The organism is Vibrio sp. Y2-5 (assembly GCF_014596725.1).
Taxonomy (GTDB): Bacteria; Pseudomonadota; Gammaproteobacteria; order Enterobacterales; family Vibrionaceae; genus Vibrio.
Genome location: NZ_JACVEG010000004.1, coordinates 57,672 through 173,014, shown reverse-complemented (window position 1 = coordinate 173,014; position 115,343 = coordinate 57,672). Strand labels below are relative to the sequence as shown.

General features: G+C 42.1%; 106 protein-coding genes and 1 pseudogene (2 of these 107 cut by a window edge). 56 read left to right on the top strand and 51 right to left on the bottom strand.

Annotation, left to right across the window (positions count from 1 at the left end; genetic code table 11):
• Positions 1–1,028, bottom strand: the 5' portion of a protein-coding gene (gene xylA, locus HUO09_RS13185; protein WP_167413060.1) for a xylose isomerase. The gene continues 292 nt to the left of window position 1, outside the view; only the first 1,028 of its 1,320 coding nucleotides appear in the window; it begins with the start codon at positions 1,026–1,028; the stop codon falls past the left edge of the window.
• 397 nt (positions 1,029–1,425) lie between these two features.
• Between xylA and xylF the strand changes: the two genes are divergently transcribed.
• Genes xylF through HUO09_RS13170 form a run of 3 tightly spaced genes read left to right on the top strand, consistent with a single transcriptional unit; the run spans position 1,426 to position 5,171 of the window.
• The gene (xylF, locus tag HUO09_RS13180; protein ID WP_167413061.1) at positions 1,426–2,418 is read left to right on the top strand and encodes a D-xylose ABC transporter substrate-binding protein; all 993 of its coding nucleotides are present in this window, start codon (positions 1,426–1,428) and stop codon (positions 2,416–2,418) included.
• Positions 2,419–2,475: 57 nt separating this feature from the next.
• Positions 2,476–3,999: a xylose ABC transporter ATP-binding protein gene (locus HUO09_RS13175; protein WP_188234262.1), complete on the top strand. Its 1,524-nt coding sequence runs from the start codon at positions 2,476–2,478 to the stop codon at positions 3,997–3,999.
• A complete protein-coding gene (locus HUO09_RS13170) occupies positions 3,999–5,171 on the top strand; it encodes a sugar ABC transporter permease (RefSeq protein WP_188234326.1) in 1,173 nt (390 codons plus the stop codon). Before HUO09_RS13175 ends, HUO09_RS13170 begins: the two co-directional genes overlap by 1 nt.
• A 170-nt stretch (positions 5,172–5,341) precedes the next feature.
• On the opposite strand, the gene HUO09_RS13165 is transcribed toward HUO09_RS13170, so the two are convergent.
• Positions 5,342–5,713 (bottom strand): helix-turn-helix domain-containing protein, encoded by a 372-nt coding sequence (locus tag HUO09_RS13165; protein WP_188234261.1) that lies wholly within the window; start codon positions 5,711–5,713, stop codon positions 5,342–5,344.
• Between the two features lie 155 nt (positions 5,714–5,868).
• Here HUO09_RS13165 and HUO09_RS13160 point away from each other — a divergent pair, with 155 nt between their 5' ends.
• On the top strand, positions 5,869–6,702 hold the full coding sequence (locus tag HUO09_RS13160; RefSeq protein ID WP_188234260.1) for an SDR family oxidoreductase: 834 nt from the start codon (positions 5,869–5,871) through the stop codon (positions 6,700–6,702).
• 68 nt (positions 6,703–6,770) lie between these two features.
• On the opposite strand, the gene HUO09_RS13155 is transcribed toward HUO09_RS13160, so the two are convergent.
• From HUO09_RS13155 to HUO09_RS13105, 11 genes are all read right to left on the bottom strand, one after another.
• The gene (locus tag HUO09_RS13155; RefSeq protein ID WP_167412886.1) at positions 6,771–7,940 is read right to left on the bottom strand and encodes an iron-containing alcohol dehydrogenase; all 1,170 of its coding nucleotides are present in this window, start codon (positions 7,938–7,940) and stop codon (positions 6,771–6,773) included.
• 199 nt (positions 7,941–8,139) lie between these two features.
• Positions 8,140–9,057, bottom strand: coding sequence for an AraC family transcriptional regulator (locus tag HUO09_RS13150; protein WP_188234259.1), 918 nt, complete (start codon positions 9,055–9,057; stop codon positions 8,140–8,142).
• Positions 9,058–9,473: 416 nt separating this feature from the next.
• Positions 9,474–11,252, bottom strand: a complete 1,779-nt coding sequence (locus HUO09_RS13145; RefSeq protein ID WP_188234258.1) for an ABC transporter ATP-binding protein — start codon at positions 11,250–11,252, stop codon at positions 9,474–9,476.
• Entirely contained in the window at positions 11,249–12,988 is a 1,740-nt protein-coding gene (locus HUO09_RS13140) for an ABC transporter ATP-binding protein (protein ID WP_188234257.1), read from the bottom strand. Before HUO09_RS13140 ends, HUO09_RS13145 begins: the two co-directional genes overlap by 4 nt.
• A gap of 359 nt (positions 12,989–13,347) precedes the next feature.
• A complete protein-coding gene (locus HUO09_RS13135; protein WP_223159439.1) occupies positions 13,348–13,791 on the bottom strand; it encodes a DUF411 domain-containing protein in 444 nt (147 codons plus the stop codon).
• A gap of 20 nt (positions 13,792–13,811) precedes the next feature.
• Entirely contained in the window at positions 13,812–14,372 is a 561-nt protein-coding gene (locus tag HUO09_RS13130) for a hypothetical protein (RefSeq protein WP_188234256.1), read from the bottom strand.
• Positions 14,373–14,429: 57 nt separating this feature from the next.
• On the bottom strand, positions 14,430–14,993 hold the full coding sequence (locus tag HUO09_RS13125) for a copper-binding protein (RefSeq protein ID WP_167412881.1): 564 nt from the start codon (positions 14,991–14,993) through the stop codon (positions 14,430–14,432).
• 29 nt (positions 14,994–15,022) lie between these two features.
• On the bottom strand, positions 15,023–18,142 hold the full coding sequence (locus HUO09_RS13120) for an efflux RND transporter permease subunit (protein WP_188234255.1): 3,120 nt from the start codon (positions 18,140–18,142) through the stop codon (positions 15,023–15,025).
• Positions 18,139–19,863 (bottom strand): efflux RND transporter periplasmic adaptor subunit, encoded by a 1,725-nt coding sequence (locus tag HUO09_RS13115; RefSeq protein WP_188234254.1) that lies wholly within the window; start codon positions 19,861–19,863, stop codon positions 18,139–18,141. The genes HUO09_RS13120 and HUO09_RS13115 overlap by 4 nt, the downstream gene beginning before the upstream one ends.
• 15 nt (positions 19,864–19,878) lie before the next feature.
• Positions 19,879–21,261, bottom strand: coding sequence for a TolC family protein (locus HUO09_RS13110; RefSeq protein ID WP_373563699.1), 1,383 nt, complete (start codon positions 21,259–21,261; stop codon positions 19,879–19,881).
• 84 nt (positions 21,262–21,345) lie between these two features.
• Positions 21,346–21,729: a hypothetical protein gene (locus HUO09_RS13105; protein WP_188234253.1), complete on the bottom strand. Its 384-nt coding sequence runs from the start codon at positions 21,727–21,729 to the stop codon at positions 21,346–21,348.
• Between the two features lie 197 nt (positions 21,730–21,926).
• On the opposite strand from HUO09_RS13105, the gene HUO09_RS13100 reads away from it, so the two are divergent.
• Positions 21,927–22,844 carry a LysR family transcriptional regulator gene (locus HUO09_RS13100; protein ID WP_188234252.1) on the top strand — a complete coding sequence of 306 codons (918 nt, stop codon included), beginning with the start codon at positions 21,927–21,929 and terminating at the stop codon, positions 22,842–22,844.
• Positions 22,845–23,099: 255 nt separating this feature from the next.
• Positions 23,100–23,756: a nitroreductase family protein gene (locus HUO09_RS13095; RefSeq protein ID WP_188234251.1), complete on the top strand. Its 657-nt coding sequence runs from the start codon at positions 23,100–23,102 to the stop codon at positions 23,754–23,756.
• 91 nt (positions 23,757–23,847) lie between these two features.
• On the opposite strand, the gene HUO09_RS13090 is transcribed toward HUO09_RS13095, so the two are convergent.
• On the bottom strand, positions 23,848–24,741 hold the full coding sequence (locus HUO09_RS13090; RefSeq protein ID WP_167412875.1) for a LysR substrate-binding domain-containing protein: 894 nt from the start codon (positions 24,739–24,741) through the stop codon (positions 23,848–23,850).
• Between the two features lie 96 nt (positions 24,742–24,837).
• On the opposite strand from HUO09_RS13090, the gene HUO09_RS13085 reads away from it, so the two are divergent.
• The gene (locus tag HUO09_RS13085; protein WP_188234250.1) at positions 24,838–25,017 is read left to right on the top strand and encodes a hypothetical protein; all 180 of its coding nucleotides are present in this window, start codon (positions 24,838–24,840) and stop codon (positions 25,015–25,017) included.
• A gap of 20 nt (positions 25,018–25,037) precedes the next feature.
• Here the strand turns inward: HUO09_RS13085 and HUO09_RS13080 are convergent, their stop codons facing one another.
• Positions 25,038–25,949, bottom strand: coding sequence for a LysR substrate-binding domain-containing protein (locus HUO09_RS13080; RefSeq protein ID WP_167412873.1), 912 nt, complete (start codon positions 25,947–25,949; stop codon positions 25,038–25,040).
• A gap of 91 nt (positions 25,950–26,040) precedes the next feature.
• Between HUO09_RS13080 and HUO09_RS13075 the strand changes: the two genes are divergently transcribed.
• The 10 genes from HUO09_RS13075 to HUO09_RS13030 all read left to right on the top strand — a co-directional run bounded on the left by HUO09_RS13075 (position 26,041) and on the right by HUO09_RS13030 (position 37,428).
• Positions 26,041–26,964 (top strand): DMT family transporter, encoded by a 924-nt coding sequence (locus tag HUO09_RS13075; RefSeq protein WP_223159438.1) that lies wholly within the window; start codon positions 26,041–26,043, stop codon positions 26,962–26,964.
• 363 nt (positions 26,965–27,327) lie between these two features.
• Positions 27,328–27,993 (top strand): response regulator transcription factor, encoded by a 666-nt coding sequence (locus HUO09_RS13070; protein ID WP_167412872.1) that lies wholly within the window; start codon positions 27,328–27,330, stop codon positions 27,991–27,993.
• On the top strand, positions 27,993–29,420 hold the full coding sequence (locus HUO09_RS13065; protein WP_188234249.1) for a sensor histidine kinase: 1,428 nt from the start codon (positions 27,993–27,995) through the stop codon (positions 29,418–29,420). The genes HUO09_RS13070 and HUO09_RS13065 overlap by 1 nt, the downstream gene beginning before the upstream one ends.
• Positions 29,417–30,478, top strand: a complete 1,062-nt coding sequence (locus tag HUO09_RS13060; protein ID WP_188234248.1) for an ABC transporter substrate-binding protein — start codon at positions 29,417–29,419, stop codon at positions 30,476–30,478. Before HUO09_RS13065 ends, HUO09_RS13060 begins: the two co-directional genes overlap by 4 nt.
• A 116-nt stretch (positions 30,479–30,594) precedes the next feature.
• Positions 30,595–31,659 carry a 4-oxalomesaconate tautomerase gene (locus HUO09_RS13055; protein ID WP_188234247.1) on the top strand — a complete coding sequence of 355 codons (1,065 nt, stop codon included), beginning with the start codon at positions 30,595–30,597 and terminating at the stop codon, positions 31,657–31,659.
• A 168-nt stretch (positions 31,660–31,827) separates the two neighbouring features.
• Positions 31,828–32,943: a tripartite tricarboxylate transporter substrate binding protein gene (locus tag HUO09_RS13050; RefSeq protein WP_188234246.1), complete on the top strand. Its 1,116-nt coding sequence runs from the start codon at positions 31,828–31,830 to the stop codon at positions 32,941–32,943.
• Between the two features lie 113 nt (positions 32,944–33,056).
• Positions 33,057–35,054, top strand: coding sequence for a tripartite tricarboxylate transporter permease (locus HUO09_RS13045; protein ID WP_188234245.1), 1,998 nt, complete (start codon positions 33,057–33,059; stop codon positions 35,052–35,054).
• Positions 35,055–35,064: 10 nt separating this feature from the next.
• A complete protein-coding gene (locus HUO09_RS13040) occupies positions 35,065–35,916 on the top strand; it encodes a universal stress protein (protein ID WP_188234244.1) in 852 nt (283 codons plus the stop codon).
• A gap of 425 nt (positions 35,917–36,341) precedes the next feature.
• Positions 36,342–36,587, top strand: coding sequence for a Rho-binding antiterminator (locus HUO09_RS13035; protein WP_167412316.1), 246 nt, complete (start codon positions 36,342–36,344; stop codon positions 36,585–36,587).
• 61 nt (positions 36,588–36,648) lie between these two features.
• The gene (locus HUO09_RS13030) at positions 36,649–37,428 is read left to right on the top strand and encodes an aminoglycoside phosphotransferase family protein (protein WP_188234243.1); all 780 of its coding nucleotides are present in this window, start codon (positions 36,649–36,651) and stop codon (positions 37,426–37,428) included.
• Positions 37,429–37,574: 146 nt separating this feature from the next.
• On the opposite strand, the gene HUO09_RS13025 is transcribed toward HUO09_RS13030, so the two are convergent.
• Positions 37,575–37,811, bottom strand: a complete 237-nt coding sequence (locus tag HUO09_RS13025) for an RNA-binding protein (protein ID WP_167412314.1) — start codon at positions 37,809–37,811, stop codon at positions 37,575–37,577.
• Between the two features lie 241 nt (positions 37,812–38,052).
• On the opposite strand from HUO09_RS13025, the gene HUO09_RS13020 reads away from it, so the two are divergent.
• The 3 genes from HUO09_RS13020 (at position 38,053) to HUO09_RS13010 (ending at position 40,017) form a co-directional block, all read left to right on the top strand.
• Positions 38,053–38,739, top strand: coding sequence for a DUF4336 domain-containing protein (locus tag HUO09_RS13020; protein WP_188234242.1), 687 nt, complete (start codon positions 38,053–38,055; stop codon positions 38,737–38,739).
• Between the two features lie 124 nt (positions 38,740–38,863).
• Complete coding sequence (locus HUO09_RS13015; protein ID WP_188234241.1) at positions 38,864–39,289, top strand: hypothetical protein; 426 nt, start codon at positions 38,864–38,866, stop codon at positions 39,287–39,289.
• A 284-nt stretch (positions 39,290–39,573) separates the two neighbouring features.
• Positions 39,574–40,017 (top strand): GNAT family N-acetyltransferase, encoded by a 444-nt coding sequence (locus HUO09_RS13010; protein WP_188234240.1) that lies wholly within the window; start codon positions 39,574–39,576, stop codon positions 40,015–40,017.
• A gap of 58 nt (positions 40,018–40,075) precedes the next feature.
• Here HUO09_RS13010 and HUO09_RS13005 read toward each other — a convergent pair whose 3' ends face one another.
• Together HUO09_RS13005 and HUO09_RS13000 are read right to left on the bottom strand one after the other, a co-directional pair.
• Complete coding sequence (locus HUO09_RS13005) at positions 40,076–40,579, bottom strand: 2,4'-dihydroxyacetophenone dioxygenase family protein (protein WP_188234239.1); 504 nt, start codon at positions 40,577–40,579, stop codon at positions 40,076–40,078.
• A 28-nt stretch (positions 40,580–40,607) separates the two neighbouring features.
• Positions 40,608–41,369 carry an SDR family NAD(P)-dependent oxidoreductase gene (locus tag HUO09_RS13000; RefSeq protein WP_188234238.1) on the bottom strand — a complete coding sequence of 254 codons (762 nt, stop codon included), beginning with the start codon at positions 41,367–41,369 and terminating at the stop codon, positions 40,608–40,610.
• 131 nt (positions 41,370–41,500) lie between these two features.
• Here HUO09_RS13000 and HUO09_RS12995 point away from each other — a divergent pair, with 131 nt between their 5' ends.
• Positions 41,501–42,502 carry an AraC family transcriptional regulator gene (locus HUO09_RS12995; protein WP_188234237.1) on the top strand — a complete coding sequence of 334 codons (1,002 nt, stop codon included), beginning with the start codon at positions 41,501–41,503 and terminating at the stop codon, positions 42,500–42,502.
• A gap of 139 nt (positions 42,503–42,641) precedes the next feature.
• Here HUO09_RS12995 and mqo read toward each other — a convergent pair whose 3' ends face one another.
• Entirely contained in the window at positions 42,642–44,246 is a 1,605-nt protein-coding gene (mqo, locus tag HUO09_RS12990) for a malate dehydrogenase (quinone) (RefSeq protein WP_188234236.1), read from the bottom strand.
• A gap of 679 nt (positions 44,247–44,925) precedes the next feature.
• Here mqo and HUO09_RS12985 point away from each other — a divergent pair.
• The gene (locus HUO09_RS12985) at positions 44,926–46,371 is read left to right on the top strand and encodes a diguanylate cyclase (RefSeq protein ID WP_373563700.1); all 1,446 of its coding nucleotides are present in this window, start codon (positions 44,926–44,928) and stop codon (positions 46,369–46,371) included.
• 85 nt (positions 46,372–46,456) lie between these two features.
• Here HUO09_RS12985 and HUO09_RS12980 read toward each other — a convergent pair whose 3' ends face one another.
• The 6 genes from HUO09_RS12980 to HUO09_RS12955 all read right to left on the bottom strand — a co-directional run bounded on the left by HUO09_RS12980 (position 46,457) and on the right by HUO09_RS12955 (position 50,974).
• Positions 46,457–46,936 carry a peptide-methionine (S)-S-oxide reductase gene (locus HUO09_RS12980; protein ID WP_188234234.1) on the bottom strand — a complete coding sequence of 160 codons (480 nt, stop codon included), beginning with the start codon at positions 46,934–46,936 and terminating at the stop codon, positions 46,457–46,459.
• A gap of 10 nt (positions 46,937–46,946) precedes the next feature.
• Positions 46,947–47,567 (bottom strand): molecular chaperone TorD family protein, encoded by a 621-nt coding sequence (locus HUO09_RS12975; RefSeq protein ID WP_167412304.1) that lies wholly within the window; start codon positions 47,565–47,567, stop codon positions 46,947–46,949.
• Positions 47,568–47,853: 286 nt separating this feature from the next.
• The gene (locus HUO09_RS12970; RefSeq protein WP_188234233.1) at positions 47,854–48,192 is read right to left on the bottom strand and encodes a DUF3316 domain-containing protein; all 339 of its coding nucleotides are present in this window, start codon (positions 48,190–48,192) and stop codon (positions 47,854–47,856) included.
• A 50-nt stretch (positions 48,193–48,242) separates the two neighbouring features.
• On the bottom strand, positions 48,243–48,581 hold the full coding sequence (locus HUO09_RS12965) for a DUF3316 domain-containing protein (protein ID WP_188234232.1): 339 nt from the start codon (positions 48,579–48,581) through the stop codon (positions 48,243–48,245).
• 318 nt (positions 48,582–48,899) lie between these two features.
• On the bottom strand, positions 48,900–49,823 hold the full coding sequence (locus HUO09_RS12960; protein WP_167412301.1) for a LysR family transcriptional regulator: 924 nt from the start codon (positions 49,821–49,823) through the stop codon (positions 48,900–48,902).
• A 107-nt stretch (positions 49,824–49,930) separates the two neighbouring features.
• Positions 49,931–50,974, bottom strand: a complete 1,044-nt coding sequence (locus HUO09_RS12955; protein WP_167412300.1) for an alkene reductase — start codon at positions 50,972–50,974, stop codon at positions 49,931–49,933.
• A 160-nt stretch (positions 50,975–51,134) separates the two neighbouring features.
• Here HUO09_RS12955 and HUO09_RS12950 point away from each other — a divergent pair, with 160 nt between their 5' ends.
• The 4 genes from HUO09_RS12950 to HUO09_RS12935 all read left to right on the top strand — a co-directional run bounded on the left by HUO09_RS12950 (position 51,135) and on the right by HUO09_RS12935 (position 57,061).
• Positions 51,135–51,716: a TetR/AcrR family transcriptional regulator gene (locus HUO09_RS12950; RefSeq protein WP_167412299.1), complete on the top strand. Its 582-nt coding sequence runs from the start codon at positions 51,135–51,137 to the stop codon at positions 51,714–51,716.
• A gap of 254 nt (positions 51,717–51,970) precedes the next feature.
• Positions 51,971–55,327: an MHYT domain-containing protein gene (locus HUO09_RS12945; protein ID WP_188234231.1), complete on the top strand. Its 3,357-nt coding sequence runs from the start codon at positions 51,971–51,973 to the stop codon at positions 55,325–55,327.
• A gap of 3 nt (positions 55,328–55,330) precedes the next feature.
• Positions 55,331–56,350, top strand: coding sequence for an HD domain-containing phosphohydrolase (locus tag HUO09_RS12940; protein WP_188234230.1), 1,020 nt, complete (start codon positions 55,331–55,333; stop codon positions 56,348–56,350).
• Positions 56,351–56,464: 114 nt separating this feature from the next.
• Entirely contained in the window at positions 56,465–57,061 is a 597-nt protein-coding gene (locus HUO09_RS12935) for a sugar O-acetyltransferase (protein WP_167412295.1), read from the top strand.
• A gap of 92 nt (positions 57,062–57,153) precedes the next feature.
• On the opposite strand, the gene HUO09_RS12930 is transcribed toward HUO09_RS12935, so the two are convergent.
• Positions 57,154–57,801 (bottom strand): hypothetical protein, encoded by a 648-nt coding sequence (locus HUO09_RS12930; RefSeq protein ID WP_167412294.1) that lies wholly within the window; start codon positions 57,799–57,801, stop codon positions 57,154–57,156.
• A 97-nt stretch (positions 57,802–57,898) separates the two neighbouring features.
• Between HUO09_RS12930 and HUO09_RS12925 the strand changes: the two genes are divergently transcribed.
• Entirely contained in the window at positions 57,899–59,053 is a 1,155-nt protein-coding gene (locus HUO09_RS12925) for a hypothetical protein (RefSeq protein WP_167412293.1), read from the top strand.
• A gap of 121 nt (positions 59,054–59,174) precedes the next feature.
• Here the strand turns inward: HUO09_RS12925 and HUO09_RS12920 are convergent, their stop codons facing one another.
• Both HUO09_RS12920 and HUO09_RS12915 read right to left on the bottom strand, forming a co-directional pair.
• The gene (locus HUO09_RS12920) at positions 59,175–60,089 is read right to left on the bottom strand and encodes a pseudouridine-5'-phosphate glycosidase (protein WP_188234229.1); all 915 of its coding nucleotides are present in this window, start codon (positions 60,087–60,089) and stop codon (positions 59,175–59,177) included.
• A complete protein-coding gene (locus tag HUO09_RS12915) occupies positions 60,079–61,206 on the bottom strand; it encodes a PfkB family carbohydrate kinase (RefSeq protein WP_223159437.1) in 1,128 nt (375 codons plus the stop codon). Before HUO09_RS12915 ends, HUO09_RS12920 begins: the two co-directional genes overlap by 11 nt.
• Before the next feature lie 242 nt (positions 61,207–61,448).
• Here HUO09_RS12915 and HUO09_RS12910 point away from each other — a divergent pair, with 242 nt between their 5' ends.
• Positions 61,449–61,865 carry a ribosome recycling factor family protein gene (locus HUO09_RS12910; RefSeq protein WP_188234228.1) on the top strand — a complete coding sequence of 139 codons (417 nt, stop codon included), beginning with the start codon at positions 61,449–61,451 and terminating at the stop codon, positions 61,863–61,865.
• 40 nt (positions 61,866–61,905) lie between these two features.
• On the opposite strand, the gene HUO09_RS12905 is transcribed toward HUO09_RS12910, so the two are convergent.
• Positions 61,906–62,712, bottom strand: coding sequence for a Cof-type HAD-IIB family hydrolase (locus tag HUO09_RS12905; protein WP_188234227.1), 807 nt, complete (start codon positions 62,710–62,712; stop codon positions 61,906–61,908).
• Positions 62,713–62,927: 215 nt separating this feature from the next.
• Entirely contained in the window at positions 62,928–63,773 is an 846-nt protein-coding gene (locus tag HUO09_RS12900; protein WP_188234226.1) for a CPBP family intramembrane glutamic endopeptidase, read from the bottom strand.
• A 279-nt stretch (positions 63,774–64,052) separates the two neighbouring features.
• On the opposite strand from HUO09_RS12900, the gene mtgA reads away from it, so the two are divergent.
• The 3 genes from mtgA to HUO09_RS12885 all read left to right on the top strand — a co-directional run bounded on the left by mtgA (position 64,053) and on the right by HUO09_RS12885 (position 68,061).
• Positions 64,053–64,730, top strand: a complete 678-nt coding sequence (gene mtgA / locus HUO09_RS12895; RefSeq protein WP_223159447.1) for a monofunctional biosynthetic peptidoglycan transglycosylase — start codon at positions 64,053–64,055, stop codon at positions 64,728–64,730.
• Positions 64,731–64,888: 158 nt separating this feature from the next.
• The gene (locus HUO09_RS22565) at positions 64,889–66,190 is read left to right on the top strand and encodes a PAS domain-containing methyl-accepting chemotaxis protein (protein ID WP_188234225.1); all 1,302 of its coding nucleotides are present in this window, start codon (positions 64,889–64,891) and stop codon (positions 66,188–66,190) included.
• A gap of 362 nt (positions 66,191–66,552) precedes the next feature.
• Complete coding sequence (locus tag HUO09_RS12885; RefSeq protein ID WP_188234224.1) at positions 66,553–68,061, top strand: PTS transporter subunit EIIC; 1,509 nt, start codon at positions 66,553–66,555, stop codon at positions 68,059–68,061.
• A gap of 48 nt (positions 68,062–68,109) precedes the next feature.
• Here HUO09_RS12885 and malI read toward each other — a convergent pair whose 3' ends face one another.
• Both malI and HUO09_RS12875 read right to left on the bottom strand, forming a co-directional pair.
• Complete coding sequence (malI, locus tag HUO09_RS12880) at positions 68,110–69,141, bottom strand: Mal regulon transcriptional regulator MalI (protein WP_188234223.1); 1,032 nt, start codon at positions 69,139–69,141, stop codon at positions 68,110–68,112.
• Between the two features lie 55 nt (positions 69,142–69,196).
• Positions 69,197–70,633: a PLP-dependent aminotransferase family protein gene (locus tag HUO09_RS12875; protein ID WP_188234222.1), complete on the bottom strand. Its 1,437-nt coding sequence runs from the start codon at positions 70,631–70,633 to the stop codon at positions 69,197–69,199.
• A 94-nt stretch (positions 70,634–70,727) separates the two neighbouring features.
• Here HUO09_RS12875 and HUO09_RS12870 point away from each other — a divergent pair, with 94 nt between their 5' ends.
• Positions 70,728–71,387, top strand: a complete 660-nt coding sequence (locus tag HUO09_RS12870) for a pyridoxamine 5'-phosphate oxidase family protein (RefSeq protein WP_188234221.1) — start codon at positions 70,728–70,730, stop codon at positions 71,385–71,387.
• 43 nt (positions 71,388–71,430) lie between these two features.
• On the opposite strand, the gene HUO09_RS12865 is transcribed toward HUO09_RS12870, so the two are convergent.
• A complete protein-coding gene (locus tag HUO09_RS12865; RefSeq protein ID WP_188234220.1) occupies positions 71,431–72,630 on the bottom strand; it encodes a type III PLP-dependent enzyme in 1,200 nt (399 codons plus the stop codon).
• Positions 72,631–73,089: 459 nt separating this feature from the next.
• Between HUO09_RS12865 and HUO09_RS12860 the strand changes: the two genes are divergently transcribed.
• The 4 genes from HUO09_RS12860 (at position 73,090) to HUO09_RS12845 (ending at position 75,727) form a co-directional block, all read left to right on the top strand.
• Positions 73,090–73,512 (top strand): DoxX family protein, encoded by a 423-nt coding sequence (locus HUO09_RS12860; protein ID WP_167413331.1) that lies wholly within the window; start codon positions 73,090–73,092, stop codon positions 73,510–73,512.
• Between the two features lie 278 nt (positions 73,513–73,790).
• On the top strand, positions 73,791–74,354 hold the full coding sequence (locus HUO09_RS12855; protein ID WP_167413330.1) for a sigma-70 family RNA polymerase sigma factor: 564 nt from the start codon (positions 73,791–73,793) through the stop codon (positions 74,352–74,354).
• A gap of 133 nt (positions 74,355–74,487) precedes the next feature.
• The gene (locus HUO09_RS12850) at positions 74,488–75,483 is read left to right on the top strand and encodes a permease (protein WP_167413329.1); all 996 of its coding nucleotides are present in this window, start codon (positions 74,488–74,490) and stop codon (positions 75,481–75,483) included.
• Between the two features lie 10 nt (positions 75,484–75,493).
• Complete coding sequence (locus HUO09_RS12845; protein WP_167413328.1) at positions 75,494–75,727, top strand: thioredoxin family protein; 234 nt, start codon at positions 75,494–75,496, stop codon at positions 75,725–75,727.
• Between the two features lie 53 nt (positions 75,728–75,780).
• On the opposite strand, the gene HUO09_RS12840 is transcribed toward HUO09_RS12845, so the two are convergent.
• Positions 75,781–77,238: a diguanylate cyclase gene (locus HUO09_RS12840; protein WP_188234219.1), complete on the bottom strand. Its 1,458-nt coding sequence runs from the start codon at positions 77,236–77,238 to the stop codon at positions 75,781–75,783.
• Between the two features lie 239 nt (positions 77,239–77,477).
• Between HUO09_RS12840 and HUO09_RS12835 the strand changes: the two genes are divergently transcribed.
• Complete coding sequence (locus HUO09_RS12835; protein WP_373563698.1) at positions 77,478–78,458, top strand: Solitary outer membrane autotransporter beta-barrel domain; 981 nt, start codon at positions 77,478–77,480, stop codon at positions 78,456–78,458.
• Here the strand turns inward: HUO09_RS12835 and HUO09_RS12830 are convergent.
• The gene (locus tag HUO09_RS12830) at positions 78,455–79,690 is read right to left on the bottom strand and encodes a GGDEF domain-containing protein (RefSeq protein ID WP_188234218.1); all 1,236 of its coding nucleotides are present in this window, start codon (positions 79,688–79,690) and stop codon (positions 78,455–78,457) included. The genes HUO09_RS12835 and HUO09_RS12830 overlap by 4 nt on opposite strands.
• Positions 79,691–79,917: 227 nt before the next feature.
• Here HUO09_RS12830 and HUO09_RS12825 point away from each other — a divergent pair, with 227 nt between their 5' ends.
• From HUO09_RS12825 to HUO09_RS12785, 9 genes are all read left to right on the top strand, one after another.
• Positions 79,918–80,295, top strand: a complete 378-nt coding sequence (locus tag HUO09_RS12825; protein WP_167413326.1) for a late competence development ComFB family protein — start codon at positions 79,918–79,920, stop codon at positions 80,293–80,295.
• A gap of 9 nt (positions 80,296–80,304) precedes the next feature.
• Entirely contained in the window at positions 80,305–80,580 is a 276-nt protein-coding gene (locus HUO09_RS12820) for an HlyU family transcriptional regulator (protein WP_188234217.1), read from the top strand.
• Between the two features lie 280 nt (positions 80,581–80,860).
• Positions 80,861–82,408 carry a Re/Si-specific NAD(P)(+) transhydrogenase subunit alpha gene (locus tag HUO09_RS12815; RefSeq protein ID WP_188234216.1) on the top strand — a complete coding sequence of 516 codons (1,548 nt, stop codon included), beginning with the start codon at positions 80,861–80,863 and terminating at the stop codon, positions 82,406–82,408.
• Positions 82,409–82,419: 11 nt separating this feature from the next.
• On the top strand, positions 82,420–83,796 hold the full coding sequence (gene pntB / locus HUO09_RS12810) for a Re/Si-specific NAD(P)(+) transhydrogenase subunit beta (RefSeq protein WP_188234215.1): 1,377 nt from the start codon (positions 82,420–82,422) through the stop codon (positions 83,794–83,796).
• Between the two features lie 242 nt (positions 83,797–84,038).
• Positions 84,039–85,493 (top strand): sensor histidine kinase VxrA, encoded by a 1,455-nt coding sequence (vxrA, locus tag HUO09_RS12805; protein ID WP_167411319.1) that lies wholly within the window; start codon positions 84,039–84,041, stop codon positions 85,491–85,493.
• Entirely contained in the window at positions 85,468–86,127 is a 660-nt protein-coding gene (vxrB, locus tag HUO09_RS12800; RefSeq protein WP_167411318.1) for a response regulator transcription factor VxrB, read from the top strand. The genes vxrA and vxrB overlap by 26 nt, the downstream gene beginning before the upstream one ends.
• A 3-nt stretch (positions 86,128–86,130) precedes the next feature.
• The gene (locus tag HUO09_RS12795) at positions 86,131–87,009 is read left to right on the top strand and encodes a DUF2861 family protein (protein ID WP_167411317.1); all 879 of its coding nucleotides are present in this window, start codon (positions 86,131–86,133) and stop codon (positions 87,007–87,009) included.
• A gap of 59 nt (positions 87,010–87,068) precedes the next feature.
• Positions 87,069–88,253, top strand: a complete 1,185-nt coding sequence (locus HUO09_RS12790; RefSeq protein ID WP_188234214.1) for a conjugal transfer protein TraF — start codon at positions 87,069–87,071, stop codon at positions 88,251–88,253.
• Between the two features lie 42 nt (positions 88,254–88,295).
• The gene (locus HUO09_RS12785; protein WP_167411315.1) at positions 88,296–88,451 is read left to right on the top strand and encodes a YoaH family protein; all 156 of its coding nucleotides are present in this window, start codon (positions 88,296–88,298) and stop codon (positions 88,449–88,451) included.
• A 536-nt stretch (positions 88,452–88,987) separates the two neighbouring features.
• Here the strand turns inward: HUO09_RS12785 and HUO09_RS12780 are convergent.
• Genes HUO09_RS12780 through acsA form a run of 4 tightly spaced genes read right to left on the bottom strand, consistent with a single transcriptional unit; the run spans position 88,988 to position 94,221 of the window.
• Positions 88,988–89,233, bottom strand: coding sequence for an acyl carrier protein (locus HUO09_RS12780; protein WP_167411314.1), 246 nt, complete (start codon positions 89,231–89,233; stop codon positions 88,988–88,990).
• A complete protein-coding gene (locus HUO09_RS12775; RefSeq protein ID WP_188234213.1) occupies positions 89,230–90,468 on the bottom strand; it encodes a dihydrolipoamide acetyltransferase family protein in 1,239 nt (412 codons plus the stop codon). Before HUO09_RS12775 ends, HUO09_RS12780 begins: the two co-directional genes overlap by 4 nt.
• The gene (gene pdhA / locus HUO09_RS12770; protein ID WP_188234212.1) at positions 90,461–92,488 is read right to left on the bottom strand and encodes a pyruvate dehydrogenase (acetyl-transferring) E1 component subunit alpha; all 2,028 of its coding nucleotides are present in this window, start codon (positions 92,486–92,488) and stop codon (positions 90,461–90,463) included. The genes HUO09_RS12775 and pdhA overlap by 8 nt, the downstream gene beginning before the upstream one ends.
• Complete coding sequence (gene acsA / locus HUO09_RS12765) at positions 92,485–94,221, bottom strand: acetate--CoA ligase (protein ID WP_188234211.1); 1,737 nt, start codon at positions 94,219–94,221, stop codon at positions 92,485–92,487. The genes pdhA and acsA overlap by 4 nt, the downstream gene beginning before the upstream one ends.
• A 744-nt stretch (positions 94,222–94,965) precedes the next feature.
• On the opposite strand from acsA, the gene HUO09_RS22560 reads away from it, so the two are divergent.
• The 5 genes and pseudogenes from HUO09_RS22560 (at position 94,966) to HUO09_RS12745 (ending at position 98,262) form a co-directional block, all read left to right on the top strand.
• Positions 94,966–95,178, top strand: coding sequence for a DUF3653 domain-containing protein (locus HUO09_RS22560; RefSeq protein ID WP_306464309.1), 213 nt, complete (start codon positions 94,966–94,968; stop codon positions 95,176–95,178).
• Positions 95,179–95,399: 221 nt separating this feature from the next.
• A complete protein-coding gene (locus HUO09_RS12755) occupies positions 95,400–96,182 on the top strand; it encodes an FRG domain-containing protein (RefSeq protein WP_188234210.1) in 783 nt (260 codons plus the stop codon).
• An 80-nt stretch (positions 96,183–96,262) separates the two neighbouring features.
• Complete coding sequence (locus HUO09_RS12750; protein WP_188234209.1) at positions 96,263–96,862, top strand: hypothetical protein; 600 nt, start codon at positions 96,263–96,265, stop codon at positions 96,860–96,862.
• 109 nt (positions 96,863–96,971) lie between these two features.
• Positions 96,972–97,408: pseudogene (locus tag HUO09_RS22330) on the top strand (regulator).
• A gap of 11 nt (positions 97,409–97,419) precedes the next feature.
• Positions 97,420–98,262 (top strand): hypothetical protein, encoded by an 843-nt coding sequence (locus tag HUO09_RS12745; RefSeq protein WP_188234208.1) that lies wholly within the window; start codon positions 97,420–97,422, stop codon positions 98,260–98,262.
• Positions 98,263–98,984: 722 nt separating this feature from the next.
• On the opposite strand, the gene HUO09_RS12740 is transcribed toward HUO09_RS12745, so the two are convergent.
• Both HUO09_RS12740 and HUO09_RS12735 read right to left on the bottom strand, forming a co-directional pair.
• Positions 98,985–99,959, bottom strand: a complete 975-nt coding sequence (locus HUO09_RS12740; RefSeq protein WP_188234207.1) for a zonular occludens toxin domain-containing protein — start codon at positions 99,957–99,959, stop codon at positions 98,985–98,987.
• 297 nt (positions 99,960–100,256) lie between these two features.
• On the bottom strand, positions 100,257–101,150 hold the full coding sequence (locus tag HUO09_RS12735) for a LysR family transcriptional regulator (protein ID WP_188234206.1): 894 nt from the start codon (positions 101,148–101,150) through the stop codon (positions 100,257–100,259).
• A 113-nt stretch (positions 101,151–101,263) separates the two neighbouring features.
• On the opposite strand from HUO09_RS12735, the gene HUO09_RS12730 reads away from it, so the two are divergent.
• Positions 101,264–101,887 carry a DsbA family protein gene (locus HUO09_RS12730; protein WP_188234205.1) on the top strand — a complete coding sequence of 208 codons (624 nt, stop codon included), beginning with the start codon at positions 101,264–101,266 and terminating at the stop codon, positions 101,885–101,887.
• A gap of 188 nt (positions 101,888–102,075) precedes the next feature.
• Here HUO09_RS12730 and yciH read toward each other — a convergent pair whose 3' ends face one another.
• Together yciH and HUO09_RS12720 are read right to left on the bottom strand one after the other, a co-directional pair.
• Positions 102,076–102,387 carry a stress response translation initiation inhibitor YciH gene (gene yciH / locus HUO09_RS12725; RefSeq protein WP_042487096.1) on the bottom strand — a complete coding sequence of 104 codons (312 nt, stop codon included), beginning with the start codon at positions 102,385–102,387 and terminating at the stop codon, positions 102,076–102,078.
• Position 102,388: 1 nt separating this feature from the next.
• Positions 102,389–102,763, bottom strand: coding sequence for a DUF3319 domain-containing protein (locus HUO09_RS12720; protein ID WP_167411308.1), 375 nt, complete (start codon positions 102,761–102,763; stop codon positions 102,389–102,391).
• Between the two features lie 101 nt (positions 102,764–102,864).
• On the opposite strand from HUO09_RS12720, the gene HUO09_RS12715 reads away from it, so the two are divergent.
• A complete protein-coding gene (locus HUO09_RS12715) occupies positions 102,865–103,824 on the top strand; it encodes a tyrosine-type recombinase/integrase (protein WP_167411307.1) in 960 nt (319 codons plus the stop codon).
• On the opposite strand, the gene HUO09_RS12710 is transcribed toward HUO09_RS12715, so the two are convergent.
• Complete coding sequence (locus tag HUO09_RS12710) at positions 103,808–104,812, bottom strand: D-alanine--D-alanine ligase (RefSeq protein WP_167411306.1); 1,005 nt, start codon at positions 104,810–104,812, stop codon at positions 103,808–103,810. The two genes, HUO09_RS12715 and HUO09_RS12710, sit on opposite strands and share 17 nt — an antisense overlap.
• Before the next feature lie 149 nt (positions 104,813–104,961).
• Positions 104,962–105,537, bottom strand: a complete 576-nt coding sequence (locus HUO09_RS12705) for an SPOR domain-containing protein (RefSeq protein WP_167411305.1) — start codon at positions 105,535–105,537, stop codon at positions 104,962–104,964.
• 216 nt (positions 105,538–105,753) lie between these two features.
• On the opposite strand from HUO09_RS12705, the gene HUO09_RS12700 reads away from it, so the two are divergent.
• Positions 105,754–108,438, top strand: coding sequence for a bifunctional acetate--CoA ligase family protein/GNAT family N-acetyltransferase (locus HUO09_RS12700; RefSeq protein WP_188234204.1), 2,685 nt, complete (start codon positions 105,754–105,756; stop codon positions 108,436–108,438).
• Positions 108,439–108,491: 53 nt separating this feature from the next.
• Here HUO09_RS12700 and HUO09_RS12695 read toward each other — a convergent pair whose 3' ends face one another.
• The 5 genes from HUO09_RS12695 to HUO09_RS12675 form a co-directional block, all read right to left on the bottom strand.
• Positions 108,492–109,379, bottom strand: coding sequence for a LysR family transcriptional regulator (locus tag HUO09_RS12695; RefSeq protein ID WP_167411303.1), 888 nt, complete (start codon positions 109,377–109,379; stop codon positions 108,492–108,494).
• A gap of 515 nt (positions 109,380–109,894) precedes the next feature.
• Entirely contained in the window at positions 109,895–110,146 is a 252-nt protein-coding gene (locus HUO09_RS12690; RefSeq protein WP_188234203.1) for a hypothetical protein, read from the bottom strand.
• 8 nt (positions 110,147–110,154) lie between these two features.
• A complete protein-coding gene (locus tag HUO09_RS12685) occupies positions 110,155–111,861 on the bottom strand; it encodes an SgrR family transcriptional regulator (protein WP_188234202.1) in 1,707 nt (568 codons plus the stop codon).
• A gap of 81 nt (positions 111,862–111,942) precedes the next feature.
• Complete coding sequence (locus HUO09_RS12680) at positions 111,943–112,176, bottom strand: DUF3389 domain-containing protein (protein ID WP_167411300.1); 234 nt, start codon at positions 112,174–112,176, stop codon at positions 111,943–111,945.
• Complete coding sequence (locus tag HUO09_RS12675; protein ID WP_167411299.1) at positions 112,177–112,629, bottom strand: hotdog fold thioesterase; 453 nt, start codon at positions 112,627–112,629, stop codon at positions 112,177–112,179.
• A gap of 94 nt (positions 112,630–112,723) precedes the next feature.
• Between HUO09_RS12675 and HUO09_RS12670 the strand changes: the two genes are divergently transcribed.
• Positions 112,724–113,515 carry a M48 family metallopeptidase gene (locus HUO09_RS12670; protein WP_167411298.1) on the top strand — a complete coding sequence of 264 codons (792 nt, stop codon included), beginning with the start codon at positions 112,724–112,726 and terminating at the stop codon, positions 113,513–113,515.
• A 56-nt stretch (positions 113,516–113,571) separates the two neighbouring features.
• Here HUO09_RS12670 and HUO09_RS12665 read toward each other — a convergent pair whose 3' ends face one another.
• The gene (locus HUO09_RS12665; RefSeq protein WP_188234201.1) at positions 113,572–114,654 is read right to left on the bottom strand and encodes a site-2 protease family protein; all 1,083 of its coding nucleotides are present in this window, start codon (positions 114,652–114,654) and stop codon (positions 113,572–113,574) included.
• A gap of 170 nt (positions 114,655–114,824) precedes the next feature.
• Between HUO09_RS12665 and HUO09_RS12660 the strand changes: the two genes are divergently transcribed.
• Positions 114,825–115,343 carry the 5' portion of a PhnA domain-containing protein gene (locus HUO09_RS12660; RefSeq protein WP_167411296.1) on the top strand. 48 nt of this gene lie beyond the right edge of the window, so 519 of the gene's 567 nt are visible here — the first part of the coding sequence; the start codon lies at positions 114,825–114,827; its stop codon lies beyond the right edge, outside the window.

The following is a 115,343-nucleotide window of genomic DNA, read 5'->3' as shown; positions in this document are numbered from 1 at the left end:
CGTAAGCGAGCGTCGAAGTTAAAGCCACCTGTAGTGAAACCACCAGCTTTCAAGATTTCGTACATAATTAGCGTGTTTTCTTCCACACTATTCGGGAACTGGTCAGTGTCCCAACCTAATTGCGCGTCACCGCGGTTTGCATCGATTGAACCAAACAGACCTAACGATGTAGCTGTCGCGACTTCGTGATGGAAGCTATGACCAGCAAGAGTTGCATGGTTGGCTTCAATGTTCACTTTGATTTCGTTTTCAAGACCGAACTGCTTTAGGAAACCGTATACGGTTGCAGTGTCATAGTCGTACTGATGCTTGGTTGGCTCTTGAGGTTTTGGTTCAATTAAAATGGCACCTTTGAAACCAATTTTGTGTTTGTGCTCAACAACCATCTGCATTAAGCGGCCAAGTTGTTTGCGCTCTTGGCGTAAATCAGTATTCAACAGTGTTTCATAACCTTCACGACCGCCCCACAATACGTAGTTTTGACCGCCTAAGCGTTGTGTCGCGTTCATTGCGTTGAAGATTTGTGTTGCAGCGTAGGCAAATACTTTAGGATCTGGGTTGCTGCCTGCACCTGCCATGTAGCGTGGGTGAGAGAAAGCGTTCGCAGTACCCCAAAGTAGCTGCATACCGGTTTCATTTTGTTTTTGCTCTAATACATCAACCATTTGCGCGAAATTGTTGATGTACTCTTTAATGCTATTCCCCTCTGGTGCAACGTCAACATCATGGAAACAGTAGTAAGGAACACCTAATTTGGTGAAGAAATCAAATGCATGGTCAGCTTTGACCATAGCCATTTCCATATCGTTTGCACCGTTTGCCCATGGACGGTCAAAAGTTCCCGCGCCAAACACATCGCTGCCTGGCCAGCAGAAGTTGTGCCAGTAGCATGCTGCAAAACGTAAATGATCTTTCATGCTCTTACCTAAGATCATTTTGTCTGCATCATAGTGTTTAAATGCTAAAGGGTTAGTTGATTCGCTCCCTTCATATTTAATTTTGTTTATATTCTTAAAAAATTCAGTCATCGTCGAGGCTCCGTTAATCTTTTGACTTAAATGCAGGTTTAATATTTTATGAATTAATCATATTCGGCAATTATGTTTTTTTGTTTTCAATATTACCTATTTTATTAATGAGACTTTGGTCAAAAATAACCAGAATTAATTTGGGGTTCTCTATTTATATTGACTTTAAGTTGTTGATTTTAATAGGTTGCACAAGTATTCATGATTCAGAGCTATGTGGTGACTTAAATCATATATTTCTATGATGATCACATTTGAAATAAAAAACAAAAAAACATAAGACACAAATAAGATGAGAGAAAAGACTTTTCAAACTTATTCTACATAGAATTCTTGTGTTCACTATTAATGGTGAATAAACCCTACAAATAAATAGTGCAATACAAAGGAAAGTATAATGAAAAAGCTATTAATTCTTGTATGCTCCGTTCTTGTTTGTCTAAGTTCCCCTGCCTTTGCTAAGTCGTTAAAAATAGGCATGGTCATTGATGATTTACGACTAGAACGTTGGCAAAAAGACCGAGATATTTTCGTTGATAAAGCTGAAGAACTGGGAGCGAAAGTATATGTCCAGTCAGCAAACGGGAATGAGCAAACTCAGATTTCTCAAATTGAAAATATGATCTCACGTGGCGTTGATGTATTAGTCATTATTCCAACCAACGGCGGAGTTCTGTCAAACGTAATTAGTGATGCAAAACGCGATGGTATTAAAGTTTTAGCGTACGACCGCCTTATTAGTGATGCAGATATCGACTTCTACTTGTCATTTGACAATGAAAGAGTGGGTGAAATGCAGGCGCAAGCAATGTTGGATGCAAAACCTAAAGGAAACTACTTCCTAATGGGTGGTGCACCTACGGACAATAACGCGAAACTATTCCGCAAAGGCCAAATGAATATTCTTCAGCCTAAAATTGACTCAGGCGATATTAAAGTTGTCGGCGATCAATGGGTTAACTATTGGCTAGCAGAAAACGCATTGAAAATTATGGAAAATGCGTTAACTGCGAATAACAACAAGATTGACGTTGTGGTTGCTTCAAACGATGCAACGGCAGGTGGTGCTATCCAAGCACTAGAAGCGCAAGGCTTAGCGGGTAAAGTCTCTATTTCAGGTCAAGATGCTGACCTAGCGGCGTTACGTCGAATCGTTGATGGCACTCAAACTATGACGATTTACAAACCAATTAATACGCTTGCAAGCCGTGCTGCTGAAATCGCAGTGGAACTCGCTGATGGCAAAACACCAGCACAAAACTCTTCTCTCAATAACGGTAAGAAAGATGTACCGGCTTATTTGTTAGATCCTGTAGCTGTTACTTCGAAAAACATTAAAACAACTGTTGTTCGAGATGGATTCCACGCTGAAAGTGAAATTTATCAATAATAGTAATAAAAGCGTTAAGAGATTCTCTTAACGCTATTTTTATTGGGAGAGACAACTATGTCTTCTTTATTAGAAATGCGAAATATCGTTAAGTGCTTTGGCCCTGTAAGAGCGCTTGACGGTATTAGTATTAGTCTTAATAAAGGTGAAGTATTATCCTTGTGCGGTGAGAATGGTTCAGGTAAATCGACCTTAATGAAAGTCTTATGCGGTATCTATCCTCATGGCGATTATGAAGGCGAAATTATATATAACGGAAAAGTAATTGAACCCAAAAACATCTCTGATACGGAAAGTATTGGTATCGCAATTATTCACCAAGAACTCACCTTAGTTAAAGAATTGAGTATCCTAGAAAATTTATTTCTAGGGTCAGAAATTTGCACGCGCGGAATATTAAATCACGAGTTAATGCATTACGAGGCAAAACTATTATTAGAAAAGGTTAATTTGCCTGTATCACCGGAAACAAAAGTTGGAGACTTGGGGGTAGGTCAACAGCAGTTAGTCGAAATTGCTAAGGCGATGTCTAAGAATGCCAAGCTATTAGTGCTTGATGAACCAACGGCGCCTTTAACCGAATCGGAAACAGAAATCTTACTTAACCTGGTAAAAGAACTCAGAGAATCGGGTGTGAGTTGTATCTATATCTCTCACAAGCTTGGTGAGGTAAAAGAGATCTCTGACCATATCTGTATCATCCGCGATGGGGTACATATCGGTACTAAACAAGCAAGTGATATGACAACTGACGACATCATCACCATGATGGTTGGCAGGGAAATGAAGCAACTCTTTCCAAGAGAAGAGCACGACATTGGTGACGTTGTACTGGAAGTCAAAAATGTTAACGCTTGGGACAAATCAAATTCCGCTATTCCAAAAGTAAAAAATGCGAGTTTCCAATTACGTAAAGGTGAAATTCTCGGTATTTCAGGGCTGGTGGGCGCAGGTCGCACTGAGTTAATGGAGTGCTTGTACGGCAGTTATCTTGGCAGAAATGAAGGCCAATATTTCCTGCATGGAAAGAAAATAGAGATAAACAACAGTAAGGATGCCTTGGATTTTGGTATCGCGATGGTGCCTGAAGATCGCAAGAGAAATGGCATAGTGCCGATCATGTCTGTTGGACAAAACATGTCTCTGTCTGCCCTCGATTCATTGTCAAAATACGGTGTGTTAAATGACACACTCGAATCAAACATTATCAAAGAGAACATCAAACAGCTAACCGTCAAAACGCCAAATGCTGAGCTTTCTATTAAGAATCTCTCGGGTGGTAACCAGCAGAAAGCCATACTGGCAAGATTTCTAATGGTTAATCCAAGTATCTTAATTTTGGATGAGCCAACACGGGGTATTGATGTCGGAGCAAAATACGAAATCTACAAGCTGATGTTTAAATTAGTTAAACAGGGCATAAGCATCATCATGGTTTCTTCCGAATTACCTGAAGTGCTGGGCATTAGTGACCGTGTGCTTGTGATGCACGAAGGTGTCATCAAAGGTGATTTGATTAACCAAGACCTGACTCAAGAAATCATTATGGATTGTGCATTATCAGAAGGAGTAACCGCGTGATGGAACAATCAACAGAATTAACTAAAGACTCCAACGCTAGCCTGTTAAGTCGATTAAAAGGCGGCAATTTTCAGATGCTGGTGATGGCACTAGCGATCGTATTTATCATGATCTTTTTCAGCATCATGACTGATTGGAGCTACTTAACTCCGCGAAACATTTCCAACCTGTTCAGACAGACTGCGATCACTGGAATATTGGCGATAGGCATGGTCTTTGTCATTATCAGTGGCGAAATTGACTTGTCGGTAGGTTCAATGATGGGCTTACTTGGCGGATTAGCAGCGATTCTCGATGTTTGGTTTGGTTTACCGCTACCTGTGACCATTCTTATTACGCTTTGTTCAGGTTTAGTTTTGGGCGCTTGGAATGGTTGGTGGGTGGCATACCGCAAAGTACCTTCTTTCATCGTAACCTTAGCCGGATATCTTGCTTTTAGGGGTATCTTAATTGGTATTACAAACGGCACGACAGTGGCTCCGATTTCTGAAGTGATGGGCGTCATCGGTCAAAGTTATCTGCCAAACATGTTAAGTATTATTGCCGGTGTTTGCTGCCTATCGGTTTACTTTGGTTGGCAGAAAAAACGCAATGTGATGCGTAAGAAATACGAATTGTCTGTGCCTTCAATGCAGATATCTCTGGTCAAAAACACACTAATTGGCCTTGGTGTACTTTCCGTTATCTTTATTCTTAATGAATACCGTGGTGTACCTACACCAGTGCTACTGCTTACTTTCTTTGTACTTGTCGGCTCTTTCATCGCTACAAAGTCGAGATTTGGCCGCCGCATTTACGCTATTGGCGGCAACATTGAAGCCAGCCGTTTATCAGGCATCAATGTTGAACGCACAAAACTGTTGGTCTACGCGATGAATGGTTTCTTAGTCGCTGTTGCTGGATTGGTTTTGAGTTCTCGCTTAGGTGCGGGGTCACCGTCAGCAGGTAACATCGCGGAGCTAGATGCTATCGCAGCTTGTGTCATCGGCGGTACGAGTATGGCTGGTGGCGTGGGCACTGTGTTTGGTGCGGTTATCGGTGCGTTTATCATGGCGTCACTCGATAACGGTATGAGCATGATGGATGTGCCGACTTTCTGGCAATACATTGTTAAAGGCGGTGTGTTACTGCTGGCGGTTTGGATGGACAGCGCAATGAAGAAACAACGTTAAGATATTTTAATAATAAAAGCGGTCTCACACCCCCAATGAGGGACTGCTGCTTCTGATTCTATTAACCTTTCCCGGGTATGGGTCACCACTGTGTAATGCAGTGGTGTTTTTTTTGTTCAAGGTGAGCGTGTTTTCGACACTGTTGTGCGCGAATTTAGCTGCTAATAAAATTAATTTTCTGCCAACTTCGCATCGTAATTTTCTTGAGCGGTAATCACGGCATCCATGTTTTTCTCTGCCCAGTGGGCGAGTGCTGCGACAGCTTCGGTGAGCGTGTCTCCCAATGGGGTCAACGCATATTCAACCGTAACCGGAACCGTTGGGAACACGGTTCTTGTGACTAATCCATCCCGCTCTAATTTCTTCAACGTTTGCGATAGCACCTTTTGAGATATGCCTTTGATATCTCGCTTTAAGTGATTAAAACGAACCGGCTCATGGCTCAGTTTATCTAAGATGAGCATTGCCCATTTGTCCGCAATGCGATCCAAAACTGCTCGCGTCGGGCAGCGGTTTTCATAAACGTCATACGCAAAATCCACGATTTATCCTCTATGCTCAAATCACAGGATGGTTACTTCAAAGTTACCTTGTTACCAAAAAGTGCCTTCTTCACAACTCGGTTTGAAGAGTATAGATTAATCATTAAGTATCCTTCAACAACATAGTATCGAAAATATACTTAGGAGATTTAACAATGAGTAAAGTATTGGTCTTAGGCGCATCCGGTAATGTTGGCCGCCCTTTAGTGGAAGCATTATTGGCAAAGGGTGAACAAGTGAAAGCCGCATCCCGCAGCGGTAAATCGTTCGGTGCAGCAGAAGGTGTGGTGTTTGATTACACTGATCCTTCAACATTTGAGTCAGCCTTTGACGGTGTTGACCGCGCATACGTCATGCTCGCGGGCGGTTATGTGGAATCTAAAGCACTGTTAATTCCAGTAATCGAAGCTGCGGCAGCACGCAATGTCAAAGTGGTTTTCCAAAGTGTGTTGGGCGTGGATGCCGATGACTCTATCCCATACCGTCAGGTTGAAATTGCTTTGGAAAACTCAGGCGTTCCTTACGTTATTCTTCGTCCAAACTGGTTCTCTGATAACTTCCACACGTACTGGAAAGCGGGGATTGACCAAGGCGTGATTGCCGTTCCAGCAGCAGAGGGCGAGTCGAGCTTTATTGATGTGCGTGATATCGCTGAAAGTGCAGCAGCAGTTTTGACGACCGATCAGTTCGACAATCAAGCGTTCAATCTAACGGGGCCAGAAGCTTTCAGCTATGCAGAAGCAGCAGCTAAAATCAGTTCAGCGTTAGGTAAGCCTGTACAGTATCAAGCAATGGAAGACGGCGCGTTTTGTGACATGCTAAAAGGGGTGGGTGTACCAGCGGATTACGCGGAATTTCTGACTTCGATTTTCTATCCAGTTCGCGAAGGTTGGACTGCGGGTGTAAGCGATGCGGTACAAGTGTTAACCGGTAAACCAGCACGTAGTTTAGACACCTATATCAAAGATCATTTGGCGGATCTTGCATAATTAAAGGTGATAAAAAAACGCCAGTAATGCTGGCGTTTTTGTCTATCAACAATGAACAAAGAGGAGGATTAGTAACACTCTTCCAGAATGTTCAGTACTTCTTCTGTTGTCAGCTTTTTGTAACCATTACCTAGAATAACGGTAGATTCTGCGATTTTTGGCAGCATCTCTTTGGTTGCACCAAGTTCTTCAAGTGACGTTACGATGCCACACTCTTTTGTGAATGCTTCTAATGCATCAATACCTTCAAGTGCGATTTGCTCTTTGGTTTTGCCTTCTGCAGAAACACCCCAAACCTGAGTTGCGTAACGTACAAACTTATCCAAACCAAATTTGTAGATTAGGCGATAGTAAGGCAGAGAAACAGCCGCCAGACCCATACCGTGTGCACAGTCAGTGTAAGCACCTAACTGGTGTTCAATCATATGAACTTGCCAGTCTTGAGTCTTAGAAAGACCGGTAATTGTGTTGAGTGCCAAGGTCGCGTTCCACATGATGTTACTGCGAGCTTCGTAATCCTGAGGATCTTTAAGCGCAACACGTAGGTTATCGATAGAAGACTTCAATAAGCTTTCGATGACGTAGTCAGTGGTGTTTGCGCCTTGGTCAGAGAAATACTGCTCCATCAGGTGTGACATTGTATCGAACACGCCACTCACCATTTGGTACTCAGAAACCGTGAAGGTGTACTCTGGGTTCAAAATAGAAAACTTAGGATAAGCGATAGGTGGGAATACACGACCCGCTTTAGTTTTGCTCTCTTCGTGAGTAATAACCGAACCACCATTCATTTCTGAACCAGTACCTACCATAGTCAGAATTGAAGCCACAGGTACCACTTCGTTAGAAACGTCTTGCCACTCAATCCAGTATTTTTGGAATGGGTCTTGGTCAGTACAGTGTGCCGCGACTGAAATACCTTTTGCACAGTCTACGACAGAGCCGCCACCTACAGCCAGAATCAGGTCAACGTTGTGTTCACGCACAAGCTCAACACCTTCCATCATTTTGCTGTAAGTAGGGTTTGGCATAACACCAGAAAGCTCAACAACTTTCTTACCTGCAGCAGTCAGGCTTGCGATAACTTTGTCGTACAGACCGTTTGATTTGATTGCATTACGGCCATAAACCAACATAACCGTGTCACCGAACTTAGGCAGTTCGCTGTCTAATTTCGCCAGTGAGTCTTTACCAAAATGAATGGTTGTTGGGTTGTAGTAAGAGAAATCTAATTGCATTGTCACACCCTTCTTGAGAGTTACAGTTCGCGTGTTGGCTTAGCCTGACGCTAACCGGGTTATGCATCCACAATTCAAAGCAGATGACGTTTAGTATAAGAGATATTCTATATACAGAACGAATATCGATGAATGTCAGATCCTCTCTTTGTCTTGCCTATTCTTCCAAAAAATCACTCAGCAGCACAAGTTATTGGCTTTAAACCATGTTGGATTCGCGCAATGCTTTGATGTCTTTCGAAGGGGGAGAACCGAATAAGCGGCTGTACTCGCGGCTAAATTGAGAAGGACTTTCATAGCCTACTTTAAAGGTGGTCGCCATAGCATCGAGATTCTCAGTCAGCATCAAGCGTCGCGCTTCGCTTAAACGCAGTTTCTTCTGAAACTGTAGCGGTGTCATAGAGGTCATAGATCGGAAGTGTGTGTAAAACGCAGACTTGCTCATGCCACTGTAAGAGGCAAGTTCTCCGACACTAAGCGGTTTCACAAAGTTGCTTTTCAACCACTCAATGGCTTTTGAAATCTGATGGCTGTGACTACCGTCGGTAACGATTTGGTTTAATCGAGATCCTTGTTCACTCATCAGAAGCCGATAAAAAATCTCGCGTTTAATCACCGGAGCGAGAACTTTGATCGACTCAGGTTCATCCATTAGTGAAAGCAGACGGACAAAAGCGTCGAGCAGTGGTTGAGAAAGAGTACCGACAGCGATGCCTTTCTGTGCTTCTCTGTTGTGGGTAAAAGAATAGTCACTGTCGACAATCAGTTGCGAGATCTCCTGCAAATCCAGTTCTAATATTAGCCCTAAATACGGCTTCTCTTTACTCGCTTCCATAATGTTGGCAGTGATAGGGAGATTCACTGAAGAAATGAGAAAATGGTTGGCGTCGTATATAAAACTATCTTCTCCTAAGAGAACTTGTTTTTTACCTTGAGCAATCAAACAGATGCTCGCATTATGAGTGTAACTGGTGGGCGGTGTTGGGGCTTCCCAGTGGCTTAACCTTAGTCCCGGAATACTCGTGTGATTGCCAAACTGGTTACTCGTTCTTGTCCATTTTTCGATCAAGCTACCTAATTTGGAATGAGTGTCGGAGACAGGTGTTGTACGACTCATAGAGTTTCCTTTTAGCCATTTGCGAACCGCTGTGGCTAGATTTGTGAGCAAGTGAATAGTGTAAGAATATTAGGCAAATCAATTTAATCAAGCTGCAATTAACATAGGTGACTTATTCCGGATAACGTTGATAACTAATTTATTGATATTTTTGTATTAAAACTAATCAGTGAAGCGCTCTCTGCATTTTAAAATGCCAGCTGCTTACACAGTACTGTGACTATTTGTGGATGATTAGGCAATTTTTCAAGTGGGGCTGGTGAATGAGTATTGGGAGATAGGCACAAATTTTCTCTCTTACTAATTCGAAACTCGAAACTAGCACTTTAAGCGATAGTACTATGTTATTTGGTGACAATGTCACATATTGGGTTGTCTATTCAAAAAAAGAGTGGCTATTTAGCCACTCTTTTCTCTTATCGTTCCGCTTCGGCTACCATTCTTTCTTGCTGCTGAAGTTGGTACATGGCTTTGTAGCGCCCATGATCCACTTGCATCAACTGATGATGGTTACCTTGTTCGATAAGGTGTCCTTTATCCAGCACTAATATACGGTCTGCGTGATGAATGGTAGACAAACGGTGCGCAACAACGATCAGCGTGACTTTGCCTCTCAACTCGTTTAACGCTCTTTGTACGATTTGTTCTGTTTCGCTGTCGATGTTGGCTGTTGCTTCATCGAGCAGCAAAATCTTTGGTGAACCAGCTAAAGCGCGAGCAATGATCAGTTGTTGTCTTTGTCCGGTTGATAGTCTTAATCCGCCTTCACCTAACTGAGTTTGATAACCGTCGGTCATCTGCATGATTACATCGTGCAGATGTGCCTGTTTGGCTGCCAGCTCAACGGCTTCTTGGCTCAAGTTTCTACCCATATCGATGTTATCAAACACGGTTGTTGCTTGAACAAAAGGCTCTTGTGGGATAAAGCCAATCAACTGGCGCAATGTTTTGGGGGCGTATTGGTTCAGTTCATGCCCGTCGATCTTGATTGATCCTGACTGCGGCTGATAGAAGTTAAGCAGCAGGCTGAGTAACGTTGATTTACCGCTGCCCGTATGGCCGACAATAGCGAAGAACTTTCCTGACTCTACGGTGGCATTGATATTGTGCAGCACTGGTTTGTCCGCTTGGTAACTGAACGTCAAGTTTTCAATACTTAAATCACCTTGTTCAATGTGATTCCAGCGCACTTCTTTTTGTCCTGAAGAAGGCTCTTGCAGCAACTCGTAAACACGATCACCGGCGACAACTGCCTGCTGATAAAGACTGAAGCGCTGAGTGATCTCAACCAGAGGTTCAGTAAAACGCCCTAAGTAACTCAAGTAAGCGTATAGAACACCCACTTCCGCCACGCCTTCTACCACTTGCAAGCCAAAGAACCACACCACGCCAGCTAAGATCAGAATGCTTAACAAGTTAATCGCAGGGCGAAGCAACATTGAGCCGACAATCACCGCTTTTAAACGCGTATCGTAATACTGGCTGTTAATCTGTTCGAACTGCTGCTGTTTATTTTGCTGTTGGTTAGTGGCTTGAATAACCGTCATACCGCTGATCGACTCGTTCATAGTCGAGTTAATATCAGAGCGTAGCTGACGGCTTTGCGTCACCGCTTTAACACTGAATTTCTGATAGAGATAAATTAAGCTCACAACCGCAGGTATCAACGCCAGCGCCACCAGCATCAACTGCAAATCCAGTATTGCCATAGCGGTCAAGATACCAATCAGCAAAACCAAGTTGGCTAAGATGTTCGATAAGAACTGCACATAGATATCTTTGATTGATTCGGTGTCGTTGGTAATACGGCTCACCAACTGACCTGTCCGTGAGTAATCAAAAAACGACACAGGCAAGGTCAACACATGTTTAAACAATCGCTTACGTATGTCTAATACCGCGTTAAGCGCAATATCTAAAAAGCGTAGGGTTTGTTGATATTTTAAATAGGTACCCAATAGCACTGAAATGATGAACAGAGCGATAACGCCAACCACAGGCCAAACAGGGTAGTGATTCTGCATCACGAATTCATCGATAAACACTTTGCTCAGCATAGGGCCAAGCACGTCAAAACCGGTCGCGAGTACCACCAGTAACAAGGTTTTTATAAACAGTGCTTTTTCAGCGAATACATAGCTCATCAGGAGTTTGATTGAGCCTGAGCTGTTTTTCTCTTTCATTGTCTTGCTCATATCAGCTCTTCCTCCAAAGCTTGCTCCATCTGTTGATAAGCCGCCATTCGTGAATACCAACCATCAAGGCTAATAAGCTGATGATGTTTACCGCGTTCAATGATTTCGCCATGTGAAAGCACAATGATCTCATCTGCGTGTTCAATGGCAGACAGGCGATGACTGACCACAACGACGGTTTGTTCTCTACGTTGTTGAAGGTGCTTAATGATGAGTTTTTCAGTTTTAATATCAACGGCGGACAGGGCATCATCCAACACCAAAATCGGCGCTTGGCTAATTAAAGCTCGGGCAATTGAAATCCGTTGACGCTGGCCACCGGAGAGTGTCACGCCTCGTTCTCCTACTAGGGTCTGATAACCATCAGGGAACTGAAGTATGTCGTCGTGAATCGCAGCCAGTTTTGCCGCGTGATAGACATCTTCATCGGTTGCGTTTGGCATTCCAATACGGATGTTTTCCATGATGGTCATACTGAACAGAAAAGCATCTTGTGGAACGTAGGCATACAGACCGCGCAACTTCGCCAAAGGAATATCAGCTATCGAAACACCAGAAACGGAAATATCCCCTTGAGTAGATTCCCAATAGCGCATCAACAAATGAAGCAGAGTCGATTTCCCTGAACCAGTTGCTCCCGTAACGCCTAGCACTCGGTTTGGCTCAACAGTGAGTGAGAGGTTTTTCAGTGTGCTTTGATTGGTGTCTGGGTAATCAAATGTCAGATCTTTTACTGCCAGCGCGTAGCCGTCAGGCATTTGTGTGCCTTTATCTACAACGGAATCTGGCAATTTCAATAACGATTCCAAGCGACCAATAGCCGCGTTACCTCGTTGCAAAATGTTCATTAGCCAGCCGAATGCGTACATTGGCCAAATCAGTTCAGACAAATACAGGGTGAAACTGGTGAGCTGACCAACGGTCAATCTCTCTTGACTGATCTGCCAACCACCCACGATCAAAGCAATCAGCAGTGCAGATCCAAGGCTGAGCTGAATGATCGGGTCAAACAAGGCTTCTGAACGCTGCACATTATAGGTAGTGCGAGCGGATTGCTGGGCAATCTGTGCAAACTTGTCTGACTCAATTTCTTCACGCCCCATCGATTTGATCAAACGGATTCCGGACACCGATTGTTGGGTTTGTTCGTTAAGTGTGGAGAACGAATCCAGCGTTTCCTTAAACTGGTGATGAATACGATTCGACAGTTTGTAGAAACCATATCCCATAAACGGAAACGGAATAATCGCTAAGATCGCCAGTTGCCAATCAATGAAAATGAACATCATGATCAGTACCAGAATAAAGGTCAGTAATCCGTCGAAACCAGACAAGATACCTTCGCCAGCCGCGACTTCGACGGCGTCGATATCATTGGTTGCTCTCGCCATTAAATCGCCAGTCGAGTGGATGTTATAAAACGCCTGACCTTGGCGCAGAAGGCGGTGATAGAACTGTTCGCGAAGTATGTTTCCCAATTTATAGGAGGTGCCAAACAACATTCTGCGCCATCCGTATCTCAGCAAGTAAACAAGAATACTCACGCCTAACAGTGCAAATAAATAGAATTCAGCCTGCGAAAAATCTTTGGTCTGTAAAAGCTTATCGATGGCGTTACCAATAAGCCACGGAACCGCCATGTTGAGCATAGCGACGGCAAAAAGCATCGATAACGCGATGGCGTAAGTTAAACGATGCTGGCGGAAAAACCACTTTAGATGTTGATATAACTGCATTGCTGACGTTTCTTATATTTGTTGTGTTGTTTCATTGTTAGAGAGGAGAAATGAACACTTATCACTTTTGTTTGTAAAAGTTTAAAGTGATCACGAAGTAGACTCTACCAACCTGAGGTAAGTTTTGAAATCGAAATTTGGTTTATACTCTTCCTATTTGAAGCTGCAGCGGTGTTGGCTACGTTCGTTCACCCCAATCACATAGTCTCTCTATGCTTATGGGGTTCACTCACTTGCCGCCTACCTGCAACTCCAAGTAGTTTGAGTATAGTTTTCGTTGATGAAGAGAGAATTAAGAAAGAGGCTGGGTAAGAGATATACCCAGCCAGCAGAGTTGCGTGGTTAGTACTGTCTAACGATCAGTACTTCTTATACAGAGAAAGTTTGCCGTCTTTATCAAACGCAATCACATTGAAATCTTTATAAGGCTGATTAGGCGCAGCCATACCCGGTGAATGTTGTGGCATTCCCGGAGCGGCTAAGCCTGAAATGTTCGCTGGACGCTCGGTAAGCAAACGCGCGATATCTGATTCTGGTACGTGGCCTTCAACCATGTAGCCATCAATCACCGCCGTGTGGCAAGACATCAACTGATTCGGCATACCAAATTGCTTTTTCACTGAGCTCCAATCGTTTTGATGATGTACGTTCACTTCGTAGCCTTTCTCTTCCATGATTGCTGCCCACTCTTTACAGCAGCCACAAGTAGGGGATTTGTAGAGATCAATCGTCGGTTTTGCAAACGCCGAAAAGCTCAATGTTAATGCAGACAGAGCTATCGCTTTTAATAAGGTTTTCATCATTCATCCTCTTGTGTAAAAGTTTACTTCACATCAATGGTCAAGTAACTTTGATTGTAGTTTAGCGTGATAGCCCCTTTACTCGGAGTCCAATCAATCGCTTTAGTCTCATACGGGTTAAGTTGAACGGTCTTCTCAGAAGTTAACTGAGGCAGGGAAAGTTCAACAGGTTCAAATAGCTTGTTAAAAACGACCAACTGGGCAGGGTTATCTGCGTCAATAGTGACGCTTGAACTGGTCGAGGTTTCTTCTATCGTCCATTCCACCAGAGTGATTTGCCCTAATGCTTCTAGGTATGCGGCTAGGTTTTCTCTGTCATCGTTTGACAGTGTGCTGGCGAGAAGCTGCATGGTTGGTTCGTTAGCCAAGCTGGCGTTGATGTCATTCAGCGTTTTGCCACGAATGTTTCCTCCAACATTGCCTGCGCCGTTAGCAAACTGACCGTGACAGGCAACGCAGCCGTAACCGCCAGCGGTTCTGAAAAGCTGCATACCCGTTTCCACATTAGGCGATGTTTCTGCTTGAGCCGTTAAGCTGACCAAAGAAAACAAGGCGCCGACTATTAGGTTTTTTACACTGTTCATGAAATCGTTCATTTCTCCAACAGAGCCCCAACAGCTCACTGTCGGGGCTGCTTGCCATTACAGGCTGATATTCTTCATCATGCCAGCTTCAGCATGACCCGGAATGTTGCAGGCAAACTCTACATTTTTGTCACCGTGGAAGTGCCATGTGATTTGCTTCGCTTTGCCCGGTTCTACGGTTACTGCATTGCCCATATCATGCATGTGTTGACCATTCATGTTTTTCATCATTTCGCGGTGCTCAATTTGTTCCGTCACTGAGCCAATAGTGAACTCATGATTGATTTTGCCTGTATTCATCACAACAAACTGCACGACATCATTCGGTTCAATTTTCACTTCTTTTTTGAAGGTGATTTTCATGTCGTCAGACAGCATTACGTGAACCACTTTGTCCGGTTTTGAACCCATGGCTGGCATACCAACATCAGACATCCCATCCATGTTCATCATATTGTTATGATCCATCTTCATGTCTTTCATCGTAGTGTTAGACGACATCTGACTGTGATCCATCGAACTATTCATAGAACCCTGGTCATTAGAGTTTGAGTGGCTCATATTGGCAAAAGCGACAGAAGAGCTGATGGTTAGTGCGATAGCTAGAGTAAGTTTTTTCATCATTAATTCCTTATTTATCAATTCGGTATTTATTTGGTTTCACGCTGTTTCCACAGCTTAAAGATTGCAGGGATTACCAGCAGGGTAAGTAGTAAGGCTGACGCCATTCCGCCAATCATAGGGGCCGCGATGCGTTGCATAATTTGCGAACCCGTACCATGGCCATACATGATGGGTATTAAGCCAATGATGACGGTGATAACTGTCATCATTACTGGGCGAACACGCAGCCCGGCACCTTCGCGAATGGCGTTATTGAGGTCATCTTTGCTAAGCGGGATGTTTCGTTCTTCGGCTTTGAGCTTGGTGTAGTGCCAGGCTTGGTTAAGGTAAACCAGCATGATGACGCCTATTTCAACCGCCACGCCGGAAAGGGCGATAAAGCCAACTCCCACTGCAATAGACATGTTGTAATTGAGTGAGTACATCAACCATAAGCCGCCAACCATAGCCAATGGCAGGGTCGCCATGATAATCAGCACTTCACCTACGCGTCGGAAGCTGAAATAGAGCAGCAGGGTGATGATGGTCAATGTAATTGGCACGACGACACTTAAACGCTCTTTCGCACGCTCCATATATTCGTACTGACCTGACCATGCGAGCGAGTAACCTGCTGGCAGTTTCAGTTCTTCTGCTACGCGTTTTTGTGCTTCAGATACATAAGAACCGAGATCTCGACCTTCGATATCAACAAACACCCAGCCGTTAGGACGCGCATTTTCTGTTTTGATCATCGGTGGGCCATCTTCGTAGCGAATATCCGCCACATCCGCCAATGCTATGCGAGCACCGTTTGGTGTCACCAATGGCAGATTTTGCAGTTTCACTACCGAATCACGGTAGTCTTGCGGATAACGAACGTTGATAGGGTAACGTTCCAATCCTTCAATGGTTTCACCCACATTCATGCCGCCAACTGCGGTGGAAACCACTTGTTGTACGTCTTTGATATTCAGTCCGTAACGTGCCGCTGCTTTTCGCTTAATATCAACAGTCACGTATCGGCCACCCGCAACGCGTTCAGCGTAAACAGAGGCAGTGCCTTCGACTTGGTTAAGAATTGGCTCCAACTGTGAACCGATACGTTCAATGGTGCTCAATTCAGGACCAACGATTTTGATACCAATTGGTGTTTTAATACCAGTGGCTAACATATCGATTCGGGTTTTGATTGGCATTACCCAAGCGTTAGTTAAACCGGGAAATTGAATCAGGTTATCAAACTCTTTCCGCAGTGATTCTGTGGTGACACCTTCACGCCACTCTTCACGCGGTTTAAGCTGAATGACGGTTTCGATCATGGTGAGTGGAGCCGGGTCGGTTGCCGTATCTGCACGGCCGACTTTACCCCATACCGTTTTTACCTCAGGTACGGTTTTGATCAATTTGTTGGTTTGTTGCAGTAACTCACGCGCTTTACCAATCGAAATCCCCGGATAAGTGGTCGGCATGTACATCAAATCGCCTTCATCCAATGGTGGGATGAATTCGCTGCCCAGTTTACTGGTTGGGTAATAGGCGGACGCCATTAGCGCAACGGCCAATACCAATACCGATTTCGGGAAGTTTAAGCTTAGGTTAAGCAGAGGGCGGTAAAGACCTACCAGTGCTTGGTTAACTGGGTTTTTATGCTCAGGAAGGATCTTTCCGCGAATAAAATAGCCCATTAATACCGGAACCAAGGTAATGGCTAAACCTGCTGAAGCTGCCATCGCGTATGTTTTAGTAAAGGCGAGAGGAGAGAACATTTTCCCTTCTTGGCCTTCAAGCGCAAACACAGGCACAAAGCTTAACGTAATGATAAGCAGCGAGAAGAACAGCGGTGGACCCACTTCCTGCGCGGCATCACCAATGACTTGCCAGCGATTTTTATCCGTCAGTGGGGTGCGCTCTATATGCTTGTGTACGTTTTCAATCATGACGATTGCACCATCCACCATGGCACCGATGGCGATGGCTATGCCGCCCAGAGACATGATGTTGGCGTTAATGCCTTGCCAGTGCATGATAATAAAAGCAGACAAGATGCCGACAGGCAGACTCAGAGCAATGACTAGAGAGGAACGAATGTGGAACAGGAACAGCGCACACACAATCGCTACCACGATGAACTCTTCCGCTAACTTCTTCCAAAGGTTCTCAACGGCAGCATTGATAAGCGTAGAGCGGTCATATGTAGGTACGATTTCTACACCATCAGGCAGGCCGCGCTGAAGCTCTTCAAGCTTGGTTTTGACGTTGTCGATCACTTGGCTTGCGTTCTCGCCAAAGCGCATCACAATCACGCCGCCAACCGCTTCACCTTCGCCATTGAGTTCAGAGATGCCACGACGCATTTGTGGACCTAATGAAATGTCTGCAATATCGCCAAGCAGCAACGGTGTACCTTTGTTGGTCACTTTAAGCGGCAGAGACTGAATATCTTCAATATTGGTCAAATAGCCGGTGGTGCGAACCATATGTTCAGCTTCTGCCACTTCTATAACCGAAGCGCCAGTCTCTTGGTTACCGTTTTGAATCGCCATGTTGACTTGTTGAAGCGTCAAGTTGTAAGCGCGCAATTTAGCCGGATCAATCTGGATCTGATACTGCTTAACCATGCCGCCTACGGTGGCCACTTCAGAGACGCCATCAACCGTTTGCAATTCGTATTTTAAGAACCAGTCTTGCAGGCTGCGTAGCTGAGCCAAATCATGTTGACCGGTTTTGTCTTGCAATACATAGCTGAATACCCAACCCACACCTGTCGCATCAGGTCCCAGTGTTGGTTTGGCATTGGCTGGTAGCTTAGGCGCAACTTGGCTCAAATACTCCAGCACTCGCGAACGAGCCCAGTACATGTCGGTTTTATCATTGAAAATGATATACACGTAAGAGTCACCAAAGAACGAGTAACCACGTACGGTTTCAGCCCCAGGTACCGCCAGCATTGCGGTTGTGAGCGGATAAGTAACTTGATCTTCAACCACTTGCGGTGCTTGTCCAGGAAAGCTGGTTTTGATGATCACCTGTACATCAGAGAGATCGGGAATCGCATCGACAGGTGTGTTTTTCACACTAAATAAGCCGCCAGCCATAAGCGCAACGGTTGCCAGTAGGACAATAAAGCGGTTTTTCAGAGACCAGCGAATAATGGCATTGATCATTGTTTGCCTCCGACTCGCTCAATACTCTTCAGGGTGAAGTCGTTGTTCTGTTTCTGTACTAGAAATCGAACACGCTCACCTTCCTCAAGACCGGAGAGTTTAATATCAGGATTGACAGTGAAGTTCATTTCGCCCGCTTCCCAGTTCCATTCTGAAACCGGTAGGTGTTGAAGCGTGATCATACCGAAGTCTTGCATCAGCATTGTGATGTCGCCTTCCAGCCACACTTCGCCCGCTACGACACTGCCGTCTGATTTAATGTCGATGACCTGATATTGTCCATCCGGCGTTTTTTGCAGTTCAAACTCGACCATTTGTCCGGACTTCAGAGCATCAATATCAACATTCTCGCCAGCAGTGAAGTTCATGGTCATGCCCGGCCAATTCCATTCAGGCACTGGCTGGTGGTTAATCGTGAGAGTGCGAGACGAGGATAAAACATCGCTGATTTCGCCTTTCGCCCACACACTTTCCATATCTACTGCAATACCATCGATACGAGCCAGATCTGCCGTTTGGCTAGATTCAGAATCAAGTAAGAAGTGTGCTGACGTTACAACTTTGCTTTGCTCAGTAAGACCTTGCAAAACTTCCACTTTATCACCCGCTTCACGTCCGATTTGAACGCGTGCAGAACGATACTTGCCATCACCTTCAGACAAGACTACTCGAGTCATTCCGCCAGAGCGGATCACTGATGATTTAGGAACCGTCAGTACTGATTCTTCCGTCACTGGTTGTAGCGAAATATTGGCGAACATATTTGGCTTTAGCTCGCCTTGCGGGTTAGGGAATTTTAGGCGCAGACGTAAAGTACGGGTTTGCGGATCTAAGATAGGGTAGACATAGTCAATTTCACCTTGCCATTCTTTGCCCGGTAAAGCATCTAACGTCATCTTGGCAGTGCTGCCAGCTTTAACCCAGTGTGACTGGCGCTCGAAGACTTCCGCATCAACCCATACATTCTCAAGTGGGCCAGCACTGATCACAGCCTGAGCGGGTGACAAATAACCGCCTTCACGAACATTGAGATTAGCGATGATACCGTCAGCCTTTGCTTTGATATCAATCGACTGAGACGCTTTGCCACGTTTGACGATAGATTGAATTTGTTGACGATCTACGCCCAGCGTAACCAGTCTTTCGGTCGCGCCTTTGACCAATCCTTCTCTGCCTGTGCGATAGGCATTAATCAGTTCTTCTTGAGCTTTGACCAACTCAGGCGAGTAAAGAGTAAACAACACATCGCCTTTGTTTACTTTATCGCCGATTGCGTTGACGTTCAGCTTTTCAACCCAGCCTGCTACGCGCACGTTGGTTTGCCATAACTGGCTTTCATCGAAAGCCACATAACCCACGGTTTCAATACTTGGTGTGAGAGGTGTCATCTGCGCAGACGCCACTTTTACGCCTAAATTATTTTCAACGGCTGGGTCGATTTTAACGGTTCCCGGCGCTTGGTCTTGGGCTGCATCTTCTGCATAAACGGGGATCAAATCCATACCCATCGGTGATTTGCCCGGTTTGTCGCGTTTATAGTTCGGGTCCATAGGGGCAACCCAATATAGCGGCTCATTGCTAGACTGAACTTGGCTTGTTTGTTCTTCGTGACCAGCACCATCTGTTTGAGAAGTGTGTGTTTGAGACAAGAGTGTTTGTGCACCAAAGCCCAGAGTTGCGCCGATAACAAGCGCGAGTGTTGTTACTTGAATTGTTTTCATTGTTCTTCTGCCTTGTTATTGCTGCTCTGACGTTGTAGTAATTTTCGGTTTATCAACTTGATAGCTGTAGCTATTGAGTAATGCGGATAAGTTGTTATTAACCAGATTCAGGTCGGTGATGAGGCGCTGAAATTCCAGCTTTAATGCAAGTGCATCACGAGTCGCTAAAATCACATCGTTAAATTGAGCAGTGTTATTCTGGTAACCTCTCTCCGTTGCTTTTACACGTGAATCCGCTTGCGGAAGCAAAGTCGATTCGAAGCGTTCGAGACGTTGAGTGAGGTTATTTTTGTCAACCAGCAGAGCGTTGACTTTGGCGTTCATTTGTTTGAGCAAGGTGTCTTTTTGAGACTGAGCTGCACCCACTTGGTATTGAGCCGCGGCTAAGTTCTTATCTTGCCTATTACCCGTGAAAAGAGGGATATCCATAGTGATATAGGCACTGACTAAATCAGATGCCGGCTCACCCCGCATGTTGTTTGATTGACGATAGGCATACATCACTTCGACGCCGAACTGCGGAGCATAAGATTCGCGTGCAATATCGACTTGTGTACGACGTGCATCAATCGAAGAATCCACCATTCGCACAGCGGGGTTCTGATTCAGTTGTGAGTAGAAATTACTGTTGCTCGCGGTATTTTCAATATTTTGCAGTGCACGCCAGTCCAATTGATTGGAAGCTTCAAGCTGGTCTGTATTGATAAGCCAATCTGAACCTAACCACTCAGATAACTGAGCCTTCAAGCGTTGTTGCATTTGCTCATTCGCTTGGATCTTTTCATCCAGTTTAGCGACTTGCAGTTGTGCGTTGATAAGGTCTTGAGCTTCACTTTTACCAATGGAGTAATTGGTTTGAATGAAGCTTTCCAGCTCAGTTAAAAGCGAGCGGTTTTCAAGCAGAACTTTATTTGCCACTTGCTGATAACCAAGTTCCAGCCATATCTGAGTAATGGCGTTTGCGACTTCCAGCTCTCTTGCTGAAACTTTCATTTCCAGCCCGCCAGCTTGCTGACTTGCTTTTCTATCGTTGAGATCTGAAGTGTCGCCACGGTTGAATTGCTGCATAAGACCAACGGAAATATTGGTCATAGGGTCTTCATCGAACGCGAAGCTATCTGTTGGTAATCCAGTGACGCCAAATTTCAGTTTTGGGTCCATTTGGGTTGCACTGGCTTTACCCGTTTCGCGCATTGCCTGAGCTTCTGCGTAGTACTGACGTCGAGTTCCGTCATTAGAAAGTGCAGCTTCAATTAACTGCGATAGCGTTTTTTCGGACGTTGACGCTACACTGTCCGCGGTTTGCTCATTTACGAGCGGTTCACCAGCGTATAGAGGTGTAGTCGTCAATACCGCTGCGCTGATAGACAGCGCCAAAAGGCATTGTTGAATTTTCACGATTTATAAATCCATCACTGAGCGCATGACGCGCACGAGAATTCTTCCGCATGAATCTACGGAACCTAAATATGATTGATGGATTTAAGCGCTGGGCGGCCGCTCTAGACTTCTTGGGGTATGGACAACATCACCGGATGTTGGCGATGAGAACAAAGCTAATGAGGTTTCTGCTGTTATCAAAACATCTGGAACAAGCAAAATAGCTACGGCTGTGGTGCAAGTGGTGTCACAACAGTTATGAATGATGTCCTTCGACATTTCACATTGGCTGCCTATGGAATCTTGCTCCATCTGCATTTTGTGATGCGCAGACATTTGCTGTGTTTGGCAAGCAGGAGAATAGGTTTTCATATCATGCGACATTGGGCTGGTCATCATTCCTGCACTTGAAGCAAAGCCGGACATAAGCAAGGCTGCTAATGTCAGGATTGTAATCCAAGTTGTTGAAATGATGTTTAAGCGCATGACAAACCGAATCAGGGAATTTGGCTAGAATATAAAGCTTTCCCCTAGGGCAATGTCAACAACTGACATGATATTAAATGTTTAAAGATAAGTCCGAATGGAAAAACATATCTGATTTACCGTACTATCTTGAAATCAAGTTGACTGGTATTCGCCTTTCAACACTCCGAGTACACAAAGAACAAGTAGACTGAATCATGAATGTAGAGCACTTAAAGCTGTTTGTACGTTTGGCTTCTAGCCAAAGTATCAGTATGGCTGGACAGGAGTTGGGTTTGTCTCCGGCTGTGGCAAGTTCGCATATCAATAAACTTGAGGAAAGCCTTGGGGTTCGCCTTGTACATCGAACCACTCGTAAAGTAGCCATTACCGCCGAGGGGCGGGCGTTTCTCCCCTATGCGGAAGAAGTATTGGCATCCGTAGAAGCGGCTAAAGGTGCGGTTGGTGTTGGTCACAGTAATCCGACTGGTACTCTGCGGGTAACGGCGCCTGCATCGTTTGGACGTATGCATTTGATACCGGCAATGAACGGGTTTATGCAACGTTACCCTGAACTCAATATTGAGTTTCGATTTTCAGATTCGATCATTGATATGGTGGAAGGTGGCTTTGACGTGGCTATTCGAGCTGCAGAGCTAAAAGATTCATCGTTGGTGGCTCGAAAACTTGCTCCCGATCGCCGAATTGTCGTTGCTTCTCCTGCGTACCTGAATCAATTTGGGGCTCCAGAAAAACCGCAAGATCTGGCTAACCATCAATGTATTAACTTGATCGGTTTGGATAACTGGACGTTTAAAACCAACGAAGGGATTATCAGTGTGAAAACCTCGGGCAGACTGAGATGTGACAACGGAGATGCAATGCGTGATGCAACAACGGGTGGTTTGGGCATTTCCATTAACTCTATTTGGAGTGTGTATAAGCAACTTAAGAGCGGCGAATTGGTGGAAATTCTGCAAGATTACCCACTAGCGATGGATGCAAGTATCTGGGCGGTTTATCCAAGTTCTCGCTTGATTGCGTTAAAGGTCAGAGCTTTTATTGACTACTTCTCTGAGTACTACGGACAGCCAGCATATTGGGAAGCTGATCTTAGTGATGGCTCTGCTACTTAACTCTATGAGTCATCGCTTTGATTAGACAAAAGAAAGTGGGTTAACAACAGCGTCTGTTCATCAAATCAGTTTCACAATATCAAGGACTTAACAAGTTCGTTGTTGGCTTTTATTTTCAACAAAATAAATAAAGTGATTATAGAAAACAAAGTATTCTCAATTTTTGATGAGTCTATATCATAGGGTCAACTCTGAGGTCCGTGATGGTTTTGATACACAACGTACCTTTAATAATTGATGTTAAGGAGAGCAGTAATGTCTCATCAAATTATCAAAGATTTAAGCATACGCTACACGACAAAAAAATACGATGAATCGAAGCGTATTTCTAAAGAAGATATGGCGATTATCAAAGAAGCAATTCGTTTGTCTGCGTCATCAATTAACTCTCAGCCTTGGAAGTTTATTGTGATTGAAAGTGATGAAGCAAAACAACGCTTCTACAACACGTTTGCCAATAAACACCAGTTCAACCAACCACATGCAAAAACAGCGTCACACACGATTCTGCTTGCGCATGATCCAAAGTTCACTAAAGAAAAATACGCTAAACGTCTAGATGCAGAAGTTGCTGCAGGCCGTTTATCGCAAGAAAAATTTGAAGCACGTATGGGTGCTTACGCATTTGCTGAGCTGAATACTGATGAAACCGGTAGCAACAGCAACTGGACTAAAGCTCAGGTTTACATTGCGTTGGGTAACTTGCTGCACACACTGGCTCGTCTAGGCATTGACTCTACGCCTATGGAAGGTGTTGATGCAGAACTTATTGGTGAAGAGTTCAAACAAGAACTTGAAGGCCATGTTTGTGAAGTAGCGTTGGCAATCGGTTATCACAAAGAAGATGAAGATTATAACCACGCTCTACCTAAATCGCGTTTAGCGCTAGAAGAAGTAGTGACTACTTTGTAATTCCTGCATCTTTTTCTGCCTGTCAGTGGCGAATTTGAAATGATTCGACACTGGCAGATTATTTTCTCTTCTCCAGTGATGGCTTGAATATCTATTTGGCCGATAGCTCGTTTTTCAACCACGATTTAAATGCTTCAACTCTTAACGCTCTCGAAGAAGACGGATCGCTTATCAGTGAATAACGAATCCCCGGCGTTAAACCAATATCAAACGGTTTTACTAATAATCCGCGTTCGACAAAATCAGCAGAAATACTTTCAGTGGCGAGACAAGCCCCATGTCCTGCAATAACTGCGTTAATTGCCATATCAAAGGTTCCGACTTCCATCCATTGTAGGCTTTCTCTTCTCGCATTGACTTGTGCTGTGGCGAACCAGTGATCCCAACTGAATGATGCCGAATGGAAATCAATCAACCAACATTTTAGTAATTGCTCGGGGCTTTCAAATTTTATCGATTGAGCGAGTTCGGGTGAACAGTAAGGGTAGATGGCTTCCTCAAACAACGTTTCTTGTTCCAACTCCAAATGTTGGACATTTTCTTCGCCTTGCCAGATCAGTACATCGGTTTCAGTATGACGAATATCAATATCTTTGATGTTTTGTACACGAATTGGAATGTGCGGAAATTCCATGGTGAATTTCCATAACCTAGGCATTAGCCAACGTGTAGAAAAGGAGCGAGGTGCGCTGACATTGAGCAGTCCTTCAAGTGGTTCATTTTGAATTCGATTTAATCCGGTAATGATCTGCTTAAATCCGTCATCGATGTGTTTATGCAGTATCTGTCCTTTGTCGGTCAGATGCATTTCTCGACCTCGCCGAATAAATAATTTGCACTTTAATTCTTCTTCCAGTTGTCGCAATTTTTGGCTAATTGCCGCTTGAGTAACGAAATGTTCTTCAGCAGCTTTACTATAGCTTTTCAATCTTGCCGCTGATTCGAAATAGCGAAGAGAAGAGAGATGACGTAATCGTTTATCCATAACCTGTACTAATAGTAAGTGTAAGAAATCGTTGTTCGCGACTCTTGTGTATTGCTCAGATAATATCTCTATCTCGAACGGAAGCAAGGTGAAATTATGCTGTTAATCGCAAAAATAAGAAGAGTGGTTATCGATGTATCCTTTATATATAGATGGCTTAAAAAGGAAAAAACAAAACGGAATAATGATGCTGTAGCGTTGAGCAAACATCTCAAAAAAGACATTGGTGTTTTAAATGATTTGCCAGAAACTGAACACTATTCGAAGTATTTATAAGGTGAGCTAATGATGTTGGCTCACTGTCTGTTGGGCGTTTCAGTAAACTCTTTTTGTAACCAAGATTTCAGGGTGACGACATTTTCGTTACGCAGCTTTTCTGGTCTACAAACGAAGAAAAATTCCTGATGTGGGTTGTTAACAGGTGTACCTACTTCAACCAGCATACCGTGTTTAATATCATCACGAACGAATAAGCGATGAGTGACCAAAATGCCTAGCTTTCGAATCGCTGCTTGTACTGCATGAATGGAAGCGATGAAGTTAAGGTTTTTATTTTGCTTTGGTACGGGAAGGGAATTTCCTTCACACCAAACGCTCCAGTCCATTTTTCTGCGCAGGTTTTCAGCATAAATGGCTGGGTAACGTGCTAGAAGATCAGCTGCGGAGGGGCTTGCTTCAAACGAATCCAGTAATTCAGGGCTGCATACCAACAGCAATTCATCGTCACCGAGCTTTTCACAATAGTAATCTTGCCATTCATCATTTTTACCATGGATGATCGCGACATCAACACCTTCTTGGTTTAAATCAAATGAGCCAATTAAGTTGGAAAGGCGGATATCGATGTTGGGAGCATATTGCTGTAAATCACCCACTCTTGGAACCCACCAGTGCATGGCGAGTGAGTTGACCATATTCACCGTAATTCGGTTTGACTGAGGCTGCTGGGTGACCGACTCCGTTGCAGCAATAATCGCTTTTAACGCAGGAGCTACGTCATTGTAGTACCTCTGACCTATGGCATTAAGCTGAACCTGTCTGCCAATTCTCTGAAACAGTGGCTGGCCAATCAATGATTCAAGATTTTTAACAGCTTGGCTGATTGCAGAATGGCTTACGCTAAGTAAATTAGCCGCTTCAGTCATGCTACCTGTCTCAGCGACAGCGACAAATGCGTAAAGAGATTTGAGTGGTGGTCGTCTATTCATATGTAAGTTTATCTAACAGGTTTGTTTAAATATATTCGTTTTTTTCTTTGTTGTCATTGCTCTACTATGAGCCGGTCAATAGGGGAAGATTATGTTGTTAAAAAATCGCGCTGTACCTTATATGCTCATTTCAACATTCAGTATGTCGTTAACTGGGCTTGTATTAAAAAAACTTACCGAAATGATGGGGATTGAACTTCTAACATTTCTACGATTCTTTATGCCTGCATTATTGCTTTTTGCCATCGTGGGGGTTTCCAGATTACCTTTACCACCTCGCTCGGTCATTAAAGCATTGATCATTCGGGGCCTGTGTATAGCGGCATGTCAACTTTGCTTTATCGCGTCACTAAACACTCTGTCACTTGTCGAGACAAGCGTGTTGTTTGCTACTGGCCCTATATTTATCGCCGTTTTGGAAAAGCTGATTTTTAAAGTGAAAATCAAGGTTGAAACCAAGTTTGGCTTAGTTGCCACTTTCGCTGGGGTTTTAATGTTGGCTGGGGACGTGTCTGGCATTCAATTTAGACCAGAGCTACTCATTGGTTTAGGGGCTGGCTTATTTAACGCTGGTTCTCAAGTGAGTTTGTTTCGCGCCAGCAAGGGAGAGGTTAAAGCTTCAGTGTTAAACAGTTGGACATTTCTTATCGCCGCCGTAAGTGTACTTCCTTTAGCGTTTATCTTTGGGTTATCCGATTTTGATACTCAGATGTTGCTTGAGCCTCAAAATAACGTATTTGTATGGGTATGTTTATTGGGTCTTTCCGTCACCGTGGTAGGGAATCAAATTTTACGTTCGAAAGCGTACAAGCTGGTGGAAAGCAGCTCTCAGCTTGCGCCACTTATTTTCACCAATTTGTTGTTTACGATGATTTGGCAGGTTCTGTTTTTTGATGAAAGTTTTACCAAACATCAGGTAGTCGGAATAGCGCTGATTGTGTTTGCAGCACTGATGAACACCTTTGCAGCCAGACTGTTTAAGTATTTTTCTTATATCAAAGCTCATCTTGTCTAGATGATTTCAACTGCAACTTAAAGAGGCGTTATTTCACTGAAATAACACCTCTTTTTTATACAGTTCTGACGGCAATTTCCCAACCAGTCTGTTTGCATCCCATTCTTGGTAAATGTTCTAAAATTAGGGTGTCGCAAACCTGTCATTTCGCTGACTTAGTGATCTGTTTTTTGACAAAATATTCATAACTGTGACTAGTATTAGAAATAATTTAACAAAAGTATTTTAACAAGCGTTGATTGGTGTAACGTTAGTCCGAACCATGCACTCGGTATAGAAAGTGACAGGTTAGGCGTTTGGATATTTTGCAGGTTGGCGGTGCGCTAACTTCGCAAATTGATTTTCAAGGATGTTATCAAGCTAATGAGAATTTTGATTGTAGAGGATGATCGATTAATAAGTGAATCTCTTGAGCAACGTTTTCACGATCTCGGACATGGCGTAGACTGCGCTTATGATGGGGCTGTTGCGTATTCACTCGTCTGCCATACTCAATACGATTTAATTATTTTAGATTTAAATCTCCCTAATCGCTCTGGTGAAGAAATTACCAAAAAAATTCGGCAACGCTCAAACACCCCAATTTTGATACTGACTGCTCGAAAAGAGATCCATGATCGCATCAATTTACTTGATCTCGGGGCTGATGATTTTTTAAGTAAACCCTTTGACCTGGGAGAGCTAGAGGCTCGCTGCCGTAGTATCGTCCGCCGAAGTCAAGGTAACGACCACAATGTCATCGAACTAGGGAACCTAAGTTTTGATTCTGCAACTGCAACAGTGCTGGTGAACGGAGAAAGTATAAAACTGAAACAGCGAGAGTATCGTTTACTCGAAGTGTTCATTAGCCACCCAAACCGAGTGTTGAGTAAAGAAGAAATCATCGACCATTTATACGGTTATGACAATCCTCCCAATCACAATGCCATTGAAACTTATGTCGGACGATTACGCAAAGCTTTGGCTAGCAGCAATGTAGAGATTAAAACTCTGCGTGGTTTGGGGTATGTGCTGGCTGTGCAATCATAATGTTCCAACTATCTATTTCTACACGCTCACTACGCTTCCAACTCTTTGCGTATTCCGCAAGCGCATTGCTGTTTATCGGTTTGATTTCAATGTTGGCGGTAAAGCGTTATGCGTATGAAACGGCTCAATTGATCTTTGATAGCCCTCTGGCAAACACCGCACTACAAATTCTGGAAGAAGTGAGACTTGAAGGTGATGAGTTGAGTGTTGATTTGCCATTTTCCGCATTTAGTGGGCTTGCTGATTCACCGCGAGACAAAGTTTTTTATTTGATAACGACCAAGCAAAAAGAATATGTGACCGGATACGAGTCCTTACTGAACGAAGATGTTGTTACCTCGCAAATCGATTCGAATCCTCTGAGATTGGAAGTAGTTCCTCATTTCTTTGATTTAAAGTTTAAACAACAGCATGTGCGTTTTTCCTTGGTTGGCCGTGTTATTAATACCAGACAGGGGCCGCATCATGTCTATGTGTTGGTTGGACAAACGACAGAAGCCAGGAAGGAATGGGAGCAACAATTGTCGAGTGCGGCAATTCAGCTCATTATTGGAGTCGTAATCTGTACTGTTATCGTCATTATTATTTTGATCATCCAGGTCTTGAAGCCAATTAAAAGTATCAATAGAAAAATTTCCCAGCGTTCAAACATTGACCTGACGCCAATAGAAGTGGAGGGGCCAGAAGAAGTGATGCATCTGGTCAAAACGATAAATAGCTTCATGTTTCAGTTGGATGAAACCTTAGTTAACTTGAAAAATTTTACCAGTGAAGCGGCGCATCAGTTGAAGACACCGCTTGCGGGAATGAGGTCACAGGTTGAACTGATATTGAGCAGGGACAGTTCTCCTCAGACGGCTCAATCGTTAAAACGCGTTTTGGAAGCTTGCGGTATTTTAGAACGCACAATCGAACAACTTTTGAATCATGCTACTATCAAACACCGTTTTCGTAGCATAGAACCCACGAACATCAACATTAACAAACTTGCACAGTCTGTATGCAGAGAGCTTGCTATCAATGCGCTAAAAAGGAATATCAGTCTAAGCTTCCAGCAAAGCGGACAGTATCAAATTAAAGGGGATGAATTTGCGTTGAAACAAATGTTATCCAACTTAATAGAAAATGCGATTAAGTATTCGCCTGATGATAGTGTCGTAGAAGTTGAAGTCGCTTTACGAGGAACCAAAGCCATTATCTTGATAAGAGACTTTGGTATCGGAATTAGAGATAAAGATAAACCACATGTATTTAAGCGGTTTTATCGAACATCTGAAAATACGCACTCGGGTACTGGCTTAGGAATGAGCATTGCCGCTGATGTAGCTGAAAAATATCACGCTCGATTAATGTTGCGAGACACTGATCCACAAGGATTAACTGTCGAAATACAATTTCCATACCGGAAATGGGAGGAAATTCAATGAGTAAATTTCGCTCAGTATGTTTATCTATAGTGTTTCTGTTAGGCGTTTCGAATGCCTTCGCGATCAGTGATTCACCTAAAACGCTCCGCATCTTTGGTGCTGCTTATCAGGAGGAGATGCAACCCTTGCTTGACGATTTCTCTATGCGTAACCCCAACATAGAGATTGAATATCGTTGGATGAGTAGTGAAGTTCTCGACAATTACATACGTGAGCAGAAAGAACCACAGCCCGATATCACTATTAGTTCTGTCATGCACTTACAGATTGGCTTAGTAAACGATGGTTATTCTCTCGAACACAAAAGAGAGATTAAAAGTGGCGAAAGTTATCCTCGTGCTTTACCCGAATGGAGCCAATGGCGGGATGAACTTTTTGGCTTTAGTTTTGAACCTGCGGTTATTGTGTTTAATCGTTCGTTTCTTGAGGGGAAACAAGTTCCTTCTAATCGTATTGAATTGTTGTCGTTTATTCGACGTCATAGTGATGAGCTTATGGGGAAAATTGGTCTCTACGATATTCGCACTGTAGGCATTGGGTATTTGTTGTGGGCTTTTGAACGTCAACAAGCGCGTAACTATGGGCAGTTTTTAGAGCTGTTCAACTACCATAATGCACGCACATTCGGTAGCTCACGAGCGATGTTGGATGCGCTAAGCAGAGGTGAGATTTCTATGGCCTATAACATCCTGGGTTCTTATGCACGCAGTTGGCAAAAGCTGAACGATAACGTCACCATCGCGACTATGAAGGATTACACCCCCGTGATCATTCGAACCGCACTGATTAATAAGACGACTGAGAACGAACTCGAAGCAAAAAGATTCATTGATTATCTGCTTTCTTCTTCTGGTCAGTGGGTGATGGCTGAACAAACGAATATGCCATCGATACGTTCTGATATTAATATCGTCAATTCTGCTTCCTATATGCGGGAACAATATGCTGAAGAGCTGAAACCTATGCCATTAGATGTTCGTCTGCTGGTATTTACAGACAAAAGTAAGCGTCAGATAGTGACTACCGAATGGGAGAACGCGCTGAAAAACTATGACTGACATTACGTTAAGTGATTTTGCTGTATGACGAGTCAGTGATTTGACAGGTTCATTTTGTAGCTTGATACCACCACTTTTGGGACTTGAAAGTGGAAATAATGGTAAAGGAGCTAAAAATGACACAATCTCAATATATTCCTTGCATGCTTATCCGCGGCGGTACTTCAAAAGGTGCCTATTTTCTCGCAAGTGACCTTCCTCAATCACCAGAAGCTAGAGATCAATTGCTGATCAAAATTATGGGTTCTGGCGATATACAGCAAATCAACGGTATAGGTGGTGGTACAACCTTAACCAGTAAAGTTGCGATCATTTCGCCATCCCAATCCAGTGACGCTGAAATCGACTATCTCTTTGCTCAGGTAGGAGTTGAAAATAAAACCGTTGATACCAAACCGTCCTGCGGAAACATACTCTCAGGTGTTATCGCGTTCGCTTCAGAAAAAGGCTTGGTTGAACTGAATGAAGGTTCGACGACGATTCGCGTTAAAAATATCAATACCAATACTATTATTGAAGTAACAGCAGAAACGCCCAATAAGAAACTCAAAATTGATGGTACCACTTCAATTGATGGAGTGCCTGGTACCGGTTCTCCAGTGTTACTCAATTTTTTAAATGTTGGTGGATCTAAAACGGGTAAATTATTCCCAACCGGCTCTGTTAAAGAAATCATTAACGGCATTGAAGTAACTTGTATCGATGCCGCTGTCCCTATGGTTCATATCCCAGCTAGTGCGCTTGGTTTGATTGGTAACGAAACCAAACTAGAGATCGACAGCAACGCCGAACTGCTCAAAACGATTGAATCAATTCGTATCATAGCCGGTGAAAAAATGGGTTTAGGGGATGTTAGCGGCAGTGTTATCCCAAAAGTATCGATTGTTTCTCCTCCTCATGGTGTCGGTAGCATCACTTCTCGTTATCTGGTCCCACATAACTGTCATGCAAGCCATGCTGTTACTGGCGCTATCTGTGTTGGCGCGGCAAGTTTGATTGAAGGAACAGTTACTCATCAGCAAGCCAAAGATCCATCGTCTACGGTAGTCATTGAACATCCAAGCGGAAAAATTGATGTAAAAATCACTTTGTTTGAAGGGGAGTTTGAGCCTGTTATTGCTCAAGCGGCGTTGGTCAGAACGGCAAGACCACTATTCAAAGGGGATGTTTACGTTGCTTAGAGTATGCAAGTTGCATCTTATCAACCTAGGGTAACTTGAGATCTATGTAGCAAAAATGTTAATGGCGAGTGCGTATGTCAGTTTGGTGACAGTTTGGATTCTTACGGTATACACATCGCAATGACGCGATTGACATTTAATACTGCCAAAAGAGTTTTAGGAGGCGCTATGCTGCTTAACCATAAATTTAACAAAACCATGTTACAAGTCAGCCGCCATATCACATTCGCTGCCTTAACAACCTTCTGTGTAACATCACAAGTGAATGCAAAACCGGTGAGTTTTGAAGGCGAACGAATTGAAATGACCGTACCTTATAAGGAAGGCGGTGGTACGGACACTTGGGCACGCTTCTTCGGCCCTTACATGACACAGTCTCTTCCTGGCGAGCCTGTTGTTATGATTAAAAACATACCTGGTGGTGGCTCAACCAAAGGCGCAAACCAGTTCGCACGCCGCGCACAAGATAACGGTTTGGACATTTTGGCCAGCTCTGCTTCAACTCACTATACCTATTTACTCAATGATCGCCGTGTTAAATATGACTATAACGATTGGAAAGCGGTACTGGCAACGCCAACGGGTGGAGTCGTTTATATCTCTTCTAAAGAGGGGATTAAAAATGCTGAACAGTTCGTCCAAAATCTAGACAAACTTCAATTTAAGTATGCAAGCCAAGGGGCAACAACCATTGATCTAGTTCCACTTTTAGCCCTCGACCTAATTGGTGCCGATGTACAAGCTGTTTTTGGTATGAAAGGACGTGGCGCAGGTAGACTTGCGTTTGAAAGAGGTGAAGTGAATCTCGATTCTCAAACAAGCTCTGCTTACCTGAAAAAGGTGCTACCACTTGTTGAAGAAGGCAAGGCTGTTCCTTTGTTTAGTTTCGGTGTGATTGATGAGAAAGGTAAGTTACAACGCGATCCAAATTTCCCAGATATTCCTCATTTTGGTGAAGTATATCAACTTGCAAAAGGCGACATAGAAACCTCACAAGGATTCAAAGTTTGGCGTTCGTTCTTTGTGGCTGGTTTCGTTGCTCAAAAAGTGTTCTTCCTACCAAAATCAACACCAGAAGATATCCAGCTAGCTTGGCGCGACTCAATGACCAAACTTGTAGAAGATCCCGCTTTTCTAGATCGAGCTGAAGAGGTTCTAGGTAACTATAAACAGCTTACCGGAATTGAAGCAGATCAAGCGGTTGATGCCATCCTTTCTCTGGACGAAGAGAGCAAAAAGTGGGTTGCTAAGTGGTTGAAAGATAAATACAACACCAACCTTTAATGCTGATGTTCTCACCGTACAACACAAAATAATATCTAACATCGCACTGATAAAATAAGCAGTGCGATGCTCAGATTCACCTTAGCGCAATGTGAATATAAAAGGATTCAAGGATGTTTAGTGAATTACTTACCGCTTTGCAGACAATTTTAACATTACACCACCTCACCTATATGCTTGGTGGTGTAATGCTGGGTTTAGCAATAGGTATCTTCCCAGGACTGGGAGGAATAGCCGGTTTATCTTTATTGCTACCATTCTTGTATGGGATGGACCCCGTGTCTGCTTTAGCAATGCTAGTCGGCCTAGTTGCGGTTATCCCAACTTCAGACACTTTTACTTCAGTATTGATGGGGATACCCGGCTCTAGTGGGTCGCAAGCGACTGTGCTAGACGGTTTCCCAATGGCTAAAAACGGACAAGCAGCACGTGCACTTTCTGCTGCATTTACTGCTTCGTTATTTGGCGGTTTATTTGGTGCCGTTGTCCTAACTGGTTTTGTTCTCATCGCGCGACCGGTGATTCTTGCATTTGGCTCCGGCGAGCTGTTTATGCTAACACTGCTTGGATTAACCATGGTTGGCTCATTGGCAGGAAAAAGTTTGGTCAAAGGTCTGTCTGCATGTGGGCTTGGAATTCTGTTAGGAAGTGTCGGTAGTGCTCCTGCTACTGGTGAATACCGAATGACTTTTGATAACTTCTATTTGATGGATGGAATACCTTTGGTTGTTGTAGGCCTTGGTATTTTTGCTCTGCCCGAGATCATTGACTTGTTACGTCAAAACAAACCGATAGCGAATGCCAGTAAATTGGGATCAGGCTGGCTCACAGGGATCAAGGATTTCTTTGAAAACAAATGGCTCGCATTACGCTGTAGTGTGATCGGCTGTATCATTGGTGCATTGCCTGGTTTAGGCGGAAGTGTTGTCGACTGGATTGCCTATGGGCACGCTGTTCAAACCACGAAAGATAATCCTAATTTTGGCCATGGTGATGTAAGAGGTGTTCTTGCACCAGAGTCATCCAATAATGCCAAAGAGGGTGGCGGCTTAGTGCCAACGCTGCTATTTGGCATTCCCGGTTCAGGTAGTATGGCGGTATTCCTTGGAGGAATGGTGCTAGTTGGGTTAGAGCCAGGTCCTGCGATGGTGGGTAATGATCTGCACATTACTTATACGATTGTTTGGTCGCTTGCGTTAGCTAACATCTTCGGTGCGGCAGCATGTATGCTTATTTCCCCTTGGGTAGCGAGACTCACCACTGTTCGATACGCATTGTTAGCGCCTTTCATGGTGATGGTTATTTGCTTTGCAGCATTCCAAGCGACTCGTGACTTGGCGGATTTAGTAACGTTGTTGGCTATCGGTGTTCTTGGTGTATTAATGAAAAGATTTGACTGGCCTCGACCTGCTTTTCTCATCGGCTTTGTACTCGCATCAGGAATGGAAACTTATTTATACCAAGCAGTTCAGTTTGACGGCGTAGGCTTTTTGCTTCGTCCCGGAGTGATGATAATCGGAGCAATTACTATCTTGTCACTCGTATTCATGATTCGCCAGAATATGAAAAAGGAAAAGTCAGCAGATACCGATACAGTCGGCAAAACGGAGAAAACATATAAAGCACCTACCCGTAATCCTCAAGTGCTGTTTGCTGTCTTGGTTAATATTGTCTTCGCGTATGGAATTTATGACGGTTACCAGCATAGCTTCTTAGGCGGCATTTTCCCCATCTTTGTTGCCAGTGTTATGTGGCTACTGTCTGCAATTGTTGTGGTACAGCTTCTTACTCGCCCAGATGATTCTGCGGTTTGCTACGACAATGAATATGCACAGGGGTACGCATACGACAGTAATACTGCGTCGATTATGCACTACGTATACTGGATTGCAGCACTTATCTTAGGTAGCTATTTAGTTGGTTACATTATCGCTATTTCTCTGTTTTTCTGTGCGTTCTTAATGAATAAGGCTGGGATGAGTCTGTGGCGGTCATTGACGGTGACAACTGCTGCTTCGGGATTTCTGCTTGGACTTACTCATCTTATGATGCTTGATTTGCCTTCGGGCTTACTACAAGAAACTGTTTCGCTACCATGGCCGTTAGGGTAAGGAGAGCAAAATGTCAGTAAAATCAATTATTATGCCATTTGCTTCAAAGGAAGATGGTGAGCAGCGCCTAGAGGGGGCATTGAATGTCGCCCGATTCTTTGATGCTCATTTGGATGTTTTACATGCACAAGTGGGCACAGAGAAGCTTATGCCCAGCGAAAAGTTGTTAGTAACAAGAAAATTTTACGATCAGATTGATAAACTCGTTCGCGATTACGTTCATGATGACATGGCACAAGCAAAAAAAAGTTTCGAACGCTTATGCTCACTACTCAAGATTGAAGATGAAGTAGCAGGTTCGAACAAGTCTAGTGCCAGATGGCACGACATATTTGGATACAGAGGTGAAATCGTTGCGGTGTGGGGGAAAGTATCAGATTTGATTATTATTCCTCAATCGCTAAACGGTCAAACCAGTGTAAGTTTTGAGGCGGCGGTCAATCATGGAGGCAAACCAATTCTGGTTATGCCCCGTAAGCAAACAGACTTTAATCCAGAAACAATAATGATTGCTTGGAATGGTGATAAACCCGGTGCAAATGCAGTGAATAGTGCGCTGCCTTTATTGAAGAAAGCCAAGCAAGTCGTGGTTGTGACAAGTGAGAAATATTTACCAAAGCAACCCACTCAAGTCGACTTAGCGCGTTATCTGGCTCGTCATGATATTGAGGTTGAGTGCATTACATTCACTCATAAAAGTAGAAATACTGGCTCTCAGTTGTTGGAAGTTGCTTCTGAACTTAATGCCGATGTTATTGTTTCAGGCGCTTTTGCTCACCAAAAAATACATCAGAAAGTATTTGGCGGTGTAACACAAAAGCTATTGATGCGCTCAAATATTCCTTTATGGATGATGAGTTAATTTGGTATCTGTCAGCTTAACGACAGGTTCAAATGTTATTTTAAAAATACGGCTGGTTAGCGATTAATTCGTCCGCCCAAGAAAACTTTCAAGGTTCCTTATCTCCGACCTTGTTAAGCTAACCAGCCTTCTTATTCTTATCTATCACTCACAGTTTTCTTCATACATCCCCCTAATAAAAAATAGATTAGCTAATATTCAAAAAACCATGAGCTAACGTGTTCATTAAACGAAGCGCAGCATAAGACGTTATGCCTCTATTTGTCGCTTTTTCGATGGTCAAATGAGGCCGATAATAGTGACGACATTTTTCTTTCTTTAACGAGCAAATGTTGAAATCTTGGAAGTGAATGAAGTAATTACGCTAACTTGGTAGTCTAGTTTTGTAAGAGTGAATTTATCGTCTCAATTAATAGGGTGCATGTATGATTAGCTGTGGTAACTACGACTACATAGAAATAGTGTGTTTGTTTAAGTATCCGATTGAAATAACGTTAAAATCAGGCGAAGTTGTTTCTGGCAAAGCGCTGGATACAGCGAAAAACAGTCTAGGCGAAGAATGTATAAAATTGTTCACTCAAGACAGTGATCTTTTAGTGGTATTAGATTCAATCTTTAAGTTGAAAGTCACTATAGAGAATCCTCATTTTCAAGAAGTGATATTTGATTGACCAGCATTTCTAATAGGGAACTCCAATAGGGAATAGTTGCTATATCGATGAAGGAGATACCGTGCAAGACGCGCAAGAACTGACAGGTGGACGAGAGTCAATATATCGAGTGGGTGATACTGTATATCGTCCACTTCAGCCTTGGAGCTCAACAATACATAACCTCCTCAGTCATCTACAAGCAGCTGGTTTAATTGAGTCACCTAAGTTTATTGGTATCGATGGTGACCAAGAGATGTTGAGATTTGTAGCTGGTGACACGTACAACTATCCATTAACGAAGGCTATTGCGAGCACGGAAGCTCTGGTATCCGCCGCTAAGTTACTGCGAAAAATTCACGATGCTTCAGTCGGATTTGTGCAGCAGGAGAATATATCGAGCTTTACTTGGATGTTGCCCCCTCTGGAACCCTACGAGGTCATATGTCATGGTGACTTCGCCCCCTATAATGTCGCGCTATCGGACAATTTAGTAACTGGCGTTTTTGATTTCGACACAGCACACCCAGCGCCCAGAGTGTGGGATCTCGCGTATTCGCTCTATTGCTGGGCGCCTTTTAAGACCAACAGTGACGACAAGCTCGGAACGCTAGAAGAGCAAATATCAAGAGCAAAGCTGTTCTGCGATAGCTATGGAACTTCCTATGATCAGAAAAAACAAATTCCCGATTTTATGATTAAACGGCTAAACGCCCTTGTTAACTTTATGCGTCGGGAAGCAAACAAAGGTAACCAACAGTTTTCAGAGAATATTGATCAAGGCCACCTTCAATCTTACCTGCGAGATATAGAATATATCGAAATCAATAAGCACAAGATTCTGTCAGGGCTGTGTAACTAGTATTAAGGAATGTTCTTCGCAAATATGCGTGAGGGTAGTTTTCTGTCATCAATCGTATTTCGATCGAACAATAAACTTTGTAGTGCTCAAACAAACAAGTTTTAGACAATAAAAAACCAGCGTTTCGGCTGGCTTGATAATTCGTTTTATTGAGCCGTTTTGACTCGAATCTTACTTTTAGCAACGTTGGTAAGATTTAGTGCTGCAATCGCAACTTTAGCTTCTGAAGCGTCTGGCATTTCGACGAAAGCAAAGCCTTTAGAGATACCCGTTTCTTGATCTAAAACGAGAGTGCATTCAGTGACCGTTCCGTGTTCTGAGAATAGTTTACGAATGTCTTGTTCAGTCGTTGTTCGAGCAAGGTTGCGTACTAATAGTTTCATAGTTGTCCGTTAATATGGAAGTGACAGCATGGATTGTCTCAATAAAGACTGTTGTCACCAAGCGATAGTTTAGCTTTATCTTAAAATAGTTTAAGGTAAAGCAACTAAATGCATAATATTCGCTCTTTTGGAGCTTCCGACACCAATACTGATGTCTGGTGTTATAGATAAAAACACAATCACCGTGTTTAGCTATCTAGCTTGATCCTCATTTGCGGTGACTTTGTGTTATTGGAGGAGTATGGAAAAGTTAGCTAATGAAATTTGGATATTTAACGGTGACCCAGTGCCATTCTTCGGTCTGCCTTATTCCACTCGTATGACGGTTGTTCGTCTGTCCAACGGTGATCTTTGGATACATAGCCCAATAAAACTGTCTGAAACAATTAAAGTTCAAATAGAAGCACTTGGCAGTGTGAAATTCTTAATTGCCCCAAATCATTTACACCATTTGTTCTTATCTGAATGGATTTCGTCTTATCCAGATGTACAAGTATATGGAACAGATGAAGTGATTAAAAAACGCAGTGACATTCATTTCCATGGCTCTTTGAATAGCCAGCAACGTTGGGCCTGGCAAGAAGATATCGATCAAGAGTTGTTTTCAGGTTCTCCCTTGATGGAAGAATGTGTGTTTTACCACAAAGTATCAGGGACTTTAATCGTAACAGACTTGGTTGAAAACTTTTCAGGGCATGACTTTAACTATTGGCAAAGAGTGGTTGCAAGAGGAGTTGGTATTCTTGCTCCTAATGGTAAAACACCGCTGGATTGGCGTTTAAGTTTCATGTTTGGCAAGCAAGATGCGCGGAAACATCTCGATAAGTTACTAAGTTGGGAGACTAAGATTTTGGTCATGGCTCATGGTGAAATCGTCAAAGAAAATACCGATAAGTTTTTAGTAAAGTCGTTTAAGTGGCTTATATAGAGGAAGTTGCGGGAGAATGCATGACGGTTCGGTTTTGTTCTCGTATTTTGTTACGGTATTTTAGTTCACTGACTTTTGACCTTGGTTTAGTATCAATGCGTCAATTATTCCTCAGAGGCTAAAAATGAAAAAATCGGTAATGACGTTGGCTGTGATTTTTGCTTTGGTTGGTTGTGATGACGCGAGTAAGGTCATCGACCAAGCTCAAGCGGCCGCAAATAAAGCCGTGGATACTTTGCAACTGCAAGTTCAGTCAATCGATCTCAATAGCCTGAATCTTGAGGTTTTCGGAGATGCTGCGCAAAGAGCAAAAGAGTTTACTCAATCGATCGATACGCTTATGAAAACTGAGCTGGGAGACCAAGAGGCAATCCGCATTGTCACAGAGCAGATTTCCAACTCATATTACTGCTTAGTTGAAGTTTCCTCCGAGGAGACGGCGGAGAATCTACTCGATAAGATTGTCTCTTCGGTAAAGAACGATCAAATGTTAGCTATCATTGAAAAGGGTGTCGGTAAGGCTAGCTCTGTTAAAGAGTGCATTATCTAATTACTTCCTGCTCACATACACTCAAAAGCCAAACCCAACGTAACGTTCCCCAGTGAATAAGGTGTTGGGTTTCTTTATTTGCCAATTACCACCAACTCAGCAAATTTAGTTATTTTGAAATAAATGGATTTGTGATGCATTGACACTCAAATTAGTGGCAATCTTGCTTGATAAAGTAGATCTCGTCAGCTTTCACTTGCGGCTGAAATTGATTGTGATGATGATCCAATACTGTCATTTTATTTTCTATTCCGAACCAGAATCCGAATGTTGCAAGGGACGTTATGAAATTTGATATCACGATAGCGAGCTCTAGATATGCCAGCCAGATTGCAATTTTGACGCAAGAGTTGGGCTATAAGGCCAATGCAAAAGATACAGAAACCTGGTTAACTCAATTGGGTGATTCGCCTTTGCATTGTGTTTATATAGCAGTATCAGATAACCATGTGTGCGGTTGGCTGGTGGTTGAGAAACGAATGTTTCTTGAGTCTGGCACTAAAGCAGAAATCACGGGTTTGGTCGTCGGTAAACAATATCGATGTCTTGGTATTGCACATGCCTTAGTGAAGGCGGCACAAAACTGGGCTATGGAACAAGGATTACAAACAATGGTTGTGAGATCTAATGTTGAAAGAGTGGAATCTCATCTGTTCTATCCCAAAGTTGGTTTTGATAGAAGTAAGACAACCCATGTGTACACTAAGTCTCTAAAAGATAGCGAGTAACAAAAAAAAGCACCAAACGTTGAAATTGGTGCTTTGTATTTGAAACATCGCTAGCGAATTATTGATCGCTAAGTTGAGCAATTGCTCCTGGTTTAATGTAACGGGTATTAATGCCTTGGGCTTTTGCTGCGGCAATAATTACTTGTTCAATCCAACTCGCATCCATTATGTTTACAAAATTTCCGTCTTGGTCGAAGTTGATGTTTGCACCTGAGATCACCATAAATCCGTCAGCACCACCAGAGTCTTTAGGGCAGTGGAAAGTATGGATAGAACCGCCTGGTTCGTACAGGTAGCTACCTGCGGTTTGAACTTGATCTGGATATTCAACGTAGTGCCAAGCCCCACTTAATGTATAAAAATGTACAACGCCGGTGTGATAATGTGTTGGCAGCGTGATACCCGGTGCGAACTTAGCACGCACAACCCATGTGCCGTTCTCAGGATCTAAAAACAGTGGATATACATCAACACCGGGTAATGCATCTTTGACGATGTTTTCTTCGTTTGAGTTTAGTGTGAGTAGAAAATCTTGATGTAGAATCACTTCTGGTAATGACATTGTTCTCTTCCTTGTTTTTATTAATTTCTTATCCCAAAAGAGGGTATTTGAAGTTTTCGAAACCATCAGATGCACTAACAGTACAACCGTTTATACAATTTGCTTGGTCGCTGACTAAGAAAGTCACCACATTAGCGATCTCTTCAGGTTGAGTGAATGTTTGACGCATCTGTTCTTTGCTAATGTGTTCCCAAAGTCCCAGAGCTTCATACTGACGGAGCATCGGTGTGTCCACGCGCCCCGGAGCGATTGCGACCACACGAATACCAAGTGGAGCAAGTTCAAGCGCCGCACATTTGGTCATCATATCAACGGCCGCTTTACTGACGTTGTAAGTGAACGTCATTTCAGAAGCCATTTGTGCATAGACCGATGATGTGTTGAGAATGACACCTTTAGATCCTTGCGATTTAAATTGACGTGCAGCAGCCAAAATTCCGTAGTACACGCCATTTTGGTTAACTTTTGTCGTTGGCTCGAAATCACGGATAGGATCGTGTTCTAGTAGTGGTTTAGCCATACCAATACCAGCGTTATTAATCATGATGTCCAATGAGCCAAATAGTGTCGAAGCGGCTTTCACTGCGGCTTCTACTTGGTTGAAGTCTGTGACATCAGCAGCGAAAGTTTGCAGTTGTTGTTCGTCAAATCCTTGATAGATATCAAGGGATTTCTCCGTCAAATCGACTGCAAGCACTTTAACGCCTTTTTCAAGTAACTGATTAATAATAGATTTACCAATACCACCAGCTGCACCCGTAACGATGGCGACTTTGTTGAAAAGATCCATTGCACTTACTCCTGTTAATGAAATGTTAACGTTTTCGTAATCTACATCATGAAATTTCTGTTCACTTGATTTTTCACGAAGGTTTTTTGATATATTGCATTCACATTTGGTTAACATTACTGAGTTGGAATATGTATATCGTTAGAAGTGGTGCAGCAGACAAGTTTGACAGATTGGTTCATGATCTAAACCAAAACCCAATAGATATATTGAACCGAGTAGGTCTGTCTGCGACTCAGTTTCGTGACCCCGATACGTACATTGCCTACTCACGGTTAGCGGATCTCATGGAAATAGCTGCGTTACAATGTAATCAACCTCTTTTTGGCGTGATGCTTGGACAAAGGCAAAGTTTACAAAGTCTGGGCGATATTCCTATGTTGCTGTTGAGAGCGAAAACGGTAGGAGAGTTATTTTCACAGGTAAATGACTACCTCTACTTACACTCATCTGGCGTATCTCTAGAGCTCAAAGAAATCAATGGTTGGGTTCAGGTCTCATTGAACATTGATGTAGAGAATGAGATAGGTAAAGAACAGGTCATACAACTGAGTGTGGCTCAGCTTGCCAATTTTGTTGCTAGTATACTCAATAGTGATGTGAGTCGGTTCACTCTCCACTTAACTCAATCGCGAGTTCCCGATAGGGCAATAAATCCAAATGCGGAATTACCGCAAATACTCTTTGACGAGCCATTTAATGGAATATTGCTGAGACCAAGCCAGTTGACCTCAAAAGTTCATCAAGATCCCCAATTGTTGGAGCGTCATTTCGAAAAACATCTTCAGTACTTAAACAAACGTTATCCTAATAACTTGTATGATCAGGCTTCAGAACTTATTTCTCGTTTACTCGCAACAGGTGAGTGCAGTGTTGAAGCCGTAGCTAAAGCACTAGATTTACAGCCGAGAGTTTTGCAATCCCGCTTGAAAAACTATGGCTCAAGTTATCGGAAAATTTTGCAGAAAGTGAGGCAACGAGTAGCAGAAAAATCACTGGCTGATCATGCTCAAAGTATTACCGATATTGCGCTTCAACTAGGATATGCTGAAGCATCTGTGTTCAGTCGTCATTTTAGAGATTGGACAGGATTGTCGCCAACTCAGTGGCGTAATCAATGTAGTAAACACTAAACTTAAACTCTACTCAGCACAGTTTGAAGTTACTTTTAAGTTACAATGTAACAAGAAGGTTCGGTAGGCGGGGAAATGATAATGTCAGTAAAGCTAACACATAAGAATAGTTAGTTAACTTTACTGACGGTTAATACACTTAAGCTGTGGTTGCGAAAGTGGGTTGAACTGTTTCTTCAATCTCTTCTTTGATTGAACGCACTTCAACAAGGTCTTGAGTAAGTTTGAGCACTTTGCTGGTGTTGAGCAGAATCTCTTGGTTTAGCTCAGGATGCTCATTCAAAGTGATACCGTAAGAAGGAATCATCTGTTTGATCTTTTGCTGCCATTTTTCCGTTGCCATTTGTTCGGCAAAACAACGTTGCAATAACTCCAGCATTACAGCGGCTGACACAGATGCTCCGGGAGAAGCACCAAGAAGTGCGGTCAAGCTGCCATCCGCTGCGTGAACAAGTTCAGAACCAAGATGCAGTTCGCCACCTTTGCCCGCGACTTTTTTGATGATTTGTACACGTTGGCCAGCTTGCCATAAAGACCAATCTTTTGATTTAGCAGTAGGGAAGAACTCTCTCAGTGCTTTCATTCGATCTTCATTGCTTTGAAGCAATTCACCAACCAGATACTTGATCAAATCGAAGCTTTTTAGACCAACCTGAGTCATTGGAAGCAAATTTGAGGGCGTTACAGAACCGAACAGATCAAGCAGTGAACCTTCTTTTAGAAATTTACTAGAGAAGCTAGCAAAGGGACCAAATAGTACGACCTCTTTTCCATCAATAAAACGAGTATCCATGTGCGGAACCGACATTGGTGGCGCGCCTACAGCCGCTTTTCCGTACACTTTTGCACGATGTTGTTTTACGATTTCTGGGTTCTCAGTGACAAGGAACTGTCCGCCCACAGGGAAACCACCATACTGGCGAGATTCAGGGATACCAGATTTTTGTAAAAGAGTGAGTGAAGCACCGCCCGCTCCAATGAAGACATATTTGGTGTGTACAGTGCGAATGCTGTTGGAGTCTAAATTCTTAACACTGATTTTCCATGTACCGTCAGACTGTCGGTTCAGGCTTTTTACTTCATGTTTCGTGCTTAAGGTGAAGTTTTCATTTTGGCTTAAAATATCAACCATGTGATGAGTCAGCGCACCAAAATTAACATCTGTCCCAAAGCGTGAACGTGTTGCTGCAATAGGCTGATTGTCGTCTCGGTCTTGCATAAGCAGAGGAGCCCAAGACTTAATTTGCTCTTTATCTTCAGAGTAGGCCATACCATCGAACAGTGGTGAACTACGAAGAGTTTGGTAACGTTTACGAAGGAAATCGACGTTATTCTCACCCGTGACAAAACTCATGTGGGGAACACTGTTGATAAAGGTACTTGGATCGCTGATGAAACCTTGTTCAACTAAATAAGCCCAGAACTGACGGGAAAGTTGAAATTGTTCGTAGATTTCTATCGCTTTACCCATGGTTACTTCGCCATCGGCAGACTGTGGTGTGTAGTTTGATTCAGCTAAAGATGAATGGCCAGTTCCAGCATTATTCCATCCATTGGAGCTTTCTTCTGCGACTTTATCGAGTCGCTCAAACATATTAATAGTCCAATTAGGTTCTAATTGTTGGATTAAAGTACCGAGCGTTGCGCTCATGATACCACCACCGATTAAAACCACATCGACCATTTTCTCTGCAGCATTAGAACTAAGCTGGCTGAATCCTTTGTGACCAGTTACGTTACTCATTTTGGGGCTAAATCTCTCTAAATCGCAAACATTACAAGTGTTTAACTCACTTTAGTTTTCTACAGCTACCGACACTTTTCGCTCAAAGTTTTAGTTGTATTTTAGGATTGAGCACTGTCTGTAGAAAAACTCCCGTTTTTGGATGTTTCCGTAGTAAGTAAACAACCAAAACAGGATTGAATGTTACACAATTTTAATAATATTTTTAACAACAATTTAATCTAATCTATAAATATTTACGCCGAAACACTGTAATACACTGGCCTTTAGGAGGGCTAATTTGTATAAAGGTTGTTCTTTGTGCGTCACTTATGTCCTGTTTGCGCGACAAAAATAATCTAACAATGATGTAATATTCCAACGAAATGAGATGTTATAAATGTGATGAAGTTTGAACTCTTGTGAAGTCGGTTGAATTGATTCAAGCACTAGCTGCGCCGTTAGTAAATGAAAGATTGAACCAATCAATCTGCTAATATGTTTTCGATATTTTCACGTATTAGAATGGATCGCCTTTTTCCTACATTCCACTAAACGCAATCCCGACATATTGCTAATGATTGACCTGTTAATATACTCAGTAATTCAATGAAGATGTCCTTGGTAGGCCATGGTATTTAGCACTTTAATTCATTCAAACAAAGACCAATGTCCACATTGCAAGTGTGATAGCTTGCAAGTGAAAAAATTTGCTGATCATAAGCATGCGTTGGAGTGCAGTCATTGTGGGGCTCGAGGTCCTAAGTCAAACATCGGTGAACAACCAGCGCTCATGGTGTCGATGTCTGGATATAATCTGTTTAGAACGGTGATCGATGAGTCGCCGGATGTCATTTGTATAAAAAACTGGGAAGGGCAATTTTTACTCTGCAATAAGGCTTTAGCAAGTTTGTATGGGTCAACACCAGAGCAAATGGTAGGAAAAACGGACGCTGACTTTAATGAAAACGTTGAGCAAATTTTGTCTTATATAAAAAGTGCTCGTGAAGTTCTGGAATCAGGTCAAACAACGACTACCATCGAAATGTCTACCAACGCCGAAACGGGTGAAATTCGGTATTACCAATCTGTTAAAAAACCAATACTCGCTCCGAATGGAAGCAAACTATTATTGATCGTTGCACATGACATTACTGAGCTAAAAAATGCGTATCAAGCGGTTGAAGAAAGTGAAAAACGTTATAACTTTGCTATGGAAGCGTCTAACGTGGGTATTTGGGATTGGAACATTGTAAATAACAAAGTTCATCACAATAGCAAATGGTGTGACATGTTGGGACTAAAAGGCAATATGCGTGTTCACGACATGTCAATACTAAAAAGATTTATTCACCCTACTGATGCAAAACAAATGATGATGGCTCTTGGCAAGGCTTTGGAAGAGGGCGTCCAGTACGATAGTGAACACCGAATGGTACGTGCCGATGGTGAAGTCCTATGGGTGCATGATCGAGGCCGAGTGGTGGAGTTTGATCAATACGGCAATCCTATACGTATGGTGGGGAGTTTTAGTGATATTACTCTTAGTAAACGCTTCGAACGACAATTAGAAAAGACTTCAAAAGAACTGGAAAGAAACAACGAAACACTAGAGCAGATTGTCCAAGAACGTACGGAAGCTCTTGAACTGGCGGTAAAAGAGCTAGAAAACATAGCAACGAGAGATCAGCTTACAGGTGTAGGTAATCGCTTAATGCTTGAACAATGGCTGACCATGCAGACTCGAAATCAGGAATTTGTCTCTATTCTTATCGATCTTGACCGATTTAAGTCGATTAACGATAGATTTGGTCATCATATCGGTGATGAAGTTTTAGAGGCTGCTAGTCAATGCCTATCTGATATTCGTGAAAGTGACCTACTTATTCGCTGGGGTGGTGAGGAGTTTCTAGTCTTGTTAACCAACGTCACCATCGAACAAGCTTGCATGGTTGCTGAAAATCTAAGAGTTAGTCTACAAAATGCTGATATGTTGCCAATCAACGAACAAGTGACGGCGAGTTTTGGTATCTGCGCTAAGCCATTCAAAAAAAACGAGTTCGAAATCGCTATCAAACAATCCGATGAAGCTCTGTATCATGCGAAGAATACGGGGAGAAATAAAGTAAAAGTTTGCGGTTGTTAGGAAGCGAACGACTAACCAATTAGCCACGGTTGGCAGTTGAAAGACACGTTAACCAAATAGGCAAAAAGTTGATCTTTAGTGGCATTTATGTGCGGTATTTATGCAGCAGATCCCAAGGGATATGACACAAGTAGTGGTCTTCTTGAATTCGGGTCAATCGATGTTGATGCTCTTCGTCGCTAGGAACAAAGTTGGTCAATGGCAACACTTCCACCACTATCTTTTCTGCGTCATTTCGTGAGGCAATATACTGATTTGCTGCATCTAAATGCGAAGGATCATCACTGTATACACCAGTGCGGTATTTTAAACCTACGTCATGCCCTTGCTGATTAATACTGTATGGGTCGATAATTTCAAAAAGATGTTCAACTAGCTGTTCGACAGAAAGGATGGTTTCGTCAAATTGAACTCGAACACATTCTGCGTAACCATCATATTCGGTCTTGGTTGAGTGAGTGGCACCATTGGCTCGGCCTGCTACAGTATCAATAACTCCGGGGATATATTTGATGAATTCCTGAACACCCCAAAGGCAGCCACCTGCTAAGTAGATTTGTTGCATAGAAAAATGACTAATCCTTAACCGGATGAAAGTAGTTATTCTTAATTTGCACTTGAGCCGAATAACTTGTGCAAAGCAGTTCTAGAAGACGTTTTACTTGATCGGCAAGCTCTGAGTAGACGCTGTCTGCCGAACACTTTTTCAGGTTAGCAAAGTAGTAGCCAGACCATGTAACAAGATAATCTCCCAACATCTCTTTGACGTGTTGTTCTTGCTCGTCTTCGATCAGCATACCCAGAATGATCAGCATCAGGCCGATATGGTCTTCAGGGTCGGTTGAATCTTCACGCAGCCCTAAACCGCAGTGTTCAATGAAGTCACAATATTTTTTATGTGCTTGACCAAATAGGACCGATTCTCTATCCAGATACATAGAAGACCAAGGAGGAGCGGGCATATCATCATTCATGGTGAACAAGCGGTCATGTTCCTCTTGCAACGCTTGTTGATTGGTAAACTTAAAGCTGTTCAAAACCTGATTCACTTCTTGAATCGGTGTTTCTACTTCGTCTTCCTCGAAGTAAGTTCCAAATGGGAATTGGTTAAAATCTCTGGGTGGGTAGTAAAAGAGTGCTCCAAAAAGCTTACATACAATAGCTAATTCTGGTCGAGAGAGATTTTGTAGTTCCACGGCGTTACCTTTTAAATTCCTTTTTTTACTGTTAATGGATAAGCGTTTATTTAACAGCGATTAACCTCGATGAATATATCACTATATGATGTTTTATTGCGACACGTTTCATTTTGATGTGAGATTAATTGGTACTAAGGTTTATTTTTTAATCAGTTATTTGGGGCTGCAAACGAGTGAGCAATGAAAAGATACAAAAGGAATAAAGTTTAGGGAGTAGAAAGGAAGAGGTTGTAGAGAAGAGAGTAAGCCGTGGGATATCCATATCCCCGAGGCTTAGTGACACTTAGTTTGTTTCTTTTGCGTTGAATTGATAATCCACATCAACGATAGCACGGTATTGAATGTCACCGTTGCTGTTTGCAATTTCTTCAACCGTTACTTCAGATTGACCTACATTGATGTTCTTAACCAATGTGTATGATGACACTGGAAGGTTGAAACGAAGTTGAGCTTGGTCCATCGCTTTAACTGAATCTGAAAGGTCGAAACCTGCATTGTAAGCTTCAGCTTTAGAGCTGTATGTCTCAGTTTTAAAAGTTGCGTTGTCACTTACACTTGTTGTTGATGCGAAAGCAGAAGAAGCGATAAGTAGACCTGTTGCAAGAATGATAGTGTTTTTCATGATATTTACCTTTTGAAATATGGACTTTAAAAGTGGTTTTTAAGTGTTGATTAACGTGTTTCTTTAGCGTTGAAGTGGTAACCCACATTCACAACAGCACGGTATTGAACTTCACCACGTGCCAGCGCGAACTCTTCAACTTTTACTTCAGTGTTATCGATGTTGATGTTGTTTACATTTTGGTAAGCATCTACTGGTAGTTGGATACGTAGTTCGTTTTGGCTCATGTCTGATAGGTTTTGAGCAACATTGAAACCTGCATCTAATGCTTCTGCTTTAGTAGCAAAACTTGAAGTCATTACAGTTGTGTCGTTGTGTAGAGTCACGTTAGAAGCAAATGCAGAAGTTGATAAAAGTAGGCCTGCTGCTACGGTCATTAGTTTGTTCATAATATTCACCTTTGAAGAATAGACTTTATTGTTTCTTACGGAATGTCAGATTTGTCTGTCATTCGATGGGGGCATTATGAGCAATTTTTTAGGTGTGATGAAGATCACTTTCGGCATTTTACTATGGACAAAACGGCACCAATAAAGGGGTTGAAATTTCGATAGAAGATCTACTCGTCAAAAAGCGGTATTTGTTAAAACATACACTAGAATTGAGTCGGAAACATGATGGTAATGATTTTATGCGAAAGGGTGCGAATAGGTGGTTACCTATTGAATTTACACAAATATATTGTTGTGAGATTTAATGGAGCCGAGCTAATCGTTGAGATAGGATTCCCAAACAGGCGGGGTGCCAATGGTGTCTTGAACGGTTTCGATGAAAAGTTTGACTAAAGGTGGCGGATTACGATGAGAATACAGTGCGTAGAGCCCACCGGTAAAAGATACTTGGAAATCTGGTAACAGCTTGATTAGGCCTAAATCATCAATATTTTTGGTCAACATCATCTGGCCGACAATGATATAGCCCAATCCTTCTTGCGCTGCATCCATTAACAGTTCTACTTCATTAACTCGGTAACGCCCTTGGGCATTAAGAGTGAAAGATTCTTCTTCCGCTTCGGAGAAAAGTTTTACCTTGTCCAAAGTAAAAGAACGGTTTGAATAGATGACCGAAGGTAGTGCCGAGAGTTGTTCTGGATTTTCTGGGTAACCATGTTCTTCGATAAAGTCTTTCGAAGCCAGTATCGCCATTTTGTGGTCAGCAAGTTTCTTCGCAACAAGGTTGGAATCGTCAGGAATGCCAATTCTAAATGCAATATCGAAACGGTCGCTAATCAGGTCAACTTTTCTATCATCAAGAATCACTTCAATACTGACTTGTGAGTACTTTTTGAGGAAATTGACGACGGCTTTCTTGAGATAAGTTCGGCCAAACAATTGGGTGCTTGAAAGCCTTAAGATACCTCTAGGCTCTTCGTTAAAAGTGTTGGCGAGATGGTGGGTCTCTTCGAGGGTATCCCTTATTTTTTGCGCTTGTTTAACGATTTCTAGGCCGGCGGTGGTAAATGACAGGGAGCGTGTGGAGCGATTTAGAAGACGCAAACCTAATGAATCTTCGAGCTTTTTTATCTGCTTTGAAAGAACTGAGCGGTCTATCCCTCGGATGTCTGCTGCTTTGGCAAATGAGCCTTGTTGATGCACTTCTAAAAGCATGACGAGTCGGGTAGCTAGATCCATTGCTCAAATATCCTGATAGTAATGAGTGTTCTAATGTGATTTGTATATTATAGATAGATTAACGGCCCGATAAGGGCCGCTATATATACAAATTATTAGATGGAACCTTACACTAAGGTTTCCAGCATTGCAGCATCGTATTCAACAAGTTCTTTATTTTGTTGTACGCGGCTCACGTAGTCTGGGTTAGCAATGAAAGGACGGCCGATAGCTAGCAAATCAAACTTGTTTGCTTTAATTGCTTCAGCACCGGTTTCTGCATTGTATCCACCAACTGCCATTAGAGTCTTAGAGTATGCTTGGCGCATGTAGTCTGAAACTTTACCGCCTAGGAAATCAAATTCCATGCTGTCATCAAACATACCTTCATGAAGGTAAGCTAAATCACGCTTTTCAACTTCTTTTAGGAAGTAATCGAACACCTGACGATCTCTTGCATCTGTCGTCATATGGGCATAACCCGCTGGAGATACACGAAGGCCTGTCAATTCTGCGCCAATACGTGCAATTACAGCATCAATTACAGCAAGAGGGAAGCGAGACATGTTCTCCGCTGTTTGGCCAAATTCATCTGTTCTACGGTTAGTGTCGTAGTGTAGGAATTGGTCAATCAAGTAGCCGTTAGCACCGTGAATTTCTACGCCATCAAAACCCGCTTCAATCGCGTTTTGTGCAGCTTGTGCATAATCTTCAACCAGTTGTGCGATTTCTTCGTTTGTTGCTTCTTTAGGAACGGTGTAAACCAATTCACGCATGCGAGGAACAGTCCCATCAAATGCTACTGCTGAAGGAGCTAATACGTATTCACCACCCCAAAAGTGAGGGTGTGCTACTCGGCCTGTATGCCATAGTTGAGCGAAAATCTTGCCGCCATTTGCATGTACTGCTTCTGTTACTTTTTTCCAGCCAGCAATTTGCGCTTCACTGTAAAGTCCCGGAGTGTTTGGATAGCCTTGGCCATCAGGACGAATAATTGTCGCTTCTGAAATGATCAAACCTGCGTCAGCACGTTTTGCGTAGTACTCGACCATAGCATCCGTTGGAACTAGGTTTGCATCTGCCATACAACGAGTCAGTGGAGCCATTGCAATACGGTTTTTAAGTGTAATTTTGTCGTTTAGCTTATAGGTTTCAAATAGTGTTGCTGTCATTTTGCTGTTCCTTATACGCCCTATGTGGACTTGATGTGCACATCCTAACCTTTTCTTGAACGAACATTCAAGTTATTTTTTGAATGTTCGTTCAAGTATCTTGTGCATGGGTATTCAAACCAGTACACTGATTGCGTCTTAAAGCTAAGAGCAAAGTGTAATGAGAAGTGCAGAATTTGACCGAGAGTATGTTTTACGCTCTGCGATGAATGAGTTCATCGCCAAAGGTTATAACAAAACCAGTATGCAGGATTTGAAACGAGCGACAGGCTTGCACCCAGGCTCAATCTACTGTGCTTTCGAAAACAAACGCGGATTGCTACTTGCGTCGCTCAATCATTATGCCGAAACCAAATCCAAGTCGTTTGAAGAGTTCTTTGTTGATAGTGATTCCATTCTTTGTGGATTTGAAAATTATCTGAACGACATTATTGAGTTTAAAGAGTGCCACGAAAATAAAGGCTGCTTATTACAAAAGTCTTTGAGTGAACTGGAGCAGCAAGATGAAGAAGTCGAAGCCATCATCTGCGGTATGCTTAATCGATGGAAACTCAATATTCGAGAAAAAATTGAGACCGCGAAGGCTAAGGGTGAGCTACCTGAGGATTCGGATTGCGAGTTGCTCAGCGATTTTCTGGTAATGAACATTTATGGTTTGAGATCTTTTGCGACCACGAAACCATCAAAAGAATGTTTGGAAAAATTGGTTAAGAAAATTGTGCAAAGCTTAAAGATTCATTAACCTCAAAAATAACTTTGTATTAAAAACAATTCGACAGCTATCACCTTAAATAAAAGTGATGGCTGTTTTTGCTTTAGCTTCAGTTACTTGTTCTTACCACTCCTTATTAGCAAAAAAACCTTAACAATATTATGGGTTTATTATTGTAAGACTTACCTTACGTAACGCTTAACTTTAAGTGTGAACAATAGTAACGTGCACGCTCAGCGGCGATATTGCCTTAAGCCCGTGTCAGTTTTATTGAGTTATAAATTATGTTTGACCACTTTTTTGTTGTAGATGTTAGCCCTGATAAGCTTGTGACTGGTACGTACAATGTTTGGCTCGTGGTGGTATCCGTTTTTCTTGCTTCCATGGCATCATTTTTCGCTTTGCGTTTAGCCTCTACAGCAAGGCATATTCAGCTTCCTAGCCATAGGCTGACAGCTCTATTGGCAGGTTCGTTTGTGATGGCTGGTGGTATCTGGAGTATGCATTTCGTCGGAATGCTAGCTTTTGCTATGCCTCATACAATGGAATATGACCACCATATTACCGCGCTATCTTTTGTGCCTGCAGTATTGGCCAGCTATTTTGTCTTAAAGTCATTAATCAATGAAACGGATTCATTTAAAGTCACGTTAAGGAACGGAATGGTTGTCGGCGCAGGCATTGGCGCGATGCACTATATCGGTATGGAAGCGATGGATATGGATCTTGAGCTTCGTTACGATCCCTATTGGTTTGCTTTGTCTATTGTTGTGTCTGTTGGATTGGCGACCATCGCTTTGACGGTTCGATCAAGACTCCGGTATGCATTTCCTGCTTTAGGTTCAATCCACGTTAAATTGATTAGCGCAGCAATTATGGGTAGTGCAATTTCTGCCATGCATTATACCGGTATGGAAGCGGCTCGCTTTATTGAAGAGATGGAGTGTGTTACCCCTGCATTTACCGAACAAGACAACACACAATTGGCCATCATTGTTTCGATCTTTACGCTGCTTCTTTCAACTTTGGCGGTTAACGTCAGTTCTCAACTTCGATACCGACAGTTATTGAGAGAGAAAACTGCTGGTGAAGCGAGACTTCAAGCAATTCTTGATACGGCCGCTGATGGCGTTATCACAATTGATGCGCGTGGTATTGTTCGCGGTATCAATGGCGCAGCTTGCACAATATTCGGTTGGTCTGAACATGAGGTCATTGGGCGCAATGTCTCAATGTTAATGCCATCCAACCATCAAGTTCAGCATGACTCCTACTTAGAGAATTACTTCATAACGGGGAACGCAAAAATTATAGGTTCACCAAAAGAATTATACGCTCGTCATCGATTTGGGGATTTAATTCCTATCCGTTTGGCTGTAGGGCGTGTCAATTTGGAAAATGGTGAAACTCTGTTCGTCGGTTTCGTCTCTGATATTTCAGAACGTAAAGCTATGGAAGAAAAGCTAAGAGAGAGCGAACAGCGCTTAAGTTCACTGATGCAAAATATTCCGGGCGCTTCGTTTCGACGTTTGCTAGATCACAATTGGACGCCCGTATTTCTTAGTGAAGGTATTGTGGAGCTCACAGGTTACAGTGCTGATGAGTTTTTATCTGGCAGTGTTGCATTCGCGAACTGCATTTATGAAGGCAAAGATCGCGATTTGTGCGCCAATATGCGTGAGAATATCGATGAACGTGATACTTACGAGATTGAATACCGTATCCATCATAAGAATGGCAATACCGTCTGGGTGTTAGAAAACGGCATGGTTGTTCGAGATGAGGCAAATAATGCCGTCTGGGCTGATGGTGTCATGGTTGATATATCAAGTCGAAAACAGATGGAACAAGATCTGGTTGAGGCAAAACAACGTGCTGAGCATGCGGCGGACAGTAAAGCTGCATTTTTAGCTAATATGAGTCATGAAATTCGCACACCGATGAATGCTATCATTGGTTTTACTGACATTCTGCTTGATTCAGAAGTCAAAGGAGAAGAGCGAAAACACCTTCAAACCATTTCGCAATCGGCTCGTTCGTTACTGCATCTGCTTAACGATATTCTCGATAGCGCCAAACTAGAGAAAAACAAACTCGAAATTGAGAAGGTGCCTTTCAAGCTTGCAGCCTGTGTCGATACCGTTATTTCTACCTTATGGTTAACGGCGAAAAATAAGGGCATAGAACTCAATCTGAATATGGCCAATGATTTGCCTCAAGTCGTTGTCGGAGCCGAAGACCGTATACGCCAAGTGTTAATGAACCTTGTCGGCAATGGCATCAAATTTACTGAAAGTGGTGGTGTATCTCTAACGGTCTCTTCGGTCGAACACAAATCAGATTGGCTCCGTTTTAGCGTGGTTGATACGGGGATCGGGATCGATCCTTCTCGTCTTAAATCCGTATTTGACCCGTTTACGCAGGCAGATGCTTCCATGAGCCGTCGTTTCGGTGGAACGGGTCTTGGCACTACGATTTCCAAACAACTGGTCGAGCTAATGGGCGGAACAATTCATGCGACCAGCGAATTGGGCAAAGGGAGTTGTTTTAGCATTGAACTACCATTGGAAGAAAGTGAAGCTGAAACAGTAGCTCGCTCTTCTCATGTCATCACACTGCCAGCACTAAGAGTGTTGGTGTGTGACGACATTGAGCAAAACATTAACTTGCTGAGAATTCTTCTCGAACGTCAAAATCACAAAGTATTCACCGCTCAAGATGGGCATGAAGCTGTTGCGCAATTCAAAGCGGTTCAACCAGATATCATCTTAATGGATATTCAAATGCCTAATTTGGATGGTTTGGGTGCAAGCAAGCATATTCGTGAGTGGGAAAGGCAGAACAAATTGGTCAGAACACCTATTGTAGCTTTAACCGCCAGTGTCCTTGCTGAAGATAGAGTGGAAGCACGAGAATCTGGCATGGACGGGTTTGCAAACAAACCTGTCGATTTCGCTCTTTTAACCCAAGAAATGGCGCGAGTACTGCATTTTGAGCATAAGGCTCAGGATGGACACGACGCGACTTCAATAACAGATAATGCCGTTGGGAAATATAAAGTTATAAGTTTGAATAAAGCGCTGAAACTTTGGGGAGATGTACACTTATATCTGGCAGAACTTGTTCGTTTAACTAATAAACATGAAGCGTTGAGTAGCACACTCAAGCAGTTAGTCGATGAGCAAAATTGGCCAGTACTAGGTGAACAAGCTCATGCGTTGAAAGGTTTAACAGGCAATCTGGCTCTTATTTCTCTGTCCCATGCCTTTGCTGATCTAGAGAGAGCTGTCGATTCGCATATGCCCGCGCAAGCTCAGTCAGCAGTCGTACAGATTAAAATAATCTGGAAAGATTTGACTCACGACATCGAGCAACTACAAAGCCTCTACCCAGAGGCAGAGATGGCTGAGCCGGAATCGGCACTCGCAAATTCAAATGTACAGGATCTACTTGAAGATTGGCTAGCGGCAACCAAATCCGGTGAGCTGCACGATGAGACAGTGGCTAAACTTCAGCTTGGTTCCCCCGATGTTATCAAGAAAAATATTAATGATGCGGTCAATGCTATTGAAGAATTTGACTTTGCATCCGCAGAACAGTTCATTAGAAATGCCATTGAAGCGTTACAGCAAGAAGGATAATTCATGACTTTATTTACCAAACAATTACCTCGAATTCTTGTTGTTGATGACGAACCTGCCAACCTCAAAGTGATTCGCCAAGTTCTACAAGAGGATTACCGCCTAACATTCGCTCGTTCTGGTCAAGAAGCGCTGGCGCGATTAGAGCAAGAGAGCGTCGATTTAATCCTTCTCGATGTCATGATGCCTGAAATGACTGGGTTTGAGTTGTGTAAGTTACTGAAAGATGAGACAAGTACGGCCTCTATCCCAGTGATATTTGTGACAGCACTTCGTGATTCTATAGACGAAGAGAAAGGTTTTGCACTCGGTGGTGTTGATTACATCGTGAAGCCTATTATCCCTGCGATTGTTCGGGCACGGGTAAAAACGCATTTGTCTCTAGTTAAAATTGACGTCTTGCGTGAAACTCAAATTGACTTAATTCAAAGGCTAGGGCGCGCAGCGGAATACAAAGATAACGAAACAGGCATGCATGTTCAGCGCATGAGTCATTACACCAAAATGCTTGCAATGGCAGCAGGCATGGCAGAAGAACAAGCCGAAGAGTTACGAATGGCGACCACCATGCACGACATTGGCAAGATAGGTATTCCCGATAATATCTTGCTTAAGCCGGGCAAGCTTGATGAACAAGAGTTTGTCGAAATGAAAAAGCACGTACAAATTGGTGGGAATATTCTCTCTAATCCTCGTTCCACGTTGATTTCGTTGGCCCATGCTGTTGCTACTTCTCACCATGAAAAGTGGGATGGTTCAGGGTATCCTAATGGCTTGGCGGGCGAAGCCATTCCTGTCGAAGGTCGTATGGCGGCGATTGCGGATGTATTTGATGCGTTAACCAGTGAGCGTCCGTATAAAAAAGCATGGTCAATAGAAGATGCATTTGAGTTCTTGAAAAGTCAGTCTGGCAAACACTTTGACCCGCAACTGGTAGAGATTTTTGTAGAGCAGATTCCGGCAATTATGGAAGTGAAAGGCAAGTTCAATGATCATGAAATACCCGATCCTTTCACGTATTAGTTTTTACCATTTAAAGCGAACCTGAATCACTTATGTGGGAGATAGTTCTGATTAATCACCTAATCAATTTAGTAACTTACGTGTTTTTATTGGTTATTGAAGGAAGGGCGTCTAATGGATGATTCCCACATAATGCATAGTCAGAAAGTTTACTTCTGTGATGACGAAGAGCTCGCTAAGGCGCAAATGCAGTGCCTTGAAGTACTTTACGATTACAATCAGACTCGGCCAAGTGAAGTTGAAAAGCGCAAAGCAATCTTGGAGAAGTTGTTTGCTGAAGTCGGCGAAGGTTGCTACATAGAACCTCCTTTACGTACTAACTGGGGTGCTCATACCCATTTGGGCAAAAATGTATACGCCAATTTCAATTTGACACTGGTGGACGACACTTATATCTACATCGGTGACTATGTGATGATTGGTCCAAACGTCACCATTGCGACGGCTGGGCATCCAGTTGATCCAGAAATGCGCAGAAAAGTCGCGCAGTTTAATATTCCTGTGACTATTGGAGACAATGTTTGGATTGGTGCCAACTCTGTCGTTTTACCGGGTATTACTATAGGTGAGAACAGTGTAATTGGTGCGGGCAGCGTCGTTACAAAAGATATTCCTGCTAATGTTGTCGCGGTGGGTAATCCATGCAAAGTACTGCGAGAGATTGGCGAGCGAGATAAAGAATTCTATTTCAAAGACAAAAAGTTTGAATAGTTGATTCTTGAACAAGAAAGTGATGTTAAAAGCCGCTCAGCATCCGCGGCTTTTCATCCAGATAACACTGTCTACGAATGTCATCTCTATGCTTATTTAATACGCGACATTTTGAAACCACGATAGTTGAACTCTTCAAACTGAAGTTTTTGGCCGTTGTTTACAAACAAGAATTCCATCTCGCGGTTTTTATTTTTCACCACTATGCGATGCTGCATTCCCTTTTCTGTTTTCGTCGTCGAATAAGAGTCAATTTCTACATCTTTAATCTTTTCTTTCAGGACATATTGATACGATTTTTTCAACGCCCCACGAGTTAAATCTAGCGTCACTTGGTTTAGCAATGGAATAAATGGGTAAGCGTTTTTATCCAACTCAGACACCTTTGTTTTGCTGTCTTGATCGGTTATTTCAAGTGAACTGAAATTGTAGGTATAAGCCTCTCTATCCGAGCCTATACGCTCAGAGTATTTGGATGAAAGGGGGATGATTTGACCGTCAAGTTGTTGATATGAACCCAGTTCAATGACATTCGCCTTGATAAATAAAAAAGCGCCATAAGCACGCGACTTGTAAAAACAGGTGCTATCTTTACAAGTAGATGACATAACTACCTGACCTAAGTTAACTGGGCCAATATCAACAGAATATTCGCCATTTACACCCTCAATAGCTTGCGCTCGGCTAGAGAGAGTAACAAAGGAAAGCAGTAATAAAATAAATAAATGTTTAGTTATCATGAGACCCACATTTAAAGGCTGGTTAAGCTACAACCATATTTATAAATCTATACGAATTAATGAAATTGTCCTAACTGATAAAAAATAATAAGGACTTATGTTGCATATAAATATTTGTAAACGTACAGGTATTAGGCATCAAAATTCAGAGATTGTTCAGGTTTTTTGGGGAAGAAAAATTTGTAAAGCGATAGTTCAATACGTTCATGTCGTTGTCCTTACAGCTCTGCCATTTTATGCGCTAGCAGTACCTACTGGAGCCGTTCCAGACACAACTGAATTCGAGCGTTCGAATTCAGACTTGCGCTATTCAGTACCTCTTACTGAAGAAGAAATTTCATGGGTTGATGAAACCAATGATTTTCTCTCAGAGTTGGTATTGGATTTCAGTGAGTCCATTGATCATGGACTCGCGAAGGCAGACGATGAGGAACCCTTACTAAACAAAAGCTATATCAAGATCATATCTGCCGGAAAGTACTCACATCGTGGCGATTTGGATACCGATGAAAGTATCGCGGTTCGCATCGATTTACCTCATACAGAACATAACTGGAAGATTATCTTTGAGACTGACCCCGATGATTATGATGACCTAGAGAGTAAACAGCGTGGTCTGAATACATCTAGCCCAGATTCAAAAGGTGCATTTGGTGGCATTCGTCTCCAAGATGAGCAAATCAGTCACTGGAGAACCAGTTTTGACATCGGCATAAAGATAAGACTGCCTTTAGATCCCTTTGCTAGGACAGAAATTTATAGGGTTGCACAGTTTTCCGAGTCTTGGACAACCAAAGTGAGTCAAGAATTTTTCTACTTTAATTCCAAAGGGTTGGGTTCACTCAGTGCTCTAAATTTTTATTACGATGTGAATGAAGCAGCAGGGCAGATTTTCACCATCGGGACTAGTGCCCAATATCTTTATGATGACGATAGATGGGAAGTTCTTCATCAAGCTCAATACTTTGACCGTCTCAACGAAAAACAACTTTTGCAGTATTCATTAGGTATCAGCGTATTGCCTTACGATGAAGATGAAGTGAGCAACATTTGGTTATCAGCCTCATGGATACAGAAGCTCTACAAGAATTGGTTATTTTTAACTGTAACGCCTCAATTAGAAGTGCCCAGAGAATATGATTACAAACTTAATCCTGGCATATTTGTCGAGTTTGAAGCCTTCTTTTCAAAAAATCGTAAAGTTGACCGTCTGAATCGCTTCATTCCCGAACCGACAAGGAACCTTGATTAGTTGTTCTAAGAAGATCAAACCGAAGATCATTCTAAACAGTATGTCTCGGTAATAAGGTTGCTAGCATATTATGGTGCCCACTTTTTATGTGGGCACCGATGAGTTCGAACAACTATTCAGTTTATGCGCAATACGCTATAGCAATAGCCGAGGCTAGTCTTGCATTGTTTAGGACAAGTTGAATGTTGCTGCTCAAGCTGTCACCACCGGTAAGTTCACATACACGAGCAAGAAGGAATGGGGTCGATGCTTTGCCGTGAATACCTTGTTCGTCAGCTTCGCGAAGAGCTTGTTCAATGGCGTTATCAATCACATCTTTTGGCATAGCAAATTCTGTCGGAATTGGATTGGTAATAACGGCTCCGCCTTTTAAACCCAACTGCTGCTTGGCTTTTAGTACTGAAGCAATATCGCTCGCCGAATCCAGACGATAGTCAACTTTGAAATCGCTCGACTGAGTATAAAACGCGGGCAAACTTTCTGTTTTATAACCAATTACAGGTACGCCATGAGTTTCTAAGTACTCTAAGGTTAGACCAAGATCGAGTATCGATTTCGCGCCAGCACAAACCACAGCAACATTTGTTTGAGCCAATTCCTGCAGGTCTGCTGATACGTCAAAGGTAGTTTCGGCACCGCGATGCACACCACCGATACCGCCAGTAGCAAATACGCGAACGCCAGCCATATCCGCTAAGATCATAGTCGCAGCCACCGTTGTTGCACCGTGTTTTCCAGCAGCAACAATAAACGGGATATCCCGACGGCTTACTTTAGCCACACTTTGTCCCGCTTTCCCCAGAAGTTCAATTTCTTCCGGAGTTAAACCGACTTTGAGGCGACCGTTGATGATGGCAATTGTCGCTGGTGTTGCACCTGATTCACGTACGGTATTTGAAACTTTTAATGCAGTTTCTACATTTTGTGGGTACGGCATACCATGAGAAATGATGGTTGATTCTAGGGCAACCACAGGCTGATTATTTTCTAATGCAGCGCGTACTTCAGGGTGGATATCAAGAAAATCATTCAGCATGGTTAATCTCCATTAAGCGTTGGACGGCGCGGTCTGACATGCGCGGGTTGATAGTGTCATAAGATTGCGTTGCAAGTTCAGCGCAACTAAAAGCAAATTCAATACTCTTCTTCCAAGACCACATTTCTAAAGTGGCGTGTGCCAGTCCAGCCATTAATGCATCGCCTGCACCTGTAACGTTGGTAACGCTGGTGGTTCTTGGTTTGAGTCGAAGGGTCTCATTTTGGTTGCTGGCAAAGATGCCTTTTGAACCAAGGCTTAGAACCACTTCTTTGACTCCAAGATGATGTAAAGCATCGCAAATTCGAGGAAAATCATCTTCGGATGTCACTTTGATACCGGAAAGAAGCTCAGCCTCAATAAGGTTGGGTTTTAATAAGTCAATTTGAGACAAATAGGGTTTGAGTTTTAACGCTTTGTTTGCTGAAACGGGATCGACATAGATACGTGTATTGTCGATACAGTTAAACAGGTAGGAGAGAGCATCTTCACTCAGGTTTGCATCTATAACGACTAAATCACTATGAGAGATAAGAGACTTATGTTTGGTCAGTTGATCAGCATTGAGTTGCTCCAACACTTTCATGTCATTCAGTGCGATTTGCATTTCGCCTTCATTGTCATGAATAGAGAGATAGGTCGCTGTTCTGCCTTGTTGGCAGCGCAGAAGATGGCTAACACCAACTCCCGCATCTATGCAGGCCGAAACTAATTGCTCTCCCCACTGATCGTTACCTATGCTGCTGATCAGTTCGACTTTGCTACCAAGTCGGGCTAAGTTGTCCGCAATGTTACGAGCAACGCCTCCGGGGCTGTAATGAAGTGTACCCGGATTCGAATCGCCATTGAGCAAAGGTACAGATGCCTTACCACAAAGATCCATATTGGCACCGCCAATAACAATTGCTGTTTTTTGCGAGGCGAGAATATAGCCTTTGCCTTTAATTAGACCTTTGTTGGTTAAGTTCATGATGTGTCCGGCTACCGCACTGCGACTGATCATCAGTTGATCAGCCAGTTCCTGTTGCTGAATCATTGGGTTCTCGCGTAGTAGGGCGAGTATCTGTTCTTCTCTAGGTGTCACAAACATATGTCCATTAACCAAACATATGTTCATATTATCTTCTTACTGCTAGTTGTGTTGCTGAATATCGTCACGTTTCATAAATAGAACATTATTTCATCTGTTACAGCATTAAATGTGACCAATGATGCTTTTACTCATCACCAGAGACAAGATTTTCGGTTGACGAAAGTTGGATGGATTACTGGGAAAGCAATGGGCTAACCATTTCAAAACACAAACTAAGTTGTGTTTGATTATGAGTGACGTGATAATTGGCGCAATGTGTTTTATAGGTGTTGGTTGTCGTTTTGAAAACCTTGAGTGTTGAGCATGAAAAAATAACGATCTTCTTTCCTTCTTTAGTTCGTCGTGTCGGTGGCGAGAAAGCGAAAGAGTTAAAAGCGTTGGCATCTGATTATAGATGTGAGCTTAAAAGAATCCGACGCTCAAGAAACTGGCAGATATCAGGTTTTTTTGAGCAACTATCTGACTACAACCAACAGCTTAAAGTATCTGGCATAGTCACAGATACGCCATTCATCGTTGAAAAAATCAGTGAGGCTCTGAAACCTTATGAGCAAGCTTCTCTTCCTGAACGGTTAGCCGCTCTGATTTCGAAAAATGAAAATATTACTCTGGCAGAATTGATGGACAAAACGGGCTGTACTATTGCACAAGCCCGTTTAGCACGAGACGATTTTGAGCTTTAGAACTGTGTGGCTATCTTCTTGTTCTTTTCTTGCTCAATCGTTAGTCGAGTTCTTTTAATAACTCTTTTAACACCACTAGAACGCCACTCTCGTCATTGCTAGGTGCGCTGAAGCGAGCAAAAGATTTAACCTCTTCATGGGCGTTTTCTACCGCATAAGAGTGGTAGCTGGCTTGCAGCATCTCCACATCATTAAAGTAGTCACCAAAGCTCATTGTTTCTTCGTAAGTGAACCCCAATTGATTTTGTAGATATTCGATAGCTTCACCTTTAGAGGCGGCTGGGTTCATCACATCTAACCAGATTTTTGCACTGATCACGACTTTTTGTGTATCACCGAAAACAGGGTCAATTACAGGGTAAACATGTTTTTCTGATCCTTCAAAATGGCAAATTGCCACTTTCAAAAATTCGTCTTCGATGGTCGTTAAATCTTCAACGATTTCACAGCGGTGGTAGTACTTCTGAACCTCTTCACGAGCACGTTGATCTTCAGTTTCTATATAGGAAGAACGTTTACCGCAAAGAACAATATGTGCACCTTCAATCGAACGCGCTGCCGCGATTAAATCATTAATTACCGCCGAGTCTAAAGGCAGGCTATACAGCTCTTGGCCTTTATGCATCACCAATGTTCCGTTTTCAGCGATGAACATAATTTGGTCTTTTACCTCTGAAAAGGTATCAAGCAAGCTGTAGTACTGACGGCCGGAAGCCGCAGCAAAAATGATGTTTTTCTCAACCAGTTTTGGATGAAGCGTAAAAAATTCAGGGTCAAGTTGTCCGCGGCCGTTGAGAAGTGTTCCATCCATATCGGTTGCAATAAATTTGATGTTACGGTGTGACATATATTGAATTCTCTTGTTTGAATGCGTTTGGCTACGGAAATTAAGATGTTAATCCTGCTGAGACTGCGTACGATACAACGTATCGATACAAATGATAAGTGGCGAATAAACCGGTTATTCAGAATTATGCCCGCACTCGTGGTGTGCATTGTTACTACAAGTGCCTTGATATGGCGATTACATTACTTTCATTACATAGTTACGGCAAGTTCGATTCAATGTGCTAATGCGGGATACGTAAAGAAAACAAGATGAGCAAAGTTGAATGCAAAATGGGCAAGTACTGAACACCAAAGTCGTCCTGTAAAATGGTAAATCAATCCATACCCTAAACCTGCGAAAGTCGCGAAAAACACAAGTAACATCCCACCACCAACGTGAGCTAAACCAAACAACGCGCTGGCAGTAACTAAACCGATCCACCAAGTGTAGCGACGGGATAGTGACTGTTGAATCAAACCACGAAATAACGCCTCTTCGGCAACACAGGTAATCATTAAATTATTGATTGCAAATAGCCACCACCAGTCAGGTAGGCTAAGTTCTACTTTTAAGGCTCCGGTTAAAGAGGCTAAGGGAAGCAAACTTACGAGTAACACTATTGCCAGCAAGATCCCCTTGAAGTGCAGTTTTTTTGTGTTCCCCAAAAGTGTCGGATAGGCATACAGCAGGGCAAAAAACGCAATCGGTTTGTCCAAATTTAAGTACATCGTAAATGGCAGACTTTGCGGACCTGCATAGACATGATTCAAAACCAGCAAATTGTTAAAACCGGGTAGGCGATGCAAGAATAGAAGGCCACAAGTCACGATAACAATTGTCCAACAAAGGTAGATAAGCCGCTTACTGCGCTTATGTGTGACTAAATTGGGAATGTAATGAGCAACCAAAAGTAAAACGATGGAAATACCCATCGCCAACAGTTCTATACGCCCAACGATAAGTGCGCATGCTAATGCTATTGCCAACAAAACAACGGTAATGAGTTTATGGCGGGTGAATCCGCTGAAGATTGCAGCAATCAGAGGTAACCATATCCAGATGGCAGGCGTTAAGACCATTAAACATTCCTTATTTATTAGAGAGCTTTGCCGTTGCAAGGCGAGAATAGCACTAAATAAGGGTATCTTGCTGCTCAATAGTAAACATTCAAAAAACAAATGAGTGATGAAATTTACATGGACTGAACATTGTTTCAAGTGATCTCGTGTAACCTCGGACGCGAGATTGGACATCAATATAGCTTAACCATATACAGTGTTAGGAAAAGTAGGGAGCGTGAATTACTTAGCATTGCAATTCTATATAAAGGTACAGGTTTGAAAGGTATTGCCCGAAAATTGAAAAGACGAATTGGTAGATTATTGATTACATTGATCACTTTGGCTTTTTGTCTGCCTGTAGTGCTGGTTGTTATCTTGAAATTTGTGAATCCACCAACTTGGGGTTGGCAGGTTTCTCGAACGTTATTTCCTCCCAAGGGATACCCTGAACAGACCCAACACCAGTGGGTATCCATTGATTCCACATCACCCTCATTGCCTTTAGCCATTATGGCTTCTGAAGACCAAAGATTTCCCTATCATTGGGGCGTCGATGTTTCGGCATTACTGTCGGTGATTAGTAGCAGTGGTGACCAGGGTCCCCAAAGAGGTGCCAGTACCATTACTCAGCAGACAGCAAAAAATATTTTTTTGTTTCCGAGCCATACCTATCTGCGTAAAGCCTACGAACTTTATATCGCGCTGCTGATCGAGTTGGTGTGGGGCAAAGAACGAATCATGGAAATGTATTTGAACGTTGTTGAATTTGGCCCCGGTATTTATGGCGTTCAGGCGGCAAGTGAGCATTATTTTGGCGTTTCGGCACATCAGTTAACGCCTTATCAAGCTGCGCAATTGGCGGTTGTTTTGCCAAACCCCTACAAAATACAGCCAATGCCCATGACGCCTTATGTGCAGCAGCGAGTTCACTGGGTATTAAAACAGATGAATAATTTAGGGGTACTGGCTTTATAAAATAAGCGTTCAATAACGCTAGGTCGATACTGTTTTCTGGCTCGAACTTAAATTCAATTCCACTAACGCTCGTAAGTCTTCAAAAAGATTGGATAAATGTTGATACTCGCGGAACTATAGGCTAAACATAATCGTGTGTTGTTTAACAGGAGTGAACAATGTTTGTCTCAAGCAGTTATCACAAAAAGATTGTTGCAGATTTAAAGGATCAATCCGCTTCAACGAGTGCTTTTAGAGAATCCCTCAAAAAAAACGTTCCCTATATCGAATTTACCCCAACAGGGAACGTTATATATGCGAACGATCTTTTATTGAGTTCTTTTGGCTATCATCTGGAAGAGGTGATGAATAAGCACCATAGTGTGTTGTGTTTTCCAGAAGATGTGGATAAACGCGAATACAAAGAGCTATGGCAATCTTTGGCGAATGGTGAGTCTACAAATGGCACATTTATTCGCAAAGACAAAGCGGGGAATGCGGTATGGCTAGAGGCAACCTATTTCCCGATTATCAAAAATGGCAAGGTAGAATCTGTCGCCAAAGTCGCTTCTGATGTGACGACCGAGCAAGCTGAATTAGAAAGAAATCAAGCCTTATTGAAGGCGTTGGATAAGTCGTTGGCTGTTATCGATTTTTTACCTGATGGCACAGTGCTAGGAGCGAACAAAAACTTCCTCAATTGCCTTGGCTATTCATTGAATGAGATTGTGGGCAAACACCACCGACAGTTCTGTGATGAAGAGTTCTATCGAGAGAATCCTACTTTTTGGCAAGACCTCACCACAGGAAAGATCAAAAGTGGCCTGTTTAAACGTATAGATAAGCATGGGCGTACCATTTGGCTAGAAGCCACTTATAACCCAATTTATAACCATGCTAATCAGGTCGTAAAAATCATCAAGCTCGCGAGTGATATTACTGAGCGAGTGGAAAATGCAATGAAAGTGAAAGAGGCTGCTTTGATCGCATGCAAAACTGCTCAGGAAACCGTAGATATTTCAGAAAAGGGTAAAGAGAGAGTAGAGATTCTTCTATTTAACTCAGAAGATATCAATGGTTCGGTTCAAGGTGTCGGAGATTTGATCGGTCAACTGAATGAACAAGCAAAGAGTGTGAACGCTATAGTTTCAACTATTACAGCGATTGCCGAGCAAACTAACTTACTGGCACTTAACGCTGCAATTGAAGCCGCACGAGCTGGTGAACAGGGTAGAGGTTTTGCTGTGGTTGCTGAAGAAGTTCGTAATTTGGCAGCCCGTACATCACAATCAACTGCAGAAATTGCTGACGTCATCGCTAAGAACACCACCATTACACAGAACATAGATACACATATTCGAGCTGCGCTTGAGAAAACGAGTTACGGAGAGAGTCAAGCCATCGAGATTAAAGCGGTTATCGAAGAAATCGTAATGGAAGCAAATCTGGTTTCTGACTCAGTTAAAGGATTGTCACTGTAAATTTACCAGTGTTAATCAGCTGCTTTAAAGGTAAAGAGATGGCTATCCCATCTCTTTTTTGTATCAATACTCTCCACACATACACGCAACATTTCAATTCCATATGTATTGCGTCTGTTCTGAATGGTATAAACCATCTAAGAAAGACTTTGTTTAGTCTGTTGTAGGCATATTCGAAACAGTCTTTCTTGCAAAGCGTTTATATAACTAGATGTATTAGTAAAACGTTTTATCTATAACCATTGTTTGCGAGGTAAAACGTTTTACTTGATTCGATTGCTTTGTAAATCAGCTTGTTAGCGAGTCATATTATAGCGGAAACATGGTGTTTTCCATGGTGGCTATAAATTTAAGGACTGAATATGACCAAATATTTACGGGCTTTGGCATCCCCTTTATCTCAGTTATCGCTCATTGGGCGTGCGCTGATGTTGCCAATTTCACTACTTCCGGCGGCAGGTTTATTACTTGCTTTTGGTGACAAGTTTGGCATGCCTTTAATGATGCATGCTGGTGGTGTGGTATTTGACAATTTGCCTTTACTTTTTGCAATTGGTTCCGCAGTCGGTTTGGCGTCGGAATCGGGCATAGCCGCGCTTTCAGCCGCGGTTTCAATACTGATTATCAACTCTACAATCAGTGCGTTGCTTGGTATTACTCCAGAAATGGCAAGTGAAGGAGGCAAATACGCATTAGTGCTCGGTATCCCTTCGCTACAAATGGGGGTATTTGGTGGTCTTATTTCAGGTATCTTGGCGGCATACTGTTATAAGCGATATCACGATATCAGGCTGCCTGAATTTTTAGGATTCTTTTCCGGTAAGCGATTCGTTGCCATTTCATGTGCGTTTTACTCTTTTCTATTAGGCTTACTTTTACCCTACGTTTGGCAATACGTTCAAAATGGTATTGATGCTCTTTCAACCGTGGTTAATGGCGACAACCAAATGCTATCGACCTTTATCTTCGGACTGACAGAAAGGGCTCTGATTCCATTGGGTTTACACCATGTATGGTATCCGTCTTTCTGGTTTACCTTTGGTGAGTATGTGACGCCAACAGGTTCTGTGATTAATGGAGACCAAACTATCTGGTTCAAGATGCTTACAGATGGTGTGAAATCATTTAGCTCAGATACATACAACGATGCTGGTAAGTTTATGCAAGGTGAGTTTCCTCTGATGCTGTTTGCATTACCCGCAGCATGTTTGGCTATGTATCACGAAGCTCATACTAAGAACAAAAAGATCGCAGCTGGTATCTTGTTCTCAGCAGCACTGACGTGTTTCATTACAGGTATTACTGAGCCAGTAGAGTTTACTTTTATATTTGTTGCGCCAATTTTATATGTATTCAATGCGGTCATGGCTGGTTTGTCGTACATGATGATGTATGCACTCGATGCCCATATCGCCAAATCATTCTCAGCGGGGTTAATCGACTATATTTCATTTGGCATCATGCCGTCTCTAAATGGCTTTGAAACGAATTGGGTCAAAGTTATCTTCATTGGCATACCTATGGCAATGATCTATTACGGTGTTTTCCGAGTCGTGATTCGTAAGTTGGATGTGAAAACACCAGGAAGAACGGATGTTTCTAACAATCTAGATGAAATTACTGATGAGGAACTGACGACACAAATTTTGTTGGCCATCGGTGGCATGGATAATATCGCGAGTTCAACGGCTTGTATCACTCGCTTGCGTTTGCAAGTGAAAGACAAAGACAAAGTGAATCGCGATGCTTTGAGTGATTTGGGAGCAAAAGGCGTGGTTTATGTCGGGGATACTGGTATTCAAATTATATTCGGTGCGCGCGCACAGTTTCTTTCCGACCAAATAGAGACACTTCAACAGCAATTGGCGTAGTGACACGGTAACATAATAAAAGGCGATGGGGGATATCCCGTCGCTTTTTTATGCTGAGTTACGGTGAATAAACCTCGCGGGCAGTATCATACTTTTATGTTCTGCATCGGTAGGATTTCGAATACTGTCTAGCAAACGCAGTGCAGCAGATTCACCTACTAAATAAGGGTCTGTATAGACACATGTCAAAGAAGGATGGTTGAGCATTAACTGTTCAGAATCGTCGAAGCTGATTAAGGCTACGCGCTCATCGATAAACAGTTCTTTGCCAATCTCTCGACCGCTTTTTCTAACACCGTTAACGCAACTTAGAGCACTCGATGCATCGTGACAGAGTATGGCAGTAATTTGAGTTTGCTCTGAAAGCAATAGATTTACAGCTTGAACCAAATCTTCCGAAATCAAATCACCGTCTAAAATCCACTCCTGCTTCGAAGGTAATCCATATTGGCTTAACGTGTAACGGTAGCTAGCGATGCGTTCATCTCTACTTGGAGAGCCTGTTGTTCCGCCAACATAAGCGATACGTCTATGACCTTGGCGAATAAGGTGCTCTGTCGCCAATTTTGCACTGTGTGTGTTATCGGGAGTAATGTAATCGATATTGCTATTTAGCTTTGCTGAAGAAAGGCAAACTAAAGGTATCTGTAAACTTTCTGGTTTACGTAGTGAAAGTAAATGTTGGTCATCGATAGGAGATAAAATGATCCCTTCGACACCTTGTTGATAAAGGGATAGCAGCTTTTGAGCATAGATCTCTGCATTTTGACCACATTGTGTCAGATAGAGCATATATCCATTTTGCTCAAGTACATCACTTATTCCAGCCACCATACGATAAGTTGCAAAGTCATTCTTGTTGTTGACCATTAATCCAATCGTTTTGGTCGACTGAGTTCGCAAATTGGCAGCCGTCTGATTGCGTACAAACCCCAACTCATCAATGGCTTTTTGGACGCGAGCGGTTGTCTGTGCCGAAATTCGACCTTTTTGGCTCAATACAAGTGATACGGTGGTAACCGAAACATTGGCGTGTTGAGCAACGTCTGTAATGGTTGTCTTTTTATTGCTTTGCGACATAAAAGATCTTAATCCATGTGAGGTGAATGGAGTTTAACGAAATGGCTTATGTTGATCACAATTGGATACCTAAGTTGTAAAACAGATCGGCTATTTGTTTAATTTTTACGTCAATATCATCCATTGAGGTATTGCCAAAACCAAGTACCAAACCTTGCCAGTTGCGTTGCCTGAAGTTTGGATGTTCATAATAACTTAATGGCCGCACAATGATTCCTTTCTCTAGTGCTTTCTGTGACAATGTCACCTCGTTAGCGCCATTTTGCCATTTTAGCGTAACGTGCAGACCTGCTGCTTGACTGATAATTTCAACATCGTTACCAAAATGCTTGTGGATAGCGACAGTCATCTGTTGATGCTTATCTTTATAGAGTCTGCGCATTTTTCTGATGTGACGTAAAAAATCTCCTGAGCTGATAAAATCCGCAATGGCTGCTTGGATGTGGGCAGGGGAATCGCCAGTCAATGCATCTTTTATTGCTAAACATTTGTTAACCAAAGCTGATGGAACGATGAGATAACCCATCCTTAAGCTGTTAAACATCGTTTTACTGAATGACCCAACATAGATAACTCGCGAGTCGTTACCGATTTCAGATGATAGACCTTGCAAGCTAGTATATGGACGATGTGCAAACTGAAACTCACTGTCATAGTCGTCTTCAATAATCCAACGGTCACCCTGAGTTGCCCATTCGATCAGTTTTAAACGTTGTTCAGTGTTTAAGGTTGTGCCCATTGGATATTGGTTACTCGGAGTAATATACAATGTTCGCGCTTTACTGTTGAGGATGTTTTCCAAATCAAAACCCACATATTCCTCAACATGAACTGGCTCAAATTGGTAATTTAATAGTTCGATGATCTTACGCATCTTGGAGTAGCCTGGCTGCTCCATCAAAATCGAATCGTTGCTTTCCATTACAGCCATCAGGGCTATCATCAATGCTTGCTGCGCACCTGACGTAATGATGATTTGGCTAGCATCGCAATGTACAGAGCGGCTTGTCGCAAGGTAATCACCTAAAGCCATTCTAAGATCACTATCACCTTGGATACCGTTATTGCCAAGTAAGTGTTGGCGCGTGGAATGCAGCTGAACATATTTGTGCCACTTAGCAATTGGGAACTGATGCAGATCGGGAACACCCGGTGCAAAGGCGCTGTTGATAGAAGACGTGTTTTTGTGGGTTTCGATTGATTTGACGATTTTAACGTTTGGCAAGTAGTGATCCGGAAGTTCGACACTCACGTAAAATCCCGACCCAGAGCGTGCTTCGATGTATCCTTCAGCAGCGAGCTGTTCATAGGCGGCTGTGACTGTATTTCTGCTAAGCTGCAGCTCTTCGGCAAGTTTGCGCGTTGAAGGAAGCTTTCCTCCTTTATGCCAAAGCTGCTTTACTATTTTTTCACGTATAGCGTGGAACAGGCTTTCCTGTTTCGATGATTTGTCACTTTGAAGTACTAAATCACCGGAGTCGATGGGTTGCAAAGCGGATCTATCCTTAATCCAAAACTGGTTCTTTTTAAGGTACCAGTGTGTTGCTACATTGCAACCATAAAGACAAATTTGATAGGGATAGCCAATGCTTTCAAATACACCGAGAACGCAAATTAAAAAAGCAGTACATAAAGCTCAGTTTGATTTGGAGAGTCTTCATCAAATTATTGATGAAAGCCTAATCGCACACATTGCAATTAATAACGAACAGGGACCGGTTGTCATTCCGATGTTGGCTTGGCGGGTAGAAGACCATGTTTACATCCATGGTGCAAACAACAGTCGCTTATTACGCTCACTCAAAAACGGGCAACAAACCTGTTTGACTTTTACGTTATTTGACGGATGGATACTGGCTCGTTCTGCATTTCATCACAGTGCTCATTATCGTTCTGCTGTTGTATTTGGTCAGTTTTCTGTGGTCGATGACAACAAAGAAAAAGATCGTTTATTGAATCATTTTGTAGAACACATTGCCCCAGGACGTACTCAGGAAGTTCGCTTGAGCAACGAAAGAGAACTGAGTGCAACCATGTTGCTTCGTATTCCTTTAACGGAAGCATCGGTTAAAGTCAGTAACGGTGTAGTTAACGACGATAAAGAAGACTTGGAACTGCCGGTATGGGCAGGTTACATGCCATATCGAACCGTTGTAGGGCCACTAAAAGCAGTTGGTGAACTAAGTGATGTTGTTGAAACTCCTGACTATAGCTCTGCGTACGGAAATCGTTGGCACAATGCTTAAACGAAAAAGCTCCCGTTAGGGAGCTTTCTGGATTCTTTTTATGTTAGCCAATCATGCGTTTGCTGCTTTCTTCGTACTCATTAGTCACAATAGTTTGAGCGCGTTTGAAGAAGTTAAAATCAGTGGCTGTTGCACTTGTGTATGCGCCCATCATGCGGCCAATAACCAAATCACCATTATCTAATTTTGGCAGCATAATGTTTTCTGCGATCACATCAATACTGTCACAAGTTGGTCCTGATAAAACACTAGGTACTAATTCACCATCTTGCTTTAGAGTTACGAGCGGGTATTCAGTATGGTCAAACATCAAGCCACTGAATGATCCGTAAATGCCGTCATCTAGGTAGTACCAGATCTGTCCTTCACGTTCAGCTTGCCCCATAACTGAAGCAACACTGGTTACTGCTGGAGCCACGATAAATCGACCCGGCTCAGCGATCACTTGTACTGTTTCTGGCAACTCGTTTAACGCTTCGTTAATAGGTACACAAAACTGCTCAATTGGCATCACTTGTTGTGTGTAAGTCACTGGGAACCCACCGCCAATATCTAGTGTACTTAGAGCCGGCAGGCCACGTTCAAATACTTGTTCCATCACTTGTTTGCAGCTGCGAATTGCGTCTACATATTTCTGTGGATTAGTCGTTTGAGAACCGACATGGAATGACAAACCTTTGATGTGAATGTTCCACTCTTTTGCGGTTTCAATGATCACCAATGCCTGCTCAGCAGAGCAACCAAACTTTTTAGATAAATCAGCGAAAGCTTCAGTGTTACGGAAGCTCAGGCGAACAAGCAGTTCCACTTTATCTTTGTATGGTTTGAACTTTTCTAACTCATTGAGGTTATCTACCACAAACACATTGCAACCGTAGGCTAGTGCGTCGCGAATGTCGCGGTCACGCTTGATTGGGTGTGTGTGGATTGTGCGTTCAGCGGGTACACCTTGTTGTTGAACAAGTTCAACTTCACCTGTAGTGGCTAAATCGAAGCATGCACCTTCTTCCAAAAGTGTTTTAACAACATTTGGATGAGGGAGCGGCTTTAGAGCAAAGTGCAGTGCTACATTTGGTAATGCATTGCTTAGCGCACGATATTGAGAGCGAATAATGTCGCAATCAAGAATCAGCAAAGGTGCACCAAACTGTGCAACAGAGGTTTCGATTAGGTCGATAGATTCTGCAGACAGAGCGTGAGAAGAAAAAGATTGAAAATCCAATACAGAAGCTGAATTAGCCATAGCAATTCTCCAAAATAACAAGGCACTTTTCATGGTCTTGGATGATGAAAAGTGGAGCGTCAATAAAAGCGCATTCGCGCCGTCAAAGTCACTCTTGGATAGTTGCTCTATCGCCTTGCCACAAAACTGCTGTGATGTACTCGGATTGGCTATCATCAAGAAGCAGGGCGATAATAAAGTCATACTTTTTCTCACGCAATAAAAAATACCCCAATAAAACTAAAAATTTTTTATCGAAAAGATAATTAAAAATGATGAATTGATATTCAGTATTTTCGAAGAATTAAACGACCCTTATATAGGGGCGAGTATTCTCATACATGATGAATGGCCTTTGAGATTTGATTTACATCAATGAGATTATTCGGAAAAATTGATGAAGATAATTAATACTTTTAGGTGATGCTGTGTGCTATGGCTTCTATAGTTAAGATTATTAGATCTAAAAGGATGGTTGTCATGCTAGACATTTTAAATCAACTTGATAAGCAGTTAGCAAAACCGGATATTGGCAAACTTGTACTACGTGTTAGCTTCGCACTTATGTTTTTACTGCACGGTATTCACAAAATCTACGGCGGGACAGATTCCATTCAAGGCTTACTGGTTGGACACGGTTTACCAGCCTTTATCGCTTATGGTGTTTACCTAGGGGAGGTTGTTGCTCCGCTTCTCATTATCGTCGGTGTTTTTACTCGTTTGTCGTCAATATTCGTTATCGGTACCTGTTTGGTGGTAATTTACCTATTGCACATGAATGACTTTTTCAGTTTAAACAAATTTGGCGGTTGGGCCGTTGAGGGAATCGCTGTATATCTGTTTGCAGGTATAGCGACGTTGTTCTTGGGCTCAGGTAAGTATGCTTTAAGACCAGACTCATAACGCCTAAATATTATTATCTCGACCGGATGTGTAGCGTCATCCGGTTATTTTTTATGCTATAACGCACTATAACTTAATTATTGGAATTGATTTATTAACTAGTTCACCTAAATAATGAGTATCTCCGCCAACTCACCGACAAACGCCAATCAAAACACGGAGAGCTTATTACTAGAGAATGCGTCAGATCTCAAAAAAGCGTGGAAATAGATCCTATTCTTTGAACATTGACCACTAAATTCCAGTCACCAACGATTACTTGGGAGTATGTTTGGTATATGAACTCAACTCGCAAATCTCCAGTACCTTGTTTATTAGATACTTGGACTACGACCGAACCAGCTCTGTATCGATGGTTAACTCAACACTGTTCCTGCCAAGATTTAGCCTATGACTTATTGCAGGACACTTTTCTTCGTGCACTGCAAAGAGATCGTGCATTTTGTGATATTGAGAATCAAAAAGCATGGTTGTTTTCGGTTGCTAAAAACTTGCTTGTTGATGAGTGGCGTAAATCAGGACGGCTAGAATGTCTTACTGACAGCAATGACCTACACACTATATACATAAGCTCAGAACGTGAACCAATTGAAAGCCTAGCTCAATGTCTTCCCAAGGCACTTGCTTGCTTAAGTGAAGAGGATCGCAGCGTAATTGAGTTCTGTGACTTACAAGGACACAGTCAAGAGGAATTCGCGAAAATCCACCACTTAACTTTAACTGCCGTTAAGTCGCGTATTCAACGCGCTCGCCCCAAGCTCCGTGCGAAACTTAATGCCAATTGCCACATTATCTTCGATGAACAACATAAAGTCTGCTGCTTCACACCTAAACGCTCCTAGCTTTTCTAGGTATACGTTAAGCGTCTTTTTATTTTTTTATGAAATTTTCTTGCGTCTTTTTAGAGCTTGCCACGTCTTACTAAACAGCAACAAGCTGATTGCTATTTAGTATTTAATGTAAGGAGAGTAAGAGATGTTCTGGGTTTTCACGTCACTAGCAGATTGGTTTACGTACCAACTATTGGGAATAGATGCCCATACGAGGTTGGGGCAGGCCATCCATTTTTTTGTCGAAGACACCAGTAAGATCCTCGTTTTATTGGCTGTAATGATTTATTTGATAGCTCTTTTACGCGCCTCTCTCAATGTGGAAAAAGTGAGAGACTATCTCTCTGGTAAAAAACGCGTTGTTGGCTACTTTATGGGGAGCGTTTTTGGCGCTATTACTCCGTTCTGTTCATGTTCAAGTATTCCAGTATTTCTTGGTTTTACGACAGCGGGCATACCACTAGGTATCACTATGGCTTTCCTTATTACTTCTCCCTTGGTGAACGAAATAGCAGTATTACTCCTCATCAGCCTCTTGGGGTGGAAGTTTACTCTTCTTTATGTTTTAGCCGGTATGGTTATTGGAATGTTCAGTGGTTGGTTATTGGATTTGCTAGGCGCTGAACGTTGGCTTCAACCTTTTGCAGCTAAAGCGATGAAGAATGCGCCTAATGTTGCTTCTGGAGCCGTTATTCAAAACGAAACCAGCCCGATAACATTCAAGCAGCGAAATGAATTTGCTAAAAACGAAACACACGAAATTTTCAGTCGAGTGTGGAAGTGGGTTCTGATAGGTGTGGGTGTGGGTGCTGCGCTACATGGTTACGTGCCAGACGGTTGGATTGAAAGCCATTTAGGGAGTAGGCAGTGGTGGTCTGTTCCTGCTTCGGTACTCATTGGTATACCTCTGTATTCCAACGCCACTGGTGTGATTCCTATTATGGAAAGTTTGCTGCGTAACGGATTACCAGTCGGCACGACATTAGCGTTTTGCATGAGTACAGTCGCAGCGAGTATTCCTGAATTTGTCATGCTTAAACAAGTTATGCAGTGGCGTTTGCTCGGGATACTTTTTGTTCTATTACTAAGCGCGTTCACCATTATCGGGTGGATGTTCAATATGATTATCTGGGAAATATGAAGGGGTATATATGAAAGTGTTTAAAGTGCTAGGATCTGGGTGTGCAAACTGCGTAAACACCGCAAAACTGATTGAGAATGCAGCTCAAGCGGCGGGCGTAGAGGTGAGGGTAGAAAAAGTAACGGATATGGAAGCCATCATGAACTATGGTGTTATGTCAACGCCTGCTGTTGTATTGAATGAACAAGTTGTCCATGCTGGAGGCGTTCCTTCGGAAGAGAAAATAAAATCTTGGATTGCTTAAGCGATAAGTTTGGGGCTTGATCTGTTACACTGTAACAGATCAAGCCCCATTAACTAACAAGTAGGTTTTACTTGGTTTTTGCCGGATTTTTTAGCTTCTAAAAGGAAGTTATCAGCACGCTCAAAAGCCGAAACAAAAGTATCTTTAGGTGAAATCTCTACCACACCAAAACTGCATGTAATGCTTCTTTCTAAGGATGGGATGGATAAACACTCAATACTCTCTCGGATACGCTCAGCGGCTTGAATTGCGTGTTTTAAATCGTCATTAGGTAGTAACAGCATGAACTCATCGCCACCAAAACGACCAATCAGATCGGCTGGACGTATCTCTTTTCCAACATGCTGAGAAACAGCAGTGAGAACTTTGTCTCCAATTGTATGACCAACGGTATCATTGATTTGTTTAAATCCATCAATATCAAATAGAGCCAATGATAATGGTTGGTTAACTCGTCGACAGCGGCTAATTTCATTCTTCACGTTTTTAATAAAATATTGCCTTGTCTGCGCTCCGGTAAGGACATCTCTTTCTGCAAGAATGCGTAGATTCCTGTTATCAAGCAATATGTGTGGCACCCAAAGACCAAAATAGGTGTTTGCAGCTAGAAGAGAAATCGTAAACTGATAAACCATTGCGTGGTGTCCCAACTGCAACCAAGAAACTAAGATGGCAGTCGATGTGCTCAGCAATCCCAAGCTTAGAAATGCACGTCCCGCACTTTCAGTAAATACAATCCACATCTGAACTATGCCCAAGAAGAACACACAGAACACCACGCTAGACGAAGGGAAAATAGACACTAAAACACTGATTAGAGCCAATACAACAATTGCTATCGCTTGCTTGTATACATAATTTAGTAATGATGACTGTTCATAGGATGACTTAAAGTTTTCTACCAGCCAATGGCTTTCGTCAGGGTAGTATTTTGCAAGTATAGAAACAGTAATAGGGGCTATAACGACAACACCGACTAAATCACCTACCCACCAAGGCCCCCATAGAGACATGACTTCGCTAGGTAAAATTATGCCAGTAATAGCCAGTACATTTGACCCGCCAATTGCCGCCAATAAAGATGAACTTGCAGCGATAGTGAGAAACATCAGAATTAGATAAGGAATTCGAAATTGTTTGCCCGTCTGGCTGAGCTTTCTTAAAACAGTGGCACCAAGCCAATAGGAAAAACAGTGTGCAGTAGCGAAAAGTAGTCCCGTTATAAGTAACGTGGAGTTACTCTCGTGAGATTGGTAGATAACGTCTTCCCAGAAGGTAGTTGTTATCGACGCAAATAATACTATAGGTATTGCGCGCCATCCGAAAACAAGAAAAACCGCATAAGTTATGCCGGATGGCGGAAACCAAATACTGGCATGTGGGGCGTATTCCATAAGTGCGGCTGCACGCCATAAAAGTACCCAAGCTAGTGTAATCAATATTGGCTTCAAAATAATGCTAAACCACTTGCTACCAAGCCTCGAATGTCTTTCTGGGCAAGATCCTTCCATCCCTATACTTCCTTTATATTTGCTTTTAGTTTTTGGGAAAGCACTCTATTGTTCTAAAATTTAACGAAAATATTAATTATTTGGTTATACACATTTCAAGACTAGCGTTAGGTTCCAAATAACGCCACTTTTACTGATGAATGAGGCAACAATTAAGTTTTATACTGCTAAATTATTACTATAGATGCATATTTCCATTAATATTGAGCTGGATTTCAAATAACAAGGATCTGTATTGAGTGTTTACTAAAAGAGCCGCAGTGTTATCACTTTGTTCACTAATTTTTGCGTGTAATGCTCATGCAAAAGGGTTCGATGTTATCGAAAATTTTTTAGAGCAAAGTTTTGCCTATACCGTGGTTCTAAGCGACAGTGACGTATTCACCGTAGGGATTAAGGATTTCAATCCTAACGAACTGTTTAACACTGACAATCCAGAACTAGGAACGGAAGATTCCATCGCCAATAGAAAGAAGTACGCTATATCAACTCTACCATTATCCTTTCGCCTGAATGATGAAGAAGAGGACAATAAACATGAACTCTTTTTCCGCATGTCCGGTCTTGCAACGGATGAAAAAGTCAGATGGGGAAATGAGTCCGTTGACGACGATTTTCGTCAAGCCATCTTAGATATCTATACCGCTTATCGGTATGAGTACAGGTTCGATGAACGCTGGACAATTACACCAGGAATAGGGGCGCATTTAATGCGTTATGAAAATACTATGGACTATAACAGTGCCACAGGTAAATCATACGCTCCTATTTTGGATGGGTTACTGTTCAACACCACAGCTTGGGCCAATATCTACGAACCTCATTTAAAGCTCAGCTACAAAAAAAATGAAGATTGGGGAAAATGGCAAGTTTCCTCTGCTGGACACTATTTTTATGGCTACGGATGGGGAGATGCAAACCAAGGTGAAATTGGTAACAGCGAAGGATGGTATATCGTTAACAGTGCAACGCTCGTATACGATATAGAGCAAATAGGGCGCTCAGTTCAATCTGTTTATACTACCGTTCGCAGGGTCGATGTGGGGAGCGATGTGTCAAAACCGCTAGGAACTACGTTCTATTACGAAGCTACGGTTGGATGGTTAATGACACCACCATTTGAAATGAGCTTTGTTGACAACATAGGTTTAGGATTAACGTTTAATTATGGCAGCGCATTTAAAGGCGGTAGCTTGGTACTATTTTTCAACCAAGATTAAGACGCTACTTTAACTCTGTTTCTGCCCGCTTTTTTCGCTTGGTAGAGCGCTTCATCTGCTCGTTTTATCGCATCTTTGGCCCGTTTTTCCATAGTGCTGTCACACACTCCAACACTAATCGTAATATTGACCGATTGGTTGCCCTTACCGGAACGTTTTGTTGCTCCAAATTTATCATCTTTGGGGCGGCTATCTGAATCTCGAATCACTAAATCATATTGTTCAATATCTTGGCGAATATGTTCCAAATACTCTTTTGCTTGATCGGCTGTTTTCCCTTTGAACAGAATCGTAAATTCCTCACCACCGTAGCGATAGATCTTTGCTTTACCTTTAATGAGACGAATACGACTAGCGACAAGTTTGAGTACATCGTCACCAGTATCATGACCATAAGAATCGTTAAATGATTTGAAATGGTCAATATCAACCATGGCGATGGCGAACTTACGACCTGGATTTCGCAAATCGATGTCGAGAGCGTGCCGTCCGGGTAATTGTGTCAATTGATCGTTAAAGGCCATCTCATGGCTGGCGGAGATTAAATAGAGCATCATCAGAGCACCAGACAATGAAAACATCGTGCTGGAAACAAACTGAAGTTGAAAAAATATAAAGGTGGTTGAAGACATCAAAATAGCGGTATAGATGAATACATCCATAATGCGGTTCTTAGTCAGCACAAAGATACCTGTAATACCAACCATTGCGAGCAAGTAGAGTACTAATATAAATGGAAGCTTTGATATCTCAGGAACAGAAAACAAGAAGGTATCTTTGAGGCTTCCATATCCCCCAGAAACGTAGTAATCAACCGTTATATACGCCCAAAGACCAAAGCATGCCAATAGTATTAAGTACACAAAAAAAGTGCGGCTAAGCAAATCGCCATTTTTAAATGCATAACTCAATAAACATGCAACAGGTAATACAAAGCTGAGAATTGAGAGTTCAAGAAGGGTGGAGCCTGTATATAGGGGAGACTGCAATCGGTACTGAATCACCCAATAGCTAATCAGCATGGTGCAAGCCACCATTGCCATACGGCTTTGCTTAAAAATATAGGCGATGGCAATAGAGCTGAGAAATAACGCGTAGGGTAGACCACCCGCTAAACCACTATTGGCTCGGGTAAGAACAATGACGTTGTTCATTCCATACCATATAGCTACTAAAAGCATTAAAGGGAATGTAAAACGAAACCAAGGCGACGTAACTAAACTCGACGACATGCTTATAAACTAGCCAACAGATTAACTACTAATTGTGATGATGATTAATGAACTAAGAATAACTTTATTTAATGAATTTCCAAGCTTTTTGCTAAACTTTAGTTATAAAAGCGCGCGCTTGAGCAAAGATTACTCAAGTAAGCTCGATCTTCGTTTGATTAAAGATCATTGATGCAATAACTTTACTTGAACGTATCAAACCGACACCTCGGTATAGGAGAATTCGTATGCAACTGAATGTTGAAGTGCATAATTATATGGAAACTCTCGTTGGACAAGTGATAGCGCAAGACAAGTATGCTATGACATATAATCATGACCAGTTAGCTGATCTCGCGTGTTTGGCTCTAAGCCAACTTCGTCCAATCTACATTCGATTCGATATCGATTTTCTTTCAGCATTGCCCGAAGAGCGTCTCGTCATTTTGAAGGAACATGCTCAGACAGCAGTAGAAGCGGCAGAAAGTATGATCATTGACGACAGACGTAAGCATCGAGATTCAGATATACCTATTGTAATGTCTCAAACACAGTTTGATGAAGATGCCGAGTTAGAGTGGTATGAAAAGCCTATTCTTGGCCACAAGCAACACAACTTATCCTAAGGAGCTATTGTGGGATTTTTTTCTCGTTTTTTCGGTAGTAATGCAGAAGCAAAAGTAGCGTCGGTTGAACCCGTAGAGTACAAAGAGTTTTTAATTTACCAAGAAGTTATTGCTGAAGGTGGCCAGTACCGAGTTGCAGGCCGAATCACTAAAGAAGAGGACGGGGAGCTCAAAACTCACCGCTTCATTCGTTCAGATGTGCTCTCGAATAAGACTGATGCGGAAGAGCTCATGCTTAAGAAGGCTCAAATGTTCATAGACCAAATGTCTGGTCGGATCTTTTAGTTACCCATCAAGTCGTTGACGGAAATCATAAATTTATGAGCTACAAGTGTATAGTCTTGTAGCTCTTTATTTATTTTGGCACTACAGAAATTGAATACTTACCTATACTGGTTTGAGCTCTTACTTCAAATAAACGCTTTGTAATTTCAGCAAAATTGATAAACAGTCGCTACTTAACGTTATAACCAATAAAACTAAAATATTGTTATAAATATCTTGAGTTTGAATTAGGCGTTAGATAAAAAAGATCATTCACAGTGCCAATAGTCAAGGAATCGCTATGCAGATTGGTGTACCAAAAGAAATACTCGCGGGAGAAACGCGGGTCGCTGCTTCTCCTTCATCGGTTCAGCAGCTTATTAAACTGGGGTTTGAGGTTTCAGTTGAATCTCATGCCGGTGATTTGGCCAGTTTCGATAATGCATCTTACGAACAGGCTGGAGCTAAAATCGTTTCAAAAGATGAAGTGTGGAACTCGGATTTAATTCTGAAAGTTAATGCGCCTTTATCGAATGATGAATCTGACGAAATTGCTCTTATTAAAGAAGGTGCAACATTAGTTAGCTTTATCTGGCCAGCACAGAATCCAGAGTTAATGGAAAAACTATCCACAAAAAGCATTAATGTGCTAGCTATGGACTCTGTACCTCGAATCTCTCGTGCGCAATCTTTAGATGCATTGTCTTCAATGGCTAACATCGCGGGCTACCGTGCTGTTGTTGAGGCTGCGCATGAATTTGGTCGCTTCTTCACTGGACAAATTACCGCTGCCGGTAAAGTGCCACCAGCGAAAGTATTTGTTGCTGGTGCAGGTGTTGCTGGTTTAGCAGCTATCGGTGCTGCTGGTAGTCTGGGTGCGATTGTTCGAGCGTTTGACGTACGTCCTGAAGTAAAAGAGCAAGTTCAGTCTATGGGGGCAGAATTCTTGGAAGTTGATTACCAAGAAAACTCTGGCTCTGGTGACGGTTATGCTAAAGAAATGTCTGATGAGTTTAATAAAAAAGCAGCAGAACTTTATGCAGAGCAAGCTAAAGATGTCGATATCATCATCACTACGGCTCTTATTCCAGGACGTCCTGCGCCAAAATTAGTCACCAAAGAGATGGTTGACTCAATGAAAGCAGGTAGTGTCATTGTCGATTTGGCTGCAGCGAATGGCGGTAACTGTGAGTACACAGTCAAAGACCAAGTGATTACCACTCCGAACGGGGTAAAAGTCATTGGTTATACCGATATGGTCGGCAGATTACCAACTCAGTCTTCGCAACTTTACGCAACTAACTTAGTGAATTTACTAAAACTGTTGTGCAAAGAAAAAGACGGCAACATCGACATTGATTTTGAAGACGTAGTACTGCGTGGCGTTACCGTTGTTAAAGACGGTGAAATCACATGGCCGGCTCCACCAATTCAAGTTTCAGTACAGCCACAAGCCAAACCACAAAAAGTTGAAGATAAAGCTGCGAAAGTTGAAGAACCAACTTCTCCAGTTAAGAAAATTATTGGCCTAGCGGTGGGTGTTGGTGCATTTGCATGGGTTGCAAGTGTTGCTCCTGCTGCATTCTTAGGTCACTTCACTGTATTTGTACTTGCATGTGTTGTGGGTTACTACGTTGTATGGAACGTGACTCACTCTCTACATACTCCGCTAATGTCAGTAACCAACGCAATTTCAGGCATTATCGTTGTGGGCGCATTGCTACAAATCGGGCAAGGTAATGGCTTTGTAAGCTTCTTGGCATTTATCGCCGTTCTTATAGCAAGCATTAACATCTTTGGTGGCTTTACTGTGACCAAACGTATGCTTGAAATGTTCCGTAAAGACTAAAGGAGTAAGCAATGTCTGCAGGATTGGTACAAGCAGCTTATATTGTTGCTGCTTTATTCTTTATTATGAGCTTGGCTGGGTTATCGAAACAGCAATCTGCTAGAGCAGGTAACTACTACGGCATTACCGGCATGGCAATCGCATTGATCGCGACTATCTTTAGCCCAAGTGCCGAAGGATTTGCTTGGGTCATCATTGCTATGGTGATTGGTGGCGGTATTGGTATCCATTTCGCTAAGAAAGTTGAAATGACAGAAATGCCAGAACTAGTGGCAATTCTTCATAGCTTCGTGGGTATGGCAGCGGTGCTGGTTGGTTACAACAGCTTTTTAGATGCTCCAGAAGTGGCAACTCATGCTGAACACGTTATCCATATGGTTGAAGTTTTCGTTGGTGTGTTCATCGGTGCAGTAACATTTACTGGTTCTATTGTTGCGTTCGCTAAGCTTCGCGGGATCATTAAATCTTCTCCATTGAACTTGCCACACAAACACAAGCTGAACTTAGCGGCAATTGTTATTTCAACACTGCTAATGATCCATTTCATTAATGTTGATGGAAGCATGTTTGCAATGATCGTGATGACACTAATCGCTTTTGCTTTCGGTTATCACTTGGTTGCATCTATCGGTGGCGCTGACATGCCAGTCGTCGTTTCTATGCTGAACTCATACTCTGGCTGGGCCGCGGCGGCAGCTGGTTTCATGTTAGCAAACGATCTATTGATTGTTACGGGCGCATTGGTAGGTTCTTCGGGTGCCATCCTTTCATACATTATGTGTAAAGCGATGAACCGATCTTTCATCAGTGTTATCGCAGGTGGCTTTGGTCAAGAAGTCGTCATCAGCGAAGATGAAGAGTACGGTGAACACCGCGAAACAAATGCGGAAGATGTTGCCGATATGCTTAAAAACTCTAAGTCTGTCATCATTACTCCTGGATACGGTATGGCGGTTGCGCAAGCTCAATACCCTGTTTATGAGATTACAGAGAAGCTAAGAGCATTAGGTGTAACTGTACGCTTTGGTATTCACCCAGTTGCTGGTCGTCTACCGGGTCACATGAACGTGCTATTGGCCGAAGCTAAAGTACCGTACGATATCGTTCTTGAAATGGATGAAATCAACGATGACTTCTCAGACACAGATACCGTGTTAGTTATCGGCGCAAACGATACTGTTAACCCAGCAGCTCTAGAAGATCCAAACAGCCCAATCGCAGGTATGCCTGTACTTGAGGTTTGGAATGCACAAAACGTTATTGTGTTTAAGCGCTCAATGAATACGGGCTATGCTGGTGTTCAGAATCCATTGTTCTTTAAAGAGAATACGCAAATGTTGTTCGGCGATGCGAAACAGAGCTGTAATGATATTTTGAGCCACATCTAGTCGGCTGACCTTTATAGAATAGAAAGAGAGTAACTTACGTTGCTCTCTTTTTTTTGCTTGTCGTTGACTAAATTCTCACAAAATTTACCCAATACGTGGGTTTCAACAAAATCTGACATTTCAGACAATGCAATCAATAAAACCGTAAATAAGTATTATTGACATCGATATAACATGCTAGATGTTCATTTTAAGCATAATACGTTATAGTTTTTAAACTTATGATTTAACGAACAATCAAATTGATAAAAGCGATTAAATTAACATTTGCCTTAATTGTGACCACTTTTTCGGCTACTACATTTGCAGATTCGCTCCCAGAGCGTATTGATCTGTTTGTGTCGCTATTTGATTATGATTCCGCCGTCGATTTTTACGATATCAGAGGAATACAAACCGACTACCCAACTCGTTTGCTCACTCCTGAAAGCATGCTTCCGCAAACAGCTCAATATCCAATCAAAGATATTCAAATGTTGTATAAGTTGGCATTGAATTGTGCAGGGAACCTTCCACTGAATCCATTAGTGACAGAACCGCTTGTTTTTACCAGAGCAACATGTAAAGGCACTCAATTGTCTTCACGTTGGTTTGCTCGAAGTGGTCTGATTCATCCTGGTGGAGGAACATATGCTGAACGTTATGTAAAAAAGTATCCTGATAAGCTGATTGAACTAGAGCAATACATGCATATTCAGGAGCGCGCAAAAGCGGAACCTAATTCGTTATTAGGACGCTTACAGGCGATGGATGAAGAATCCATAACAGCGTTGATCTCTGGAGCGATGATGTTCGCAGAAGGAGAGGAACTTTGGCTTAGAAAAGGCGACGAGTACTATATTTTCGATAAAGATACTTGGGATGCGAATTCAACTCAGGCGGGTTTAACTTACAGTATCGCTTCCGTTGACAATACTTGTTTTGTTCAGCGAGGAAATATTTGTTGGGATGTTGAAGATCATTCCGATCTTTTGCGCATAAGTATGATCGGACTTGTTATCGCCAACATTTTGTTGGTCATTGGGTGGTCAATTTATCGTTGGAATAGCAAACGACAAGAGATGAAAAGCCGTATGTTGGTACTACAAATACTAACGCATGAGCTTAGAACGCCAATCGCAAGTTTATCTCTTACCGTTGAAGGCTTTAGACGAGAATTTGAACGCTTACCCGATTCCCTATACGATGAATTTCGTCGGCTATGCGAAGATTCTCGACGTTTAAGGCAGTTGGCTGAAGCAAGCAAAGACTATTTGCAATCAGACAATAAGCCTCTTGCCACGGATTGGGTTCCATCTGTGCAAGAATGGCTGCAGTACAAAGTGGAAGAAGAGTTTAATAATGGTATTGAACTGGTCATTAATCATGATATTGCAGCGAAATTAAATGTATATTGGCTAGGCACATGCATAGACAATTTAATACGTAATGCCGTGAAGTACGGCGTTGCACCAGTGACGTTAGAAGTAATAACAAAATCAGACTCAGTTACGATTAAAGTAACCGATCAAGGGACACTAACAAACAAGGATTGGCGTCACCTACGTAAGCCATTTGTAAGTAAGAGTGGCTTAGGACTTGGCTTAACTATAGTAGAATCGATGGTCGATAGAATGGGCGGTAGAATGACCCTAATTGGCCCACCAACTACTTTTATATTGGAGATACCCTGTGAAACAGACGTTGCTTCTTGTTGAAGATGACAAAAACCTAGCTGATGGTCTTTTAGTAAGCTTAGAGCAAGCAGGATATGACTGTTTACATGCAGAAACAATCGCAGATGTTAAGCAGCATTGGGAGAAGGCTGATTTAGTGATTCTAGATCGCCAACTTCCAGATGGTGATTCTGTTCAACATTTACCAGATTGGAAACAGTTAAAAGATGTACCCGTCATCTTATTAACCGCGTTAGTAACAGTAAAAGACAAAGTAGCAGGCCTTGATGCAGGTGCTAATGATTATCTGACAAAACCTTTTGCTGAAGCAGAATTGTTCGCACGTATTCGTGCTCAGCTACGTTCTCCGGAATCAGATGGTCAGGATGACACTAAAGTTGTGTTACCAGAACTAACAATAGACAAAGCGACTCGTGATGTGTTTTACAAAGGTGAGTCGGTGACACTTACACGTACAGAGTTTGATTTGCTACTCTTCTTAGCGAGTAACTTAGGTCGAGTATTTACACGTGATGAACTGTTAGATCATGTTTGGGGTTACAATCATTTCCCAACAACACGAACAGTAGATACACACGTTCTGCAACTACGCCAAAAATTGCCAGGTCTTGAGATCGAAACTTTACGCGGTGTAGGGTATAAGATGAAAGCGTAATCAATGCAAAAAATAGCATTTATCGTTGGCACGCTATGTTGCGTGCCATTAACTGCAAATAGTGTTGAGTGGTTTGAAAGCAATTCGCCTCTCACACAAGCACACCAACGTCTTTTAAATAACGACCTAGAAAATATGTTCGTTTCACTTGTAGAAGTGTGGCAACTCGAACATAACAAAAATATTAAAAATCACCTTAACGATTTGCTACTCCAAGCTTTAACGGTGGATTGTGGCAAAGGATTAGATGCAAACCCTTTACCTAGCTGGATATCTTCAATCAATATTCGACGACTCGACATAAGAAGTCCGGGTAGAGATGCTTATCAAGTTCTGGTTGATGCAAAAAGCCAAAAAGAAATCAAATCTATTGAGCTAACACAATGGGTAGACAAACCATTATCTGGTGATACAACATTTACCAAAATTAGCCGTGACAATGTCACTCAAGGTTCTACGTCTTTTATTAAGCGCTATAACTTAAACAACAAACCAGATATGGGCTTATATCGTTTAGATATTTCTACGTCAGACAAAGAGTCATGGAGCACTTGGGTAATTTTTACCGAGAGTAAAGCAAAACAGACGGTTCGCTGGGCTTCCAAAGATCAGTGGACAGTGGATAAAAATGCGTTACTCAATCGTTTTTGCCCTCTACCCAAACTTGATATTAATGTGTATGACTACATTGATGGAAAATATAAAGAAGTATGGTCAAAAGAATACGAGTCCGATTATCCAACTAATCTGGAAGCAACGAATCTTCCACCCGATAGGTACATTCTAGCGGTATCAATGACGCATTTACGTTGGCAAGGATCGATTTCTATTGAGCAATCTCAGGTTATCAGTAAGACATATGATATTTCCGTAGAGGAATAACTAAAGTTAGTACACAATATGCCGTTATAAACGAAAAGGAACTAACGCTTTATATCGTCATGAAAAATAAAATTAAACTTCTCACACTCTCAATTATGCTCAGCGCTCCTACCGCGTTTGCTGCTAACTATGCAATTGAAGCCCGCGGAGACGCAATGGGTGGAGTAGGTGTCGTATCTGGAAGCTTTCTTACCGGCCCATTTTATAACCCCGCACTAGTTGCAATATATCGCCGCAATGATGATGTAGGCATGATCCTTCCAAGTATTGGTTTTTCTTATGACGACCAAGATGGAATGATGGATGATTTAGACACCATTTCAGATATTCTCGATAAAGCAAATAATGGTGATTACAGCAATGTTGACAAGCTTGACACGACTTTAGATCACATCGATGGCAGCATTCTTAATGCTGAACTAGGTGGTGTAGTTGCATTCGCTATTCCAAACCAATTCATTGCTGCTAACGTCTACGGAAAAGCATACTCAGAAACCTTTTCAAACCCCAAAATAGCAAGTGCCAGTTCTTGTGACCCGTCACTGACAACTCAGCAATGTACTGTAGACCGAGCTCAACGCAGTACTGTAAACGCCGTATCAGTCGCCGTTACTGAAGTGGGTATATCATTAGCCAAATACCAAACGTTTCTTGGGCAACACATTGCCTTTGGCGTGACGCCAAAGTTACAACGTATCTACACCTATGTTTATGAAGCAAGCATGTCAAATTATGATTTGGCAGATGTTGCTGACAATGGCAACGGTGAAACAATGTTTAACCTTGATGCTGGCGCACTGTGGTTCTATGGGCCATTTCGAGTTGGTATAGCAGCAAGTGATATGGTTAGTCGTGATGTGCAAACATTGACTATACCATCGGCAGTCTCGGGTAATCCTTCGATTAGCTACGCGTACGAAATGCATCCTCAATATACAGTTGGGGCAGGGATCGTTGCCGATTACTTTACACTAAGTGTTGACTACGACCTCAATGAAAAAGAGCGCTACGTCGATTTTAACGACAACACGCAAATGATTAGAGTTGGTGGTGAAATAGATATTCTTCGACAACTGAAACTTAGAGCAGGTTATTACAAAAATCTTGCTTATGATAATAGCGAAGGGACGATGACCGCTGGTATTGGAATTTCTCCATTGAACTTGTTCCAGTTAGATTTAGCAGCGAGCTACACTAATGAGAATGCCATGGGGGCATACATCAACTTCCTTGCGAGTTACTAGTCAACTCTCTATAGTAGGGCTCCTTATTCAGGAGCCTTTTTTATGTTTGATGATATTCCACAACTTAGCCATGCCGAACAACAAGAAGCGGTTGAAAAAATACAAGCTCTCATGGCGCAGGGCATAAGTACCGCAGAAGCAATAAAGATTATTGCACAACAAATAAGGCAAGAGAAAAGCCAACAAGACGAACAGTAAACAAATAGGGCACGTAAGTGCCTTTTTTTGTACCTCATGACCACCCACACAAACACCTCAAAAATCATTCAAACAAACAGAAATTCAATAAATAAAGCTTTAGTTACAACTGCTTATTGCAGAGCATTTGTCTGTTTTGATTTTTATTTCTCATGATATGTAATTTTATTACACAGGGAGTTACAAGGGGTATTTTTATGCAGAATCTTATGCTGTGGCGTGACAGTGTGATTACTCACTACTGCTATAAGCCCTATATGTAATAGCTTGAACATTTAGAACAAAACAAAAACGAATTTAATAGAAAGAAAATCTAGAAGGCGAAAACGCTTTAAGAGGAAGAATGGATATATTGACGTCAGAAGTTAAATAAATAGTAGTGATTCAATGTATGTGACATTGTCACTCTTTCAGTAGAGTGTATTCGAGATAATAGTAGGGGTTACGGGAATTGCTCACAATTAAGCGCTAAGTCCAAACAACACCTAGCGCCGAACAATCCACTTAAGTATTTCAAAGCACGCAGTTGTTCTCCGCTAAGCACTATGCTCTTGGATATAGTTCAACAGTTGATTAAAACTACGAACTTTGTTGTAGTCACTTTCAGGAATACTGACTTGTGTACTTTTCTTAAGTGAAGTGAGCAAATTCAAAAAGTCCATTGAATCGAGATCGCATTCTTCTCTGAGATCCTCATCTCGATCGATATCTTCTATCTCAATTTCTGGTGCGATGTGTGTTACCGCGTCTGCGATAAGAGACGCAATGTTATTGCTGTTCATAAAGCCTCCGGATGTTGCAGTTGTTTAGCAAGTGCTCGCAAAAAGCGTGCACCTGTTATTCCATCACTAACTCGGTGGTCAGCGGCGAGCGTTACCGTCATCACTTCGCCAATATTCAAGTGTTCTTCTTTGACTACTGCGGCCTGCCGAAGCCGCCCCAAGCCAATTATCGCAACCTGAGGCGGATAAATGACGCCGGTAATACTGTCTGCTCCACGATCACCAATACTCGTCACCGTAATTGTGCCTTCACTAATTTCTGAACTGCGTAGTCGCCCACGACGACTGCGTTCAGCAAGATCTCGTAGTGCCTCCATCAATTGGTCTAGCGATAATTGGTCGGCATCGATAATTGCAGGGATAACAAGTCCACCTTCTCGTAAACTTATCGTATTACCAATGTTAACGGATGGCGAAGGCGCGAAACGTCCATCAACATAAAAACCATTGAGTTCAGGGAAGTGAGTGAGTTGATCAGCAATTGCCCTTAACAACAGGGCTGGAAGCAATAACCTATGTTCCGGTTCTCTGTTCTGATTTTGTTCGCCCAACCATTTTTGCGCTTTGGTTAAATCAATCTCTAACGAGAGGTAATAGTGAGGGATCTCTCGTTTAGAACGGCTCATAGCATCACTGATGGCCTGACGCATCGGAGACATATTCGATGAATCGGATTGTAAATTTGGTTTTGACTCTTTGGCTTCTTGCAAGCGAGCAGCATTTGCTAAATCTCGATATATGATTGCTCCTTGTGGACCTGTACCGACGACACCTGTTAAATCCAGACCAGATAAGTAGGCCGTCTTACGAACCAGTGGTGAAGCGCGAGTTCGTTTTATATCTTTGTGCGGTGTTTTATCATCTACCCTAATAGCAGCTTGCTCAATCGGTGATTCATGTTCAATTTTCGTTGAGACTTCCTGAATAGGAGCAGGAGAAACAGCAGGTAAAGGTGTAGCCTCTGTCAGTTTTTCGTCACTATCCATATGGGCCATTACGCTTCCGACAGCAAGTTTAGTACCAGGGGAAACCAGTAGCTCTCGAATCTTACCTCGATGATAAGACTCCATATCAATAGCGCCTTTACTCGTTTCAATAACAGCGATAATTGCACCTTTGTCTACCAAGTCATTCGGTTTAACTAGCCATTCGAGCAGTGTACCTTCGCTCATATCGGCACCGAGGGCAGGCATAGTGATATCAATAACCGTATTTGAATTTTTATTGTTATCCATTTTTATCTTTACCTCCCTCAGTTTGCCAATCTGGAGCCTGTAATGTTGCCTTAACTGCGCGTACAATTTTTTCACACTGAGGAATAGCTGCTTGCTCAAGATGTTGAGGATAAGGGATCGGAACTTCTTCTGTGCAAACCCTTGCGACAGGCGCATCAAGCTCCCAGAATGCCTGTTCCATAATGATTGCACTGATCTCTCCAGCCAAACTTCCGGTATACCAACCTTCATCAATAACCACGGCTCGATGAGTTTTGCTCACACTCGAAATGATCGTATTTTTATCAAGTGGTCTTAACGAACGAAGGTCAATGACTTCTGCGGAGATACCGTCGCTTTCAAGCTGTTGAGCGGCTTGAAGGGATTTGTTCAAACTCCCTCCATAAGTAATTAATGTGATGTCCTTTCCTTCGCGGCGCACTATTCCTTTATCCATTGGCGCATCTGGGGCATCAAAAACGTTACCTTGTTCATTAAGCAACATAACGTGTTCAAAAATAAGGACAGGATCAGGATCGGCCAGCGCCTGACTAAGCATATAACGGGCATCGTTGTGGGTTGCCGGACTAAGGACTTTTAACCCTGGGACATGAGCATAGAAGTTTTCCCAACTATGTGAATGTTGAGCAGCAAGTTGTTTACCAGCACCGCAAGCCATTCTCACCACAACCGGAACATTGAATTGACCGCCGGACATGTGCAGCAAAGTCGCCGCTGTATTAATGATTTGATCCATGGCGAGCAGGCTAAAGTTAACCGTCATCACTTCCACAATTGGTCGCATCTCACCTAACGCAGTCCCGACTCCAATACCGACAAATCCCGATTCGCTAAGAGGTGTATCAATGATCCTTTCTGGACCAAACTGATCAAGCAATCCTTTACTGACGGCATAGCAGCCACCATATCGTCCAACATCTTCACCCATGAGATAAACTCGTGAATCTGTCTCCAATGCCTCACGAATACCTTCACGCAATGCCTCTCGGTACGTCATGGTCACTGGCGGTTGGTCCGATTTTTCAATATTTACTGATGGACTCACTTCAGGGCTATGCACAAAACGAGTTAATTGCTCGACCGATTCCCATTCTCCAGCTTCCGCAAATGCTATTGCATCACTAATTTCCTGAGCTACTCTCGCTTCAATATCAGATAGTTCCTGAGCTTGGAAATGTGAGTTATCTTTTAGCCATTTGATCAACTGTTTAACTGGGCCTTTTTCTTCCCATTGAGCGATCTCTTGTTTATCGCGATATAGTTGAGTATCGAAACTGGAATGTCCACGGAAGCGGTAGGTTTGGCATTCAAGGAAATAGGGGCGTTTATTTTCTCTTATATACTCCACGGCCTCTGATGCTGCCGCCTCAACTTCGACAACATTCATTCCATCTACCTGAACAGACTCTATGCCGTAACTCTGTGCCTTTTTGGCGATGTTAATTTCTGATTCAGAAAAGGCAAGGGCAGTGCCCATTGCGTATCGGTTGTTCTCGCAGATAAACAGCACTGGAAGACCCCACAGTGCAGCTAAATTCAAGCTTTCATGAAATTCCCCTTCAGCCACAGCACCTTCACCAAAGAAACAAACGGCGATAGCATCTCGTTCCATTTTCTTATTGGACATCGCCAACCCAGTAGCGAGCGGAAGGCCGCCACCGACAATGGCATTACCACCATAAAAACGCAGCGTTTTGTCAAACAAGTGCATCGAACCACCACGACCATGACTACAACCATTGGTACGTCCATACATTTCAGCCAATATGCTGCCCATATTCATTCCGCGAGCTAATGCATGCCCGTGCTCTCGATAGGTCGCAACGATCTGATCTTGCGCACTCAATGTAGACATAACTCCAACCGCTATTGCTTCTTCGCCAATGTAAAGGTGGAGAAATCCGCGTATTTTTTCCTGGGCGTAAAGCTCGGCGCATTTTTCTTCAAAACGTCGAATTCGCAGCATTTGCTCAAGTTGACCAAGTAAGTGCTGACGATTGATATGGATTCTTTGTTTCATCGTTCATCGCTCTCCAAGGTAGAAATGTCACCTTCAGGTAGACCAAGTTCTCTTGCTTTGAGTAATCGGCGCATGATTTTGCCACTGCGCGTTTTAGGCAGATTGTTACGGAATACGATTTCTTTAGGGGCAACAGCGGCACCAAGACGTTTTCGAGCGAGTCCTAGTAGAGACTGTAGTAAGTCGTCGTTCGCAGTAAAATTCGGTTTCAGAGCGACGAATGCTTTAACTATTTGACCTGCAACAGGGTCGGGGATGCCGATGACCCCCGCTTCACTGACTGCCGGATGCTCCATTAGAACGCTTTCGACTTCAAAAGGACCAATTAAATGGCCTGAAGATTTGATCAAATCATCCTTGCGGCCAACAAACCAAAAATAACCGTCTTCATCTTTCATTGCCAAATCGCCACTGAGATACCAATCGTCTGTAAAACATGACTGGTACTTTTCTGGCTGATTCAAGTAGCCTCGAAACATTGATGGCCAACCCGGCTTGACAGCCAATTCTCCGACCGTCATGGGCTTTGTTTCGACTTGAAGAACACCATCACTATCGGGGTTCAATATTCCTGCTTCAATACCTGGAAGCGGCTTGCCCATAGAACCGGGTTTAATTGGCCTACAGGGAACATTGGCAATCATGATGCCACCCGTTTCGGTTTGCCACCAATTATCATGAAAGGGCATACCTAATACTTTTTCACCCCATTCAACTGCTTCAGGGTTGAGAGGCTCACCAACACTGGCCATAAAACGCAGGTGAGAAAGATCAAATTGCTTAGGAAGTGCTTCGCCAACCTTCATTAACATTCTTATAGCTGTTGGAGCTGTATACCAGACGGTGACTTGTTGATCTTGCAGAATCCGGTACCAACGTTCTGCATCAAATTCCGCTTCGTCTACAATCATTGTGACACCGTGACAAAGTGGAGCAATAATTCCATAGGTTGTTCCCGTCACCCAACCGGGATCAGCGGTACACCAGTAGATGTCGTTCGGTTTTAGATCCAATGCATAGAAGGAAGAATTGATGTGGTGTTTCACCGCTTCATGCACATGAATGACACCTTTGGGTTTACCTGTTGTTCCGCTAGTAAAATGAAGTAGAGCCATATCTTCAGCTTGCGTAAATTCACATGCGCGTTTGGGGTCTGCATCCGACATCAAACTCATATAATCGTAGCAACCGGGTTCATCATCCGGATTGCCATCAATAAGCAACACGGCTTTCATGTTTGGTAACTCGCGCCACCAATTTTTCAGTTTTTTACGATACAAACTGTGGGTAGTAATAATAAGGTTTGCATCACCGATTTCCATTCTGGAACGAATGGGTTCCGGACCAAATGCGGAAAACAACGGCGTAAAAACACAACCGGCTTTAAGTGTGCCCAGTGCTGCGATATACAATTCAGGTCTACGTCCAGCTAGACTATACACACGGCTACCTTGAGGTAGGCCAAGTCGCGATAACATATCGGAAAATCGACTTGTTTGTTGGCATAAGTCTAGGTAACTGTAATCGACAATTTCATCGTTTTTACTGATCCAACGTAATGCCAGTTTGTCTCTGATAGGCTCACTCAAATGACAGTCTAAAGCTTGGAATCCGATGTTTAAGCTACCATTGTCTTGCCGACAAATAGGCCGTGGCGAAGGAATTTCGCCTAGCGAATCAATTTTGAGGTTTGCATTGTCTGCCAGTTGTTGATGAAAAATGGTTTTAATCATAATTGGCGTCCTTAACAAAAATAAGAATACCCAGATAAGGGTCTAATCCATGAAAAAAGTATGGGTTATATGCGCGCTTTTGCCATAATTACTTGAGGAAATACTAATATATTCCTGATACGTATTCCGAAAGTCAGCCACATCAAAGGCTCCAATTGAATTTGAAACAATTGTTCACCTATGGATAAACGAAGACGGCGAAACCAAACATTTTCCTTAATATGGTAAAGAACTTGTTTGTCGAATTACTGAATGAAGAAATAGTTGAGGAAAAGAATCAAAGAATGTAGGGCATTATCAACTTGGCTAAGTCGATGTTCACGTACGTCTGTTAGAACTTTAAACCGTAGAATGTCTCGGTCGCCATTGGAATTAGCATCGGTTTTGGTCATCAAGTGAATGAAAGCCCATTAAGCATAAGAGGATATTTCTAAGTTGCCCAAACCGGACATCACTAAATTTCTCCGGCATGACAAGTGCGCATTATTTCGCCTTATGGTAAATCAAATTAATTAGATTTCAGGCATTTAAGTGTAAATCTTTAATGAAACTTTAATTTACATTTCACCTTTTAAAGAGGTGAAATCAAATGAAGTACAATAAGATGCACAAAAATCTATTTTTCAGGGAAGTGTTATGCGGCTTAACGGTCGAAGAGACGGCAGAGCTGTGTTTTAAACTGTGAGGAAGGTCAAGTATTGGGATAGCGGAAAAACTGACATACCGCCAGAATGCAAAAGACTAATGCGATTAGTTAAGGGCAGAGAACTGCATCACAAACACGATTGGAATGGGTTTCAAATGCGTGGAAAATATTTGATCCTTCCTAATGGTCAACAAATTACTTCACAGAGACTTCTTACTGCAATTAGCGTGTTAGAAATAGAATCCGAGATTGAAATCAAAACCACGTCCAAATTAATCAAGTATGCACGCATGCTATCAAGATTGATTTAACTGGGAACGTGTCGGCTCATACATTAAACACGAACTTATCTTTTATTCTATCACTTAATGATTCATACGTGTTCGTATGAGATGTTGTTCCGGCACGTCTAAACCTTGTGTCTAGCACCTTGTTTTAGGTAAATAAAACAATGCGATAGATAATTACATTATGTATTCTCTTCTAAACTAGTACAGAACGATTTTAGCTAAAAGGTACTGTTAGGAAATATATGAAAGTTATCGAGCACAATTTATGGGGGCGCTCTTTTTGCCCAAGTAAAGTTTCTGATATTTTGGCAGCTACTCAGGAACATAGACCAAAATCTAGGAATGTTTACCTATGGCGTGGGCAGGGAAATGCAGACTGGCTAATACACAGCGGTGCATATAGACGTTTAAGTCTAAAAAATAGTCACGTCACTGAATCAAATATGCAACGTTATGAGATGTCACTTTTAGCAAGAGCAGAACATCAGGGTTACAGATTTGAAAATGGGAGGAGGCTTTCTGATTTTGAGCTTTTAGCGAAACTTCAGCATCATGGAGCTGCGACTAGACTAATTGATTGTAGTAGAAATATGTTAGTCGCTTTGTGGTTTGCCTGTTCATCTGAACCTGAAAAAGATGGATTACTTTTTGGTATACATTCTGATTTACTAGGTGGTGGTGAAGCTAAGTCAGAGCTGCGAACTTATAAAGAAATCTTCGATAAATTACCTATATTTACCCACCCTCAAACATGGGAACCTCCTGTAGTTACTAAGCGTATTGCAGCTCAAAGCGCTCAGTTCCTCTATAGTAGAGTTGTAGATAATAAATTTGGAAGCCTAGCAATAGAAAGCGAGGAAGATGATTATATCGCGTTCGTTATTAAAGCTAAGAATAAACAAAAAATACTAGAACAATTATCTGGTACATTTGACGTTAGGTATTTAACGTTATTTCCGGACCTAGACGGTTTTGGTCATGCGAATAGCTTTAGATTTGAACAATACGATTACGCTAGATGGTAATTACTGCTAACCAAAGCATTCTAGACGAATATACAACTCTCGGTGGTTAACGTTGCTCACCACTTAGCGCTAACGAGGTAATGATGAAATCTAAGGAAACTAAGGTCGTTGTAATAGCAGGAATATTGATAATAATTGTTTTTGCTGTTTATAGGTGGCATTTCCAAGGCGCTTTTTCAGCGAATCATCAACGCTGGGCTGAATTTGGAAGCTATTTTGGCGGAGTACTTGGTCCAATATTAGTCTTCTTCTCACTACTATTTCTAGCTCGACAAATTGAATTACAGCGTTCAGATATGAAGCTCAACGCCCAAGATGTCGAGCTTAGATACAGAGAAGATTATATATCTCGACATCTTCATTTGTTAAAAACACAGTTGGATGAACCTGTAAACAATGAACCGTTTCATTCTCTCATTCTAATTATCTATCGAAAAGCATTGTTTACAGTAGATGACCCTCTGTTTAAATTAGCAATGTCTGCTAAAACAGAAGCTATGATGACATGGGTAAGTATATCTATAGCTTTAACTCGCATTAAGCACGTCAATCATGAAAGATATAGAGAACAATTAATGCTCATCATTGCAACAGTAGGTAATGAATTAAGTGTTGCGTTGGATTGTGTTGTGGTCGCTGCCACTGACATTACAATGGAACAGCACTTCAAAGACAAGTAGTGATAATTTCGTCTTGTGGTAAATATTTGTCCTTATAAATCAAAGTTTTAGCATCTCATTATTAACGTAATCATGGTTTACATTTCCACCTTTTACAAGGTGGAAAAACATGAAGTACAGCAAAATGCACAAAAACCTATTTTTCAGGGAAGTGTTATACGGTTTAACCGTTGAAGAGACCGCAGAACTATGTTTAAAACTGTGAGGCAAGTCAAGTTGTGGGACGGTGGTAAAACAGACATACCACCCGAATGCAAGAGACTTATGCGCATGATTAAAGGCAGAGAACTGCACAGCAAACCCGACTGGGAAGGATTTCAAATGCAAGGTGATTATCTAGTACTCCCCAACGGACAAGGAATAACGCCACAGAGACTATTAACTGCAATAAGTGTCCTAGAAATCGGGGCAGAATTAGAGCTAAAAACTACTAGTAAACTAATAAAGTATTCAAGACTACTTTCTAAAATAATTTTACAGGCATACTTTAGTAATCAATTGATCACGCTTCGATTTTTAACTAATCTAAACAAACCAAAAATTTAGGAAATATTGAAGTGGTAGCAAATAAAAGCATTACACAACTCAAATCATTATGGATAACAATTGTGATAATCATTTCTCTGAGTGTTGGCTCTTCCATATGGATAGTAATACATTCAGATCTTGTGTACTTACCAAGTTATAAGGGAATAAATAACCTTCTAGTAATATTTAAAGTACCTCTAGGTGTATTAGCGCTTATAATTCCAGCAGTCGCAATCATTGCAAGCAACCACAGGTCTGTGCAGTCAGCAAAACAGATAGAATTGGTTAACAGTCAAAACAACTTCACTAACTATTTTAAACATAGAGAGGAGTTTTCTATATATTTATCTAAAAATGAAGATGTTTTTAATGAGCCAAATCATCTACACAATACACTGTACCCAGATGCGATAAAAGGCGACTTGATTGTAAATAAAGAGATTATAGAATCCCTAATAGAATATATAATTGAATTTACAAATATATTAAGTAAACTTGAGATTGTGGATGAGAACTTTTGTAACCATCTAAATAAAATAAATGAAATTACTGGGATTTTGTGTGCTAGTTATTCAATTAATGAATATAGTATTGATGACATGATTTCAGGAAGGGTAAATAAATTAGATTTCATTGATTCAAATGGTGATAAAAAATCATTTTATATTAAGGGTCAACCGAAAAATGTGTTAATTAAGTTTCAACTTACTTGTGTGAAAATATTTGAAGCCATAGATTTTTGCATGGCACCAATAAATTATAGTGAAAATAAATATATAAGTGCTATATTTCTAATGGAATTCGAATCTGAATGTAATGGGAACGAACTTATGCCTATTTATTCAAATCTAAAAACCTTTTTAAAGTCATGAAAATGGTGAATTCATGACTTCCTATGTGTTAGTTTAGTTTATGATTTTGACTCTTTTTTGTCCAAGTAAACATTGATAGAAATAATTAACATTATAGTAACTTCTATTACACTTAGAGAAATAAGGAATTTGTCAAAGCCAAATTCAGATAAATAAGATACAATTATAGCAATAAAGTAGACGACGAAAGTTACCGTTGAACCAATTAAACCTATAGCGAAATAGCTTGGCTCCTTATCATGATTGTAAAGGAAGGTAAATATAGAAATAATAATACAATTTAAAAAATATATCGGTGAAGATGCCGATAGTATTAACAAAGTAATTTTAATTGTATCTAATTTTTGAAAAACTTCGGGGAAGTAAAGAAAGCTGATTAAGACCCCAGGGCTAACTATAGATACAAACATAGATAGAACTGAAGCCGCAGAATAACCATTCATTTTTATAATATCACCAATCAAAATTAAATCTCTAAGGTTATAAAATTACCTTATTATTTTGCAAATACGTAAAAATATCAACAAACTTGTATGTTAATGTCACTACTTATAATTCATTCTTACAAGAATAATTGAAAGAGGTCTTAGCAGGAAGGGAGCAATTTGTGACCAGTTAGCATGGTCAGTTAGAAACCGCGCCAGTTTAATGAAGAGAACCAATAAACCTTAGCGAGTGGCTTGGTGCCTCGGTCGCAGGCTTGCTCCCTTATCCCTGCGGGGCTAGAACAGCTTAATATTAGGCTTATGTTTATCAGGGTTTGAACCTAGTCCCTCCATATCGTTACTACTTTCATCAGTGTCTTCAACAACTTGTCGAACATAAAACGGGTTACAAGTTATAGGGTAGACAATGCCCCCAAGCTTTACGTTTGCAAGACACTTGTCCATAGGTTCAACAACCAAACCAATCGAATACGGGTCAAAAATCGCTTCATCAGTAGCACGATAGAAAACATATTCATAGGATTTGAACTTAGAGCCTACACGCATGATTGAACCAGATATATAAACATCTTTGACCAATTGGCTAAGCTGCGTTTTTAGCTGTTCTTCTAAGGTGTCAGAAGAATTAGAACCGGTATCTTTTACCGTTGTAGAGCTTGATACATCAGGGATTGTCGTTTCAACTTTGGGTTTTTCGACCAAAAACTTGTTACTGAACGTGTAGACCGCAAACGCAATACCCAATATCAAAAACAGTCCCACATAAAACATCATCGGGATTTTGCCTTTATGAGTGTGAATTTCCGCAGACCAGTAAACCCCGTAGAACGATTTATCCCGTTTAATGACTTTCTTTGTTGCTTGTTTGGAGTCGTGATAGTCGTTTGGGTCAAAGGTCTTTTGTGCTTCTTTACGAGTGACGCGAGAACCGCCAAAAGGATTGAAAAAGTGAATGTGTTTACCAACCAGTTTTCTTAGGTTGGCATCACATAAAGTCCTATCTTGAGTAATAAAATGTAAGTCATAACCACCGTGTCGATGTGTTTCAAGTGCCGCGATAGCGTCAGGAACGCGATAGCCATTAGCACGAGGAAGAAAAAACTGATGGCATTCGTCAATGAGGATAATGGAACGTTTGGGGAGTCCCATCCACTTATGAGGGTCATCAAAATGCTGGAAATGAAGATTCAGCGGCAGTACCAATTCAAACTCAATGAGTTGCGGTTCGATTGCCGCTACATTAGAACCCATAACACAGTGCGCATTACATGTATTATGTTAAATATGGTTTTCTAGATTCGAACAACATACCTGTATTGCACGTATAACTACTCTGTTACCTCTGCGTTTTACATAATTAGTATTTACCATAAAATACCTAATAACTACATTTATCATCTGTGATAAAAATGTAGTTATTAGACGGTAAACCTTTCTATTACTAAAGAAATTTCATTGATACGCATTGGTTTAAGCATAAAGTCATTCATGCCTGCTTTAAGGCATTCGTCTTTATCGTCATCTATTGTTTGGGCTGCTAGATGGTCGCTACCATCGATGCTTTGAAAAGTACTCAGAGATAAAATCGATATAAGCCCTGACAGCTTGAGATAAATACTTTCTAGATGAATACAAAGCGTAAATCTTGAGTTTACTTGGTTGCCAATCTGGTAAAACATGAACCAGTGAACCAGATTCGATCTCCGAAGAAACCAGATACGTGGGTTGAAGTGTCACCCCCATCCCACACTTTGCAGCACTTAATAGTACTGTAGCCTCGTTTGCAGATAAGCAAGGTTCGATTTCAATAGATTCATGCTGTTTACCATGGCTTAAGTGCCATACATGTTGTTCGAAGTGTTTATAACCAAGACATTTATGATTCAGCAAATCTCTAGGATTAACAATTGCCGAATGCTCAGCTATATACTCTGGAGAAGCGACTAAAACAGAGTGGCAATCAGCAATTGGTTTACCAATTAATGAAGGATCAGGATTAGAAGATATTCTTATCGCTAGGTCTATCTGCTGCTCCACCAGATCGGTAACTGTATCTTCGACATTAATATCTACTACTACATCTGGATATTTGTCCATGAAGAGCTTTGTGGCAGGTACTAACTGGGAAAATCCAAAAGACATACTGGTTGAAACTTTTATTCTGCCTTTTAGTGAATCGTTTGATCCAGAATGAGTGAGATCGGCAAGAGCTTCACCTGCAAGTAGCCAACTTTCCACCTGTGTTAAACAGTTTTTGCCTGCTGACGTTAAAGTTACCTTTCTTGTTGTACGATGTAGTAACCTAACGTTTAACCACTCTTCCATCGACTCTATATAACGGGTAACCATAGGTCGTGACATACTCAGTCTTTCCGCTGTCATAGTAAAGCTGCCTGATTGTGCAACATCGATGAACACTCTTGCGGCTTTTAATCTATCCATTTGATTAGTACGTTTTATGAAACACTGATGTCTATAATTAGATATTTTTCTGAACTTATCAATTTAATATATTAGCTCGCATATTAATGAAAACATCATTTGGGAGCGACAACATGACTAATATTCATTATTTCTATGACCCTATGTGCGGTTGGTGTTACGGAGCTACATCTTTAATTCAAGCAATAGAAGAACATCCATCGATGAAACTAATTTTTCATCCAGGTGGAATGATTGAAAAAAGAAGTATTTCTGAACAATTTAAACAACACATCATGACTGCAGACCCTAGAATTGCTGCTTTAACTGGTGTTGAGTTTGGTGAAAGCTACATTGCACGCCTACGGGACAGTGAAGAATTTATTGTTGATTCCTACTTACCTACGAAGGCAATTCTGGTTGCAGAATCTCTTGGTGTAAGTTGCTTCAAAACATTAAAAGCGATTCAAAACGCTCATTATGTCCAAGGTTTGGAAGTTTATAAACTAGACGAACTACAAAAAATATTTAGTCAGTTCGATATTGATATGTCTGTGTGGCTTGAATTTATGAACTCAGATTCGAGCAATACGTTACTTGATGAGAATATTTTTCATAGTCACTCATTAATGCAAACCTTAGCTGTGTCGGGATATCCTACCCTAATTGCGGAGCATGAAGGTTCTCTTGTTAAGTTGCCACATGAGCAGTATTACGGAAACTTAAACGGATGGAAAAGATTATTGACGACAATTTAAGCAGTAAGCATATGGTCTCTTACGCTACTTCTCTTAGAAATGAAACATTATTGAGTAAAGCAAATCTAGCAACCCGATAACCTTTAGTGACTCTAGATTATTAGGTTAAAACGACTTACCTATTAACTGAAATCTAGTAAAGAATTCTAGCACTGAAGTTTTCTTTACTAGATTTAAATGGGCACGAATTAACTACCAGCAAGTTTTACTTTCATACCTTTTTTCTCAAGGTGTGCTTTAATTTTATCGCGCATGTCTCCCTGAATTTCGATCTCACCGTCTTTCACGGAGCCACCACAACCACATATTTTTTTAAGCTCTGCAGCTAATAATTTTAGTGGCGCATCATCTAAATCCAAACCTTTTACGATGCTCACACCTTTTCCTTTGCGACCTTTAGTTTCTCGATGAATTCGAACAATGCCATCACCTTTAGGTCTTTCAACTTTTTCTGGTTCTTGCTTAATACGACCTGTCTCGGTCGAATATACTAGAGTCATACTACTTTCTCTGCTGAGCTGCTGCTCGTTGTTTTGCTAATAAATATGCTTCGATATGTTTTTGTAAAGCTAATTTAGAGCCTTTAATCAACCGTCCATTAAAAAAACAGTACCAAGCGTTAGCTTCGCCGGTGTCGTTCTTTAACGTAAATCCATTAAAGTTTTCTTCTTTTGAGCCTTGCGCCTCTCTTTTCTTGCCTACAGACTCAAATTCACTGGGGTCAATCAGTGATGCAGTATCACACCACCAGTCGATGCTTTTTTTAACAGCGGCTAAATTACCAGACAGAACATGGCTCTTAATTCGAACCTGCCAAGTATCTGCGGATTGTTTAGCTGTTTGAAGTGTGAAACCTCGATAACTCGCATTAGCCATACTTTAATCTGCTCATATTAATGTATTAACTAAATAATAATTGTATACGCATGGTTATCAAGTATATTATTTAGCAAATTGATAAGTTATAGTGCTTCAGCATGAGAAAAAAGCTAACTTACGTCACAGATCAAAATATTCTAAAACATAGGGTTACTGAGTTTAATCAGTCCGTAAGTCTAGAACAAATGGATGAGTTAACACAACACTCTTATGCCCATAACTCTTTGTTAGCTCTGAAGAACGATTGGAATTTGTTTGTAAATTATTGCCAAAGTAAATCTGTCATGGCACTTCCCGCTTCAGTAACAGCAACTCGCCTATTCCTAGAATCTGAAGCTAAAGTACGAAAATACAGCTCGATTAGACGCTACAGCGTAACAATTAGCCTTATACATCGCTTACTATCGCTTAAGGACCCCACAACTAATCCTCAAGTAAGACAAACACTTATGACTCTTCGGATTAATAAAAAAGGCGATGAAGAACAAGCTACTAGCTTTACCAGTATTCACCTAGAGCAGTTGTACGCAAAATACTCGACGAGTAAATCGGTCAAAGATATTCGCGATTTAGCGATCTACCATGTGATGTTTGAATGCGCGTTGAAACGCTCCGAATTAAAAAGTCTGACTTTCAGTCAAATCGGCACTAATGATAAATATTTAGTTTTATCGTTTGGAGAATCTCAATATCAACTTTCCCAAAACGCAACAAATTGTCTGACTAAATGGCTACGAATAGTCACTCGTGATAGCAAGTATGTTTTTCGCTCAATAGATAAACATGGCAACATTGCAACGAGCATTCTCAATGACTCATCGATATTTCGAATTCTAAGAAGTGCAGGTACTTTACTAGGTAAACCGGAACTTAAATTTTCTGGACAATCAGCAAGAGTTGGGGCAGTTCAGGAGCTGTCTGAACAAGGTTATAAAATAAAAGAAATTCAAGAATTTGGAAGATGGCTTAGTCCAGCTATGCCTTACCAATACGTGGGTAATAAAGGCACAGCTGAACAAGAGAAGCTCAAATTTTTCTCATTTAAGCCTTGGGAATAATAGAACTTTTCACACACTGAGCTAGAAAGTCTGAAAACTGATGTCCGTTGTTCTCAAGCATTTTAGGGAACATTGAAATTGGAGTCATACCAGGGAATGTATTGACTTCATTTAAATACACTTCCCCTTCTGATGTAAGGAAAAAATCGATACGAGAAAGGTGTCTTAACTTCATATGTTTAAAAACTTTTACTGCGCTTTGATGGATAACTTGACGTTGTTCATCTGTTAGATTTTTCGCTTCAACTTCTGTTGTTGAATGGCTGTCAGCACTGTATTTTTCTTCATACGTGTAGAAAGCGTCCTCTGGCGCGATGATTTCACCAGGCTTAGATACTTGCAACTCACCATTGATCTCGTACGCAGCGACTTCAAGTTCACGAGGTGTCACCGCTTTTTCTATCAGAACCTGATCAGAATAACCAAATGCCGCATCAACAGCGCCTGCAACATCATCAAGTTTGGTGACCTTGTAACAACCTACTGACGAACCTTGACGAGCAGCTTTGATAAACACTTTACCCCATTTATTGAAAGCTTGTTTTGCAAGCTCATAGGATTCTTCAGTGTTCTCGGTTAAAAACAGATAAGGTGTATTCGGGATACCTAGTGCGTCATACCAGAGCTTAGACGTGATTTTGTTAAAGCTATTGCTGCTTGCTTCAGGGCCGCAACCTAGATAAGGAATTCCAGCCAGTTCCAGCATTGACTGAATATCACCCGTCTCGCCCGGATAACCATGAATACACGGAACGACAAAATCCACTTTCTTTACCAAGCTGTCGCCATTTAGAGTCGCAGTATTGGTATCTAAATAAACGAGTTCGTTGCTTTCAGTGAACCAACCATCTTGATTCATTTCGACACGAATGACTTCAAATTCAGGTGTTAATGCTAATTGCTGCTGCACATAATTAGCAGAAACAAGGGATACAGCATGCTCTGAAGATCCGCCGCCGCATAAAAGAAGGATTGTAGTGTTTGTCATTGATATATCCGTGACATCTTTGAGTAAATTGCTCGTCTATCATAGTAAATTCAAGTGGAACTTACACCGTTATTAGCAATTGTTTGTTTTAACTGCTTAGATAACAGTCAAAAGGGGCACGAATGCCCCTTTCTACTAATAACCTACGCTTAATTTAACTTGTTAAGCGTTGGATATTCTGAATTTTTGATAGAGTCAATACTCTTCGCAAACGGTTTTAAGGATTGAAAATCCGCTGGAAGTTCAGAGATAGCTTTTACAGCATCTTGACGCGTTGCATAGTCACCAAAAAGAATCGTATACCATTTTGTGCCATTAACTACTTTGTAGTTTTCCCAGATTGGCTGGCCATCTTTCGGCAATTTGCTAGCAAATTGATCCACTTTGTTTTGACTACCAACAGCAACAACTTGAATGGTGTATCCATAGCGAGGATTCATTGCAACTTGTTTTGCTGTAGGTGGAGTGATAGAAACAGTAGCTGCTTTAGGACTCATCTTAACGACTTTTTTCTCAACTGGTTGAGGAGCAGTTTGAATGACCTTAGGCTCTACATTTGTTTCAGTGATACCTGTCGCCATACCGGAATCAGAGACAACAGGCTGTTGGACGGTAGCGACATTGTAATCTTCGCGGTGACTTTCTGAGGTGACATCAGTGGTGTATGTACCAGATGAACACGCAGCTAAAATTGCTGACAAGCCTACAATTGAAATTTTTTTCATGGAATTATTAACGCTCTGATTGTAATTAATTAAATCATGCCGATAGAGGCGCTTAGAATCAAGCTTAGGCAACTAATATATAACGGTAACGTGTGATTTAGAACACAAAGTGGCCTTTGAACAGTGCTTTAATGATCACAGTGATAGTAAATACGCAAACAGATATACCATTAATTGGTTAGGATATAAGCAGAGTCGATATATGGCGAGATCACCATGAACAATTTAAGTCAGTTACTTAAACCTCAATCAGTCGCTGTAATTGGTGCTTCTATTCGCCCATTCCGGTCTGGCAACATCGTTATGAAGAACCTACTCCAGGGAGGATTTGATGGAGCGATAATGCCAGTTACTCCCTATTATCCTGCCGTTTGTGGTGTTCTGGCATACAAGACTATTGCTTCGCTTCCCTTAGTACCTGACATCGCTATTCTCTGCACACATGCAAGCCGAAATGTAACCATAATTAAACAATTGGCTGATCTCGGTGTCGCAAATGTCATTGTGTTATCGTCTGATATGTACACTTTGGACGCGCAAGGTTGTGAGATACAAGCCCAATGTAATGAAATAGCAAAGCAGTCGGGTATGCGCATACTAGGGCCAAATAGCCTTGGCTTGATATTACCCTGGGTAAATTTTAACGGCTCCTTTTCACCCGTTACGGCAACTAAGGGCAATATCGCTTTTATTTCTCAATCTGCTGCTGTCTGTACCACAATCCTTGACTGGGCTAACGACAAACAAATTGGCTTCTCTGCATTTGTATCCTTGGGGAATGCAACAGACATAGATTTCTCCGATTTACTCGATTGCCTGAGTACCGATAAACATACCGACGCCATTTTGCTGTACGTGGATACAATCAGAGACGCCAGACGTTTTATGTCTGCAGCTCGGGCAGCCTCACGCAATAGAAGAATACTTGTTCTAAAAGGCGGAAGAACGAAAGCAGGTAAAAAAGCAGCACAAATGCACACCGGCGGAGATGACACGCTCGATATCATCTACGATTCCGCTATTCGTCGTACAGGTATGCTGCGAGTGAACAATACTCATGAATTATTTGCAGCTGTAGAAACCCTAACCCACTCAGTTCCATTGCGCGGCGAACGACTTGCCATTATCACCAACGGTGGTGGTCCAGCAATTATGGCGACCGACACCTTGCTAGACCACGGTGGACGCTTAGCCGAACTGGAAGATTCCGTTTACGAAGCACTGAATCAATGCCTACCGCAAAGTTGGTCACACGGTAATCCGATTGATATCGTCGGCGATGCGGATCATAACCGTTATATCAATGCGTTAAAGGCAGTGTTGGATAGTGATAATGCCGATGCAATTCTGATCATGCACAGCCCATCAGCGATTGCTCAATCAGAACAAACAGCACAAGCGGTCATAGACATAGTTAAATCTCATCCAAGAGCAAGACGGTTTAACATTCTGACCAATTGGTCCGGTGAACTCACAGCTCGACCTGCAAGGCAGTTGTTCAACCAAGCTGGGATTCCAACTTACAGAACGCCTGAAAGTGCAGTCGTAGCATTCATGCACCTAGTTGAATACAGAAGAAACCAAAAACAACTGATGGAGACACCGACAACTTCTGAAGCGGTGCACGTATCCGAAATTAACGCAGCAAAATCTTGGATCGATGAACATCTAGACAACAACGATAAGTTACATTTAGATACCCATCAAATTGGTAACTTTCTGAAGTGTTTTAACTTCACCTTGCTACCAACATGGATCGCTAGTGACGCAAGCGAAGCTGTTCATATTGCTGAAACGATCGGCTATCCCGTAGCCGTCAAGCTGAGATCACCAGACATTGCGCATAAATCAGATGTACAAGGCGTGATGTTGAACCTAAGAAACTCGCAAGAAGTATCCAGTGCTGCCAACGCGATATTTGATCGGACTCAGCTTCACTACCCTTCAGCCAATATCCACGGTCTACTCGTTCAAGGCATGGCTAAACTTGCAGGCGGTGAAGAGTTAAGAATCAAGGTTAAACACGATAGTACTTTTGGCCCAGTAATTTTGCTTGGTCAAGGTGGCTCTGAATGGAATGAAGCTTCAGATGCTGCGGCAGCACTCCCTCCACTGAATATGACACTTGCGCGTTACCTTATCGTGCGAGCCATACGTAGCGGAAAAATTCGTCTGCAAAAGCTACCTGTGCCTATTGATATTAACGGGCTTTCTGAATTTCTTGTTCGTATTTCACAAATGGTGGTTGAGTGCCCCCAAGTCTTTGAGCTGGACATCCATCCAGTATTAGTAAACGGCAACCAATTCACCATACTTGATGCAGACTTAACCTTGAAGAAATTTGAAGGTGATGCACAAAGCCGACTCGCTATACGTCCCTACCCAACCGAGTTAGTCGAAGAATGTATGGCAAAAGACGGCGAACGGATTACCGTGCGGCCAATTCTTCCGGAAGATGAGCCCCATCATGCAGAGTTCATCAAAAAAGTCAGTAAAGAAGATCTGTACAAACGCTTCTTCTCAGATGTTGGTGAGTTTCATCATGAAGCTTTGGCTAATTTAACTCAGATTGATTACGACAGAGAGATGGCCTTTGTCGCCGTAATTAAAGACGGTACGAAGGAAGAAATTATTGGCGTATCGCGAGCGTTGATCAACCCCGAAAACACCGATGCAGAGTTTGCAATTCTCATTCGTACAGATGTTAAAGGAAAAGGACTTGGCAAGATATTGATGAGTAGAATCATTGATTACTGTAAGGCGAAAGGCACTAAGCAAATGTCTGGAATGACAATGCCAACCAACCGAGGGATGTTAACTCTGGCTCAAAGATTAGGCTTTGAAGTTGATGTGCACTTCGAAGATGGTACCGCTGATATGGTGCTGCCTCTCAACCCTTAAAAATCATGAATGGGGCGATAGGATCTTAAAAGATCTATTGCCCATCACTCAACTTAAACGAGCTTCCAATTTTTCTTAAGGTATTGAATACACCAAGATTTCGCTTCGCCAATCTTGTTTCTTCGCCATGCCATAATCAGTTCCATGTCCCATTGCTGAGTACCGTTGATGATTTTAAGCTTACCTTCCTTAATCAAAGGTTCAGCGACATGCTTTGGCAAAGACCCAATACCTAGACCTTCCACCAGCGCCTGACATTTAGCATTGAAATTCGTCACCGTTAGACGGGGTTGCTTCTGAAGGATATTGACACTCATCGCTGGTTGATCTCTTGCCGTATCAGCAATAGCAATAACGCGATACTTCTGCCTTGCTTCTTCATTAAACTCACCACTTCGTTTGTGAACATAGTGGTGAGTTGCTGCAACCCAAACCATCGACATAGTGCCTAACGTTTCAGCTTTAACATCTTGAGGCAGCGTATCCACTTTCGGACAAACCAGTAAATCCGATCGGTCAGTGGCTAGAGACTCCCAACAACCAGCTAAAATTTCCTCTTGTAACCTGATTCGCGTTTTACTCACATTCCCTAGCTCTTCAACCATAGGGAAAAAGCAAGCCACAGGAATAATTCCATCGAAGGCGACCGTAATGTCTAGCTCCCAACCGTTGGCCAACAAAGTCGCATCATTAACCAACTTTTCGGTTGCGGAAAGAATTGCCCTACCTCGCTCTAACAGCAATTTTCCAGCTTCAGTGAAGTTAGCTTTGTGTCCAGAGCGATCAAAAATCATGATATCTAAGTCTTGCTCTAACTTTTGAATCTGATAACTCAAAGAACTAGGCGCTCTATTCAGTTCATTAGCAGCAGATGCAAAGCTGCCTCTTCTATCAATTGCATCAAGAATATGCAGTGCTTCAAGAGTAATAGGGCTGTGCAAAACGATATCCTTATTCTAAAAGTAAAACTCTAAGAAATTTCCGCAAATGAGTTTGCAAATCTCTTATCGGTTACATAAATGAATGACACATCGATATTAGCGATATTTTCTAAGAAATTATACTTAAGAAGTTGTTTTACGTGGACTAAAACGAATGAAGCCAGCAAAAGCTGGCTTCATTATAGTGGTTTATTGCATTCAAAAAGGTATAGAAAAATGAAGTAAATGCGATAAATTATTTGTTTTCAGCCATCTCTTTTTTCACCATGACCAAAGCCGCGACGATAAAAGTGATGATTAGCGCTAATTCCATGACAACTCCAAGAAATTGAAAATGATTTGGCCTAATAAATTTAACGGCGCAATTTTAACACTTATATAAAGTTAAGCTACTCATAAGCACAAAAATTATCGATTTTATCGACCGTGATCAATTTACCTACATTTTTGCTAAAAATGTAAATTTTCATTAGCGTTTTTAGCCATTATCGAGCAATAAAACTCATACGAAAGAACTACTTTGTTACGACTTTTCCGCCGATGATTTTGTAGGCGGGAGCGCCTCTTATCATAGATTCCCGTGCAAATTCACTGGCGCAATTTGGACATTTACACGCTTCCGTCACGTAGTTTTGAACAATTCGCTCTTTAAAACATTTTACGAGTGCTCCCTTACCACCCTTCTTGTACTTAAATAGTTGGGTACGACATTTGCTGCAATAGATATCGACACTCTTTTCTGGTTGTTTTTTGTTAGGTTTTGCCATTTCAATTACTATTCAACTAAACCGGACTCAAATTCAGGCTTAACCCATACCTGACTAAAATCGAACCAACCTAAAGCGTTACATTTAGCATTTTGCAACGAACCACATTGATCTTTACTGACACCAAGCCAGCAGTGAAACATCGGAATCACTTGTCGCGCCTCTACAAGAGATTTCCCAATTTCTTTTCCGGGAAAATTTGCTTGTGATTCTGCACGCCATTGGTCAATCAAGCCCAACCATCGATGGAAATCATCAGGTCGGCTTAAATGCTCAATATCAGAGTCATTGAGTAGCCACCCTGCTAATGCGTCATCTCTGTGGCTTGCAATCCCCATCGGCTTAATCCAAATGTCCACTTCACTTGCATTTTCAATCGTTAATTCATACTTAATAAAATCAACGCCGATTCCATCTTCTTTGAGAAGTTGCTCAATTGCCTTTGCAATCATAGGAAACGTTGGGTGCTGGGCATGATAAGCAACGGTAAGGCGTTTAGGCTCACTTGGAGTGACACTGTGACTTATTGGAACCTGATGATACCATCCGGGTTTCAAACCATGCGCTGGCAACACGCCTAGCTCAACAATGTTTTGTTCAGGCAACAATTTAAACAAATTCATGGCACTCAGTTTGTGGCATAGGTACTCAGCCCAAGTTTCATCTGCGGCAACACCGTGGCGACGATTAAGAAGCAAATAAGTACAACCAGGGTCTAAGTCCACATCTTCAGTTGAGGAACCTCTTTTATTCTTAACGGGATTAGAAAGGCTAGGAAAAACCATCGAAGAATGGGCTTCATCGATGACCCACACCTCTACACGATCCAGCAGAGGTCGAAAGCCGAAATAGTTGTCAAACGCTTGCAAAACGAGCCGTTTCTCATCGTTCAGCACCACTTTGTACGGTCCGGTACCGACTGGCATTAAATCAAATGTTTCCCCACGTTGCGATTCGGGCAGTAATACTTTTGCACAACATTCAGCTAAGAGTAATGGTAATCGCGTGTCTGGTTTCTGTAACCAGATATCAACGATGCAATCTGCTGGTGTTTCAACTCTATCGATATGGGAAAATAGATTAACGAAGCGAAGATTCCATAAGCTTTCAACAACCATTTCTGTCGTCAACAGATTCCCATTGTGGAAACGGACTCCCGGACGCAAGTAAAAACGCCAATGCTCAGGTGTAATGGATTGCCATGAATGAGCAAGATCGGGCTTCAGTTGCTCTTCTTCGTCAAAGCGTGTCAACCCACTATAAATTTGACGAGCGATATGCTGCTCAGAGCGACGCATCGGCTTTAACGGGTTAAGCATAGAAAGCGGACGGTAGTATGGAAGACGAACGACTTGCAGCCCTTCTTGGTGTTGAACGCCAAGATAGCTTTGAATGACTTGTGTTAACTTGCTCGCATCATGGTCAAGTACGGAAAATGCCTGACCAATCTTACCCTCATCGAGATATCGTCGAGCCAGATTTTCGCTGACATCAGCCCGACTTCTCTTAAATATGAGTTTGGAGAGTTTCCCTCGCCCTGCCGCTGGATGCCATTCTATCCAGCCCTCTTCTTCCATTTTATTCAGTACAATTCGCGCGTTTCGGCGTGTACAAAACAAAATATCGACAACATCTTCTAGCTGAGCATCAGCATCTTGACCATTGAAGTGCTCAAACAACGTTTCGAACTGGACTCTTAAGCGGGGGCTGCTCATAAAGAGGAAATCTCACATAACTCAAACTTGTAGTGAGTTTCCCTATTTTCAATTATTGATGCAAGTGAGTTGATAATAATTTTAGTGAATAGAACAACCTAAACATTCTGCGAGTTGTTCAAGCTGAGTTTGATTATCAAGTTTCATTGACCATTTCGCCTCGCTGCAATTCACCACAATGACATTTGCTCCATTGCCCATCAATTGAACCGCTTCAGCACTCGCTTGCAAGGTAACTCTATGCTCTCCGTCTAAACGAATCACAATTTCGTGCTGAGTGGCGATAATTCTGCCGTATTTGAATTCAATAACCATTTATTCCTCAGTACGCAATTGCTGGCGTTCATTACGCTTTTTCTTAACGGCAATCGTCAGACGACTTGTACAGACCAATCTCTCGCGATCATCGGTAATATTGATTTGCCAGACTTGTGTTGAAACTCCAATGTGTAAAGGACTAGCGGTGCCGATAACGTGTCCTGAACGCATTGAACGAATGTGGTTTGCGTTGATGTCTAAACCAACACAATAACTCTCATTATCTACAGCGAAGTTTGCCGCTACTGAGCCTAACGTCTCCGCTAAGACAACTGAAGCACCACCATGCAACATACCCAAAGGCTGGTGAGTAAAATGACATACGGGCATGGTCGCCGTAACTGTATTCTCACTAACTGCGGTATACACAATATTGAGATGCTCCATCAGGGTGTTTTTGTTGCTTGCATTGAGGATGTCTAAGCTTATTGGTTTCTTCCATATTTCCATCGTAACGTCCTGAATCGATTTAAAGATTTATTATTGTAGCGGCACTGATTTGGAATGATACTATAACCCTATTATTTATGACTGGGAACGAACGATGAATAAGATAATAAAAGCATCCTTGCTCTTTACTTCGCTCGGTTTAGCGGCCTGTAGCTCGTCTCCTACTGGGCGAAATCAATTGATCCTATTTTCTGATCAAGATATGAGCAGTTTGGGGACGAAGTCATTTGAACAGATGAAAATCGATACTCCTATTAGCAAAGATGCCAAGACCAATGCTTATGTACAATGTGTAGCGAATACCATCACGGCGTATGTGCCTAAGCAACATGGTTTTTCTCAATGGGAAGTGGTGGTTTTTGATAGTGACCAAGTCAACGCTTTTGCATTACCCGGCGGTAAAATCGGTGTCTATACGGGTCTATTAAAGGTGGCGGTCAATCAGGATCAGCTTGCTACCGTAATAGGACACGAAATTGCCCACGTCCTCGCAGACCACAGTAACGAGCGCCTTTCACAATCACAACTTGCTAATGCAGGATTACAGATCACTGACATTGCACTTGGATCTTCTGAGTATTCTCAATATCGTGGTTTAACCATGGCTGCACTTGGTGTAGGTGTCCAATATGGTGTCCTGCTTCCTTATGGAAGAACACAAGAATCAGAAGCTGACATCGTTGGTTTGGAGTTGATGGCAAAAGCCGGTTTCGACCCGAAACAGAGTATTGATTTGTGGAAAAACATGGCAAAAGCTTCGGGTGGAAATGCACCTCCAGAGTTGCTCTCTACTCACCCATCTCACAGCACTCGAATTCAAGAGTTGACGAATAAAATCCAAACGCTACCAGCGAGCAACGCTAAACGTCCAAATTGCCAAATATAGAAAAGGGAGCAAACGCTCCCTTCCTCATATGAGTTCTAGATTCTCTGTTCCAAGCTTTATGTTCCAAGTATCCGTAGTGGTAAGCTGAGCAAGGTGTCGCCAGTAGTCGCAAAGCCAACAATAATACTGATTAAGCCTATCAATAAACCTATATACCAAACGGATGAAACAATCTGACCATATCTATCTAAAGGTAATAGATGGCTTTGATGCCTGTGTTTCCACTCAAACACCAGATCAAGTGAACCCATGATTAGCAGGAACCCAAGCAGAGTTAGTCTCAATATATAGCTCAGCGCGATTCCACCAATAATCGCCGCGATACAGATCAACATCCCCACTCGGCTGTTCATCGAAAAGCTGATGCTCTTCAGTACGTGCCCACCATCTAAAGGCAATATAGGCAAAAGATTAAACAGGTTTAAGAACGCGTTAAACACCACCAGAGCTGCCCATAACTGGCTTCCGGTTACCCAATAGACAACTAACAAAATCAGCGACAGGATGAAACCAAAGCAAGGCCCCATGATAGAAATCACAACGTCTTGCCAGCGCGTATTTATCTTTTCGTCACTTAAAGCAAGTCCACCCAAAAAAGGAACTAAGTAAATACCTTTGGTACGCATACCAAAATACTTCATCGCTTTTATGTGACCATATTCATGAAACACTAAACAAAGAATTAAAGCCAAAGCAAACTGATAAGAGAACAGCCACGAATAGGCGGCGAGACTTGCTGACGCGAGTAAAACTTTAATCAGCTTGGCACTTTTTAGAGCTTTCATACCTAGCGACGCAATGCCAATCAAACTAAAGCGTCTTTCAGCTGGTGGCGGTGTAAATGGAACCTGTCGTTCAACGTCTTTTTCCGTTCTAACGCTATCTTCAACAAGATGCTCGTCAACCATTATTCGATAGGTAAGACGAAAAGGTTGCCACGTTAAATTCACTTCGAGTCGACATTCAATGACCTGCTCTGCGCTTTGTAGCTTAAAGCTATGACTGATTGTACTCGAATCGTCTGCTTGAGCTTCTCGTTGAGAGACTAAAGTGTTGTTCCAAAACAATTGCTGCCATCCAGCCATAGAGCCTTCAAGACGAAGAGGGTGACCGAATAATTCCGTACTTAATAGTTCCACAAATCTGTTCTACTCTTAGTTTAGCTTGGAACGGGATTATGCCACTTGTAAGGTAAACGTAAAACAATACGTTATATGTATCTGATATTCGTATATTGAATTAATAGCCCTTTAAATCCTGTGCATAAAGTGGATAATACGCCCTCACGAAATTTATAAAGGTGGGTAATATGTCTACTGAAGCAACTTTGCTTGAACGCTGCGAATCTAAATGTGAGCTTTGCTCTGCAGAAACCTCTTTGACTCCGTTTGTGGTTGCACCACATACTCAAGTTACCGTAGATCACTCTGCGATGCTTTGCGACACTTGTAAGAGTCAAATCGAAGATCCAGAAACAGCAGATGCAAATCACTGGCGTTGTCTAAATGACAGTATGTGGAGCCAAGTTCCACCTGTACAAGTACTTGCATGGCGTCAGCTAAAACGTCTGACGGCAACTGAAGGTTGGGCACAAGATCTTCTAGACATGATGTACATGGAAGAAGAAGTCGCAAACTGGGCTGCAATCGGAATGGACGATGACGCAGAGAAACCACGCGATGTTAATGGTGTAGAACTTAAGAAAGGTGACGACGTCACAATCATTAAAGACCTGCCGATTAAAGGTTCATCTCAAGTGATTAAACAAGGTACTGTTGTTCGCGGTATTAGCTTAGCTGATGATCCTAAACTTATTTCAGGTAAAGCG

Coding starts and splice junctions, on each gene's coding strand:
- xylF (WP_167413061.1), top strand. CDS start 1,426: ATGAAAAAGCTATTAATTCTTGTATGCTCCGTTCTTGTTTGTCTAAGT.
- HUO09_RS13175 (WP_188234262.1), top strand. CDS start 2,476: ATGTCTTCTTTATTAGAAATGCGAAATATCGTTAAGTGCTTTGGCCCT.
- HUO09_RS13170 (WP_188234326.1), top strand. CDS start 3,999: ATGGAACAATCAACAGAATTAACTAAAGACTCCAACGCTAGCCTGTTA.
- HUO09_RS13160 (WP_188234260.1), top strand. CDS start 5,869: ATGAGTAAAGTATTGGTCTTAGGCGCATCCGGTAATGTTGGCCGCCCT.
- HUO09_RS13155 (WP_167412886.1), bottom strand. CDS start 7,940: ATGCAATTAGATTTCTCTTACTACAACCCAACAACCATTCATTTTGGT.
- HUO09_RS13150 (WP_188234259.1), bottom strand. CDS start 9,057: ATGAGTCGTACAACACCTGTCTCCGACACTCATTCCAAATTAGGTAGC.
- HUO09_RS13145 (WP_188234258.1), bottom strand. CDS start 11,252: ATGAGCAAGACAATGAAAGAGAAAAACAGCTCAGGCTCAATCAAACTC.
- HUO09_RS13140 (WP_188234257.1), bottom strand. CDS start 12,988: ATGCAGTTATATCAACATCTAAAGTGGTTTTTCCGCCAGCATCGTTTA.
- HUO09_RS13135 (WP_223159439.1), bottom strand. CDS start 13,791: ATGATGAAAACCTTATTAAAAGCGATAGCTCTGTCTGCATTAACATTG.
- HUO09_RS13130 (WP_188234256.1), bottom strand. CDS start 14,372: ATGAACAGTGTAAAAAACCTAATAGTCGGCGCCTTGTTTTCTTTGGTC.
- HUO09_RS13125 (WP_167412881.1), bottom strand. CDS start 14,993: ATGAAAAAACTTACTCTAGCTATCGCACTAACCATCAGCTCTTCTGTC.
- HUO09_RS13120 (WP_188234255.1), bottom strand. CDS start 18,142: ATGATCAATGCCATTATTCGCTGGTCTCTGAAAAACCGCTTTATTGTC.
- HUO09_RS13115 (WP_188234254.1), bottom strand. CDS start 19,863: ATGAAAACAATTCAAGTAACAACACTCGCGCTTGTTATCGGCGCAACT.
- HUO09_RS13105 (WP_188234253.1), bottom strand. CDS start 21,729: ATGCGCTTAAACATCATTTCAACAACTTGGATTACAATCCTGACATTA.
- HUO09_RS13100 (WP_188234252.1), top strand. CDS start 21,927: ATGAATGTAGAGCACTTAAAGCTGTTTGTACGTTTGGCTTCTAGCCAA.
- HUO09_RS13095 (WP_188234251.1), top strand. CDS start 23,100: ATGTCTCATCAAATTATCAAAGATTTAAGCATACGCTACACGACAAAA.
- HUO09_RS13090 (WP_167412875.1), bottom strand. CDS start 24,741: ATGGATAAACGATTACGTCATCTCTCTTCTCTTCGCTATTTCGAATCA.
- HUO09_RS13085 (WP_188234250.1), top strand. CDS start 24,838: ATGCTGTTAATCGCAAAAATAAGAAGAGTGGTTATCGATGTATCCTTT.
- HUO09_RS13080 (WP_167412873.1), bottom strand. CDS start 25,949: ATGAATAGACGACCACCACTCAAATCTCTTTACGCATTTGTCGCTGTC.
- HUO09_RS13075 (WP_223159438.1), top strand. CDS start 26,041: ATGTTGTTAAAAAATCGCGCTGTACCTTATATGCTCATTTCAACATTC.
- HUO09_RS13070 (WP_167412872.1), top strand. CDS start 27,328: ATGAGAATTTTGATTGTAGAGGATGATCGATTAATAAGTGAATCTCTT.
- HUO09_RS13065 (WP_188234249.1), top strand. CDS start 27,993: ATGTTCCAACTATCTATTTCTACACGCTCACTACGCTTCCAACTCTTT.
- HUO09_RS13060 (WP_188234248.1), top strand. CDS start 29,417: ATGAGTAAATTTCGCTCAGTATGTTTATCTATAGTGTTTCTGTTAGGC.
- HUO09_RS13055 (WP_188234247.1), top strand. CDS start 30,595: ATGACACAATCTCAATATATTCCTTGCATGCTTATCCGCGGCGGTACT.
- HUO09_RS13050 (WP_188234246.1), top strand. CDS start 31,828: ATGCTGCTTAACCATAAATTTAACAAAACCATGTTACAAGTCAGCCGC.
- HUO09_RS13045 (WP_188234245.1), top strand. CDS start 33,057: ATGTTTAGTGAATTACTTACCGCTTTGCAGACAATTTTAACATTACAC.
- HUO09_RS13040 (WP_188234244.1), top strand. CDS start 35,065: ATGTCAGTAAAATCAATTATTATGCCATTTGCTTCAAAGGAAGATGGT.
- HUO09_RS13035 (WP_167412316.1), top strand. CDS start 36,342: ATGATTAGCTGTGGTAACTACGACTACATAGAAATAGTGTGTTTGTTT.
- HUO09_RS13025 (WP_167412314.1), bottom strand. CDS start 37,811: ATGAAACTATTAGTACGCAACCTTGCTCGAACAACGACTGAACAAGAC.
- HUO09_RS13020 (WP_188234242.1), top strand. CDS start 38,053: ATGGAAAAGTTAGCTAATGAAATTTGGATATTTAACGGTGACCCAGTG.
- HUO09_RS13015 (WP_188234241.1), top strand. CDS start 38,864: ATGAAAAAATCGGTAATGACGTTGGCTGTGATTTTTGCTTTGGTTGGT.
- HUO09_RS13010 (WP_188234240.1), top strand. CDS start 39,574: ATGAAATTTGATATCACGATAGCGAGCTCTAGATATGCCAGCCAGATT.
- HUO09_RS13005 (WP_188234239.1), bottom strand. CDS start 40,579: ATGTCATTACCAGAAGTGATTCTACATCAAGATTTTCTACTCACACTA.
- HUO09_RS13000 (WP_188234238.1), bottom strand. CDS start 41,369: ATGGATCTTTTCAACAAAGTCGCCATCGTTACGGGTGCAGCTGGTGGT.
- HUO09_RS12995 (WP_188234237.1), top strand. CDS start 41,501: ATGTATATCGTTAGAAGTGGTGCAGCAGACAAGTTTGACAGATTGGTT.
- mqo (WP_188234236.1), bottom strand. CDS start 44,246: ATGAGTAACGTAACTGGTCACAAAGGATTCAGCCAGCTTAGTTCTAAT.
- HUO09_RS12980 (WP_188234234.1), bottom strand. CDS start 46,936: ATGCAACAAATCTACTTAGCAGGTGGCTGCCTTTGGGGTGTTCAGGAA.
- HUO09_RS12970 (WP_188234233.1), bottom strand. CDS start 48,192: ATGAAAAACACTATCATTCTTGCAACAGGTCTACTTATCGCTTCTTCT.
- HUO09_RS12965 (WP_188234232.1), bottom strand. CDS start 48,581: ATGAACAAACTAATGACCGTAGCAGCAGGCCTACTTTTATCAACTTCT.
- HUO09_RS12960 (WP_167412301.1), bottom strand. CDS start 49,823: ATGGATCTAGCTACCCGACTCGTCATGCTTTTAGAAGTGCATCAACAA.
- HUO09_RS12955 (WP_167412300.1), bottom strand. CDS start 50,974: ATGACAGCAACACTATTTGAAACCTATAAGCTAAACGACAAAATTACA.
- HUO09_RS12950 (WP_167412299.1), top strand. CDS start 51,135: ATGAGAAGTGCAGAATTTGACCGAGAGTATGTTTTACGCTCTGCGATG.
- HUO09_RS12945 (WP_188234231.1), top strand. CDS start 51,971: ATGTTTGACCACTTTTTTGTTGTAGATGTTAGCCCTGATAAGCTTGTG.
- HUO09_RS12940 (WP_188234230.1), top strand. CDS start 55,331: ATGACTTTATTTACCAAACAATTACCTCGAATTCTTGTTGTTGATGAC.
- HUO09_RS12935 (WP_167412295.1), top strand. CDS start 56,465: ATGGATGATTCCCACATAATGCATAGTCAGAAAGTTTACTTCTGTGAT.
- HUO09_RS12930 (WP_167412294.1), bottom strand. CDS start 57,801: ATGATAACTAAACATTTATTTATTTTATTACTGCTTTCCTTTGTTACT.
- HUO09_RS12925 (WP_167412293.1), top strand. CDS start 57,899: ATGTTGCATATAAATATTTGTAAACGTACAGGTATTAGGCATCAAAAT.
- HUO09_RS12920 (WP_188234229.1), bottom strand. CDS start 60,089: ATGCTGAATGATTTTCTTGATATCCACCCTGAAGTACGCGCTGCATTA.
- HUO09_RS12915 (WP_223159437.1), bottom strand. CDS start 61,206: ATGAACATATGTTTGGTTAATGGACATATGTTTGTGACACCTAGAGAA.
- HUO09_RS12905 (WP_188234227.1), bottom strand. CDS start 62,712: ATGTCACACCGTAACATCAAATTTATTGCAACCGATATGGATGGAACA.
- HUO09_RS12900 (WP_188234226.1), bottom strand. CDS start 63,773: ATGGTCTTAACGCCTGCCATCTGGATATGGTTACCTCTGATTGCTGCA.
- HUO09_RS22565 (WP_188234225.1), top strand. CDS start 64,889: ATGTTTGTCTCAAGCAGTTATCACAAAAAGATTGTTGCAGATTTAAAG.
- HUO09_RS12885 (WP_188234224.1), top strand. CDS start 66,553: ATGACCAAATATTTACGGGCTTTGGCATCCCCTTTATCTCAGTTATCG.
- malI (WP_188234223.1), bottom strand. CDS start 69,141: ATGTCGCAAAGCAATAAAAAGACAACCATTACAGACGTTGCTCAACAC.
- HUO09_RS12870 (WP_188234221.1), top strand. CDS start 70,728: ATGCTTTCAAATACACCGAGAACGCAAATTAAAAAAGCAGTACATAAA.
- HUO09_RS12865 (WP_188234220.1), bottom strand. CDS start 72,630: ATGGCTAATTCAGCTTCTGTATTGGATTTTCAATCTTTTTCTTCTCAC.
- HUO09_RS12860 (WP_167413331.1), top strand. CDS start 73,090: ATGCTAGACATTTTAAATCAACTTGATAAGCAGTTAGCAAAACCGGAT.
- HUO09_RS12855 (WP_167413330.1), top strand. CDS start 73,791: ATGAACTCAACTCGCAAATCTCCAGTACCTTGTTTATTAGATACTTGG.
- HUO09_RS12850 (WP_167413329.1), top strand. CDS start 74,488: ATGTTCTGGGTTTTCACGTCACTAGCAGATTGGTTTACGTACCAACTA.
- HUO09_RS12845 (WP_167413328.1), top strand. CDS start 75,494: ATGAAAGTGTTTAAAGTGCTAGGATCTGGGTGTGCAAACTGCGTAAAC.
- HUO09_RS12840 (WP_188234219.1), bottom strand. CDS start 77,238: ATGGAAGGATCTTGCCCAGAAAGACATTCGAGGCTTGGTAGCAAGTGG.
- HUO09_RS12830 (WP_188234218.1), bottom strand. CDS start 79,690: ATGTCGTCGAGTTTAGTTACGTCGCCTTGGTTTCGTTTTACATTCCCT.
- HUO09_RS12825 (WP_167413326.1), top strand. CDS start 79,918: ATGCAACTGAATGTTGAAGTGCATAATTATATGGAAACTCTCGTTGGA.
- HUO09_RS12815 (WP_188234216.1), top strand. CDS start 80,861: ATGCAGATTGGTGTACCAAAAGAAATACTCGCGGGAGAAACGCGGGTC.
- pntB (WP_188234215.1), top strand. CDS start 82,420: ATGTCTGCAGGATTGGTACAAGCAGCTTATATTGTTGCTGCTTTATTC.
- HUO09_RS12795 (WP_167411317.1), top strand. CDS start 86,131: ATGCAAAAAATAGCATTTATCGTTGGCACGCTATGTTGCGTGCCATTA.
- HUO09_RS12790 (WP_188234214.1), top strand. CDS start 87,069: ATGAAAAATAAAATTAAACTTCTCACACTCTCAATTATGCTCAGCGCT.
- HUO09_RS12785 (WP_167411315.1), top strand. CDS start 88,296: ATGTTTGATGATATTCCACAACTTAGCCATGCCGAACAACAAGAAGCG.
- HUO09_RS12780 (WP_167411314.1), bottom strand. CDS start 89,233: ATGAACAGCAATAACATTGCGTCTCTTATCGCAGACGCGGTAACACAC.
- HUO09_RS12775 (WP_188234213.1), bottom strand. CDS start 90,468: ATGGATAACAATAAAAATTCAAATACGGTTATTGATATCACTATGCCT.
- pdhA (WP_188234212.1), bottom strand. CDS start 92,488: ATGAAACAAAGAATCCATATCAATCGTCAGCACTTACTTGGTCAACTT.
- acsA (WP_188234211.1), bottom strand. CDS start 94,221: ATGATTAAAACCATTTTTCATCAACAACTGGCAGACAATGCAAACCTC.
- HUO09_RS22560 (WP_306464309.1), top strand. CDS start 94,966: ATGCGATTAGTTAAGGGCAGAGAACTGCATCACAAACACGATTGGAAT.
- HUO09_RS12755 (WP_188234210.1), top strand. CDS start 95,400: ATGAAAGTTATCGAGCACAATTTATGGGGGCGCTCTTTTTGCCCAAGT.
- HUO09_RS12750 (WP_188234209.1), top strand. CDS start 96,263: ATGATGAAATCTAAGGAAACTAAGGTCGTTGTAATAGCAGGAATATTG.
- HUO09_RS12740 (WP_188234207.1), bottom strand. CDS start 99,959: ATGGGTTCTAATGTAGCGGCAATCGAACCGCAACTCATTGAGTTTGAA.
- HUO09_RS12735 (WP_188234206.1), bottom strand. CDS start 101,150: ATGGATAGATTAAAAGCCGCAAGAGTGTTCATCGATGTTGCACAATCA.
- HUO09_RS12730 (WP_188234205.1), top strand. CDS start 101,264: ATGACTAATATTCATTATTTCTATGACCCTATGTGCGGTTGGTGTTAC.
- yciH (WP_042487096.1), bottom strand. CDS start 102,387: ATGACTCTAGTATATTCGACCGAGACAGGTCGTATTAAGCAAGAACCA.
- HUO09_RS12720 (WP_167411308.1), bottom strand. CDS start 102,763: ATGGCTAATGCGAGTTATCGAGGTTTCACACTTCAAACAGCTAAACAA.
- HUO09_RS12715 (WP_167411307.1), top strand. CDS start 102,865: ATGAGAAAAAAGCTAACTTACGTCACAGATCAAAATATTCTAAAACAT.
- HUO09_RS12710 (WP_167411306.1), bottom strand. CDS start 104,812: ATGACAAACACTACAATCCTTCTTTTATGCGGCGGCGGATCTTCAGAG.
- HUO09_RS12705 (WP_167411305.1), bottom strand. CDS start 105,537: ATGAAAAAAATTTCAATTGTAGGCTTGTCAGCAATTTTAGCTGCGTGT.
- HUO09_RS12700 (WP_188234204.1), top strand. CDS start 105,754: ATGAACAATTTAAGTCAGTTACTTAAACCTCAATCAGTCGCTGTAATT.
- HUO09_RS12690 (WP_188234203.1), bottom strand. CDS start 110,146: ATGGCAAAACCTAACAAAAAACAACCAGAAAAGAGTGTCGATATCTAT.
- HUO09_RS12685 (WP_188234202.1), bottom strand. CDS start 111,861: ATGAGCAGCCCCCGCTTAAGAGTCCAGTTCGAAACGTTGTTTGAGCAC.
- HUO09_RS12680 (WP_167411300.1), bottom strand. CDS start 112,176: ATGGTTATTGAATTCAAATACGGCAGAATTATCGCCACTCAGCACGAA.
- HUO09_RS12675 (WP_167411299.1), bottom strand. CDS start 112,629: ATGGAAATATGGAAGAAACCAATAAGCTTAGACATCCTCAATGCAAGC.
- HUO09_RS12670 (WP_167411298.1), top strand. CDS start 112,724: ATGAATAAGATAATAAAAGCATCCTTGCTCTTTACTTCGCTCGGTTTA.